The organism is Pseudoflavonifractor sp. 524-17, from assembly GCF_009935845.1.
GTDB lineage: Bacteria > Bacillota > Clostridia > Oscillospirales > Oscillospiraceae > Pseudoflavonifractor_A.
In genome coordinates this window covers 1-91,666 of record NZ_QWEK01000018.1, presented here as the reverse complement: position 1 = coordinate 91,666, position 91,666 = coordinate 1, and the positions used below count along the sequence as shown (strand labels likewise).

Below are 91,666 nucleotides of genomic sequence, written 5' to 3'. Positions count from 1 at the left end.
TTTCATGTCTTTTCATGCGCTCCATTTTATCAGCTCGGCACTTTACACACAATCCCTTAGTTTTAAAACAGACTCTAAAGTTAAAGCGATAATCATCTCAATGTTTCCCTCCTCTCTGAATCAATTTGCGCGTGATGTGCCGTTCTCCCCCAAAGCGGTTCCTGCCCCCGGGTTTTCGGCGGCGTTGTCCTTTCCATTGGTGCGCTCCTGTCATGGCGTCACTTCCCCTGGAACGGCATCTCTTTGGGATGGTCATTCAGTTGTAGAGGTGGTCTTTTGCAGCGTCCTCACTAAGCACATGAAAAGCAGTTATTTTACCCCCTGCTCGTTGGATTGTTTACAAGTAAGCGCAAAAGAAGACGGAACCGCAGAAGCAGTTCCGTCCAATTCAGGTTTTGTTTTCAATGAGTGTACACCAAATCGTGAAGAATGATTTCCTCCGCCCGGTGGTGGATATTATTCATATACCCCACCCAGGTCATGGGGTCTGATCGCTTCAGGTCCTCGGTCACGCCCTCCCGTTTGGCGATTTCTTTTACGAGATATTCCATCTGTTCATTGCAGGCGGTGTCAACTTCGTGGAGATGCCGGAGAAGTCCTTCGGTGAGTACAAGCCTCGCCCATACGCCGGGGCGGTGTTCCTTCAAGTACCGCTCATGCTTCCGGCCATAATAGCCGATCTCGTACTTGGTGGTGTCCGACAGGGTGATGTCAGGGTAATAATAATCGCCGATTTTTGTGTAGGTCAGTCCTAAGTCCATGGCCTCAACTCCTTTGTGTTGTGATGTAGATGCTGCTGTGAAAGCGTAAATCCTGCGGTATCACCGCCCTGCTCACAACTGCGACATCATTCGCCACAAATGAGCTGACAGTCGTGATGTACTAGGTGGGTTAAACCACCCTTTACATCATAGCTCTTGGTTCTGTATGCTGTTGCTCTCGCCGCCGTCCCTGTCCTCGTCCCCCACGGATAAGCGGGAGTAAAGGGCTGTGATTTTGCTGTAATCATTCATGTGCATATCCTCCTGCGTCAATATAAGTTGTTGCTTACAGTTAAGATTATGCACCTCACCGGGCGTTGCTGTACTCCATGCCGTGACGGTATTTCTTGGCGTTCTTGCCTTTCAGGTACACCGCCAGCCGCACCAGCACCGCGCCCGCTATGCCGATACACAGGTCAAAGGGGTGGAAGCTGGGCAGGCCGTTGGCGAACGCCACCGCCAGGCTGTCCAGCAGATGCACCAGCTTTTGAGAAGCGTCCGCCCCCGCCGCCAGCCGCCACGCCTCCGACAGCTTGCCGAACAGATAGACAAACAGCAGATAGGGCAAATTCGTGATAATGATTTTCTTTATATCCGGCTTCATCGCTCCATCCCCCTTTCCCTGATCTTCTCCTTGGCCCGCTGGACGTTCCGGCCAGCCGCTTCCCGCAGGACGGACAGCGCCGCCCCGTGCTGCTTCAACTGCTTCAAACTCTGCTGGCCGTGGTGGAGCTTGGGGCCGTGCTTTCTGGCCTCCAAATACTTTTTCAGGGCCATTTGCAGCACCTGGGCCGTCAGCTTCCCGGTTTTTATGGATAACGCGATGGTCTTTTGAGTGACTTCCTCCTGCAAGTGTCATACCTCCTTTGCCAGAAGTCGGGATAAAAACTAAGGCGGCACTACCAGCCGCCGCAGGTAAATCCGCATCAGATACGCACCCGCAGGCCGCTCAGATCGTTGGCCTAGATGCCCACCAGATACCAGTCGGCGGCGTATTCAATGCGGGTGGGCTTCCAGCGCCCGCCCACCATCACATCGTGCAGACCGCCGTAATAGTCGGCCAGGCCAAGGCGGATGTCGTAGCGGTCTGTCCGCTCGTCGAAGATCAAAGCGCCCTGTTTCATAGTCGGGGCCTCCTTGTTAGATTAGATTTTCCCCTCCGCCATATCGTGGGCGACGAGGGCGGTATAGTAGCTTCCCATGGTGCTGGGGGCGTTGAACAGCACCGCCAGCAGATATTTCTTGATGTTGCGGATTTTCGTGGTGTCCTGCCGCATACAGTCCATGACAAACTCGATGTGGCCGCTGTTGAGTTTCAGCAGCTTGGCCTTTACCAGCTCGGCGAGGTAGTCGTCACCGGCCACCTAGATTGTCTTGCGGGCCGTGCAGACGGTTTCCACCAGCAATTCCACGATGCCGTCCAATTCCTCCGGGTCGATCTGCGAATAGGGCGGGAGATGATCGTACTCGATATTCTCCTTGATGATGTCCCGATAAATCTCAGCGGCGCTCTGCGTGGCCGCTTCCGTTCCCTTCCTTTCCGGCGGCGAAGCCGCAGCAGCCGCCCCAGCGGGAAGGGGTGACAGGGAGGGGATGGAATAGGTACTTGATGAGCCTGTAATTATTGGGTCTTTACTTTGTATATCTTTATTTAATTGTGTTGGATTTTCCAACGTAGGTAAATCCAATGCAGGCGGCGTCTGCGGCTGTTCATAGATTACATAGTCCGCGCCCCGCAGCCGTCCCCGTTCGTCACGCTCCCGCGAACGGACGATGTACCCCGCCTGTTCCAACTCCCGGATAGCCTGCCGGATAGCGTCGATCTTCTCCCGGTTGATGAGGGCAAGGCCCTTTAACGTGTAATCCCAATCTTCCGGGAGTGACAGCATTTGTGACAGCAGGCCCTTGGCTTTCAGGGACAGGTCTTTGTTACGCAGGTGGTGGTTCGACATCACCGTGTAACCCTTGTTCTTTTCCACGAGGAATACTGGCGTGGTTTTCCGCTCCTTTCGGTGTCTGGACATGAAAAAACGCCGCAGACTTTTTTCATAATCTGCGGCGTTTGCCGGAGCGCAGAAACGGGCGGTGTCTTGCCGACATCGCCCGCTTTCTGTGCTGTTGTTCACTTGTTTGCGCCGTCCCGCTTTCCGCTGCCCTTAAAAAACATTGATTTTACTGGGTTTTCTCATGTTTTCTTATGGCAATACCCTTAAAGTGCGGGATTTTTGCTTGCGCTCGTTTCTCAACGAAGCCTGGCGGAGAGAGAGGGATTCGAACCCTCGAGACGCTATCAACGCCTACACGATTTCCAATCGTGCGCCTTCGACCAGCTCAGCCATCTCTCCACGGGATGCCATGATACACGGCAGACAACGAAGATTATTTTAGCATAGATTTTGGATTCGTCAAGAGAAAAGTGAAAAAAGATAAAAAATTATCTGGACGGGGCCATGAAAACGGCCCCGTCCAGCTTTGGAAAGGAAAAGACTGGGAGAAATTATAGCTCTGGCAGGGAGGCGGCGGCCACGGACTGACCCACCCGGCGGGCCTTTTCGTCCGGCAGGGCCAGGTTGATCTGGCCGGCCACATCAGGGTACTCCTCGTTCAGGACACGCTGGGCCTCGGCCAGGATGAGGTCGCCGCCCTTTCCGGACATCACCCGGCCCAGCAGCAGCACATGCTTGAAGCCATAGAAGTGATGGTACAGGCGCAGGGCGTGGCCCAGATAGACGCCGATGGAGCGGTAGATGGCGGCGGCCCGGCTGTCGTCCTCAGCCATGAGGCCCTGGACCACCTTGAGCTTCTCAGCGGGGGAGAGCGTTTCATCCAGCTGGATGCCGGCGGCGGGGGCCAGCTTGATCACCGAGTCCTGGGAGAAGTATTTCACGCCGCAGCCGGTGTCGCCGGACCATTCGTCCCGCATGGCGGCGGGGGCGGCGTCTACTGGGACGAACGCCAGCTCATTGAGCCAGCCGGTGATGTTGCCCTCGGGGTCCACAAAGCCAACCGCTTCGCTGGTGCCCATGGCGATGCCAAGCACATTGTTCTCACCCAAGTTCATGGCGCCTGCCAGGGCGGACACGTCGCCGTCGTTGCACACAGCGTAGGGCACATTGCCGAAAGTGTCGGTAATCGCCCGGATATAGATGTCCTTCACTTTGGCGTCAAAGAGATCCTTGGGCACCTGGAGGAAGAGGGAGGCGTTCATGGTGCGGTTGTTGATATACACGCCGGCGGAGGAGACGCCTACCGCGTCTACCCGGGGCATATGGGCGGCGGCGGACTTCAGCGCAGAGACGATCCCATCGTAGTGATAGTCGGGGTCTGAATTGGTCTTAGGGAACCAGACCACCTCTTCGCTGAATACGGGCTCCCCGTCGATGACGGCGGAGACCTTCCGGTCGCTTCCGCCGGCGTCAAAGCCGATGCGGCAGCCCTCCAGATGGCGGCCGATGGCCTTGGGGTCCCCCTTCTCCTCGGGGACCTGGGCACAGGAGACCACTTCAAAGGGGTGCTCGAACACGTTGGCCATGTAGTCGAAGTCAAAGGCCTGGGAACCGGAGGCGGAGTAGACCTCCTGCATGGCGGCGCAGACGGCGTCATCTCCGCTGAGATAGACCTTGAACCCGCCGTACAGCCAGAGCATGGTCTTGATGATGCGGTTGACATAGTACTGGTCGGCCTGGGCCATGTCCGGGGTGCCATGAATAAAGGTGTTGTATACCGCTACCTGTCCATTGGAGCGCTCCAGCGCGATGGCCAGGGGCTTTTTGGCGTCCCGGAGAAAGGACTCATAGAAGGAAAAGAGAGGAATATAATTAGGGTCGAGCTCAGGGAGATTTTTCACGCAGATGTCGATTCCGAGATGTTTCATGGGATACCCCTCCTTATTTTGGTCAGCCGCCGTGGAACATTTGTGATTGTTGCCTGAATATCCTCAAGTATAGGCTACCATTTTTTTTCAATCTGTCAAGGCTATTTTCGAAAAAATGAAAGAAACTTTCAAAAATTCTCTTGACGGAAAGAGAGTTTCAAAGGTATGATGGGTATGAGCCATAAAACAGGATGTTAGGGAACAGAAAAAATTGTACGACCTGTATAAAAAGGAAGGCGGAAGAAACAATGGATACTGCAATGAGGGAGCGGCTTCAGGCCCACAAAGACTGGATTGCGGAGGAGCTGGACATCTGCGTCAGCTTTTGGCTGAAGAACGGGATGGACCGGGTGAACGGCGGTGTCTACACCTGCCTGGACCGGACAGGGGAGCGGTACTCCACTGACAAGAGCGTGTGGATGCAGGGCCGCTGCGCCTGGATGTTTGCCAACCTGTGCAGCCGGTACGGCGTGCGGGAGGAGTGGCTCCAGGCCAGCAAGAGCTGCCTGGATTTCATGGAGGCCCACTGCATCAACCGGGAGGCAGGCAGCCGGATGTACTTCACCGTCACCGCGGAGGGCAGGCCCCTGCGCCAGCGCCGCTACTGCTTCTCCGAAGGATTTTATGCCATTGCCAACGCGGAGTATTACGGCGTCACCGGCGAGACAGAATATCTGGAGCGGGCCCGGGCCACCTATGAGCTGATCTACCAGCTCAACAACGGCCTCATCAAGGACCCCGCCGGCCTGGGGCCCAAGACCATTCCGGAAACCCGCAGCGGCCGGGCTCTGGCGGACCCTATGATCTACCTCAACATTACCTCGGTGCTCCGCCGGGTGGATAAGGACCCGGGCCATCAGGAGCTGTATGCGGGCCGGGCCAGGGAATGTGTGGACACCATCTTCCGCTACCACTACAAGCCCCATCTGAAATGTACGCTGGAGTCGGTGGCCATGGACGGCACGCCGGAGCTGGAATACACTGCGGGCCGGGTGGTCAACCCGGGCCACGACATTGAGTGCTCCTGGTTCCTTATGGAGGCGGCTAACTACGCCCAGGACGAGGAGATCCGAAAGACGGCCATTGAGATCTTCGACTGGGCCTTTGAGGCCGGCTGGGACAAAGAGTATGGCGGCCTGCTGTACTTCATCGACTGCTTGGGCAAGCCCACCGAGGCCTATGAGCACGACATGAAGCTGTGGTGGCCCCACGACGAGACTTTGATTGCCTCCATGATGATCTTCCGGGACACCGGGGATGTGGCCTATCTGGAAAAGTTTGAGCAGACGCTGGACTACTGCAAAAAACACTTCTCCGACCGGGAGTATGGCGAGTGGTACGGCTATCTCCGCCGGGACGGCCTGCCCACTATGCCCAGCACCAAGGGCAGCACATTCAAGGGACCCTTCCACCTGCCGCGGATGCTGTCCATGGTGGACGGAATGTTGGCCGAGCTGCTGGAGAAGGGCTAAATTATCCAGAATACTTGCGCTCAGGCCCGTAAAACAGGTGTTGCGCCGGCGGCAGGAGAGGAGGGAGGCGCGATGTCCCAGGGAAATATCTTTGCCAAGCTGGACAATGAGTATTACCAGCTGACAGGCTCGGAAAAAAAGGTGGCCGACTATGTGGCCACCCACCCAAACCAGACACAGTTTATGTCCATCTCGGAGCTGGCGGAGGAGTGCGGCGTGGCGGAGGCAACCATCTCCCGCTTCTGCCGGCGGATGAAGTACAAGGGCTACAGCGCGTTCAAGCTGGCGGTGGCCAACTCCCTGGCCAGCCGGGACGCCTATAGCCCCCTGTCAGGAGAGGTCCTGCCGGGAGACACGGTTTTGGACATGTGCAAAAAGATCTACAGCGCGGATGTAGGGGCCATGGCACAGACCCTGGCCCTGATCCGCCCTGAGGCCATCACCCAGGCCGCCGACCTGCTGCTGGGGGCGGAAAAAGTGCTGTGTATGGGTCAGGGGGGGTCTATGATTCTGGCCCAGGAGGCGGCGCACCTCTTCTCCACGGCCATGCCGGGCTTTTTCGCGGTGTGGGACTCCCATATGCAGGCCATCGCCGCCTCTCAGATGACCCCGCGGGATGTGGTGCTCTATTTTTCCTACTCGGGATCCACCCGGGACGTGGTGGACGTGCTGAAAGTGGTGAGAAAGCGGGGAGGAAAGAGCATTCTTATCACCCGTTTTCCCAAATCTCCTGGGGCGGCGTATGTGAACGTGGTGCTCCCGTGCGGCTCAAAGGAGGACCCCTATCAGCTGGGCTCTGTGGCGGCGCGGGTGGCCCAGCTCTTTCTGGTGGACGTTCTGTTCAGTGAGATCTGCCGGCGGGATATTGAGGGCTGCCGTACGCGGCGGGAGCAGGTGGCGGATGTGCTGTCCAACCTGCACATCTGATTGGGAGAATCTGGATGTGAAAAAAATTTGCAGAAAAAAACAAAGTTCAAAATTTGTTTGAAACCCCTATTGACAAACAGGCCCAGTAATTGTACAATTCATACAGAATTGCTTCACAGGGAAGCAAGATTTTTATCCAGAAATGGAAGCAATAAAGGAGGAGTTCGAAATGAATCTGAAAAAGACGCTTGCATTCGCCCTGTCTCTGTCCATGGCGGTCTCCATGGCCGGCTGCGGCGGCACCGGCAGCGCCCCCAGCACGGCGCCCAGTACCGCGCCTGACTCCCAGCCCTCCGCCCCCGCGGTCTCTGACAGCGGCGGCGGCGCCACCGGAGAGCAGGTCACCATCAAGTGGTGGGCGTTCCCCACCTTCGGTGTGGACAGCGGCTACGAAGAGGAAGTGATCGCTGCCTTTGAGAAGGCTAACCCCGACGTAAAGGTGGAGCTCACCACCATCGACTTCACCAGCGGTCCGGAGCAGCTCACCTCCGCCATCACCGCCGGCACCGCCCCCGACATCCTGTTTGACGCCCCCGGCCGTATCATTGAGTACGGCAACGCCGGCAACCTGGTGGCGCTGGATGACATGTTTGACTCCGCCTACCTGGCCGACGTGACCAACCAGGGCGTGCTGGAGGCCTGCAAGGGCGCCGGCGGCACCTACTACATGTACCCCATCTCCTCTTCCCCCTTCTACATGGGCCTGAACAAGGAGGCGCTGGTGTCCTCCGGCGCGATTGAGTTCGTCAATCTGGAGGGGGACCGCACCTGGACCACGGAGGATTTCCAGAACATGTGTGCCAAGCTGGCTGAGAACGGCGCCACTGCGGTGCCCGGTATCGTCTACTGCGGCGGCCAGGGCGGCGACCAGGGTACCCGCGCGCTGGTGAACAACCTGTATTCCTCCACCATCGTGGGTTCTGACGGCAAGTGGAACATCGACGCCAACGGCGTGAAGGCTCTCCAGCTCCTGGCCGACATGTACAGCAAAGGCCATCTGGACGCCGGCTTCTCCATGGCGGCCGCAGACGAGCTGCAGCAGTTCCAGCAGGAGACCGCCGCCATGACCTTCTGCTGGGGCACCTCTAACGAGGTCTCCTACGCCACCGAGGACTTTACCCAGGAAGCCGTCCCCTTCCCCTCTGACGACGGCGTGCCTGAGCTGGAGTACCTGGTCAACGGCTTCTGCGTGTTCGATAATAAGGACGCCGCCCGGGCGGACGCCGCCAAGCGGTTCCTGAAGTTCATCTGCGACGACAGCGAGTGGGGCCCCCAGAGCGTCATTAAGACCAACGCTTTCCCCGTGCGTGACTCCTTCGGCGATCTGTACCCCGGCGATGAGCACAAGGCTCTGCTGGCCTCCTGGACCCAGTACTACGGCCCCTACTACAACACCAAGGACGGCTTTGCCACCATGCGTCCCCTGTGGTTCAACATGCTGCAGAACGTGTTCAATGGAAACGACGTCCAGGCTGAGGCCGACAACTTCAACACTCAGGCGAACGCTTAATCTCTAAACCACAGCGGAGCTCCCTCCCTCTGAGGGTATTGGGGGGAGGGAGCTCTTCTACCAATCAGACATATAGTCAAATTGTCAAGAGGGAGGGAAATGCGTATGGCAAAGGGTTCCAAACGGAGCCTTGTGCTCCAGCGCAGAGAGACTGGAGTTTCCTATCTGTTCCTGCTTCCAGCGCTGATCTTTTTCCTGGGATTCGTCATTTACCCTATGCTGATGGGCATTATCACCAGCTTTACAGATGCCAGCTTCGCCAACCAGAGCAACGGGAAATTTATCGCGTTTGATAATTATATCCGGCTGTTCAACGACCCGGTCTTCAAAAAGTCCGCCGTCAATACTGTGATTATCGTTGTGGCGGCGGTGCCTACTGTTACCGCTTTCTCGCTGTGGGTGGGCTCCGCTATCTATAAGATGAAAGCTTGGACCCGCTCCTTCTTCCGCTGCGTATTCTACCTGCCTGTGGTCACCGGCTCCGTGGCGGTAGTGGTGGTGTGGAAGTGGATGTTCGATAAGTACAACGGCCTGTTTAACTATGTCATCAAGGCGTTTGGCGGCAAGCCTCTGCCCTGGACGGAGAGCGCCACCATGGCCATCTGGTGTATTATCATCATCCTGTTTACCACCTCCATCGGTCAGCCCATCGTGCTCTACGTGGCGGCCTTGGGCAATGTGGACAACTCTTTGGTAGAGGCGGCTCAAGTAGACGGCGCCACCAACCTCCAGACGTTCTGGAAAATCAAGTGGCCCTCTATCATGCCCACCACCCTGTATGTGGTCATCATCACCACCATCAACAGCTTCCAGTGCTTCGCGCTGATCCAGCTGCTGACCAGAGGCGGGCCGCTGTACAGTACCAGTACAGTCATGTACCTGCTGTATGAAACGGCCTTTATCACCAGCAAGGATTTCGGCTATGCCGACGCCATGGGCGTGGTCCTGGCCATCGTAATCGCCATCTTCAGCGCCATTCAGTTCAAGGTCATGAATGGCGGAACGACAGAATAAGGGGAGGCAGGGACGATGAGACAAGAAAAGAAGATTTCCCCCTATTTTATCGTGTCCGTGATTTTGTTGGTGCTGCTGGCCATTTTCTTCATCTTCCCCTTATACTGGATCATCACCGGTTCTGTCAAGGAGAAAAGCGACATCATCGTCAAGGCTGGCCAGTCGGTAAAATGGATCCCCACCTCCATTTCATGGGACAACTATGCCCGCCTGTTTAAGAGCAGCACCCAGTTCTTTGGCGCGAAAATTCCTATGGCCATCCGCTGGCTCTTCAACAGTGTATTTATCTCTGTGGTGGCCATGCTGCTGACCTGCGTTACCGCCTCCCTGGCAGGCTACGTGCTGGCGAAGAAGCGTTTCTGGGGCCGCGGCGTTGTGTTCTCCCTGTTTGTGTGCGCCATGGCGCTGCCCAAGCAGGTCATCCTTATCCCGCTGCTCCAGCAGGTGTCCAATATGGGATTTTTGAGCTCGAAAACGCCCGTTTTGTCCGAAGTACTGCCCCTGTTCGCGGTGATTTGCCCGGTGGTAGGCTGGCCCTTCGGCGTATTCTTGATGAAGCAGTTCTCGGAAAACATCCCCACCTCTTTGCTGGAGGCGGCCCGTATTGACGGCGCCGGAGAGCTGACCACCTTCATCAATGTGGCGTTCCCCATCATTAAGCCCGGTTTCGGCGCTTTGGCTATTTTTACCTTTATTAATGCCTGGAATGAGTATCCCCTCCAGCTGGTTATGCTTCAGCAGGATTCGGTAAAGACCATTTCCCTGGGCATTGCATCCCTCCAATCAGAGATGTCCAACGATTATGGACTGATTATGGCGGGCGCGGCTCTGGCCGCGGTTCCCATTATCATCGTGTTCCTGTGCTTCCAAAAATACTTCACCCAGGGTATTACCATGGGTGCTGTAAAGGGATAACATCACACCGGCGCCGGCGGGCCGCGGGGCGGCAGCGCCCTGGGGTCCGCTGGCGTTGTGTATGCGCATATTTTAAGATGTGGAGTGATATAGTATGAACAGCAAAAAATACAGCGGCGTACTCCCGGCATTCTACGCCTGCTACGACGGCGAGGGCAGAGTGAGCCCCGAGGGCGTCCGGGCCCTGACCCGCTACCTGATCGGGAAGGGCGTCAACGGCCTGTATGTGGGGGGATCCTCCGGCGAGTGCATCTACCAGAGCGTGGAAGAGCGCAAGCTGACTCTGGAGAATGTCATGGCCGAGGCTAAGGGAAAGGTGACCATCATTGCCCATGTGGCCTGCAACAACACCGCTGACAGCTGCGAGCTGGCCGCCCACGCGGAGCGCCTGGGAGTGGACGCCATTGCCTCTATTCCCCCCATCTACTTCCACCTCCCTCCCTACAGCATCGCGGAGTACTGGAACGATATTTCCGCTGCCGCGCCCAATACGGACTTTATCATCTACAACATCCCCCAGCTGGCCGGGGTAGCCCTGAACGTACCCCTGCTCCAGGAGATGAAGAAGAATCCCCGGGTGATCGGCGTGAAAAACTCTTCCATGCCAACCCAGGATATCCAGATGTGGAAGGACGAGGGCGTCATTGTCTTCAACGGGCCGGATGAGCAGTTCATTTCCGGCTTGGCCATGGGAGCGGACGGGGGCATCGGCGGCACCTACGCCGCCATGCCGGAACTCTTCCTAAAAGTCTACGCCCTCTTCCAGGAGGGGAAGATGGACCAGGCGCGGCAGATTCAAAACGAGATTTGCCGCATTATCTACAAGCTGTGCTCCACCCATGGCAATATGTACGCCGCGATTAAAGCCATTCTGGCGAAGCGGGGCGTAGACTGCGGCAGTGTGCGCAAGCCGCTGACCGCGCTGGCTGACAGCGACAGAGCCATTGTGGACGCCTGTGCGGCCCAGATTGACGCGGCGATTGCGCAATTCTGCAAATAAATCCTATGGGGATTTGAGAATTCAGGAGGAAAGTCGGAATGAGAGTCTATCTGTCAGAGGACTATAAGTCTATGAGCCGCCGGGCCGCCAATATCCTCTCCGCCCAGGTAATTACCAAACCGGACAGCGTACTGGGTCTGGCCACCGGTGGCACCCCGGTGGGGGCCTACCAGCAGCTGGTGGAGTGGTATCAAAAGGGAGATCTCAGCTTTGCCGAGACCCGCAGCGTCAATCTGGACGAGTATTACGGCCTGTCCCCCCGCCACGAGCAGAGCTACCGGTATTTCATGCAGGTCAACCTCTTTGACCACATTGATATCAAATATGAGAATACCCATGTGCTGGACGGGTTGGCCAAAAGCCCTGTGGCGGAGTGCGCCCGGTATAACCAGCTGATCCGCAGCCTGGGAGGGATCGATCTCCAACTGCTGGGCATGGGGCACAACGGCCATATCGCCTTCAACGAGCCCGGGGACGGCTTTGAGCTGGAAACCCACCTGGTCACCTTGACAGAGAGTACCATTGAGGCCAATACCCGCTTTTTTGGGCGCCGGGAGGATGTACCCCGCCAGGCGCTGAGCATGGGCATCAAGAACATCATGCAGGCCCGGCGCATTCTTATCATGGTCAGCGGAGAGGCCAAGGCGGATATCGTCTGCCGGGCTTTCCGCGGTCCCATCTCCACCCAGGTGCCTGCCTCTATTTTGCAGCTGCACCCAGACGTGACGCTGGTGGGCGACCGGGAGGCGCTCCACAAACTGGTAGAGGCTGGTGAACCGGTATGCGGCTGACAGGCGCACAAGTTTATAGCGGAAAAGACGGCTTCGTCCAGCGGGACGTATGCACGGACGAGAGCTGGATCAGCGAGGCCAGCGGCGACGGCAAGACCGCCAGCCTGAAGGGATGCTATATCATCCCCGGCCTGACGGATCTCCACTTCCACGGCGCAAAGGGCCACGACTTCAGCGATGGAGACCCTGAAGGGCTCCAGGTTATCGCGGACTATGAGCTGTCCCGGGGCGTAACGCAGATCTGTCCCGCGGGAATGACCCTGGCGGAGGATCAGCTGCTCAAAGTGTGTAAAAACGCGGCCCGCCACCGCAAGACCAGTACCAGCGGCGCCCTGCTGTGCGGCGTCAATCTGGAGGGCCCCTTCCTCTCCCAAGCCAAAAAGGGCGCCCAGAATGCCGACTGGCTCCACGCGCCTGATGTGGAAATGTTCCGTCGCCTGAACGAGGCTGCAGACGGGCTGGTCAAGCTGGTATCCGTGGCCCCGGAGGAGCCCGGCGCCCTGGACTTCATCAAGGCGGTAGCCGACGAGGTGACGGTGTCCATCGCCCATACCACGGCGGACTACGACACCGCCCTGGCGGCCTATCAGGCCGGCGCCCGGCAGGCCACCCATCTCTTTAACGCCATGCCGGCCTTTACCCATCGGGCGCCCGGTGTGGTGGGGGCGGCCTTTGACACCTCAGACTGCCGGGTGGAGCTGATCTGCGACGGCGTGCATATCCACCCCAGCGTGGTGCGGGCGGTGTTCGCCATGTTCGGGTTCAAGCGTGTGATCCTGATCAGTGACACCATGCGGGCGGTGGGAATGCCTGACGGGGATTACACCCTGGGCGGACAGGCGGTGAAGGTGAACGGCAAGTACGCCACTCTGGCCGACGGCACCATTGCCGGCTCCGCCACCGATCTGATGAGCTGTATGAAGACAGCGGTGTCCTTCGGCATCCCCCTGGACGTGGCGGTGCGGGCGGCGGCGGTTAACCCCGCCAAGGCCATCGGCATCTACGGCCGGGTGGGCAGCGTAGAGAGCGGAAAGCTGGCTAATCTGGCGGTACTGGACGAAAATCTGGAGCTGAAAGCGGTTCTCTTTAAGGGTCAGGTAGCTCACGGAACTTTATAAAATTTGCCCATGTTTTCCTTGAAAAAGGATGCAAATTCTGTCATAATAGAGATGTCCCCCTGGGCGCGGCGGCGTCCAAACAGTTCAGCGCCCCGCCTTACTCCATTTCTATAGGGCGGGGAGAGCGGTAAAAAAGGAGGAAAACCCGCCGGCCGGCGGTGTGGCAGTGTGGAGACCTGTCACAAAGTCCGGGGAGTTCAGCTCTCCCGCGGACGAAAGAGTGTGCGCGGAGGCGCCGCTCTTACGGCCACAGAAGCATGGCAACTGTATCTCTGAAAGGCGTCAAGAAGATCTATGACAACAAGGTGACCGCTGTCCACGACTTCAATCTGGAGATTGCGGACAAGGAGTTCATCGTCTTGGTCGGACCCTCCGGCTGCGGCAAGTCCACCACCCTGCGGATGATCGCCGGGCTGGAGGATATCTCAGAGGGAGATCTGCACATCGGCGACAAGCGAATGAACGATGTGGAGCCCAAGGATCGGGACATCGCCATGGTGTTCCAGAACTATGCCCTGTACCCCCATATGACCGTGTACGAGAACATGGCGTTCGCGCTGAAACTGCGTAAAATGCCAAAGGATGAAATTGACAAGCGGGTGAAAGAGGCCGCAGAAATCCTGGACATCACCCAGTATCTGGAGCGCAAGCCCAAGGCCCTGTCCGGCGGCCAACGGCAGCGGGTGGCCATCGGCCGCGCCATCGTCCGCGAGCCCCAGGTCTTCCTGATGGATGAGCCGCTGTCCAATCTGGACGCCAAGCTGCGCAACCAGATGCGCGCCGAGATCATCAAGCTGCGCCAGCGCATTGACACCACCTTCATCTACGTGACCCACGACCAGACGGAGGCCATGACGCTGGGCGACCGTATGGTTATCATGAAGGATGGCTTTATCCAGCAGATCGGCACCCCCCAGGAGGTATTCGACCACCCCAATAACATCTTTGTGGCGGGCTTTATTGGAATGCCCCAGATGAACTTCTTTGACGCCAAGCTGGAGAAGACCGGCGACAGCTATACCATCAAGTGCCACGGCGCCACTGTGGTGCCTAGCGCTGAGATTATCGCCGGCCTGAAGGCGAGAAACGTGGACAGCATGGACATCACCCTGGGCGTCCGTCCGGAGCATATGTCCTTCGCCGCAGGAGCCGCAGAGAATACCATCAAGGGCCAGGTGGACGTGTCCGAGATGATGGGCAGCGAGGTCCACCTCCACGTCAATGCCGGCGGCAAGGACGTGGTGCTCCGCGTCCCCACCACCGACCTGCCGGAGGAGCAGCGGGGCGGCATCCCCTATGGGACCGAGGTATACTTTACCTTCCGCAGCGATTTGCTCCATCTGTTCAACGTATCCACCGAAGAGAACCTGCTGCCTTTGAAGTAAGCAGAAATGCCAGCCGCGCCATGGAAAGCCTCCATGGCGCGGCTTAGGCTGTCGAAAAAGGCTTCGCCTTTTCCGACAGCAGGGCTGCGGCCCGACTGCGCGCAGGTTGTGTCCGCTTTGGGCGGACACAACCCACACTTGCAGGCTGAGAAGTGTTTTCCCCGGCATACACGCCGCCGGGGAAAACGGATCTTATTCTCTTCGCGCCTGCGGGCGCGAACTCTGCGAGGCTTTTTCGACACGCTGAGCCGCGCCATGGAAAACTTCCATGGCGCGGCTGTTTTGTTATGAAACCGGCTTTCCCAACTCGTAAACGTATCCCCTGTGCCTGCGGGCTTGACTTTTCCCGTATTTGACAGTACCATTGTATCAAGAATGGGACAAAACATAAGTACGCACCAATAAGTATCGTACTTGCCTGAAGGAAGAGGGAAAATGAACGGACGCTGTATTTCACAGGAGCACCTTGGGGACACTGGTTTCAGCTACACCCTGTCCCTCATCAATGGAAAATACAAAATGACCATTCTCTATACCCTGATGGAATTCGGGGTGGTGCGGTTTAATGAGATGAAGAAATATATTGGGCGTATTTCCTATAAAACGCTCAGCGCCACGCTGAAAGAGCTGGAGGCGGACCAACTGGTACACAGGGAAGAATATCCGCAGATTCCGCCCAAGGTTGAGTATTGGTTGACAGAGCGGGGGAAATCTCTGATGCCCCTGCTGGACGGAATGTGTGAGTGGGGCGAAAAGAACAGACTTCCGACTGTGTAATGGGCGGCAGAGGGGGAGAATTAGATGGAGCGTTCCAAAGAAGAGCTGTCAGAGGCGAAGCGGCAGATTGATTCCATTATACATAAATTAAAAGAGGCAAAAAAGACGCTTCTATCCAAAGAAAATCCGAAAAAATATCAGTCGCAGATCACGCTGGCAGAGAGAAGAATCCAGGCCCTTGAGCTTGCAAACACGCTGATTGCGGACGAGATGGCCCGGAAGTAAGGAGAAGCGGCGGTCCAGGCGTGGGGGTCATGCGCTTCCATCCCACAGAACCGGGCCGGCGGTAAATTCTAGGCCGGCAGGCCGGGGAGTGGGGAAGCACAGGCCGTAGAGGCTGGTATACCGCTCCTCCAGGGCAAAAAGAGCCTGGGCCTGAGCGGGGAGGCGGCGGATATGGGCCGGTTTGACCAGGACAGGCAGAGATGCACTGCGGCGCATCTGCTTCAAAAGCTCCCGGCCCCGGGAACTCAGCCCCAGCACCCGAAGATAGAGGGGGGCTGGAGGGCGGTCTTCCTGGCGGATCCCCAGAAAAGCGCAGAGGGCCAGCCGGCGTATCCGGGCGTGGGCATACCGTTTGGTTTTGGCCAGGGAATAGAGCTGCTCCAGCGCGGCGGCCTGCCGGGCGGCGGCCAACAGACGGGCGGCCAGCCCCTCGCCGCTGTCAGGGAGGGCCTGAAGCTCTTCCAGAGAGGCGGAGCGCAGGCGGGCCAGAATCGCACGCTCGCACCAGAGCATAGAGGCGGGCTCCCCGGTCCAGGGTGCGGAAAGATAGGGCCGGGCCCGGCCGCCCGCCCCGGCGCGGATCCACTGCCGCAGAAGAGAGGCGGAGGCATAGCCGCCGGCCGCTTCCCCGTCGTGGGCGGCGCCCTGCCGGGGGATGGCGAGAGGGCGCATCTCTGTGGGCAGGGCCCGAAGATACTCCACAGCCAGGTTATTGTTGGGGGTGTCCAATACTGCCGCCACTGCCGGACCGGCCAGCGATTCTACCGCCTGCCGGCGGCGCAGGGCGAAGGGCTGGCCTGCTGCGGATGGGCGCTGGAGGGCCTGGGAAAAGGCGGGGCTGTTGAGGCAGTCCGCCGCCTGCCGGAGCGGGGCGGACACCCCCAATTCGCTGCCGAAGGAGAGGGTATCCACCACCCCTGTGGCGGCCAGGAGCGCGACAGCGCCCTGGGCGAAGCGCTCCGCCGAGGACACCGCCCACACCGTGGGCAGCTCCAGCACCACGTCCGCCCCGCCCTGAAGCGCCCAGGCGGCCCGCCGCCACTTGTCCGCCAGCGCACACTCTCCCCGCTGGACCCAGTTGCCGCTCATGGCACAGATAACAGGGGTATCCGCCCCCAGCAAACGGCGGGTCTGGGCAATATGATAGGCGTGTCCGGTGTGAAAAGGGTTATACTCCGCGACAATGCCGGCGACAGGCATAGTAAGGCCTCCTGCAAAAAAATTTCCCGTAAGGAGAGGAAAGCGGGTTGTTCTTTTGTCCAAAGTAAGTTACAATAATTGCAGGGATATTTCTGTACATTTTACTATATTGGTATCCACAGCGCAAGTGAAAGAAATAAAAGGAATAAAGGAGCGTTACGTGTCATGAAGGTTTTAGTCATCAACGCGGGCAGTTCTTCCCTGAAGTACCAGCTGCTGGACCCCAGTACGGAGGAGGTCCTGGCCCAGGGCCTGTGTGAGCGCATCGGCATCGACGGCCGCCTGACCCACAAGATCCCGGCCACCGGCGCCAAGCACGTCTTCGAGATCCCTATGCCCACCCATGCCGAGGCCATCCAGGCGGTGCTGGACGCCCTGACCAGCGCGGAGCACGGCGTGATCAAGAGCATGAGTGAGATTGAGGCGGTGGGCCACCGGGTGGTCCACGGCGGCGAGAAATTTGCCAAGTCCGTGAAGATTGACAGCGCGGTCATGGCCGCCATGGAGGAGTGCATCCCCCTGGCCCCCCTGCACAACCCTGCCAACCTCACCGGCATCAAGGCCTGCGAGAAGGTAATGCCCGGCGTGCCCATGGTGGCCGTGTTCGACACCGCCTTCCACCAGACCATGCCGGCCAAGAGCTATATCTACGCCCTGCCCTATGAGTACTACGAGAACGACAAGGTCCGCCGGTACGGCTTCCACGGCACTTCCCACAAGTATGTGGCTGGCCGTGCCGCCGCTATGCTGGGCAAGAAGATTGAGGACCTGAAGCTGATCTCCTGCCACCTGGGCAACGGCTCCTCCATCACCGCTGTGGACGGCGGCAAGAGCGTAGACACAACCATGGGCTTCACTCCCCTGGCCGGCGTACCCATGGGCACCCGCTCCGGCGATCTGGACGCGGGGATCCTGGAGTACCTGATGACCAAGTATAACATGGACATCAAGGAGATGCTGAATGTTCTGAACAAAAAGTCCGGCGTGCAGGGCATCTCCGGCGTGTCCTCCGACTTCCGCGACCTGGAGGAGGCCGCCAATAACGGCAACCAGCGGGCCGCGCTGGCGCTGGAGGCGTTCCAGTACAGCGTGCGCAAATTCGTGGGCGCCTATGCCGCCGCTATGGGCGGGGTGGACGCCATCATCTTCACCGCCGGCGTGGGCGAGAACGACGCCAACACCCGTATGGCCATCGCCTCCGGGCTGGAGTTTATGGGTGTGGAGATGGACGCGGAGGCCAACCAGGTCCGGGGCAAGGAGGCGGTGATCTCCGCCGCCGGCTCTAAGGTCAAGGTGCTGCTCATCCCCACCAACGAGGAGCTGATGATCGCCAAGGATACCGCCGAAATCGTGGGCAAATAATTTACAGCAAAACGCAACGGTTCAAGGGGTTCCTGCCGCCTGTGTGGCGGCAGGGATCCCTTGAATTTTCGCAAATTGGGAAGAAACGGTGGACAAACCGGACGGATGACGGTAAAATAAAAAGACAGGCGGTTTGCCTAGGAAACGATTGGTAAAGGAGAACTCCTTCTATGATAAAGGTCCTCTATCTGCTGAATTTTGCAGGCAAGGCCGGTACAGAGCGCTATGTGGAGACGTTGGTCCGCTATCTGGACCACAACAAAATCGAGGCCCACTTTGCCTACAACGTGGAGGGGCTGCTGGTGGAGCGGCTCCAGGAGCTGGGGGTGCCCTGCCGGCGGATTGAGATGCGCCGCCGGTTCGACTTCCGGGCGGCTAAGGAGCTGGCGGAGCTGTGTAAGGCCTGGGACATCGATCTGGTCCACTGCCACTACCTGCGGGAGCACTACACCGCCCTGTTGGCCAAGAAATACTGCCCCAGCCTGAAGGTAGTGTATACCAGCCACTTTGTTATGGCAAATGACCCAATCACCCGGCTGTCCAACCGCTGGCTGGACAAGCGGCAGGACCGGATTATCGCCGTATGCAACCGGGGCAAGGAGCAGCTCATCGCCAACGGCTGGAGCGGCGATCGAATTGAGGTGGTCTTCAACGCGGTGGACCCGGCGGTGTGGGCGGGGGACCGGAGCGAGTCCACCCTGCGGCAGGAGCTGGGCCTGCCGGAGGACCAATTTGTGATGCTGTGCGCCTCCCGCTTCGCGGCGGACAAGGGCCACAAATATCTGATTGACTCCGTCAAGCGGCTGACTGCCATTACCCAGACGCCCTTCACCCTGGTGCTGGCGGGAGACGGCCCTCTGCTGGAGCAGACCCAGAACCAGGTAAAAGAACTGGGCCTGGAGGACTGCGTCCGCTTTATCGGCTTCCGGAAGGACATCAAGAACCTCTACAAGGGGGCGGATCTGTACGTCAACTCCTCCGAGCATGAGGCGCTGTCCTATCTCATCATTGAGGCCATGGCCGCGGGCCTGCCTGTCATCGCCACGGATATGGCGGGCAATGGGGACATTGTCAACGACGACACCCGCTGCGGCCTGCTGGTGGCCTATGACGACCCGGTGTCCATGTCGGATGCCATGAGGCGCCTGATGGAGGACAAAAATCTTCTGGAGCGGTGCCGGCGCCGTGCGCTGGAGACCGTTGAGGAGCGCTTTGAGATTAACAAGTGGATGGCGCAGACCTTTGGAGTTTACGGGCAGGCCATGAACCGGCGGGAGGGCGTATGAGAGCGCCCTGGAAACGCCGTCAGGCGTAGGGAGGATATACCGATGGCAGTGATAGAAAACAGCGTCCTGATCCGTCTGATTGCCGGACTGTGGGCGGCGTTGTCCAGGGCCTGGGGGAAAAGTGTTGTGGGCCGCGCGCTGGAGTGGATGGGCGGCGCCGCCGCAAACTGGACAAAGGGGAGTGGGGTTTGTGCTTTCCTGAGCCGGGAGGGAACCCTGCCCAGATACTGGCCCGGCAGCCTAAGCCACACTCTATTTACAGTAATTGTAAACTTCCCCTGCGCCCTGGCCCGTTGGCTCTACCGAAAAGGGGAGAAAATCTGGAACGGCAGCGTAGCCTTCCAGACGGTGTCCGCCATGGGGGGGGTCAGCTTCTTCTTCCTAGGGCTGCTGATGCTGGTGATGCTGGTGGTCCCACACGACAGGTGGAACAATTTCTACGGCCTGCTGGGGGCCTTTGGGGTTGCGGCTCTCTTTGCGGTGGGCAGCGCCGTCCGGCCCAAGCGCCGGCTGGAACCCGCTTTCTTCGGTCCGTATCTGCCCCTTTATCTCATCTGTATCGGCAGCGCTCTGGCCATCAGCCTGTCCACCAAGCTGTCCATGCGCTTTTTCTCCTTCCACGTGATCTCCTTTCTGCTGATGCTTCTGGTGGTGAGCTCCATCCATAAGCCTCAGCAGCTGAAGCTGGTCATTGCACTGGTCGTCGTCGGCGTGGCGGTGGCGGCCCTGTATGGGTGCTACCAGGGCTATGTGGGGGTTGAGATTGTGGCCTCCCAGCAGGATTTGCGCCTGAACGCCGGGATGCCGGGGCGGGTGTACTCCTTCTTTGACAACCCCAACAATTTTGCTGAGGTGCTGGTGATGCTCATCCCCCTGGATCTGGCCCTGGTGCTGTGTGCCAAGACCTGGCGGGGGAAGCTGTGGGCGTTCCTGGCCCTGGTGCCCTGCGTGGCGGCGATCGGGTTTACCTACTCCCGGTCTGGATGGATTGGACTGTGTCTGGCGGTGGTGATCTTCCTGGCGCTGGAAAACTGGCGGCTGGTGCCTCTGATGATTGTCCTGGGCCTGTGCGCCATTCCCTTTTTGCCGGAGACCATCTACAACCGTATTCTCACCATCGGCAATCTGAAGGACTCCTCCACCAGCTACCGCTTCGCCATCTACGACGCCACGGCGGAACTGATGGGCGATTACTGGTATCGGGGCGTGGGCCTGGGCAGCGACGTGATGCAGCGGGTGTTCCGGGGTTACCCTGCCATGTTTGACGGCAGCTTCCCCATCCACACCCACAACAACTACCTGCAAATGTGGGGGGAGACCGGCATTTTGGGGCTGATCTCTTATTTGGCGGTGCTGGCCTACGGGGTGAAGTGCGGCCTGAAGGCCTATTACCAGACCATGGACCGGCAGGTGCGGCATATTCTGGCCGCGGCTCTGGGCGCCTTTGGAGGGATCCTGGTCATCGGTATTGCGGAGTACACCTGGTTCTACCCTCGGAATATGTTCGTCTATTGGTTCCTCTTCGGCGTAATCATGTGCTGCGTCAAGCTGGGCCATCCCCGCAGGGCGGAGAAGGGCCGGCAGGCCCAAAACTAAGGAAACACAAAGGAGGACATCGGAAGCCGTCGGTTTCCGGTGTCCTCCTTTTGCGCGGCCAGCTTTTGGGCCACTCAGGGCAGCATTCCCCGCAGAAGCTCCACCGCGCTCTGGACCAGCTTTGCCATGGACAGATCCGGTACGCCGGCCACGGTGGTGTCGCACTGGCTGACGGGGATCAAAATACGCTTGGCCGGACTCTGGCCCACGGCGGCGGCCATTGCGGGCGTAATCTCCCCCAGCATGGCGTCGGCAATGACAATGCCCATGGGGCCCAGAATCACGTCCGCCCTGGCGCAGCAGACTTTGACCGCGTTTTCCCCTGTAGCGGCGCTGTCCGCGCCGGCCCGGAGCATGGCGGCGGTGGCGGCGCTGTTGGTCCCCACAGCCAAAATCTCTGTGGCGGGGCATCGCTCCTTCAAGGCGGCCACCAGCTGCCGTCCCAGTCCGCCGCCCTGTCCGTCCACAACAAGAATCCGCAAGGGGGATCACCTCCGTTCCAATCTCGTGAGAGGATTATCCCACAGGAGGGAGGACTGTGTCAAGGCTGAGGGCGGCCCGCCGTCCGCGGGAATTTCTGTGTTTGAAAAGTATTGTACTTGCAATCCCGGGAGCGGGGGGGTATAATAAAGCGTCAGAGGCCGGCAGGCCGTCTTCTGATATGTTTTGAGATACAAGGAGTGATATGCGCCGTGAACAGCGACCCATGGAGTCGAAAACGAAACAGGAAAAGAGCGGCGCGGATCACCGGCTTCACCCGATAAGGGCTGTCACACCGTGTGGACTGTAGCCGCTGTGCCGGTGCGCCCGCGTCGCGCGCCGGACGGAGACAACAGAACGCGCGGGTTTTTTATGCCTTTTTGGCCCGACCCGCCGGGAAAGGCGTGAGGAAAATGCTTACTATTCATAAGACCATTGACGGAAAGATGCAGCGGCTGGACACCCTTCAGGACGGCTGCTGGGTTAATCTCACCTACCCCAGCGAGGATGAGCTCAACACCGTGGCGGCGACGCTGGCGGTGGAGCCCTCCTTCCTCCGGGCCGCCCTGGACGAGGAGGAGACCTCCCGCATTGACACCGAGGACGGACAGACGCTGCTGATCATCGACGTGCCGGCGGTGGAGAAGGACGACGCTGTGGTGTACTCCACCCTGCCCCTTGGCATCATCGTAACGGAGAAGCACATTATCACTGTCTGCCTCAAGGAGTCCTCCATTATCAAGGACTTTCAGGACGGACTGGTCCGCAATGCGGAGACCCAGAAGCGCACCAGCTTTATCCTGTACATGCTGCTGCGGGTGGCCAAGCGCTTCCTCCAGTACCTGAAGCAGATTGACAAGATCTACAGCTATATGGAGCGCCAGCTCTATAAATCCCAGCGGAACAAGGAGCTGATTCAGCTTCTGGATCTGGAAAAGTCCCTGGTCTACTTCAATACCTCTCTCAAGGCCAACGAGGTCACTTTGGAAAAGATCCTCCGGGGGCGGATTATTACCCTCTATGAGGAGGATCATGACCTGCTGGAGGATGTGCTGATCGAGGTGCGGCAGGCCATTGAGATGGCCAATATTTACTCCTCCATTATCTCCGGCATGATGGACGCTTTCGCGTCGGTGATCTCCAACAACCTGAATGTGATTATGAAGGTGCTCACCTCCATCACCATTTTGCTCACCATTCCCAACATTGTCTTCGGCTTCTACGGCATGAACGTAGCGGGGCTGCCCCTAGACCAGTTTTGGTGGTTCCCTCTGGTCATTGCCGGCGGTATCATCGGAATCGTGGCTGTTGTGCTGAAGAAGACGGATCTATTTTAAGTTTAAGCACGCTGCGGATTCAATACGCAGACAAGGGCATACAAAAACCCCAACCCCCCAGCACGGCACAGGCGCTGGGACGGTTGGGGTGATTTTTACTCATTAGGCAAAGAAGGCGTGGGAGCCAATGGTGGCCACCCGGACCCGATTGCGGCTGGCCCAGCTGTTGGGCGAGGTGTTGGGGTTGATGAAGTACAGGCTGTTGCCTGCGGTGTTGACCCCCTCCAGACACAGCTTGGCGGCAATGACGCTCTCTGCGTTGGGCTCCTGGTTGATGGCGCCGCTGCCGGCGGGAGTAAACTGGTTTTTCTGGAAAATAACATCCTTCACCGTATTGGGGAATTTGGAATTGGCCACACGGTTGAGCACTACGTTGCCCACGGCGATTTTCCCTTCCAGACTCTGGTTGCCGCTCTCGGCGGAGATAATGCGGGAGAGCCAGTAGAGATCCTCGCTGTTGTAAGTGGCCTCGTCAGAGGGAATCGGGCCGGTGTCGGATACAAAGGAGACTGTCTGAGTCTCTCCATCCCAGTAGACCTGGGCGCCAAGGGCCTGAGCCAGTACACGCGCGGGGACCAGGATACTCTGTTCCTCAATCTGTATCTCTTCGGGAACGTAGAGATAGCGGCCGTTGGCGACCAGATACTGGGCGCCGGGGCGGATATGAAGGGTCAGGCCCTCCGCCCGGACGACAGCTTCGCCATTCTCCCACACCGCGGTGGCGTCGGGGTACATGGCGGATACAACGGGCCAATAGGCCACATAGGTGCTGCACTCTACGGCTCTGGTTATTGTGGTAGGAGCCAGCTCGGTCTCATCCACAATAACACCGATACTGCTCTCGGCGGCGGCCGCATGGGCACTCAGGCTCAAACCAAGAGCCAGGCTGAGCACCAGGCAGGACACTCGCTTCTGCATAATTGGGGTACCTCCTGTTACTGAACTGTTTACAATCTGTTACTTGTGCGTACCGGATTGTAACCATATTGTAACTTATTTTCGCCCAATTTGCAAGAAAAACTTTTGTCGAATCGCGAAAGTCATTGTGCCGCAACGGGTTTGGAGAAAACCAGGCCGGTGAATCTGCCGCTGTAGATTCCAAATTGTTACAAAAATAGTTACAATTCGTTACAGCCCGCGCCAAGGGATAAGGACCGGAAATCCGGTGAAAAAAGAGGGGTGTCTCCGGCCAGATATACCCCATGAGAGGTTAGGGACTGAATACGGGCGCTTAGACCAGAACGCCGTCCCGGGCGACCACCCGGCCGTCTTTAAGCACCCACAGCCGGCGGCTGAGAGATTTCAGGGCGTCGGAGGGGGTTGGGGCGTCGATGACAGTCAGATCGGCCCGGCAGCCCGTATCCAGGCCGTAACCGGTGAGCAGGCAGTTTTGAGCGGCGGCATAGGTGCCCATATGGAAGACCTTGTCCAAGGCGTCCCGGGTGCCGTACTGCATGACCTGGGCGGTGAAGAGCCCCTCCTCCAGCATATCTCCATTGCCGAAGGGGCGGAAGGGGTCCCGAATGTTGTCTGAGGCATAGGCGATGTTTACCCCGGCCTGGAGGAAATCGTGGATACGGGTGACACCCCGTCGGATGGGCTGGGCATCTTCCCGTCCCCGCAGGTACATATTGCAGGAGGGGAGGGTGATGACGTTTATCTTTGCCTGGGCAGCCAGCTCGATGAGCGGCTTTGCCTCCTCGTCCGGCAGGGCGCTGAGGGTGGTGAGGTGGCCGCAGGTCACCCGGCCCTCCATCCTGGTATCAATGGTCTTTTGGCAGATGTAGGCGAAGGCGTTGGCGTCAGGGATGTCCTTCTCGTCCACATGGAGGTCGATGGGCAGGGAGAACTGCTCCGCCTTGCGGAAGATGGCGTCAATCCGCGCCCGATAATCCGGCATTCCATAGGGAAAGCCGCCGATGAAGTCCACACAGCCCTGCCGGGCCAGCTGGTCCAGCTGGTCAATCAGCGCGCTGTCCCCGTCGTCAGGCCAGGGGACGATGTTGAGAATATCCGCCCGGCCGGCATATTCCTCCTTCAGCTCCCGGTGGGCATAGACCGACTCCAGGCCCCAGATGCCGTTGCAGTATACGTGGGATTTCAGCGTGGAGGAGCCATGGGCGATCTCCCAGTCGATAACCTGCCGGGCCCGGCGCTTTACATCCTCCCGCACCTGGTCTCTGGGCAGGCTCTTGGCGTGGCGCAGCATGATCTGCACGGCGGCCCAGGTGTCGGTAGCATCCTCCTCCAGACCGGTGAGCACCTTGTCCAGGTGCATGTGGGAGTCCACGAAGGAGGGGGAGATGAGTGTTCCGGCGGCGTCAATTTCCAGCTCTGCCCGGCCGGGAAGGCTTGGACCAACCGCGGCGATTTTGCCGCCAGAGACGGCGATATCTGTTCCCGCGGCCATACCGAGGGGGGTTCCGCCCCGAAGGATGACTTGATACGATTCCATACAAAAGGACCTCCGTTTTGCCATTTATTTCTGAACACGGCTGGCAGTTTAATTATAATGCAGTAATACAGATTTTTACATGGACAATTCTTTATATATTTTGTATAATTCCATAGGATACCCATATTGTGACAAATCGTTTTGCACCAAAGGAAACGCGGGGGTTGCGTATGGCGAAAGAATTGAGATATCCCTTTATGGACTCCACCCACTCAGACGAGCTGGCGGAGCTGCTGCAGGAATTTGACTTTACGATCAACGGGTTCGGCCTGTGGCAGACCGAGCGGGAGACCCCGGTAGTAGAGGGCTACATCTGTGATTTTCAGCTGGCCTATGTAGCGGGAGGCGGGGTGAAGTTCTCCACCCGGGGGCGGGAGTATGACTGCCGCCGGGGCTCACTGATTCTGGTGGAGCCCTTTGTGGACTATATCACCCAGCTGGACGAGTCGGAGGAGCCGTTGATTTGCTATTCCATCCACTTTGATGTCAACCCGGAGTACCGCAAGCGGGAATTTGTCCAGTGCCTGCTGCGGGATGGGGGCAATGTCTTTCAGCCTGCGGAGCTGCCCCCCATGGACGGCATGTTTCAGGATCTGTACCGCTGCCACACCGACCGGGACCTGGGGATGATTTTACAGGTGGCCGCCCACCTGCGCCTAGCCTGTCTGTATATGCTGCGTTCCCGCTGGCCCAAGGGACAGGTGTCTGTCACCTACGCCAAGCCCACCTCCGCCCGGGAGATGGAGGTGGTCCGGCAGAGCATCCAGTATATCCAGGCCCATGTGGACAGCCCTCTCCGGGTGGGCGACCTGAGTGCTTCCCTGAGCATCAGCGAGAACTATCTCTATAAATGCTTCGTGGATGTGCTGGAGACTCCGCCCAGCCGGTATATCCAGCAGTACAAAATCCGGCTGTCGGTGGAGATGCTCACCACCTCCGGGCTGAGCGTGGAGGCGGTGGCGGAGCGGCTGGGGTACTCGTCTCTCTACCACTTCAGCAAGGCGTTCAAGCAGATCATGGGCTGCTCCCCAAGAAATTATATCAACCGCATCGCCTGCGGAACATTGTAAGGACCTGTATTCCCCAATTATGAATACAGGCTGTGCGGGAGATGCACGGGTCAAGCGTCCTAATATGAAATCCGCAAAAGAGGTTCCGCCGCAAAGTATTTTCTTTGTGGCGGAACCTCTTGATTTTACAGAATTTTTCCGTTGCTTTGACCAGAAAGTGGGAGGAGAGCAGTAAAGAATTGTATAAAACACATAAGGAATTGGCCATGTTCAAAAAAGCGGGGTCCCCGTATAATGAAACCAGCAACCCGGCAAGCTTGCAAACAGCCCACAGCGTATAACCTCGCATCCATCCGAACTTACCATGGAGCGCCTTAGGTACAGCGGTTGAACACGGGCGCTGAGAAAAGAGAACGAGGTGTGATTGATGGAAAAGAAGCAACAAGGCAAGCAGAAGATGAACATGCTTCTGGTAATCTGCATGGGTATCGGCTCAATCATCGGCGCCGGTATCTTCACCACCACCCCCATTGCGGTGAGCATGGTGGGCAAGTCGCTGGTATGGGTCTTCATTGTGGCTGCAATCTATGTCTGCCTGCGGATGCTGCCCTCTCTGGTGATGAGCTCCGCCCTGCCCGCCAACGGCGGCGACTACATGCACACCAGCCGGATGCTCCCCTATCCCTGCGCCATCTTCCTGACGCTGAAGAACATCGTCCACGGCACCATGAACATCGCGGTGCTCTCCCTGACCTGCGGACAGTACGTAAATATGCTCTTCCCCGCCATTCCCCAGACCTGGGCGGCTGTGGCCTGCGCCCTGATTTTCGCCACCCTGGGCACCTTCGGCGCCCGCATCAGCGGCATCGCGCAGACGGTATGCGTGGGCATTCTGCTGGTTGCCCTGGCGGTATTCATCTTCGGCGGCATCCCCCATATCAAGCCCGCCAACATTACGTTGGGCCAGGTGCTGGGCAACACCTTCCAGCTGGGCACGGTCTATGCCTGCCTGGGCCTGCTCAACTCCACCCTGATGGGCGGCAACTCGGTGATCGCCTTCGCGGAAGAGGTGGAGAACCCCGGCCGCGACATCCCCCTGGCTTTCATCATCGCCACTTTGGGCACCAGCGTGGTCTACGCCATCTTCGCCTATGTGGCCATCGGCGTGGCCGGCACGGAGAACATCCACCCTGGCCCCACGGGCTCCATCGGCGACGTGGCCGCCAGCTTCCTCAGCCCCGCCTGGCTGACCTTCTTCATCACCGGCGGCGCGCTGCTGGCCGTGGCCACCACCCTGAACGGCACCATGCTGATGATCGGATTCCAGGACATGGCCTCCGCCCGGGACTACATCCTCCCCGCCGGCCTGGGCAAGATGAACAAGTATAACGCCCCCTACGGCGGTATCTGGTTTACCACCACCATTTCTGTGATCGCCATTATCATTCCCCAGCTGGACCTGCCCACCATCCTGGCCGCCGGCACCTGTTCCACCATGTTCCTGGGCCAGCTGGGCATCTTCCCCCTGTTCGTGGTAAAGAAGTACTACCCCCTGAGCTATGAGCACTGCTTTATGAGCAAGATTCCCCACTGGCTGAATCTGGTTCTGGCCGTAGGCACTACTTACCTGTCCTTTGAGTACGGTATTGAGCTCTTCCGCGGCCTGAACGGCCTCCAGATCGGCATTCTGGCCGTGGCCCTGATCGGCGGCTACGCTGTCATTGAGGCCCGGGCCTATTGGCTGAAGAAGACCAAGGGCATCGACATGCACGCGAAGATCCGGGAGCCTTACGCCCCCTGGGTGGAGCGGGAGAAGGAGCTGGAAGCCCAGTACGGCAAGAGCAGCGCAAAGTAATCAATCGGACCCCCCTGGCCGGACGGCGTTCTGCCGGACCGCCGCCCGGCCAAATTGAACACAAAAGGGTGAGTGAAGCGTATGAAAATTGAGCGCAACCGGCATATCGCCCTTTCAGATGGCGTGCGCCTGAAAGCGGACGTATACCGCCCTGACGGAGAGGAGCCGGTTCCGGCCCTGGTGGGGTGGAGCGCCTTTGGCAAAGAAGTACAGGCGGTGGGCCGCGGCCGGAAACCCCTCAAGCTGGGCCAGTGTATGGACGATCTGTCCATTGAGATCAGCGGCATCGACTTCTGGGTGGAGCACGGCTATGCGGTGGTACTGGTCAACCCCAGGGGCATCAGCACCTCGGAGGGCGTCTGGCGGGGCCTGTACAGCGAACAGGACCAAAAGGACTGCGCCGCCGCCGTGGAGTGGGCGGCCTGGCAGGACTGGTGCTCCCGGAAGGTGGGAATGCTGGGCTGCGGCACCGCCGGACGGATTCAGCCCATGGTGGCCGCGCTCCAGCCCCCGCACCTGAAGGCCATTATGCCCATCGACCTGGTGGACGATCTGTACGCCGAGTGCTATCCCGGCGGAGCCCTGTCCAACTACTACCTGCCCTTTACCAGCACCATCCCCATGATCAACGCCATGTCGGACGCGGAGGCGGAGATGGACTGGGAGACGCTGCTGGCGGCCATGAAAGAGAGCCTGAAGGACCCGGCGGTCCAGTCCGATCCCTATCTTTACCGCACCATGGACACCGTGCCCCCCCGGCACTTTCCCTGGCTGGTGGACATCATTCTCCACAACAAGCCCGGGGAGTTCTGGGAGAAGCGGAGTACCCAAAACAAGCTCAAGGACATTAAAATCCCCATGTACTGCGCCACATTGTGCTATGAGTTCGGCCGCAGCACCTTCGGCGCCATCCGGGCCTTTTTGGACCCGGACTGCACCGCGCCCCGGAAGCTGATGCTGCTGGGCCACCCGGTGGACCGGCACACCCCCTTTGAGGAGCCCAACGGGGAGATGCTGCGCTGGTACGACCACTGGCTGAAAGGCGTGGAAAACGGCATTATGGACGAGCCGCCGGTGAAGCTCTATGTCACCGGGGAAAACAAAGTCCGCACCGAGGAGACCTTTCCCCCCAAGGGAATGCACTTTAAGTCCCTGTATTTTCAGGGAGAGGGCAAATTGTCTTTCCAGGGGCCCAAGGGAGAGACGCCGGAGGAGCTGTACCATGAGCCCCCCATCTATAAATCCCAGTTCTCCCGTAACCTGCCGGCGGTGAAATACGCCACGCAGCCTATGGAGGAGGATATGGAGCTGTCCGGGCCCGTCTCCGTGACCCTGTACAGCGCGGTGGACCAGGACGACGCCATTTTTGTGGTAAAGCTGTGGGACCACCGGCCGGACGGTACCCGCCTGCTCCTGTCCGACGGCTATTTGAAGGCCAGCCTGCGGGGGCTGACGGCGCAGAGCAAGCCGGGGGAGCCGGTTCACGATGTGTTCCACCCCCTGGAGGTGGCGCAGGGCGAGATTTATGAGTATGTCATCGGCATGAACCCTGTCTGTCACGTGTTCAAGGCCGGACACCGGCTGGAGGTGGAGCTGAAAGCCTGCGACGCGGAGAGCTACTCCTTTACGGATTTTGTCACCATCCCCCGGCTGTTCTCCTCGGGGCTGACCTCCGGCGTGCTGCCCGGCACAAAATTCACCCGGTTCCAATTTTACCACGACGCCGCCCATCCCGCCCATCTGCTGCTGCCGATCGTGCCGGCGGCGCCGGCGGATCGCTGGACGGACTGGTCAGGAGGGGAAGCGCATGGCTGACAACTACAGCGGCAGAGATTATGACAAGATGCCGGAGTACTGGGACAAGCGGTACGCCAGAGGGCTGGAAAACCTGTCCAAGCCCGTCTATCAGGTGATCAAAGAAGAGGATGTGCCCATGTATACCCGGGACGGGGTGCGGCTGATGGTGGATATCTATCGGCCGGACGCCCCGGCGGGGGAGCGGTTCCCCGGCCTGGTGGCCTACTCCTCCTACGGAAAGTCGGTGCAGACGCTGGACCGGGCCCCCCTTCAGTTCAAGACCGTGCTGATGGATCACACCATTGAGGCCGGGGATGTGGAATACTACGTCCAGTGCGGCTATGTGGTGTGCATTCCCGACGCCCGGGGGGTGGGCAAGTCGGAGGGGCAGTGGGACGGCCTGTACGGCCGGCAGGAGGCGGAGGACTGCTGCGACGTCATCGAGTGGCTGGCGGAGCAGCCCTGGTGCACCGGAAACATCGGCATGATCGGCATCTCCTACTTCTCTATTCTCCAGCCCTTTGTGGCGGCCCTCCAGCCCCCCCATCTGAAAGCCATTATGATGTGCGAGGTGCTGGACAGCCTGTACCACCACAACTATGTGGGGGGCGCTTTCTTTGACCGCTCCTTCCTCTACAACCACTTCTGTCCCGCCAATAACCAGATGTCCTGGTCGGAGCGGCACTATACCGAGGAGGAGCTGAAGGAAAAGGTGGAGCGGCGCCTTCAGGACCCGGATGTCAAGGCCAGCGCCCTGCTGACCCGGGTGCTCAGCTGTTGGCCCCCCCGGCACCAGAGCTATTTCTTTGACATCATTCTCCACAACTGCGACGACGACTTCTGGTTCGAGCGTACCCTGACCAACTTCGTGGACAAGATCAAGATCCCTATGTATCTGGGCAGCGAGTACTACGACCGGGGCCGGTTCACCCAGGGGCCTTTCTACGTGTTCAACCACTGCGACCCCTCTATTCCCCGCAAGGTGCTCTGCCCCGAGTCCCACGACGACCTGTTTTTGCCCCACCGCGCACTGACGCTGGAGTACCTGCGGTGGTATGACTACTGGCTCAAGGGCGTGGACACCGGCATCATGGACGAGCCGCCCATCAAGCTGAAGGTGGAGGCCACGGGGAAGTACCGCTACGAGCACGAGTGGCCCCTGGCCCGGACACAGTGGAAAAAGCTGTACCTGCGCGCCGGCGGGCGGATGGACTTCACCCCCGGGGAGGGGGAGGGGCCGGACACCCTGGTTTTCCGGTCCCCTCTGACGGAGCAGCCCGTCTACCCCCGGGAGGTGCCCGGCCTGAGCTGGAGCACCAACCCCCTGCCGGAGGACACGGAGGTCACCGGGCCCCTGACCCTGTATCTCTCCGCAGCGCTGAACACCGCCGACGCCCAGTTCAATATCCTGCTCAACGACGTGGATGAGCAGGGCAGCCGGCAGTACATCACCTCCGGCAGCCTGCGGGCCTCCCACCGGCTCACCGGGTTTGAAAAGGAGCAGCCCTGGGCCCCCCGGCACGACCACTCCAGGAGCGTGCCCCTGGTCCCCGGGGAGATTAACCAGTTCGTGCTGGAGATTATGACCATCTCCCGCTGCTTCAAAAAGGGACACCGGATTGAGATTGTGCTGAAAAATATCTGTAATACGGAGTTTAACTTTATCACCTTTATCCCGCCCCTGGAGACCACCCAGTATGACATTTACCACACGGGAGCGCATCCATCCTATCTCCTGCTGCCTGTCATCCCGGAGTCTCCGGAGGAAAACTGGCTCCAACCCGAAGCAAGGTAGAAAGCCAGCGCAACAAGACGCGAGTGACGGCCGGACCGCCCAACAGACCGGGGGCCAAACTCCCATATAATTCATTATGTTTAATGGAGGAAATCAATATGTCTGTCAAGTACATCGCCGAGCCGTTCCGCATCAAAATGGTCGAGCCCCTGCGCATCCTCACCCGGGAGGAGCGGGAGGCCAAGTTGGCCGAGGCCAGGTACAATATGTTCAACCTGAAGGGGGAGGACTGCTACATCGACCTGCTCACCGACTCGGGGACCAACGCCATGAGCCAGAACCAGTGGTCCGCCATGATGCGGGGGGACGAGGCCTACGCCGGCGCGTCCAGCTACTTCCGCCTTCAGGCGTCCGCCAAGGAGATCTTCGGCTTTGAGTACATTCAGCCCACCCACCAGGGCCGGGCGGCGGAGAAGGTGCTCATGCCCCTGTTCATGGGGGAGGGCAAGTACGCCATCTCCAACCTGTTCTTTGATACCACCCGGGCCCACATCATCCTCTCCGGCGGCCGTCCCCTGGACTGCGTGGACCCCCGGGCCAAGGACCCCGCCCTGCGGGCTAAGTTCAAGGGCAACATGGACCTGGAGGCCATGGAACGGTGCATTCTGGAGCACGGCGCGGATAAGATCGGCGTGGTGGTGCTCACCGTCACCAACAACGGCGCCGGCGGACAGCCCGTGTCCATGGAGAACATCCGCCAGGTGTCCCAGATGTGCAAAAAGTACAGCATCCCTCTGAACATCGACGCCGCCCGCTATGCGGAGAACGCTTTCTTCATCAAGCGGGACGAGGAGGGCTACGCCCACAAGTCCATCCGGGAGATTGTGAAGGAGATGTTCTCCTACGCGGACACCTTTACCATGTCCTCCAAGAAGGACGCCATTGTGAATATGGGCGGCCTCATCGGCGTGAAGGACGGCAGCAGCCCCCTGATCCCGGCCATCAAGTCCAATTGCATTAATTTTGAGGGCTTTGTCACCTACGGCGGCCTCAACGGCCGGGATCTGGACGCCCTGGCCGTGGGCCTGCAGGAGGGCGTGGAGGACGACTACCTGAAGTACCGCATCGGCCAGATGGAGTACATGGCCGCCCGGCTGGACGACGCCGGGATCGCCTATCAGAGCCCGGTGGGAGGCCACGGCGTCTTTGTGGACGGCCAGGCCATGTTCCCCCACATCCCCTATACCGAGTTCCCCGCCCATGTGCTGGCGGTGGAGCTGTACAAGGAGGCTGGGATCCGTTCCTGTGAGATTGGCTCCTTCATGCTGGGCAACGACCCGGACACCAACGAGCAGCTGAAAGCCACTGCGGAGTTCACCCGTCTGGCCATTCCCCGCCGTGTGTACACCCAGGCCCACCTGGACGTGATCTGCGACGCCCTGATCAATATCAAGGCCCGCGCCCACGAGATCAAGCACGGCTACCGCATCACCTGGGAGCCCCCCATCATGCGCCATTTCCAGGCCTTCCTGGAGCCCATCAAGTAAGGAAGGGAGCGTTTCAATATGTGTGCGTTGGATAAGAAACAGCGGGAACAAGACCTGCGGGAGCTGTTCGCGGTGGTCAAGGGAGAGCAGCCCGCGGATCTGGCCATCACCAATGTAAAGATTGTGGACGTGTACGTGGGAGATACCTACGATGGAGGCCTGCTGATCCACAAGGGCTCTATTGTGGCCCTCAACCCGGATGGGGACACCGTGGCCCTGGCCAGGGATCGCTTTGACGGCCAGGGGATGTATGTGGCGCCCGGCCTCATCGACGGCCATATGCACGTGGACACCGAGCTGGTCACCCCCAAGGAGCTGGCGGAGGTGATCTGTCCCTTCGGGACCACGGCGGTGGTGGCGGAATTCCTGGATCTGTGCAGCGCCTCCCGGGAAAAGGCCCTGGAAAACGCAAAGATCCTCTTCCAAAAGCGGGAGGAGCTGCCCTTCCGGCTCTATCTGGAGGCCCCGGCCAAAAAGGTGGACCCCAAGGTAGTGAAAGAACTGCTGGAATGGGACGGGGTTTTCGCCCTGGGAGAGTTCAACCATTATAAATACTGCGCCGGGACGCCCGACACCTTTGAGCAGCTGGCGGACGCCCAGGCCAATGGCAAAATGCAGCTCTCCCACGCCCGGTGGAGCAAACGGGAGCAGGAGTTCAACCTCTTCCCCGCGGCGGGGAGCGTGGCGGGGCATGACGCCTTTGAGTTTGAGGATCTGATGATGGACCTGCGGGCAGGGCATCTGACCATGATCCGCCAGGGGTACGGCGTGCTTCAGAACGTGACCAAGCTTATGCCCCAGGTCATTGAGAAGGGCCTGCCCACCGACCACATCGGCGTGTGTACCGACGGCCTGGCACTGGAGTACCTGATGGAGGCGGGCCATATGGACGCCATTGTCCAGACGGTCATCGACATGGGGATGGACCCCATCCAGGCCATCCGGCTGGCCACCCTGAACATCGCCCAGGGGCTGCACTTGGAGCACGAGATCGGCTCCGTCACCCCGGGCCGCCGGGCGGATCTCATCTTCCTGAAGGACCTGAGCCAGATCCGCCGGCCCCAGTACGTCTTCCAGAACGGCCGTATGGTGGCCAAGGACGGTAAGCTGACCATCCAGCTGGAGGGCTTTGACTACAGCCCCCTGAAGGACAGCCGGGGCCCCGGCCTGGACGGCCTGACCCTGGCGGACGTGGAGACCCAGTATCTGGAGTCAAGAGATGGGGACAGCCAGCGCCTGGTGCGGGTGTTCAACGAGGGCGTACCTGGCGAGTACAACTGGTACGAGGATCTGTGGATGCCGGTGAAAAACGGTTCCATTGTGTGCCCGGACGACGCCTCCTACCTGTGGGTCATCCAGCGCTATCCCAACGGGGAACGCCATGTGATCAGCACCTTTACCAAGGATTACCTGGTAAGGGAGGGGGGCTTTGCCATCACCAACCAGTCCCCCGCCCCCTATATCGCCGCAGTGGGGCGGAACCTGGACGACATGCTCCTGGCGGCCAAAGAGGTGGACCGCTGCCCCGGCGGATACGCCGTTTACACCAGCGGCCAGCGCAGAGGGGCCCTCCAGCTCCCCCTGGCCGGGGTGATCAGCGACCTGGACGGGGCGTCCTTCGCCGCCGAGGCCAAGAATCTGAAGCGCCTGGGCGAGGAGAACGGCTTTACCGACCCCATGGGCTGGTTCCGCCAGTTGATGATGCTGTTCTGGAAGCTGGACCGGAATTCCTGGCTGAACGTATAACGGGCCGCAGGGGCCCCGGAACAAATTCCGGGGCCCCTGCGTGATTGGGAGGGCGGTTATTGTGCGTCAGATTCTCTACCCCATGGATACCCACCAGGGGGACCGGCTGGAGGAGCTGCTCCGGCACTTCACCTTTCCCGTGCGGGGCTTCGGCGCCTGGCAGCAGGACAGCCGCCCCACCAACCTGGAGGGCTATATCTGTGACCACCAGATCACCTACATTGCCGGCGGAACCCTGCGCTTTTCCCTCCAGGGGCGGACCTTTACCTGCCCCACCGGCTCACTGCTCCTCTTCGAGCCCTTTGAGATTTATACCACGGAAATTGTGGCTGAGGGGGAGCCCCTGGAGTGCTGCAGCATTCACTTTGACATCGCGCCGGAATACCGGCAGAAGGAGTTTGTCCGGCTGCTGCTGGGGCGGGGGGAGAATCTCTTTCTGCCTGGGGAGCTGCCCCCGGTGCCGGGGCTGTTCCACAATCTCTTCGAAAGCCGCCGCAAAAAGGAACCGGGCCTGCTGCTCCAGGCGGAGCTGGACCTGCGCCTGATCTTTCTCTACATGCTCCAGGCCCGCTGGGAAGAGGGGGCAGTTCACTTCTCCGTCCGGCCCGCCGCCGCCCGGCAGGGGGAGCTGGTCCAAAAGAGCATCTGTTATATTCAGGAGCAGATCGCCGCCCCCATCCGGGTGAGCAAGCTGGCCCAGACCCTCAATATCTCCGTCAACTACCTCTATCAGTGCTTTATGGACGTGCTGGGCCTGTCCCCCAGCCGGTATATTCTCCGCTACAAAGTGCGCCGGTCCATCGACCTGATGGCGGCAGGAAAGACAGTGGAGGAGATTGGGGCGCTTCTGGGCTTCTCCTCCCCCTATCACTTCAGCACCACGTTCAAGCAGATCATGGGCTGCGCCCCGCGGGACTATATAAAAGCGGTGTCCCGGGGGCGGCTGTAGGGTATGCCGCATTTGTGTGGATTTCTATATGTTTTATGGGGATTTACGCATGGCCGTTTCAGCTGAAAATTTGTATAATCAGAACATAAAAGATTGACACAAAACGCTTGTTTTATACAATTTATCTATTTGGATCTGCAAATTTCAGAAAGGGGACACAGGACAATGGAAGTAAAGGACATGAAGCAGAGCGCGGATTTTAAGGAGATGCGGGCCAACTATGACGCTATTTTCGGCAAGGGGCCGGCGGATCTGCTGATCAAGAACGCCCGGATCGTGGACGTATACTCCAACCGGGTGCGGCCGGGGAGCATCCTCATCAACGGGGGAAAGATTGTGGCCATTGACCCGGACGAGAGCAAGGTCCACCCCAAGGAGGTGATGGACGCGGAGAACCGGTATGTGGCCCCCGGCTTTATCGACGCCCACTGCCACATCGACTCCCACCTGGTCACTCCGGCGGCCTTCTCTCAGGCCATTGTGCCCAACGGCACCACCACGCTGATCTGTGAGATTGAAGACTACGTGGGCGCCTGCAAGAAGGACGGCGTATGGGCCACTGAGGTCCTCTTCTCCCACCTGGACAAGCTGCCCTATAACCTGTATCTCCAGGCCCCCGGCAAAAAGGTGAAATGGGACATCGCCCGGGAGATCCTGAAGATGGACGCCTGCATCAACCAGGGGGAGTTCCCTGAGCTGGACGCCTTGGAGGGCAAGGACGAGGTCTTTGAACAGGTGGCCTTCGCCAAGTCCATCGGCAAGGAGATCCACAGCCACAGCAAGTATCTGGACGAGGATCCCTATCCGGTGAATATGTTCGCCATGATGGGCAGCTATAACACCCATAACGTCTGGGACTACACCTCCCTGGAGCAGGCCCTGCGGCTGGGCCTCAACCCCATGCTGCGGGAGGGCGTGGACAGCGTGCTGTCCTGCATGGAGGCGGCGGTGCCGGAGATGGTGAACAACCACCTGCCCACGGACACCGTCATGCTGTGTACTGACAATCTGACCGTGGACACCATTTTCCGCCGGGGCCACCTGAACTATAACATGAACCGGGCCATCGGCTTTGGCATCAGCCCCATTGAGGCCATCCGCATGGGCACCCTGAACGCGGCCCGCAGCTTTAAGCTGGATCAGATCGTCGGCTCCGTGGCCCCGGGGCGGTACGCCGACCTGGTCTTCCTGGACACCCTCCAGGTGATCCAGCCTGTAATGGTCATGAAGAACGGCAGGATTGTGGCTAGGGACGGGGAGCTGCTGGAGTACCCCCAGATCGACTACTCCAAGATCATCCGTACCCCCAAGCCCGGCCTGGACGGCCTGAAGCGGGAGGATTTTAAGCTGGAACCCATTGAGATCTCCGCCGACGGCAAGCAGGCCAAGCTGGTGGCGCTGTACATGGGCATGCCAGCCTATCTGGGAGAGTACTGGTTCCCCTATGAGAACGGCAAGGTTGTGGTGCCGGAGGATATGCGCTACCTCACCGTCATTGAGCGGTATCCCCGCAACGGAAAGCCCCGCAAGATCATCAACGGCCTGGTGAGCCAGTACAACATGAAGACCGGCGCCGTGGCCAGCGTCTACGCCTCCCTGGCCCCCCAGATCTGCGTGGTCGGCGAGAATTACGACGATATGTTCGCCGCGGCCAAGGCCCTGGACCAGTACGACGGCGGCTACCTGTCGGTGAAGGACGGCAAAGTGACCAGCGTGCTGCCCTGTGAGATCTTCTCCACCATCAGCACCCTGACTGCCAAGGAGTTCAACGAGCGCACCAAGGAGCTCCGGGCCGCCGGCGAGGCCATCGGCTACCATGAGGAGGACTCCCGCTGCCCGTGGCAGTTCCGGCTTCAGATTATGTCCTGGATGCTGGACCGCCGCCGCTATGTGGACCTGGAAGAGGACTAAGAACCTGGTAAGCCGGCGTTTTGCGGTTGTGAACACAGGTGCTAAGAATCTGGGAAACAGAATCCCGCCCAAGCGGGTTCTGATTCCATAGAGCGCAAAAACAGCGCGCCCGGCTCACCCCCTGGAGCCGGGCGCGCGCCCTTACCCGGGCAACTTGGGAAAAGGAGCGGAGATTATGTCAAAGACAAGGAGAGAGAAGAGCACGTCCCTGTACCAGTACGACAGCGCACCCCCGCTGTATCAGGCGGTCCCCGCGTCGCTTCAGCACATTATGGTCATGTTTTTGAGCTCTGTGACGGTGTCCCACCTGCTGTGCAGCGCCGCCGGTGCCTCTTTGGAGACCAAGGCCATGATGATCCAGTACTGCACCATTATGGCGGGCATTGCCACCCTGCTGCAAACCGTTCCCCGGCGGGGGCTCGGCTCCTGTGTGCCGGTTGTGGTGGGAGCGGGGTCCACCTTCATGCCCACCATGACCGTCATTGCGGCGGAGTACGGCCTGCCGGCGGTCTTTGGTGCCCAGATCCTCTGCGCCGCAGTCACCATTCTCATCGGTTTCAGCTTAAACAGCATCCGGAGGTTCTTCCCGCCCCTGGTGACGGGAACCATTATCCTGGTCATCGGTCTGTCCCTGTTCCCTATTGCGGTAAAGATGATGGCCGGGGGCAGCGGCTCTCCCACCTACGGCGGCTGGAAGAACTGGACGGTGTCCCTCATTACGGCCCTGACCGTGGTGATCCTCAACCTGTTTGCCAAGGGCTTTGCCAAAATTATCTCCGTGCTGCTGGGGGCGGTTGTGGGCTACCTGTGTGCGGGGGCCATGGGGATGATCGACTTTTCTCCGGTGGGGCAGGCCGGACTGCTCTCCCTGCCCCGACTGTTTCCTTTCGGCATCGACTTTGAGGTTGCGGCCATCCTCCCGGTGGTGCTTATTACCATCGTGAACGTGATGCAGACTGTGGGCGATCTCACCGGCGCCACCGCTGGCGGCATGGACCGGGAGCCCACGGGAAAGGAGCTGTCCGAGGGGGTGACGGCCACCGGTGTGAGCACTTTGCTCGGCGCCCTGATCGGCGCGCCGCCGGTGTCCACCTACAGCCAGAATGTGGGCCTGGTGTCCATGACCAAGGTGGTCAGCCGCCGGGTGATGGTGATTATCGGGATACTGATGCTGGGCTTTGGAGTGTTTCCCAAGCTGAGCGCGGTGATGGCCACCATGCCCTCCCCGGTGGTGGGGGGAAATACCTTGATTGTCTTTGGCCTGATTACCATGACGGGGCTGAAGCTGATTGCCAGCGAACCCTTGACCGCCCGCAGCTCTACCATCGTGGGGACGGCGGTGGCCATGGGAATGGGCTTTTCCATGGTGCCCAAGGAGTCCTTCTCCTGCTTCCCCGGCACGGTGGCCACACTGCTCACCACCCCGGTGGTGGCGGCGGGGGTGATGGTCTTCGCACTCAATCTGCTGGCCCCGAAGAGCGCTGACGGGCAGGGGGCGTAAATACAGCATATCAGGCGGCAGAGGCTGAAATGGCCTCCGCCGCCTGATTCTGTTTTATTATTTCTGGGGCATATTGGTCATATCCAGCATGACGGGAGTGGTGTAGGGGTTGACCATCTCATTGATGAGAGCCAAGGATTCCTCCCGGTCCAGCTGGTGGCACCAGGTCCAGCCCTTGTAGGTGACGGCGCTGTCGCCGGGGAGGGTGGCGTTGGACAAGTTTTCCATATCAAAACCCAGCGCGGGTTCCACAAACCAGAGCATCTCGCTCAGATCCAGATCCGTGGTGACATACTGGGAGAAGATCTCCACATACTGTCCGATCTTCTGAGGGTTGGACAGGACCTTTTTGGCAATGGCCTTTAAAATGGTCTGCTGCATCTGGGTACGCTGAATGTCAGTATAGCTTACCTGGGGCTTGCCGTCGTTGTTGTGGCGGAAGCGGGCCACCTCCATGGCCTGCTGGCCGTTGAGGTGGGTCATGCCGGCGGAGTAGTGGATGTGCAGGTCCTGGGTGGGGTCGTCGTAGTCCATGTAGACGGGAATGTTGACATCCACGCCGTCCACCGCGTTGACCAGAGCCTTGAAGCCCTTGATATTCACCGTCACATAGTGGTCAATGGGGATGCCCAGCATCTCGGAGACCGCCTGGGCCAGTCCCTCCGCGCCGTAGTAAGCGTAGACCGAGTTGATCTTGTAAAAATGGCCGCCATTGGGGGTAATGCCCTCGTAGATGGTGTCCCGGGGGATGGAAATAAGGCCGGCTTTCTGATTTACCGTATCGTACATGCCAACCATAATGGTGTCGGCGTTGCCGCTGGTGGCGTCGCTGGCGGCCAGGAGGAAGGTCCAGGTCTTCTCCTTCCGGGTAAGAGAGGGGGCCGGCGTGGCGGAGGGATTGGGCGGGGCGCTGCTGGACACCGGCATCACCGGCGTGGGCAGGGCGTTATACTGGGGCCCGTCGGCAAAAGAGGGCTGCCTGCGGATGAGTTTGTAGGCCACAAACAGCGCCACAATCATAGCGGAGAGAACCACCAGCAGGCGGTAAAATCCCCGGCCGACAGAGCGGACAGAGGAGTGGCTGGATTTCCGGACGCGCTTACCCATGGAGCACAACGCCCCTTTCCTTTGTATCGCTGCACAGCGCAGCGCGATTATGTTAACAGATAACCGAAAGCTAGTATACCGGATTAGACGGCGGCAGGCAAGGAATAGTTGCAAAATTCATAAAAATTTAAGGGATTTTGCAAATTGGCTCCAGATGGGAAATGGCCGGCTCCGGACAGCGGGAGCACAGGCGCTATATCCGGCGGCACTGGGCGGCCAGCAGCGCAGAGCTGAGGGCGCGCACCGCTTGTGTCAGATCGGAGAGAAGCTGATTCTGTTCCTGAAGGGTTTCCAGAATGCGGGAGAAGACCGCCTCTCCGCCGCAGGACTGGCAGGGGCAAAGGGGCGGGGGACACATGGGGTATGTAACGTGGTTCATAGGGGCGGGGTGGCGCTCGGTCTCCCACACGGGACCGGGAGGAGAGGGGATGGGCCTTGCCATAGGATACCTCCTTTTCCAAAGACTATACCCTATGATATGCGGAGAAAAGAGGGTGTGTCAGAGAAAATAATAGTCCACTATGGCCCAGCAGCCGGACAGCCAGAACAGGGCGAGGGCAAAAAAGAGGCCCGCACAGAGCAGAAGCAAAAGGCACAGCGCCCGCTTCCATCCAGGATGGCGGGAAAGGCGGCAGGGATTATGCCAGAGCCGCCAGGCAGCGAGGAGTGTGAGAACACAGAGCGTTATCATCCAGATAAAAGCTACAAATAGGAAAAACAATCCCAGACCCATTTCGATCCCTCCTGAGAATTGTGCCGCCACACCTGTAGGGGAGCAAAAAGAGGGCTTGACAAAGTAAACCAGCTGGTGTAGATTATATTTGTCTCATATGAGACAAAGGAGGGCGGCGTGGAACAGACTTTGCCGGACAGCCAAGCCAAAGAAATCATAGAACAGAGCGTCCTCTTCCGGGAAGTATCCGAGACGGCGGTGCGGTGGTGTCTGGACGACCGGCGCTGCGTGTGTCTGGCCGTTCCCGGGGGAGGGGAGATCTACACCCCCCAGGCGTATCAGCGCAGTCTGGGCATAATACTGTCAGGCGCGGTGCAGGTGAGTAAAGGACCGCTGCTCCTCAGCCGTCTGAAGGCGGGGGATCTCTTTGGAGCGGCGGCCCTTTTCCAGGAGGGGGAGGACTACGCCACCACCCTGACGGCAACGGTGGACTGCCAGGTGATGCTGCTTCAGCAGACCCTGGTGGAAGAGCTGCTGGAGCGCAGTCCCCAGGCGGCGCGGAACTATGTCGGTTATCTTACGGAGCGGATTCGTTTCCTCAGCGGCCGGATGGACGGCCTTCTGGCCGGCAGCGCGGAGCAGAAGCTGGCCCGCTATCTGCTGGAGCGGGAGGAGACGGGCCGGGTGGAGCTGACGGAGGCCGGCGCGCTGCTGGCCCGGCGGATCCATGTGAGCCGGGCGTCCCTGTACCGGGCTTTCGACGCCCTCCAGGAAGCGGGTGCCGCGGAGAAGCGGGGAAAGATTGTATCAATTCTGGACAGGAACAAATTGCAGGATTGCCTGTCCAGGGTGTTGTAATGGAAGGAAAGGAATGGATGCAGTATGAAGAGAACACGTTGGATTGCGCTGGCCCTGGGCCTGTCTTTGGCGGCGGGCCTGCTGTCCGGATGCGGGAAGAAGGCCGCGGAACCCACCCCCGTCCCCACGCCGGAGGGGACCCCCGCCGCGGCGGCGACGCCCACTCCCGCGCCCACGCCCACCCCCGCGCCGGAGAGGGAGACGGTGAATCTGGCCATGCTCAACGGCCCCACCGGCATGGGCGCGGCCAAGCTGATTGGGGACAGCGCCGCCGGCGCCGCTCAGAATGACTACCAGGTGGAGGTGGCCGCCCAGCCCACGGATCTGGTGGGCAAGCTCACCAGCGGAGAGGTGGACATCGCCGCCCTGCCCACCAATGTGGCGGCCTCCCTGTACAACAAGACCAACGGGGACATCCAGATGCTGGCCCTGAACACCCTGGGGGTGCTCTACATTCTGGAAAACGGGACGGACATCCAGTCCATGGCAGACCTCCGGGGGCAGACCATCTACGCCACCGGCCAGGGGGCCAACCCGGAGTACGTGCTCAACTACCTGCTGCGGCAGAGCGGGCTGGATCCGGCGGCGGACGTGACAGTGGAGTGGAAGACCGCCGACGAGGTCACCGCCCTGATGGTGTCCGGCGAGGCCAAGGCGGCGCTTCTGCCGGTGCCCGCCGCCACGGCGGTGACCATGCAGAATAAAGACGTGCGCCTGGCCCTGGACTTCAACCAGGTGTGGGAGGAGCTGGAGCTCCCAGGCACCTTTACCATGGGCTGCGTGGTGGCCCGCACCGCCTTTATTGAGGAACACCCCCAGGCGGTGGCGGCCTTTCTGGAGGAGTACGCCGCCTCCATCGACTATATCAACAGCAACGTTGACGAGGGGGCCAGGCTGGTGGTGGAGGCCGGCATCGTGCCCAAGGAGCCCATCGCCAAGGCGGCCATTCCCCAGGCCAATCTGGTGTGCATTACCGGGACGGATATGACCTCCATCCGCTCCTATTACGAGGTGCTCTTCCAGGCGGACCCCGCCTCCATCGGCGGCGGCATCCCCGACGACGCCTTCTTCTACCTGCCCTGATCCACGGCATAAAATTCCGGACACCCGGCGGTCGCCTGACTGCCGGGTGTCTTTGGTGAACCGCGGAGCTTTTTCCGCAGCCGCCCGCCTTACCACACCAAGGTGGCGAAGTAGTCCTCCGGGGTCTCGGCCCGGCGGATGAGGGCGGCGGAGCCGTCCTCCTTGAGGAGCACCTCGGCGGAGCGGAGGCGGCCGTTGTAGTTATAGCCCATGGAGAAGCCGTGGGCGCCGGTGTCGTGGATGACCAGCAGATCTCCCAAATCTATCTTGGGGAGCATCCGCTCCACGGCGAATTTGTCGTTGTTCTCGCACAGGGCGCCCACCACGTCGTACTTGTGGTCGCAGGGGGCGTCCTCCTTGCCCATGACGGTGATGTGGTGGTAGGCGCCGTACATCGCCGGGCGCATCAGGTTAGCGGCGCAGGCGTCCACGCCGATATACTCCCGATAAATGTGCTTTTCGTGGGTGGCCCGGGTGACCAGGCAGCCGTAGGGGGCAAGCATGAACCGGCCCAGCTCGGTGTAGATGGACACATGGCCCAGTCCGGCGGGGACCAGAATTTCCTCAAACTTCCGGCGCACCCCGTCGCCGATGGCCTGGATGTCGTTGGCGGGCTGGTCCGGGCGGTAGGGGACGCCCACGCCGCCGGAGAGGTTGATGAACTGGATGTCGCAGCCGGTGTCCGCGTGGAGGTCGGCGGCCAGCTGGAAGAGAATTCCGGCCAGCGTGGGGTAGTACTCATTGGACAGGGTGTTGGAGGCCAAAAAGGCGTGGATGCCAAAGTGCTTGGCCCCCATGGCCTTCAGCTTGGGAAAGCCCTCGAAGAGCTGCGCCCGGGTAAAGCCGTACTTGGACTCGCCGGGGGTGTCCATCACCTGGAACCCCTCCTCAGACGCGCCGATGGAGAATACCCCGCCGGGGTTGAAGCGGCAGCAGATGGTCTCAGAAATGTGTCCGATGGTCTTGTTCAAAAAGTCGATGTGGGTGAAGTCGTCCAGATTGATCACAGCGCCCAGCTGGTCCGCCAGCCGGAATTCCTCCGGAGGGGTGTCGTTGGAGGAGAACATGATCTCGCGGCCCCCAAAGCCGCACCGCTGGGCCATCATCAGCTCGGTGAGGGAGGAGCAGTCGGCGCCGCAGCCCTCCTCGCGGAGGATCTTCAAAATGGCGGGGGTGGGGGTGGCCTTTACGGCAAAATACTCCCGGAAGCCGGGGTTCCAGGCGAAAGCGGCCTTCAGGCGGCGGGCGTTCTCCCGGATGCCCCGCTCGTCGTAGAGATGAAAGGGGGTGGGGTACTGTTGGACAATTTCCTCCAGCTGGGGCAGGGTAACAAAGGGCTTTTTCAAATGACAGTCACCTGATTTCTTTAGAGATAAGAAGCCTCGTTTCTGGCAGAAAAGACAGGCTTCGGCCAGATACTTTATCATACTAAACCGGCATAGCGGTTGTCAATATCAGAGATCCCAGTCCTCTACCGGGCCGAAGTTCATAGCTGTAAAGTACCGGGTCTGGAACTCCGGGTGTGCGGCCAGATCCAGGCAGACGGTGTCCCCAGCCAGCCGGGTACACAGGCGGAGCTGTCCGGCGCTGAGAGCGGCCAGCTTGGCCCCGGTCCCGGCGGCGTTGCCGATGGAGCGCGTCCGGCCCTCCAGCTCCGGGGGGAGCAGGCCGATGGCGTAGGCGCAGTCCAGGTCCATAAAGCTGCCGAAAGCGCCGGCCAGCAGGACTTCCGGGATGTCGCCCAGGGCGATCCCCCAGGACTGGGCCAGCAGGGCGATGCCGGCGGCGATGGCGGCCTTGGCCAGCTGGAGCTCCCGGACGTCCCGCTGGGTGAGGATTATGGGCTGTCCGTCCCGGCTGTCCGAAGGGGGGGTGAGGACAAAGGCGGGCTGTCCGTCCCGCTGGACGATCCGGCCGGCCATGGCGGGGGGGAGCTCCTCCGCCCCCGCCATGCGCCCGGTGGCGTCGATGACCCCCAGGGCCAGCAGGCGGGCGGCGGCGTCCACCAGGCCGGAGCCGCACAGCCCCGCCGCTTTGCCCCCGCCGATGACGTGGCAGCGCAGGGTGTCTCCCTCCAGGGTGACATGGTCGATGGCGCCGGGGCCGCCCCGCATTCCCTGAGAGATGTTGGCCCCCTCGAAGGCGGGGCCGGCGGCGGTGGAGCAGGCCAGACGGCGGCGGCGATCCCCCAGCACCAGTTCTCCGTTGGTGCCGATGTCCACCAGCAGGGCGGGCCGCTCCCGGCGGTGGAACCCGGCGGCCAGGAGGCAGGCGGCGGTGTCCGCCCCCACGAAGCCCGCCAGATTGGGCAGGGCCAGCACCCGCCCGGCGGGGTGGATGGGGAGCCTGCATTCCGCCGCCGGGAGGTCCAGGGGAGCCCGCAGAACGGGCCGGTAGGGAGCCTGGATGAGAGAGGCGGGAGAGAGGCCCAGCCAGAGGTGGTGCATACAGGTGTTGCCGGCCACAGCGGCCAGAAGAATCTGCTCTGGGGACCGGCCGGCCTTCTCTGCGGCCTGACGGACCAGGGTGGCCAGAGCGTCCTCCACACAGCGGCGCAGCTCCGCTCCGCCCCCCTGGACGGCGTGCGCCGCCCGGCTGATGACGTCTGCGCCGTAGGCGGCCTGGGGGTTGGCGGCGCTGGCCACCGCCAGGGTCTCTCCGGTGAGGCCGTCCAGCAGGTAGCCCACCAGAGTGGTGGTGCCCAGGTCAAAGGCCATGAGACAGGGCTGGGGAGGTTGGGCGGTGAGCTCCAGGGGCTGATTCTTCCACAGCAGCGCCCAGGCCGTCCGGACACCGTCCCGGCGCAGCGCCTCCAGCTGGGGGAGGAGCTGGGGGGCGGGGAGAAGGTCCCCCGGCGCCAGATGGGCCGCCCCGGCAATGGCCCCGGCCAGCCCGTCCCACATGGAGGGGGCGTCCCAGTCCTCCAGGGAGACGGGGATCCAGCGGACCAGAGGGTCAACGAGGACGGGGCGGTCCTCCCCTTGGGAGAGGATCACCGTGTCCCCGGCGGGGCGGGGCAGGCGGAGGGTGAGAGGCTGTGTCACCGTGACGGTGCAGGCGGGGAGGGCGCGTACCCCCTCCGGCTCCACCAGCTCCACCGTACACTTGCCGCAGCGGCCCTGTCCCCCGCAGGGGCTGTCCACCGGCACGCCGCCCTGCCGGAGGACGGAAAGGAGATTGCCGCCCTTGGGCGCGGAGAGCGTCCGCCCCTCCGGCAGAAGGGTGATAGTGATGGATTCCATGGCTTGTCCCTCTCTTTGCAGGTATGTGGGTCTATATATAGAGGATCATACCACGCCCCCCTGGCTTTTGCAAGGCGGCGGGGGGACTTCCGGCCCCATGTTTCGCAGGGAGGCTTGAAGGGGGGCAGGGAGATATGATAGGATAGGCGGCAGAAGGATCGTAAAGAGGAGGAGCAGGCTTGAAGGGGAAAAAGACGTGGTATTCCCGGGCAATCGCGCCGGTGTTCTGGCTGGCGGTGTGGGCGCTGGCCGCCGCCGGGGTGGGGAAAGAGCTGATTCTGCCGGGGCCGGCGCTGGTGGCCCGGACGCTGGCAGGGCTGGTGGGCACGCCGGCCTTCTGGCAGACCACCTGGGCCACCCTGGGGCGCATTTTTGGCGGACTGCTGGCGGGAGTGCTGGCTGGGATAGTGCTGGCGGTGTGTACCAGCGCCAGCACTGTGCTGGACTGGGTGCTCTCTCCGGCAGTGCGGGTGATCCGGGCCACGCCGGTGGCCTCCTTTATTCTGCTGGTGATTCTGTGGGCGCCTACAGGACAGGTGCCGGCCATTGTGGCTGCTTTGATGGTGCTTCCGGTGGTGTGGGGCAACGTGAGCCGGGGCATCGCCCAGACAGACCCCCTTCTGCTGGAGGCGGCGGCGGCCTACCGCTTCGGCCGGTGGAAGACGGTGAAGCTGGTCTATGCGCCCTCGGTGCTGCCCTATTTTGCCAGCGGCTGTCACACAGCCCTGGGGCTGGCGTGGAAGGCGGGGGTGGCGGCGGAGGTGCTGTGCGTCCCCCGGCGGGCCATCGGCACCCAGGTGTACTTTTCCAAAATCTATCTGGAGACGCCGGAGCTCTTCGCCTGGACGCTGGTGGTGCTGATCCTGAGCTTCTTGCTGGAGCGGGTTATGGGGACGCTGCTCAAGCGGCTGGAACAGGGGGACAAAACGTGATATTTGCGGAAGATATTTCAATTTGTTATGGAGAAAAGGCAGTTTTGGACCGCTTCACCCTGGACTGTCCGGGGGAGGGGATCACCGCCCTGTCCGGGCCGTCGGGGTGCGGAAAGACCACCCTGCTGCGGGTGCTGGCGGGGCTCCAGGCGCCGGAAGGGGGCCGGGTGACGGTGCCGGGGACGCCGGTGCTGCTGTTTCAGGAGGATCGGCTGTTTCCCTGGCGGACGGCGGGGGAGCACATCGCCGACGTGCTCCCCCGTGGACAGCGGAAGGCGGTCAAAGACTGGCTGGCCCTGACAGAGCTGGAGGGAGAGGAGAACTCCTACCCCGCCGCCCTGTCCGGAGGGATGCGGCGGCGGCTGGCCCTGGCCCGGGCCCTGGCCTGTCCGGGGGGGCTGTGGCTGCTGGATGAGCCGTTCACTGGGGTGGATCAGGCCCGTATGGAGCGGATCTTTGCCCGGATCCGGGGGCTGAGCCGGCCGGTGATCCTGTCCAGCCACGAGCGGGCGGTGGTGGAGCTGGCGGACCAGAGGCTCCCCCTGGCCGGACCGCCCCTTCATTTGGCCGAGGAGAAATTCTGAAGATTTTATAAAGAAAGACAGCGGAAACAGAAAATACTATTGCCTTTTTCGGACAAAGTGGTATGATAGCACATGCAAAAAACAAGTGAGGAGGGGGCAGATGGAATTGCTGGGACAAATTAGGAAAAAGCGGCGGCAGGGCCATGCGCTCCAGCTGCCGGTGGATCAGAAGACGGCCTTGACGTTGGCCCGCCTGCTGTTTTTTCTGGGGCCGCTGCTGGCCTATACCTGTGTGGAGCTGCTGAACAACAACCAGCCCTGGGGGGAGTTCAGCCCCCTTCAGGTGGCGCTGAATCTGGTGTGGTATTACCTGATTGAGCTCATCTTCTACTTTGTACTGGGGCAGCGGGACCGGGCGGGAAAAGCGGCTGTGGTGGTGACGTGGCTCATCGGCATCATCAACCGGTATGCTATTCTGTTTCGGGGGCGGACCCTCTTCCCCGGAGACCTGTTCACCTTCCGCACGGCGCTGAACGTGGCGGGAAACTACAACTATATGCCGGATCTGCCTATGGTGCTCAGCGCCTTGGCGGTCATCGGCTTTGTTTTGCTGGTCAACGCCCTGCCGGTGGAGCGGGGGAGACGGACCTTTTCGTGGAAGCAGTTCCTCCCGGCCCTGGCGGGGGCGGGGGCGTTCCTCTATGTCTTCTTCGGCACCGGCGCGGTGGAGCGGGCGGGGATACTCCCCTCCCTGTGGAGCACCCAGGGCAACGGCCTGGCGCTGAATTTCTCCCTGTGCGCCAAGTACAGCCGCATCAATCCGCCGGAGGGCTACTCTGCCGCCGGCCTGCAGCAGAGCACCGGCGGTCTGGTGTCCGACCTCCCGGCGGTGGCCGCCGGGGCGGACGGTACCGTCCGCCCGGTGAATGTGATTGTGGTGATGAATGAGTCTCTGGCGGACCTGGGGGCCTTTCCAAATGTGGAGCTCAACCGGGACTGCCTGCCCTTCTACCACAGCCTGAAGGAGAACACGGTCAAGGGCACGGCTTACTCCTCCGTCTTCGGGGGGACCACCGCCAACTCGGAGTATGAATTTCTCACCGGCAATACGGTGGCCTTCCTCCCCGCCGCCACGGTGCCCTATCAGATGTATGTAGGCGGGCAGGAGGCGTCCCTCAGCCAGCAGATGAAGGCTTTGGGCTACCGCACGGTGGCCATGCACCCCTACTACGCCTCCGGCTGGAACCGGGTGGAGGTGTACAACAGCTTCGGCTTTGACGAACAGCACTTTCTGGAGGACTTTACTTATACGCAGGAGGACATGATCCGGGAGTTTTTGTCCGACAGCGCCGACTACCGCAACGTAATCCAGCGCTATGAGGAGAAGGAGCCGGGGGAGTCCCTGTTTATCTTTAACGTGACCATGCAGAACCACAGCGGCTTCACCGGCGAGTGGACCAACCTGCCCCGGGAGGTGTGGCTCGCCGGGGAATGCGAGGGGCGCTATCCCTCGGTGGACCAGTACCTGAATCTGGCTTACCAGAGCGACCGGGCGCTGGAGGAGCTGGTGGATTACTTCTCCCAGGTGGAGGAGCCCACCTTGATCTGCGTGTTCGGCGACCACCAGCCCCAGGTGGACAACGATTTTTACGATGAGGTGCTGGGCGAGGAGGCGGTATATGACACACAGACCGCCCAAATCAAGCAGGCGGTCCCCTTTTTCCTGTGGGCGAACTATGACATTGAGGAGCGGGAGGGGGTAAAGCTCTCTCTGAACTACCTGTCCACGCTGCTGATGGAGACGGCCAACCTGCCCCTGACCGGATATCAGAAGTTTTTGGGCAGACTCTGTGAGCTGCTTCCCGTGGTGAATACCGTGGGCTTTCTGGACGGGGCGGGCAACTGGACGGCGGAGGAGCACCCGGAGCTGCTCAGCGAGGCGGCTCAGCAGGCGCTGAAGGACTACCGGGGGCTGGAGTACAGCAATCTCTTCGACAAGAGCCGCCGGCCCCAGGACTTTTTCTTCCTGAAAGAGGCTCCGGCGCCCAAATCCGACAAGTAAAAATGGACGTTGGGCGCATACCGTGCTATAATAGCCGTTAAGCGGCCGTGCTGCCAGCGTCCCCGAACAGCCAATCGCCGCGGCGATTGGCTGTTTTTTGCGGCTCGGCGGAGGAAGGCGTGCGGGATTTACAGAATATTCACCCAATTCAGCGGGAAAAGGGAGTAAAATAAAAAAAGCGCCCCCTTTGCGGCGGGGGCGGGAAAGGACGGGGAGGAACCATGGCGCGAAAGGTCCTGATTGTAGAGGACGAGAACAATATTGCCGAGCTGCTCCATCTCTATCTGGAGAAGGAGGGCTTTGAGACCGACGTGGCGGGAGACGGAGGCAAGGGCGTGGAGCGCTTCCGGGCGTTCCGGCCCGATCTGGTGCTGCTGGATATCATGCTGCCGGTGATGGACGGCTGGTCTGTGCTGAAAAAAATCCGGGAGGAGGACAACACCCCTGTCATCATGCTCACCGCCAAGGGGGAGACCGACGACAAGGTCAGCGGCCTGGAGATGGGAGCGGACGACTACATCGTCAAGCCCTTTGAGATGAAAGAGGTGCTGGCCCGGATTCACGCGGTGCTGCGCCGCTTCGGCGTGGAAGAGGGGGGCGAGGAGAAAAAGCTCTCCTACGACAAGCTGACGGTGAACCTGGACTCCTACGAGCTGATGGTGGACGGCAGGCGGGTGGATACCCCCCCAAAGGAGCTGGAGCTGCTCTACCACCTGGCCAGTGCCCCCAACCGGGTGTTCACCCGCAACCAGCTGCTGGACGAGGTGTGGGGCTTTGACTACTTCGGCGACTCCCGCACGGTGGACGTACACATCAAGCGTCTGAGAGAAAAGCTGGAGGGGGTATCCAGCCAGTGGAGCCTGAAGACCGTGTGGGGCGTGGGCTACAAATTTGAAGTGACCAACAGCTGAGACAGGAACAGGGAACGTGTTTCACGCCTGCGGGCATGGACGCTGAGAGGCTTTTGGGCATGTCCTTTTTCCTTTTTAAGAATAAAGAGAGGGAGGGAGCGCTATTTACAGAAAACAGTTTTCCATGATGGTGGTCATCATTCTGATCTCGTTTGCCCTGCTGGGCTCTTCCTTTATTACCCTTACCTACCGCTATACCCTCCAGGAGAAGCAGGAGGTTATGGCGCGCAACGCGGAGGTCATCTCAGAGTATACCAGCAGCATTCAGCAGCGGGGGGGCAGCCTGCTGAGCACGGTGTACCAGGACTATGTGAGCTCTTTCGCCCGGATCTCCGACGCCGACGTGCTGATCTGCGACGCCCAGGGGCACATCCAGCTCTACTCCAGCGGCGCCATCCGGGAGAGCCTGCTGGATATGAACGGCTATACGGACGCGATGATACCGGAGCTGGTGCGCCGCACCATTGCGGAGACCGGGGAGTTCAGCGCTCTGAGCAACCTGGGAGGGATCTTCGCTGAGCGGCGCTATGTGGCTGGCCGGCCGGTTTATGTGACGGATATTCTGAACCAGCGCCACGAGACCAATCTGGTCTTCGTGGCGGCGGACAGCAGCAGCCTGATGGAGCTGTGGCAGGCGGTGACCTCCATCTTCTTCTTTACCGCGGTGGTGGTACTGTGCATCGCCTTTATCAGCAGCTCTGTGACCACCCTGCACCAGACCCGGCCCCTGAAAGAGATCGCCGACGCCGCCCGAAAATTCGGCCACGGGGAGTTTGACGCCCGGGTGGTGGGCTATGAGAAGCGGCAGGACGAGGTGGGAGAGCTGGCGGAGGCGTTCAACACCATGGCCGACTCCCTGGCCCAGTCGGAGGCCAAGCGCAGTGAGTTTATCGCCAATATCTCCCACGAGCTCAAGACCCCCATGACTACCATCGCCGGCTTCGCCGACGGTATTTTGGACAATACTATCCCCCCGGAGCAGGAGCGGGAGTATCTGAAGACCATCTCGGCGGAGACCCGGCGGCTGTCCCGGCTGGTGCGCAAGATGCTGGACCTGTCCCGGCTTCAGTCCAGCGAGAACGTCACCGCCCAGGAGCGGTTTGACGTGGTGGAGGTGATGCTGCGGGTGCTGGTGAGCCTGGAGACCAAGATCAACGCCCGGCATCTGGATGTGGACACCAGCCTGCCGGAGGAGTCCGTCACCGTATGGGGGGACACCGACGCCATTACTCAGGTGTGCTATAATCTGCTGGACAACGCCATCAAGTTCGCCGCCGGCGGCACGGCCATCGGCATCAAAGTGGCGGCTAAGGGGAGCAAGGCGTTTGTGTCGGTGCGCAACACCGGGGAGACCATTGCGCCAGAGGAGCTGCCCCTGGTCTTTGACCGCTTCCACAAGACCGACCGGTCCCGCAGCGTGGATCGGGACGGGGTGGGCTTGGGCCTGTATATTGTCAAAACCATTTTGGGCAGCCATAAGGAGAACATTACCGTGACCAGCGAGGACGGCGTGACGGAGTTTACCTTCACCCTGACCCTGGCATGAAGACTGCCGGAACGGAGGTGTGTGTTTGTACAGTTATTTTTATGACCGGCCGGATCTGGACAGAGGATCGGAGGAGACCGGCCTGGCGGCGTACCCCGCCGCGGGGGAGGGTGTGGTCCGCCGCCGTCCTGTCCCGCCGCCGGACCGGGTGTATACCGTCCGCCGCCGCCTGCCGCCGCCCAGACCGGTGAGAAGGACCGGCGCAGGCCGGCGGATCCGGGCGGGGATCTCCCTGGGCCTGTTTGTGCTGCTGATTTTGGGCGGTATCGGGGGCGCGGTGGTGCTGCGGTACTGGGACGTTCCGGGGAGCGTCTCCCAGTGGGAGCGCCCGGAGGACCGGCCCGAGGGGGACTGGGAGAAGGAGGAAAGACCTGCGGCCAGCCGTCCGCCCAAGACCACGGTGGAGCGGGCCCCCCTGGGGGACGGCACAGTGCTGCTGCTGACCGGCCGGCCTGAGGGGGAGGGACTGCCCCCCCAGAAGATCTATGCCGACGTACTCCCCTCCATTGTCAGCGTGGAGGCCATGGGGGACGATGGGATTTCCCAGGGGACGGGGGTGGTCTTCACCCGCAGCGGGTACATCCTCACCAACCACCATGTGATCGAAGGGGCCCGCTGGGTGAGCGTGGAGGAGCTGGACGGCTCCGGCTGGTACAACGCCAAGCTGGTGGGCAGCGACCAGCCCACCGATCTGGCGGTGCTCAAGGTGGAGGCCAAGGGCCGGGAGCTGACGCCGGCGGTGTTCGGGGATTCGGAGGAGCTGCAGATCGGGGACGCGGTGTTCGCCATCGGCAACGCCCTGGGAGAAGAGCTCCCCGGTACCATGACCGACGGCATTATATCCTACTTGAACCGCCCGGTGGAGATTGACGGCTATCAGATGGAGCTGATCCAGACCAGCGCCGCCATCAATCCCGGCAATTCCGGCGGTGCGCTGGTAAATCAGTATGGTCAGGTGGTGGGAGTCACCTCGCTGAAAATGTGGTCCATATGGGAGCCGATAGAGGGGCTGGGCTTCGCCATTCCCACGTCCACCGTCAAGGACGTGGTGGATGAGCTCATCGCCGCCGGCCGGGTGGCAGGGCGGGCAATGCTGGGCATTACCGCCGGACCGTCGGAGTACTACAGCGACGATCCGGGCGCGCCTGCGGGCCTGTGCGTGGTCACTGTGGATGAGAGATCCGACGCCTACAAAAAGGGCCTGAGGGCGGGGGACATAATTGTGTCAGTCAACGGCCGGCCCACCCCGGAGATCTCCGCCCTGGAGGCGGAGAAGGAGGGGCTGGAGCCGGGAGACACCCTCTCGCTGCGGGTGTGGCAGTCCGGGACCTATGTCACACTGGAAGTAGAGCTGATAGAACAGTACGAGCCGACGGAATAAAAAAGGGCGCCCCTGTCAACAGGGGCGCCAAAGAAAAATAAGAGAGAATGGAATGGGCGCTTATACCTCGCAATAAGCGCCCAGCGCCGGGGCGGACCAAATTGGCCGAGCTGCAAGTATAATATACCTTAATTTTCCATATATGTCAATAAAAACTTTTGTCGAGAGGTGTCGCCGTCATGCTGATTTTTAACGGAGTGATCCACCCCATGGATGGGCCGGTGCTGCCCCGGGGGTTCGTGCTGCTGGAGGGGGGTAAGATTAAACAGGTGGGTCCCATGGAGGAACTGCCCCCCTGGGAGGGGCCGCGGCTGGACGCTGGGGGAGGGCATATCACCCCCGGCTTTGTGGACGCCCACTGCCACCTGGGGCTTTTCGGCGACGGCCTGGGCTTTGAGGGCGACGACGGCAATGAGTCCACTGACCCCTGCATGCCCCAGCTGCGGGGGCTGGACGGGATTAACCCCCTGGACCGCTGCTTTGCGGAGGCCCGGCAGGGGGGCGTCACTACCGTGCTTACCGGGCCGGGGAGCGCCAATCCCATCGCCGGCCAGTTCGCCGCCCTGAAGACCAGCGGCCGGTGGGTGGACGAGATGGTGCGGAAGGCCCCTGCGGCCATGAAATTCGCCCTGGGAGAGAATCCTAAATCAGTGTATAACGAGCGCAAGGAGACCCCCATCACCCGCATGGCCACCGCCGCCATCATCCGGGAATATCTGGCCAAGGCGGTGGAGTACCGGGACAAGCAGGACCGGGCGGAGGCGGACCCGGATCTGGAAATGCCCGACTTCGATCCCAAGCTGGAAGCCCTGGCCCCGGTGGCGGCGGGAAAGCTGCCCGCCCACTTCCACGCGCACCGGGCGGACGACATCGCCACCGCGGTGCGCATTGCCAAGGAATTTGGTCTGGACTACGTGGTGGTCCACGGGACAGAGGGGCATTTGGTGGCGGACCGCCTGGCTGCCGAGGGGGCGCGGGTGATCACCGGCCCCTGTCTGGGGGACCGGAGCAAGCCGGAGCTGCTGAATCAGAGCCTGGAAAACCCGGTGATTCTGGCCAGAGCGGGGGTAAAGGTGGCCATCTGCACCGACCACCCGGAGACCCCCATTCAGTATCTCCCCCTGTGCGCGGCCATGGCCGTGCGGGCGGGAATGGCAGAGGAGGACGCCCTTGCGGCCATTACCCGGGACGCCGCGGAGATTGCCGGCCTCGGAGCGCGGGCGGGCACCCTCACCCCTGGGAAGGACGCCGACGTGGTGGTGCTCAGCGGCCCGCCCCTGGACTGGCGCAGCAAGGTGACGGCGGTGTTTATTGACGGCGTGCAGGTGCGCTGAGGGAGAGGAAAGAGAGGAGAGGGCGTAATGAGGGAGATCCGCTATGAGGAAATTGCAGAGGCCGTCCGGGGGCTGTGTATTGAGGCCAACTGCAGGCTGCCCCGGGATTTGCAGGAGGCGATTGTCCAGGCGGCAGAGACAGAGCCTTCCCCGGTGGGCCGGGCCATTCTGGGGGACCTGGAGGAGAACTTCCGCTTTGCCGGAGCCAAGGGGCTGCCCATCTGCCAGGACACGGGAATGGCGGTGGTCTTTGCCGAGCTGGGGCAGGACTGCCATATCGCCGGCGGGCTGCTGCACGACGCGGTAAACGAGGGGGTGGCCCGGGGCTATGTGGAGGGCCATCTGCGTCTGTCCGTGGTGAGGGATCCCCTGCGCCGGGTGAACACCAACGACAATACCCCCGCCATCCTCCACCTGATGTTGGTGGAGGGGGACCGCCTGACCCTCACCGTGGCCCCCAAGGGGTTTGGAAGCGAGAACATGACCGCCCTGGAGATGCTCAAGCCGTCGGTGGGGCCCCAGGAAGTGGTGGACTTTATTGTGAAGGCGGTGTCCAAGGCCGGCTCCAACCCCTGTCCCCCGGTGGTGGTGGGGGTAGGCCTGGGGGGAACGTCGGAGACGGCTGTCCTGCTGGCCAAAAAGGCGCTGCTGCGCCCGGTGGATCAGCACAGTGAGGACCCCTTCTACGCCCGGCTGGAGGCGGAGGCCCTGGAGCGCATCAACGCCCTTGGGGTTGGCCCCCAGGGCCTGGGGGGCCGCACCACCGCCCTGTCGGTGTGCATTCTGCCCCACGCCACCCACATCGCCGGCCTGCCCTGCGCGGTGAACCTGGGCTGTCACGTCACCCGCCACGCTCAGGCGGTCCTGTAACGTGGGAAAAAAAGATTGACATCAGCTGTGGTTTTAGGTATAATACCTGCTGTGACATTGTGAGAGGTGCAGTATGCGTTTGAATCTCCAAGAAGTGATCCGTACGCCGGGAATGCGGGCGCCCTTTTCCTTCCAGATGGACCTGTCCGGGCTGGAGTTCGGGGGAGAGACCCCTGTGGCCGCTCCGGTGGAGGTGAGCGGTGCGGTGCGCAATATGGCCGGAGCCCTGATTCTGGAGGGGACCGTGTCCGCCGGGCTGAATTTGACCTGCGACCGCTGTCTGGCTCCCTTCTCCCAAAAGATGCGGGTGCCGGTGGAGCACCTTCTGGCGGAGGAGCTGGAGGACGAGGAAAACGACGGCATTCTGCTGCTGGAGGACGGGGAGATCGACCTGGCGGAGGTCTTCACCACCGCTTTTGTACTTGCAATGGACACCAAGCACGTCTGTTCAGAGGACTGCAAGGGTTTGTGCGCCGGGTGCGGCGCCAATCTGAACGACGGGCCCTGCCAGTGCAGGCCCGAGGTGGATCCACGTTTGGCTGCCCTGGCGCAGCTGTTGGATAGAGAGTCTGACGACTGAGAAAATACTTGCCCGGCCAAGGGCATTGACCTAAGGAGGTGTCATAAATGGCAGTCCCTAAGAGTAAAGTGTCCAAGCAGCGCCGCAACAAGCGCCGCAGCTCCGTCTGGAAGCTGGAGACCCCCGGTGTTGCTACCTGCCCCAAGTGCGGCGCGTTCCGGCTCCCGCATCGGATGTGCAAGTCCTGCATGAGCTACAACGGCCGCGAGCTGGTAAAGGCCGAGGCTGAGGCGAAGTAAATAAGCCCCAAAAGGGGAGAGGGGAGAGATCCCCTCTTTCTTTTTGCCTGAAAACAGACTGTAGGGTTGCGGCAGAAGGGGTTTTGTATTAAAATAAACCAGATAGAAAATACTCCAGAGAAGGAGCGGTATTGTGAGCCTGACGAAAATCCAATCGGTGGACCGGGGGAGTCCCGCGGCCCGGGCGGGGGTGCGCCCGGGGGAGACGCTGCGCCAGGTGAACGGCCACCCCATCGCCGACGTGCTGGACTACAAATACCACACTTATGACGCCCGGCTGGAGCTGACTCTGGAGGCGGAAGGCCGCGTCCGGACGGTAAAACTCAAAAAGGCGGAGGGCCAGGATCTGGGCCTGAATTTTCAGACCTATCTGATGGACCGGGCCCGCTCCTGCGCCAACCACTGCATCTTCTGCTTTGTGGACCAGATGCCGCCGGGAATGCGGAACACTTTGTACTTCAAGGACGACGACGCCCGGCTGTCCTTCCTGATGGGGAACTATATCACCCTGACCAATCTGTCCCAGCGGGAGCTGGATCGGATTGTGGATCTGCGCATCAGTCCCATCAACGTGTCGGTTCACGCCACGGACCCGGAGCTTCGCGCCGCCCTGCTGAAAAACCGGCGGGCGGGGGAGTGCTTTGACCATATGCGCCGGTTTGCCGCCGCTGGAATCACGATGAATTGCCAGATTGTGGCCTGCCCGGGCTGGAACGATGGGGCGGCCCTTCAGCGGACCATGGAGGATCTGGCCAGTCTGCACCCTGGGGTGAACAGCGTGTCGGTGGTGCCGGTGGGTCTGACCAAATTCCGCTCGGGCCTGACCTCCTTGGAGCCCTATACCCCCCAGAGCGCCGCCGCAGCTCTGGACCAGGTGGAGGAATTCGGCGCCCAGTGTCTGGAGCGGCTGGGCACCCGGCTGATCTGGTGCTCCGACGAGTTTTATCTCAAGGCGGGCCGTCCCCTGCCGGAGGAGGAATTTTATGAGGACTTCACCCAGCTGGAAAATGGAGTGGGAATGCTCCGCCTGCTGGAGAGCGAATTCCGCTCCGCCCTGGCCGCCGCCGTGGGGGATGAGCACCCCAGCCCCTTTACCATCGCCACCGGGGTCTCTGCGGCCCCGCTGCTGGAAAAGCTGGTGGGGCTGGTGGCCCAGCGGTGTCCGCAGGTGCGGGGGCAGGTGGTCCCCATTGTGAACCGCTTCTTTGGGGAGGAGATTAACGTGGCCGGGCTGGTGACGGGGAGCGATCTCATCAGCCAGCTGAAGGGCCGGCCGCTGGGGGAGCGGCTGCTCATCCCCCAAAATATGCTGCGCCACAAGGAGCGGGTCTTTCTGGACGACGTGACCGTGGAGCAGGTGGAGCAGGCCCTGGGGGTGCCGGTTACCGCCGTGGACCAGGACGGCGGCGCCCTGCTGGACGCCATTCTGGAGGAGGACTGGAGCGGCGGGGAGGCTATCTGGGTGGCGGAAGAGGCGCCGGCAGGCCCTGAAGAGGAATTTTACCGCTACAACCCGCCGCAGGGCGGCGCCGGAACAGAAGGAGAGAGACCATGAAACCATTAGTTGCCATTGTGGGCCGGCCCAATGTGGGCAAGTCCATGCTGTTCAATAAGCTGTGCGGCCAGCGCCTGTCCATTGTGGAGGATACCCCCGGCGTCACCCGGGACCGGCTGTACGCCCAGTGCGAGTGGCGGGGCCGTACCTTCGACATTGTGGACACCGGCGGAATTGAGCCGGGGACGGACAGCGAGATTCTGTCCTTCATGCGCCAGCAGGCGGAGATTGCCATCCAGAACGCAGACGTGATTGTCTTCCTGTGCGACATCAAGACCGGGCTCACCGCTTCCGATTATGAGGTGGCAAAGCTGCTGCTCAAGTCGGGGAAGCCGGTGGTGCTGGCGGTGAACAAGATGGATCAGGTGGGCCGCACCAACCCGGATATTTATGAGTTCTACAACCTGGGCCTGGGGGATCCCACTCCGGTTTCCGCCGTCCACGGCCACGGCACCGGCGACCTGCTGGACGCCTGTATGGAGTACTTCCCCCCCGAGGGGGAGGAGGAGCCGGAGGAGGACGTCATCAAGGTGGCGGTCATCGGCAAGCCCAACGTGGGCAAGTCCAGCCTGGTCAACCGCATTCTGGGGGAGGAGCGGGTGATCGTCTCCAACGTGGCGGGGACCACCCGGGACGCCGTGGACAGCTATTTTGAGAACGAAAAGGGGAAATTCCTCTTCATCGACACCGCCGGTATGCGGAAAAAGTCCAAGGTGGACGACCCCATTGAGAAATTCTCCGTCCTGCGGGCCGCCATGGCCATTGAGCGCAGCGACGTATGTCTGATTCTGATTGACGCCAACGAGGGCGTCACTGAGCAGGACACCAAGGTGGCCGGTCTGGCCCATGAGGCGGGGAAGGCCTGCGTCATTGTGGTCAACAAGTGGGACGCGGTGGAGAAGGACGATAAGACCATGGACCGGATGCGGGAGGAAGTGCGCCGGGACCTGAGCTACATGTCCTACGCGCCCATTGTGTTCATCTCCGCCCTCACCGGACAGCGGGTGGACCGGCTGTTTGAGCTGATCTGCTACGTGGACGGCCAGGCCGCCATGCGCATTACCACCGGGATGCTCAACAGCCTGCTGGCCGACGCCACCCAGCGGGTCCAGCCCCCCAGCGACAAGGGGCGGCGGCTGAAGGTATTTTATATGACTCAGGTGGGAGTGCGCCCCCCTCACTTCGTCTGCTTCTGCAACGACGCCAAGCTCTTCCACTTCTCCTACCAGCGGTATCTTGAAAATCAGATCCGAAATACCTTCGGCCTGGAGGGGACGCCCGTGCGGCTGACCATCCGGCAGAAGGGCGACAGTTAAAGGGGGGAGCGGCCATGCTGGCAACCATGCCGGTACCGATGCCCGGCGGCGTGTCAAACAATGTGATTGCACTGTGTCTGGCGGCTGTGGCGGTGGCGTCCTATTTTCTGGGGTGCTTCAACGGCGCGGTCATCGTGTCCAAGTATATCCTGCGGGACGACGTGCGTACCCACGGCAGCGGCAACGCGGGACTGACCAACTTCCACCGCACCTTCGGCGGCGGTCTGACCTTTGTGGTGATTCTCACCGACGTGCTCAAGGCGGTGGCGGCGGTGCTGCTGGGCCAGTGGATCTTCGCCGGGACGGCGGTCTATCCGGACTGGGCGGCGGTGTGGCCCGTGCTGGGCAAGTACTGGGCCGGGGCCTTCTGCCTGCTGGGGCACATGTTCCCCTGTATGTTCAAGTTCAAGGGGGGCAAGGGGATCCTCTCCGGCGGAGCCATCGCCATTCTGATCGACTGGCGGATTGCCCTGGTGGTATGGGGGGGCTTTCTCCTTCTGGCGGCGCTCACCCGGTATATCTCTCTGGGCTCCTGCTGGGCGGGGGCCAGCTTTCCCTTCGCTACCTGGTTTGTCTACCGCAGCCCGGTGCTGACGGTAATGGCGGCGCTTCTGGGGGGGCTTATTCTTTGGAAGCACCGGGGAAACATCAGGCGGCTGATCCGGGGAGAGGAGTCCAGGTTCTCCCTGCACAAGAAAAAAGACCCATCATAAAGTGACAGCTTGACGGGACAAAAGGAGGAAAACACCATGAAGGCTGTGGTTTTGGGCAGCGGCGGCTGGGGGACGGCTCTGGCCCTGGTGCTGCTGGAAAACGGAAACGACGTGACCTTGTGGTCTTACTGCAAAGAGGAATCCGCTGTGCTGCGGCAGACCGGGGAGAACCCCATGCTGAAGGGGGTGGCCCTGCCGCCGGAGCTGACGCTGACCAGCGATATGGACTGCGTCAAGGGCTGTCAGATGGTGGTGCTGGCAACGCCCTCCTTTGCGGTGCGTACCACCGCCAGGAGCTTGGCCCCCCTGCTGGACAAGGGGACGGTGGTGGTCTCCGTGTCCAAGGGCATTGAGAAGGATACCTCTCTGACCCTCACCGACGCCATCGCCCAGGAGCTGGGGCCGGACTTCCCGGTGGTGGCCCTGTGCGGGCCCTCCCACGCGGAGGAGGTGGGCCGCCATGTGCCCACCGCCGTGGTGTCCGCCTCGGCGGACCAGGGGGCGGCGGAGCTGGTGCAGGACGTGTTTATGAACCAGCGCTTCCGGGTGTACACCTCCCCCGATATCATCGGGGTGGAGCTGGGGGCGGCGCTGAAGAACATCATCGCCCTGTGCGCCGGCTGCTGCGACGGCATGGGCTTTGGCGACAACACCAAGGCCGCCCTGATGACCCGGGGATTAACGGAGATCGCCCGGCTGGGGGTAGCCATGGGGGGGAAGAAGGAGACCTTTGCCGGTCTCACCGGCGTGGGCGACCTGATTGTCACCTGTACCTCCATGCACTCCCGCAACCGCCGGTGCGGCATCCTTATCGGACAGGGGGTGCCGGTGGAGGAGGCGCGCCGGCAGATCGGCGCCGTGGTGGAGGGCTACTACGCCGCCGCCACCGGCAGGGAGCTGGCGGAGAAGGCCGGAGTGGAGATGCCCATCACCCAGGCGGCCTACAGTGTGCTGTATGAGGGCAAGGATCCCCGGACGGTCCTCACGGAGCTGATGACCCGGGCCAAGAAGCACGAGATTGAGGACAGCTGGGTGTAAAACAGAATGACATGAAACCGTCCGGTCAGAAATTCTGACCGGACGGTTTTTTGTGTGGGGAACAGGCGGAACGGCAAAAAATAAATACGAGCCGTTATTTTCTCCCCGCGGTTTTCAGTTCGTTGACAATCATAGCCACAGCCTCTACCTGGCTGTCGGTGAGGCCGTCCACATTGATGGTCCGGCTGTTTGGGGCGCCCAGCAGATAGTCGGTGCTGACCCCGAAGATTTGGGCCAGCTGAATCAAAATGTCATAGGGGGGAAGGTGTACGCTGTTTTCGTAGGAGCTGACAACGGATTTGGAAACGCCAAGCTGAGCGGCAAGGGCAACCTGTGAGAGATTCCGCTGCCGGCGCAGCTGTCTGATTTTACTCCCGATGGCTGGCAAGTACATGAAGCGCCCCCTGTCTGGAAATCCGCCCGGAGGCGGACTCTTAATTATGGGACTATTTTACAAAAAAGAAGGACAGGATTGCAGAACAAAATCCTGAAATAGTTGACAATTCGGCGTTGTACCGCTATAATTATGAAAAGAATCTGCCCTTAGGCAAAAACCAGAGAAAGGAAGAGAGAAATGAGCGGAATAAGACAGGGAAAAAACCTCCTTTTGGCGCTGGCACTGTGTGTGTGTCTGAGCGCCTGCGGAGGGAGCGGCGCCCCGGCGCCGGCGGCGTCCGGCGCGCCGGAGGGGAGCGCGTCCCCCGCGCCGGAGGGGAGCGCGTCCCCCGCGCCGGAGGTAAGCATGGATCTGCCAGGGAAGGAACAGCCCTTGACCCTGGACACGGAGAACACCCAAGCGGACTACGCCGATTTTACCCTGGTGAAGGTATCCTCTGGAAATCGGGTGGAGAGCCCCCTGGGAGGTTATTACTACGAAAGCGACAGCGGAAAGGTCTATGTAGATGTGGTGCTGGACGCGGTAAATACCGGGACGGCGGCGGTGAGCTGCAGTGAGTGGATGACCATACGGGCGGTGGCGCCGGACGGCACCGAGTACACCGACGCCCTCTATGTGGTGGAGAGCGGCGACGGAAGCGATTTGGACACCTGGGCCGATATCACGCCCCTGTCCGCGGTGCGCTTCCACTGCGCGGTCTCCGTCCCGGAGAACGCGGGGGCGCTGAAGCTGTACCTGGAGGTCAACGGAACCGAGTATACCTGCGACTACACCGTGGGAGAGACGGTGCGCAGCGCCCCCACCCTCACCGTGGGGCAGACGGTGGAGAAGGAGGACTTCGCCACCATGGTATTCAACGGAATAGCGTATACCGACGATCTCCTTCCCTCCAATACCAGCGGCTCCTACCGGCACTACCAGGTGGACAGCGCCAGCAATACTTACCTGGTGGTGAAGTACGACATCACCAACCTTCAGAGCAGCGCCAAGGACGCGGACACCTTTGCAGGCATCAAGGCCACCTACCAAGGGAAATACACCTACACCGGATTTGTGGTGGTGGAGGAGGAAGACGGGGCCGGTTTCTCCGGATATGAGGACATCGCGCCCCTGACCACCCGGCATTTCTACTATCTGATTGAAGTGCCCAAGACGGTGACGGGAAACGAAGCGGAACTGACCTTTTTCTTCGGCGGTCAGGAGTACCTGTACAGGGGAAAATAAGGATAAATCTAAGCTAAACGGGGCCCGGTTTTCACCGGGCCCTGCTTTTTGGTGCAAAGCGATAGTTATTTTTTAGACAAGTAAAATTTTTTGTCCAATATTGACATTCTGTAGTTTTTGCGTTATGGTTGTAACAGCGCTGTTTTGGATTATTATAGAGATATGAAGATTCCTGTGATGCAGCGTAATTCCGTCCCATGCAGAAGGGGGAAGAGAGCATGTCAAGAACCAATTACAGCGCCTATGTAGCCATTAAGAACAAAATACTGGAAATTTTCCGCACAGAGACCTTTGAGAAGAACAAGCTGCCCTCGGAGGCGGCCCTGGCCAACCGCCTGGGCATCAGCCTGGTAACCCTGCGGGAGTCGCTGATGATGCTGGCTTTGGAGGGATATATCACCAAGCGGCACGGTTCCGGCAACTACGTCCATCCCAGCACGTTGGACTACGAGAACCGCAGCTACTACTTCACCGAGTACATCAAGCGCAAGGGCTGCCAGCCCAGCATTAAGCTGCTCAGCCAGGCGTGGCAGCCCGCGGAGGAGGAGGACGCCAAGATCCTGAACCTGGAGCCCGGGGAAGAGGTGCTGGTCAACCGCCTGATGTATCTGGCCGACGGGAACCCGGCGGTCTATACCGTGATGCGCGTTCCCGCGGCCTATCTGATCCGCAGGGATGTAGAGCATATGAGCTTTCGATATATCCATGTGCTTATCCGGGACTATATGAACCGGGATGTGGCCCACGCCCTGAACGAGTATGAGCCTATGGTGGTGCAGGGTGAGCTGGCGGAGATTTTGCAGATGGAGGAGGGCGCCGCCATTGACTGCTCTCACCAGGTATTCTACGATGTGGCCGACGACCCGGTGGTGTGCAATACGCACTATTTCAACCCGGAGTACTACCGCCTGCGCACACTGCAAAACTGGGATCTGGGCCGGTAGCGGCGGATGTTTTCCGGGGTTGCAGTTTTGCCCTGGGGGCATTATAATAGGATCTGTCAATAAAAAGACGGGGGGAATCATTGATGAAAGCCTATGATACCGTACACAAGCAGGAGTTGGAGGTGGACCGCCAGGGGCTGATTGACCTGATGCTCAATAACCGCCAGGTGGATCTCTTCCTCAAGGAGAAGAAGACCGACGAGGACGGCTATCTGACCTGGGATGTGGAGCACTGGAGCACGGTGGACGGCCGCCGGTTTATCTGCTTCTACTCCCTGGAGGGCCGGGTTCTGCGGGACTCTACCTCCCACAACAAGTATGATTTGGACAACGCCTTCTTTCCCGACCAGATGAAGGAGATCCAGATTAGCTGAGCAAAAATAAGGAGAGGAACCGGTTTCGGTTCCTCCCCTTCGTTGTTACAGCTGTGCGGCCTTCTCCCGGATGAAGCGCCGGAGCCAGGGGCCGGTGGCAGGGTGATCCAGGGCAAAGTCAATGGTGGCCTCCAGAAAGCCGTTGAGATTGCCGGTGTCATAGCGCCGGCCCTCAAAGTCCACCGCCACCATCTTGTCCCGGAGGCACAGCTCCCGCAGGCCGTCGGTAAGCTGGATCTCCCCGCCGTAGCCGGGACGGACGTTTTCCAGAATGCCAAAGATGGCGGGGGTGAGGACATAGCGGCCCAATATGGCGTAGTTGGAAAAAATCTGCTCCGGCCGGGGCTTCTCATTCATGTCGGAGACGGAGAAGATGCGCTCCTCCAGGGGGGAAACCTTGACGGAGGAGTACTTGGAGATGGCCTCGGTGCTCACCTTCTGCACCCCCACCGCGCAGGCGTTGTACTTTTCTGCGGCCTCCACCAGCTGGGCCGTGACGGGCTTTTTGGCCCGCATGATGTCGTCCCCCAGCAGCACGGCGAAGGGCTCGTCCCCTACAAAGCGCTTGGCACGCCAGATGGCGTGGCCCAGACCCTTGGTCTCCTTCTGCCGGACGTAGAAGATATTGGCCAGGTCGGCGGCCCGGCGGACCTCGATAAGCTCCCGCTCCTTCCCAGCCTGGTTCAGACGGGTCTCCAGTTCAGGGTAATAGTCAAAATAGTCGTCCATGGCGGATTTGGCCCGGTTGGTGACGATAAGGATATCCTCAATCCCGGCGGCAACCGCCTCTTCGATGATATACTGAATGACCGGCTTGTCCACCATAGGCAGCATCTCTTTAGGCACGGTCTTGGTGGCGGGGAGCATCCGGGTGCCCAGCCCGGCGGCGGGAATGACGGCCTTGCGTACTTTCACGGCTGAAAACCTCCTAAAATAAAATCAGAACCGGTAAGTTTATGATACCGGAGTATTGTACCATAATTTTCCCCAAAAAACCAGCGGTTCCCCAGAAGAAAAGCCGCTGTCCCTCTTCCTCGAAAAGAGACAGCGGCGCTCGCCGGTTATAAACTGGACTGCTTTAAAAACCCGCCCAGCTTTTTATCCTCTGTACGGATATGGCCGATGAGAACGGCGATGTGTCCGTTCAGCCGCCCTACGTCCGCGACCGTGGGGCCGGCGGCGGGGATCTGAGATACAATCTCCCGCAGCGTCTTTGTGTACCCCGCATGAAAGGCCTTGTGGGCGGCCATGCCGGGATAGCCGCTTTTTTGCTGGAGCTGCTCCTCGTGAGAAAAGTGCCGGTCCACATAGTCCAGAAGGAATTTGACGGAGGGCTCCAGCGCAGTGCGTCCCTGGCCCTTGCCGCACGCATCCATTAAACGGTTGACTGCCTGGAACAGCTCTCCGTGCTCCCGGTCGATAACCGCATTTCCGGTCTCCAGCGCTTTTGTCAGTTCGTACTTCATAGAAACAACTCCCAACAAAAAGTAAAATGATATGCCAGCATTCTCCCGTTGAGAATAAAAACGCTCGGGAAGCTCTGATTCAATCAACGTGCGCGGATTTCTAGTTTCCCTTTGGGGCCAGGCGGATCTTCGGCATCATTGCCTGAAAGTAAGGCACCTTGGGCAGCGCTGTCAGCAGCAGGGAGCCCAGTATGTAGCAGGCCAGCAGCTCGCCCAGGGCCACCGTGGCGCCGTGGAAAGCGAACAAGCCCCAGAAGCCGGGGCCGAAGCCAGTCTCATACCAGGCCAGCATGGCGCCCACAATAACGCCGTTGCAGATCACCGGCGGCAGCGGGGCCAGCCAGCGGCTGGGCATTTTGGCGGTGAGATACCCGGCCAGCAGGGTGGCCAGGGAGCCCAGCACAATGTCCAGCGGGCCCACGGTGCTCATCAGGTTGGTGACCAGACAGCCGATGAACAGGCCGGGGACGGCGGCGGGAAAGAGAAAGGGCAGTACGCACAGGGCCTCGGAGAACCGGCACTGAATGGGGCCGTAGGTCAGCCCGAATAGATTGCCAAAATAGCTGAGGACGGCGTACAGGGCCGCCACCATGGCGGCCAGGGTGATCTGCCTGACGGAACTGTGTTTCATATTCTGTTTCCTCCCATTTTTTGTTTAGAGAACGGATCGGGGGGACTGCCCCGCCGAACGAACGCGGCAGCGCCGCGCTTGGACTGGATGTGGAAACCAGTCGGGAGGGATTATAGCATTGTTTTCAGACGTTGTAAAGTGGAAAAAGGGGCTGCGGGCCTTGACAACGGGGCGGGATGCGGTTATACTGAGCATACAGAAAGGGCGTTGCCGGCAGACGGTCAGCCCCTGGACAAATTACTAAAAAAGAAGTAACCGCACTCTGTGGGAGGAGGGGCGGTTACTTCTTTTTACCCTGGATGAACAGGCCGCAGATACCAATGATAACGAGACATAACTGCAAGACCTCTGATGTACTCACTGGGCAGCCCCCCTTTCATTAAGATCAGGGAGCAGAAGCCGCCCCCTGGTCCAGGGGAGAAGCCGCCTGCCTTATGGCAACGCTGAAAGGTAATCCTTTCCTATGGTCAGCATACCATATCATCCTGCAAAGATCAACTGGAACTGCCATGAGTGTTACAGGCAAACATACATACAAAATACAAAAAGATGCGTAAAAATAGGTTGACTTTTGACGGTCACTAGTGTATTATTATGACTGTCGAAAGTGAGGTGATGAAATGTCCCCGCGGACTGGACGGCCCACTGATAACCCAAAGCCGTATAAGCTGACGGTTCGAGTAGATGAGGAAGGGAAAAAGATACTTGACCAATACGCCAGACAGGAAGGCATCAGCCAAATGGAGGCAATACGGCGAGGGATCAAGCGGTTGGAGCCGGACATCAAAAAATAAGACAGCCCGCCACCCCAGAAAGTTACGGACTGTCTTATGACACAAACCAAGGTGGTTTGATAAATCTATTCTATCAGACCCGCCTCGGAATTTCAAGGAGGAATCCCCTATGTCAGAGGAACGGAAGAGAGTTTAGGGATTTGCAAGACTGGCATACGAGCGGGAAACCGTACAGCCAGTATTAGTTCAAATTTTCTTCCAAAAATAGATTGACTTTCTGTAGAGGCGGTAATATAATAATTGCAGAGGCGAGAAATCGAGGAGGTGAACAGATGTCGCCCAGAACCGGGAGGCCCCCAATTGAAAATCCGAAAAGCGTGAAAATGAACATCCGCATAACAGAACAGACAGCAAAAGATTTACAGGAATGTGCAGATGCATTGGAAATCTCACGCGTCGGTGTGATCGAAAAAGGAATTCAGTTGGTAAAGGCCAGTCTGGACAAAAAATAGAGTGCTGGCGACCCCGAGAAAGTCCCACCAGCACCCTGTTCACCAAACCAAGGTGGTTTGATAAATTTATTCTATCAGACCCGCCTTGGAATTTCAAGGAGAAATCCCCTTATGTCAGAGGAACGGAAGAGAGTTTAGGGATTTGCAAGACTGGCATACGAGCGGGAAACCGTACAGCCGGTATTGGTTCAAATTTTAACTTAAAAATAGATTGACTTTTTGCCTTTCGTAAAGTATATTAAAAGCAAGGCGAAAAGTGAGGTGATGGAATGTCGCCAAGGACTGGAAGGCCGAAAGTAGAAAACCCGAAAGGGATTAACTTGACCATCCGGATTGACCCTGAAACAGAAAAAAAGCTGTGTCAATACTGCGAAACGCAAGGAATCACACGGGGCGAGGCAGTCCGTAGAGGGATACACCTGCTTTTGGCACAAAAAGAATAAGAGTAGCCGCCCACCGTCTAAAGAAAGCGACTACCCTTATCTCACCAAACCAAGGTGCCAAGGCAGAAACCAAGGCGGTTTGATAAATCTATTCTATCAGACCCGCCTTGGAATTTCAAGGAGGAATTTCATATTGACTACCTCGCAAAGTTGCAGTGAAATAGCTCTAAAAGGAGGGTAGTATGAACGACAAAAACTTAAATATCAAAATACCGTCTGACCTGTACCAGAAGCTACAGGATGAGGCGAAACGGCTTGGAATCTCAATGGCCGGGCTGGTACGCATGGTATGCAACGAGTATTTTGAAAAAAAGTAAAGGGGGACACCCGCCGCCTGACAAGCAAATCGGGTGCCCCAGACACAACCCCAGGGCCCATGGGGGATTGCCCCAGAGGCCAAGCACAAGGAGAAGTGATAAATCTATTCTATCATTCCTCCTGGGGAAATTCAAGGAGGAATTTTATATGACAAAGAAAAATATCGCAACGGAACTCGAGGGGTTGAAGCTGACCGATGGGTTTGACCTGCTCGACGACGTGATGGGCTGTATGGATCGGACGGAGGAGTGGGGCCGGATTCAGCAGCGGGACCCCATGATTCTGTCGGCCAGGCGGGGCGTGGAGAACTGTGTGGCGGCCCTTAGCGGCTCGGCGGACGAGGCGGCTGTGGAACGGCTGTGGGAGGAGATTGGCGCCTATGCCTGCTCCAACTGCGACGCGGCGGTCTTGTACGGCTTCCGGACGGCGCTCCGGCTGCTCTACGCCCTGGGCCGGCCGGTGGAGATGTCCCAATATCTGCTGGAGCGGTAGCCTGGCGGGGGGACATCCCGCCCAATGGACGCGCTTTTTGGAATTTATGGGGCGCGCGGCTTGCATTGGGCGGCTGTTTTCGATATAATGAGGTCTGCTGAACACCGGAGCGGCCCCAAAGCGGGGCGGAAGCGGCCGGAACTGATCATTTTTAAGAGAGCGTGATAGCGTTGAAGTACGATTTCGCATCCATCGAACCCAAGTGGCAGAAAAAATGGCTGGACAGCGGCGCTTATAAGACGGAGGAGGGGAGCGGCAAGCCCAAGTTTTACGCCCTGGTGGAGTTCCCCTACCCCTCCGGCCAGGGCCTGCACGTGGGACATGCCCGGCCCTATACAGCCATGGACGTGGTGGCCCGCAAGCGCCGCATGGACGGTTATAATGTGCTCTTCCCCATGGGGTACGACGCCTTTGGCCTGCCCACGGAGAACTACGCCATTAAAAATCACATCCACCCCGCCAAGGTGACCCACGACAATATTGAGAATTTCCGGGGCCAGCTGCAAATGCTGGGCTACTCCTTCGACTGGGATCGGGAGGTCAACACCACCGACCCCAATTACTACAAGTGGACCCAGTGGATCTTCCTCCAGCTGTGGAAAAAGGGCCTGGCCTACAAGGCCACCATGCCGGTGAACTGGTGTACCTCCTGCAAGTGCGTGCTGGCCAACGAGGAAGTGGTGGAGGGCGTGTGCGAGCGGTGCGGCGCCCCGGTCATCCGCAAGGAGAAGAGCCAGTGGATGCTGAAGATCACCGAGTACGCCCAGCGGCTCATCGACGACCTGGACGATCTGGACTTCATCGAGCGGGTGAAGATCCAGCAGAAGAACTGGATCGGCCGCTCCACCGGGGCGGAGGTGGTCTTCAAGGCCACCACCGGGGACGATATTGTGGTCTTCACCACCCGGCCGGATACCCTCTTCGGCGCCACTTACATGGTGCTGTCTCCGGAGCACGAGCTGGTGAGGCGCTGGATGGAACAGGGCCTGGTGAAAAACATCCAGGCGGTGAAGGACTACCAGGCCGCCGCCGCGTCCAAATCCGACCTGGAGCGCACCGAGCTCAACAAGGAGAAGACCGGCGTGGAGCTGGGCGGCGTGAGGGGCGTCAACCCGGTGAACGGCCGGGAAATCCCCATCTTTATCTCAGACTACGTGCTGTCTACCTACGGCACCGGCGCCATTATGGCGGTGCCCGCCCACGACGAGCGGGATTGGGAGTTCGCCAAAAAATTCGGCTGTGAGATTATTGAGGTGGTCTCCGGCGGGGAGGATGTGCAGAAAGCGGCCTTTACCGCCAAGGACGAGACTGGGATTCTGGTCAACTCCGACTTTTTGGACGGCCTGACCGTGAAGGACGCCATTCCCGTCATCACCCAATGGCTGGAGGAGAAGGGCATCGGCAAGGCCAAGGTCAACTATAAGCTGCGTGACTGGGTGTTCTCCCGCCAGCGGTACTGGGGGGAGCCCATCCCCATGGTGTACTGCGAAACGTGCGGCTGGCAGCCCATGGCGGAGGCGGACCTGCCCCTGCTGCTGCCGGATGTGGACTCCTATGAGCCCACCGACGACGGCGAGTCCCCCCTGTCCAAGATGACGGACTGGGTGAACACCACCTGTCCCTGCTGCGGCGGCCCCGCCAAGCGGGAGACCGACACCATGCCCCAGTGGGCGGGGTCCTCCTGGTACTTCCTGCGCTATATGGACCCCCACAACCACAAGGCGCTGGCCTCCAAGGAGGCGCTGGACTACTGGTCCCCGGTGGACTGGTACAACGGCGGCATGGAGCACACCACCCTCCACCTGCTCTACTCCCGCTTCTGGCATAAATTCCTCTACGACATCGGCGTGGTGCCCACCAAGGAGCCCTATCAGAAGCGGACCAGCCACGGCATGATCCTGGGCGAGGGCGGGGAGAAGATGTCCAAGAGCCGGGGCAACGTCATCAATCCAAACGACGTGGTGGCCCAGTACGGCGCGGACACCATGCGGCTGTATATTATGTTCATCGGCGACTTTGAGAAGGCCGCCGCCTGGAGCGACAACGCCGTTAAGGGCTGCAAGCGCTTCCTGGACCGGGTGTGGAACTTGGCAGAGAGCTGCGCCGGCGGTTTGGACTACACCGCCGCCAACGAGAGCGCCGTCCACAAGGCCATTAAAAAGGTGTCCGCCGACATCGAGGCCATGAAGTTCAACACCGCCATTGCCGCGCTGATGGCCCTGGTCAACGACTTCTACGCCAACGGCTGCTCCAAGGGGGACATGGGCGCCCTGCTGCTGATGCTCTCCCCCTTCGCCCCCCATATGGCGGAGGAGCTGTGGGAGCGCCTGGGCTTCGCCAAGGAGCGGGGCATGGCCTGCCGGCAGGCGTGGCCCGCCTACGACGAGAGCAAGACCGTGGCCAGCGAGGTGACCATCGCCGTCCAGGTGGCGGGCAAGCTGAAGGGCACCGTGGTGGTCCCCATGGACAGCAGCGAGGAGACCATCGTGGCCGAGGCCATGAAGCTGGACAAGGTGGCCAAGGCCGCCGAGGGGCTCAAGCTCTTCAAGACCATTCTGGTGAAAAACAAGCTGGTCAACCTGATCTTTAAGAAGTAAGCCACATGATTTGAGGCAGCGGAGGGGGAGCGCGTTTATGACGGAAAGGCAGCGGAAGAACGGGATAAAGGGCGTACACCACATCTGCCTGAAAACCGGGGGCGAGGCGGCCTTTGAGGAGGCCGTCCGCTTCTACACCCAGGTGCTGGGCTTTGCCCAAGTCCGGGCCTGGGGCGCGGGAGAGAACCGGAGCTGTATGCTGGATCTGGGCGGCTGCCTTCTGGAGATTATGGCCAACGGCGCACCGGCGGCGGAGAAGGGCCGTTTCCCTCATCTGGCCCTTCAGGTGGAGGATGTGGACCGGATGGCCGCGCTGGCAAAAGCGGCGGGGCAGACCGTCTTTGTGGAGCCGGCGGACAAATCGCTGGGGCCGGATTACCCCATCCGCATCGCGTTCTGCAAAGGCCCCGCCGGAGAGGATATTGAGTTTTTCCGGGAATATTGAATGCGTTTCCCAAATGTGGGAAAAATCCATCTTGACAAGTATGAGCGGATTGCATATAATATATTACTGTTAAAGCCATAACTATCAGTATGTGGCCCTTTGGCGGCGTGACCGCCGCTTCGGAGGGAGGGGAAATCAATGTCGGAAGTCCGCGTTAAGGATGGCGAGTCTCTGGAGAACGCGCTGAAGCGTTTCAAGCGCAGCTGTGCGAAGTCGGGCGTCCTGGCCGAAGTGCGCAAGCGTGAGCACTACGAGAGCCCGAGCGTCAAGCGCCGCAAGAAGTCTGAGGCTGCCCGTAAGAACCGCAAGAAGTTTTATTAAGCAGGCCGAGCCCCGCACCAGAAATGGTGCGGGGCTTTTCTCAACCGCGGCCCTATCCAATAATTGAAATTCATACCGGGACGGATCAGGTCCGGGCCAGCCGCTGGATGGCCTCTTCTTTTGTGGCGACAAAGAAGAAGTCTTTGCCGTGGTTTGACTCATAGATAAAATCCCTCAGCGGCTTGCTGGTGTAGTGGGAGTAGTCCCCCCAGATGGCGGCTTTGATGCGGTAATTGATGAATTTCTGCAAAATCTCCCCGGCCAGCCCTGTGCTGAGCACGAAAAAATCTTCCGCGAGGATCGCTTTGTCAAGGGCGATTTTGTCTGCGCCGGTCTCATATCGAACGGTCATTGCCAGATCCAGCGCGGAGGCGGCGTCTGTGATGATTTTTTCCCCGCCGGTGACAAGGGCAATACCGGTATTGTTCTCGTTCAGCGATTCAATCTTCATGTTGTCCTCCAGATTTGGGATGCGCAGTACAAATTCCAATTATTTTTCATATTATAGGGGAGAACGGGGCGGTTTACAAGGAAAATTTTCAAAGAAGGGCGGTTTTTGACGGAAAAGCCGCCCCGCGAAGGACGGGGGCGGCCGCCTTGCAATGGCGGGGGAAGCGTGATACAATAATAAATTACGAAGCGAAATGATAGAGTGCTGATAAGAGAGGGGCAGAACCTGTTATGATCTATCGCTGTACCAATTCAGACTGTTTCTGCGTTATGGAGCAGGAGGACCGGCCCGAGTGCTGCCCTGAGTGCGGGCTTACCATGGAAGCGGTGGAGGACTCGGAGCTGACCAGCCGGGACTGGACCATTTTAGGCGGCTGGTGGACCGAGGGGGAGAACCAAAACGAAAAGCGGGCGCTTCAGTGCTTCCGCATTGCCGCCGGCATGGGGGACGCCTGCGCCATCAGCAACCTGGGGTGGTGCATGGAAAACGGGGTGGGCATTGAGGCCGACCCCCGTCAGGCGGTGTGGCTGTACGAGCAGGCCGCTCTGCTGGACTACGTGCCTGCCATGTGCAATCTGGGCTTCTGTCTTGAGCACGGCATCGGCACCGCCCCCGACCCGGCCCGGGCGGTGGAGTGGTACCGCAAGGCGGCGGAGGAGACCTTCCCCCGGGCCCAGATTCTGCTGGCGCATTGCTATGAGCGGGGGATCGGTGTGGAGCAGGATACCGCCGCCGGTCTGGAGTGGCTGAAGGCCGCCGCCTTCCAGGGGGACCCCGGGGGGCAGTCGGAGCTGGGCCGCCGCTATGAGTTCGGCGAGGGGGTGGAGCAGGATCCCGCCGCCGCGGTGCGCTGGTACCGCCGGTCCGCGGAGCAGGGCTATCCCGACGGCCTGTGCTGCCTGGGGGTGTGCTATGAGGCGGGGATCGGCGTGGAGCCGGATATGGAGCAGGCCGCAGCCTATTATCTTCAGGCCGCGCAGGCCGGAGACGTCCGGGCTATGGGGAATTACGCCTGGTGCTGCGAGAACGGCAGCGGAGTAGCCGAGGACATGGCGGAAGCCGCCCGGTGGTACCGGTCCGCCGCCGAGCGGGGAGATCCCCGGGGGCAGTGCAGCTTGGCCTGGTGCTATGAGATGGGCGAGGGCGTGGAGCAGGACGCGGCGCAGGCGGTGGAGTGGTACCGCAAGGCCGCCGGACGGGGCTATCCCCGGGCCATGACCAATCTGGGCGTCTGCCTGGAGCGGGGCGACGGTGTGGAAAAAGACATGGAGCAGGCGGTGGAGCTCTACCGGGAAGCCGCCCAGCGGGGTTACGCTCCCGCTATGTGCAATCTGGGCTTCTGCTACAGCGTGGGCAGCGGTGTGGAGCAGGATCCGGCGCAGGCGGTGGAGTGGTACGCCAAGGCGGCGGAGCAGAACTACCCACGGGCCATGCGGGAGCTTGGCCTGTGTTATGAGACCGGCGAGGGCGTGGAAGAGGACAAGGAGCGGGCGGCGGCGCTCTACCGCGCCGCCGCCGAGGCCGGGGACGCCCCCGCCCAGTGCAACCTGGCCTGGTGCTACGAGTTCGGCGCAGGGGTGGAGCAGGACATGGAACAGGCGGTGGCCTGGTACCGCAGGGCCGCCGATCAGGACTTCCCCCGGGCGATGACCAATCTGGGCGTCTGTCTGGAGAACGGTCGGGGGACGGAGAAGGATCCCGCCCAGGCTATGGCGCTGTACCTCCGGGCCGCCCAGCGGGGCTACGGCCGGGCCATGTGCTATGTGGGCATCAACTACTACTACGGCGACTGCGGCGTGGAAGAGGACAGCGAGACCGCGGTCAGCTGGTTCCGCCGGGCCGAGGAGTCGGACTACCCGGAGGGGGCATACTGGCTGGGCCTGTGCCTGTGGAACGGAAAAGGGGTCCCAGAGGACCGGGCGGCGGCGGTGGAGCACTTCCAGACAGCCGCAAAGTTCAACGTGACTCGGGCGGGGTTCTATCTGGGCCTGTCCGCCGAGCGGGGCTGGGGCCGGGAACAGGACGATCAAGAGGCAGTGCGCTGGTACCTTTGGGCCGCCGAGCGGGGCGAACGGCTGAGCCAGTACAACCTGGGCTGGATGTACAGCAAGGGCCGGGGCGTAGAGCGGGACGAGGCCCAGGCGGTCCACTGGTTCCGTCAGGCCGCCGAGCAGGGAGACGCGGACGCCATGTGCAGCCTCGGCCTGCGCTATGAGCGGGGCGAGGGCGTCAAGAAGGATCTGAAGCGGGCGGCGGTGTGGTACCAGAGGGCCGCCGAGCTGGGGAACCAGGACGCCATGTGCAACCTGGGCTGGTGCTACGACGTGGGCGGCGGGGTGCGCAGGAGCCAGAAGAAGGCGGCGGAGTGGTATCAGAAGGCCGCCGATCTGGGCCTGCCCCGGGCCCAGTACAATCTGGCCCGGTCCTATGAGCTGGGCGAAGGCGTCAAGCGGGACTACGCCGCCGCCATGGCGTGGTACCGCAAGGCCGCGGACCAGGGCCACCCGGACGCCAAGAGCTGCATCGGCTGGCTGTATGAGAAGGGCCTGGGGGTGGAGCAGGACTGGGAGCAGGCCGCCCACTGGTACCGGCAGGGGGCCGAGGCCGGAGACTGCTGGGCCATGGGCAACCTGGCCTGGTGCTATGAAAACGGCAAGGGCGTGCCCCAGGACTACGCCAAAGCGCTGGAGCTGTATCAGAAGGGCGTGGATCAGGGCGGGGACGCCCGGTGCCTGCGGGGCCTGGGCTGGATGTACGACAACGGCGAGGGCGTGGAGCAGGACCAGGCCAAGGCGGCGGAGCTCTACCGCCAGTCCGCCCAGCGGGGGGACCGGATGGCCATGAACAACCTGGGCCACTGCTACTCCGACGGTGAGGGGGTGGAGCAGGACTACGCCGCCGCCCTGACCTGGTTCCAGCGGGCGGCGGAAAAGGGCCACGCCGCCGCCATGTGCTCCGTGGGCTGGCTCTACGAAAAGGGCTTGGGCGTCCAGCAGGACTGGGAAGAGGCGGTGCGCTGGTACGAGCGCAGCGCCAAAGCCGGAAACCCAACGGCCATGGGCAATTTGGGCTGGTGCCACGCCAATGGCAAGGGAACCCCTCAGGACTACGCCAAGGCGCTGCTCTGGTACCGCCGGGGGGCGGAGGCCGGCAGCAGCCGCTGCATGGACGCCATCGGCACCCTGTACCGCCGGGGGGACGGCGTGCGGCAGGACTACGCCGCCGCCATGCGGTGGTACCGCAAGGCGGCGGACCAGGGGGACGCCAGCGGTATGTGCAACATCGGCTACCTCTACGACAAGGGGTACGGGGTGAAGCAGGATTACGCCGCGTCGGCCCAGTGGTACCGGAAGGCGGCGGAGGCCGGCAGCCGGGTGGCCATGAACAACCTGGGCCACGCCTACTCCGACGGGGAGGGCGTGGATCGCAACTACGCCACTGCCATGACCTGGTTCCGCAAGGCGGCGGACGCGGGGTATAACCCGGCCCTGGGTTCCATCGGCTGGCTGTACGAGAAGGGCCGGGGGGTCCCCCAGAGCTGGGAAAAGGCGGCCCGGTGGTATCGGAAGGCCGCAGCTGCTGGGGTGGCGTTCGCCATGTGCAACCTGGCCTGGTGCTATGAGAAGGGCAAGGGCGTGGAGCAGGATTACGCCCTGGCCGCCGAGTGGTACCGGAAAGGGGCGGATGCAGGCAGCCTTCGGGGGATGAACGACCTGGCCGAGCTCTACCGGGCGGGCCGGGGGGTTCCGCAGGACTACGCTAAGGCCTTGGAGCTGTATCAAAAGGCGGCGGATCAGGAGGACGATACCGCCACCTACAACCTGGGCGAATGCTATGAGCGGGGCCAAGGCGTGGCGGTGGATCTGGCCAAAGCCCTGTCCTACTACCAAAAGGCCGATACCCTGGGGGACATAAGCGCTTCCTGCGCCCTGGGACGGTTCTATGAGGGGGGCATCCAGGTGCCGGCCAATCCGGCCAAGGCGGTGGAGTACTTCCAGCGCGCCGCCCAGGAGGGGGACGCCGAGGGAATGTACCGCCTGGCCCTGTGCTATGCGGAGGGCAGGGTAGTGGAAGCGGATCCGGCCCGGGCCCTGCGTCTGTGCCAGGAGGCGTTGGACAGCGACGATTTGGAAGACGAGGAAGACGCCGCGCTGCGCCAGCAGCTGGAGGGACTGCTTCAGCGCCTGCGGGCGCAGGGATAGCCGTCACACGCCGTTGGCGCCCGGGCGGGGGTTGGAATCCGGCGTACTTTTCTGCGCCAGCAGCTTGGCCAGATCCGGCAGAAGATCGTCTGCCTCCGAATAGGAGAGCAGGGCGTGGCCGACGCCAAGACTGCCGGCCAGCTGAAGCTTTTTCGCAATGGAGCCCGCATCGTCAAAGAGGACGAAGTGGGCTCCGTTTTCTTTTGCCATGTAGGTAAAATAGCGGGCGCACAGGTCCTTGGAAAAATAGACGGAGGGAGAGAGCTGCTCCAGCCGCTCAGCCAACTCCGTCCGGCTGAGGGGGGCGCCCCGGCCGGTGGGGGAGGGGAGGTAGAAGTCCTCCGCCACCCGCTCCACATACAGGGCGAGACGGCCGGCACCGAATTTCTGGGCGGCGTCGGTCAGGCGCTGGCGCAGGGAGCCGCCGGAGAGAGCGGAGGAGATGAGAACCAACGCATGGGGAGCGCTGGCGCCGTAAGCCTCCGGGACATAGAGGGGCCAGCCCCGGCGCTGGAGCAGCTCCCCCAGCTGTGCCGCCACCTGCTGGAGCAGAGGGAGGGGACGGCCCTCAAAGAGACAGCAGACCCCGGAAAATCCCCTGGCGGAACACTCCCGCAGCACCTCCTGGCAGAAGGCGGAGGGCTCCCCACGGCCGTCAAAGCCCTGGTGGTCCATGGCCATGAGGCCGCCCCGGGCGGCCACCGGCAGTTTGGAACGGAACAGATGGGGACCGCCTCCCACCCGGTAGGCCAGATGAGCCACGGGAAAGCCGGCGGCCTGGGCGGCCCGGCAGTCCGCCGGCGGCGCGGTAAGAATTAGTTTGCAGCTGGTAACCATTTGTCAGGTACCCCCCTTGCATCCACAATAGGCGAATGCTATAATAGGCATTGCTTGAAATCTGTCAATATCTCCAGTCAGCGGGCCTTTTATTAGGTAAAAGGCGCTCGCAGTCAAATTGTTTCCTGAGCTGCCGTCAGACCTGTTGTCCTTGCGCGGCGGCTGTATCTGTACTCTATGCGGGACGGGAAAAAAACAGTCCTGCGGAAAGGGGGCGGCCTGTGATCCCATCTCTGTTGGCGGATCAGGTATATTCCAGCGTGTTTGACATTGAGCCCCAGGCGCTGGCGGCGGCGGGGATCCGGCTGCTGCTGGCGGATCTGGACAATACCCTGGCGCCCTACGGGCAGGCGGAGCCGGAGGAGGCCCTGCGGACGTGGACGGCGGATCTGGCCCGGGCGGGGGTGCGCCTGTTCATCCTCTCCAACAACCGCCGGCCGGAGCGGGCCATGAGATTTGCCGGGGCTTTGGGGGTGCCCTATATCGGCCACGCCGGCAAGCCCAGGCCGGCCTCCTTCCGACAGGCCATGGAGCGGATGGGGGCGGCCCCAAAAGAGACCTCCATTGTGGGGGATCAGATTTTTACCGACATCCTGGGCGGGAAAAACGCCGGGGTGGGCACCATACTGGTGGAGCCCATCCGGCTGGCCGGCAATCCGGGGCGGTACCTGCGGTACGGGGCGGAGTGGCCCTTCCGCATTTTGGCAAAGAGAAGAGGGAAAAAGAGATGAGCGCGAAATTCGGCCCGGCGGGGAACAGTGAGTCGTTTCCTTATAAATCCTCGGCCAAGGCCCCGGGTTGGCTGGCGGAGCTGGGGTTGGACGTGTACGAATACCAGTGCGGCAAGGGGGTCAACATCAAGGAGGACACCGCCCGGAGCATTGGACAGGCGGCACGGGCGGCGGGGATCGGACTGTCCCTCCACGCCCCTTATTTTATCAATCTGGCCAACCCGGAGCCGGAGAGCCTGGAGAAGACCATCGGCTATATCACCGCCGCCTGTGAGGCGGCGGACTGGATGGGGGCGGAACGGGTGGTCATCCACTCCGGCGCCCTGATGAAGCGCACCCGGGGAGAGGCCTTGGAAATTGCGAAACGCTCCCTGAGAGAGGTGCTGGCGGCCTGCGACGGGGCGGGGTACGGCCATATCGCCCTGTGTCCCGAGACCATGGGGAAGATCAACCAGCTGGGGGATCTGGACGAGGTGCTCTCGCTGTGTACCCTGGATGAGCGGCTGGTGCCCACCGTGGACTTCGGCCACTTGTACGCCCGCACCCTGGGGGCGCTGGACGGCCGGGAGGCCTGCGTGGCGATGCTGGACAAGATTGAAGGTGTGCTGGGGGCGGAACGGGCCAGCCGGTTCCACAGCCACTTCTCCAAAATCGCCTTTACTCAGAAGGGCGGGGAGAAAATGCACCTGACCTTTGCTCAGAGCGAGTTCGGCCCCGATCCGCTGCCCCTGATGGAGGAGGTGGCCCGCCGGGGATGGAGCCCCACCTTCATCTGCGAGTCCGCCGGTACCCAGGCGGAGGACGCGCTGGCCATGAAGCGGGCCTATGCTGCGTATCGAGAAAACAGTGAGGAAAGGAAGAAACTGACATGAATCATCTGAAGCAGATTGCCGCCAAGCTGGAGGAGTTTGAGCTGGACGCTATGCTTATTACCAGTGAGCCCGGCGAGTTTTACGCCGTGGGCTTCCACGGCGAGGGCACCGTGATAGTGACCCGGGGGGAGTGCCGCTATTTCACCGACTCCCGCTACATTGAATCGGCGGATAAGCTGGTCACCGGTGCGAAGATCACCCAGAACACCGCGGAACAGACCCAGCGTATGCTCACCCGGCAGGCCATTGAGGAGCTGAAGATCCAGAAGCTGGGCTTTGAGGAGGGGTATATGACCCTGGCGGCCTACCGGGCCTGTGAAAAGGAGTATCCCTGTGAGCTGGCGCCCGCCCAGAAGCTGTTGGATACCCTCCGGGCCAGCAAGGACGGGGAGGAGCGGGAGGCCCTCATCCAGGCCCAGCGGATCGCCGAGCGGGCCTTTGTGGAAATTTTGAAGTTCATTCAGCCCGGCATGACGGAGAAGGAGATCGCCGCCAAGCTGGTGTACGATATGCTCCGCGCCGGCGCGGAGAAGGTGTCCTTTGACCCCATTGTGGTCTCCGGGCCCAACGGCAGTCTGCCCCACGGCATCCCCAGCGATAAAAAGGTGGAGCGGGGGGAGTTTATCACCATGGACTTTGGCTGCAAGTTTGGCAATTACTGCTCCGATATGACCCGCACCGTGGCCCTGGGAGAGCCGGATGAGGAGATGCGCAGGGTCTATCAGACCGTCCTGGACGCCCAGCTGGCAGGCATTGCCGCGGCCCGGGCCGGCGTGCCGGGCTGTGACATCCACAACGCGGCGGCCAAGGTGATTGAAGACGCGGGATATGGGGCGTACTTCGGCCACGGCTTCGGCCACAGCGTGGGCATTGAGATCCATGAGTCCCCCAACGCCAACAGCCGCAACCAGGAGCCCATGCCTGTGGGAGCGGCCATCTCCGCCGAGCCGGGGATTTACCTCCCCGGCCGTTTTGGCGTGCGCATTGAGGATGTGCTCATCCTCCGCGAGGACGGCTGCGAGAACATCACCCTTGCCCCCAAGGAACTGATTATACTGTAACGGCGATGCCGGAGGCACTGGAAAGGCCTCCGGCATTTGTTATGGAACAGTTGCATTTTTTAGGGAAATGGGGTAAAATGAGGGTAGTTTCCAAAGTCCCAAAGGGGGTGTAGAGATATACAGCCTGTATGGAACCCGGGCGGAGAAAAGCCGGCCGGCAGCCCATAAGCTGCTGCGGGCGGTACTGCGGGCCCGGTGCGGCTATGTGCCGCCGGCGCTCCGGCAGCCAGGGGGGAAGCCGGTGCTGGCGGGGGAGAGGCTTCACTTCAACCTCAGCCACAGCGGGCCCTTTGCCCTGTGCGGCGTGGGGGACGCCCCTCTGGGGGTGGATATTGAGGCAATCAGGCCCCGCCGTCCCGCACTGCCCCGGTATATTATGTCGGACCGGGAGTTTCGGTGGTATGAGGCCCAGGGTGGCCGGTGGGAGGATTTTTACACCCTTTGGACGTTGAAGGAGAGCATCTGTAAATATACCGGGCAGGGGCTGGACCGGGCGGCGCGGCGGATTGAGGCGCCGCTGCTGGCGCCGGGGGAGTGTGCCCGGTGGCAGGGCCTGTGGCTGCGGGCCTACGGCGGCCCGGACTGGCGGGCGGCCTGTTGCGGCGAGGCGGAGCCCGGAACGTTGATGTGGTTATCGGAGGAGCCGGTATGAGCAGGAAGAATAAGACGGAAAAAACCACCGGCGTCTATCAGGCGGCGGGGCGGAGCTTTGGCTTTGTGACGCCGGAGACGGCCGGAGACCTGCTGGGGGACTACTTTATTCCCCCGCGGCAGGAGAACGGGGCCTGGGACGGGGACACGGTGGCCATTGAGCCGGTTGGTGACCCGACCAACGGCGGGGAGCGGCGCACCGCCCGGGTGACGGCGATCCTGGTGCGGAAGAACCGAACGGTGATCGGCGTGCTGCGCCGGCAGGGCAGAGAGGTCTGGCTGGTGCCGGAGGGAGAGAAGCTCCGCCAGCCCATTTTGGTGACGGGGAAGACTGCCGGCGCCCGGGCCGGGGATAAGGCGGCGGTGAGCGTGGCCAGCTACGGCACCGCCAAGCAGCCGCCCATGGGCGCCCTGGCTGAGGTGTTCGGCCGGGACGGCTCTCTGGATGCGGCGGTGGAGGCCATCCTGTACGGCCAGAAGATTGAGCGGGACTTTCCCAAGGCGGCGGAGGAGCAGGCCCGGCGCGCCCCTCAGGCGGTATGCGCCGCCGATCTGACCGGCCGGCTGGACCTGCGGGAGAAGTGCATTATTACCATTGACGGCGCCAGCGCCAAGGATCTGGACGACGCGGTTTCTGTGGAGACCGATGCCCAGGGGCGTACGGTGCTGGGGGTACACATTGCGGATGTGAGCCACTATGTCCCCATGGGCTCCGCCCTGGATGAGGAGGCGTGGAGCCGGGGCACGTCGGTCTACTTCCCAGGGGAGGTGGTCCCTATGCTGCCGGTAGAGCTGTCCAACGGGATCTGTTCTCTTAATCCCCAGGTGGACCGGCTCACCCTGTCGTGTATCATGACCATGAACCCGGATGGCTCCGTGGCGGAGTACACCATTCAAAAGTCGGTGATACGCACGGCAGAGCGGATGACCTATAGAGACTGCAACGCCCTGCTGAAGGGAGAGGACGGAGATCTGGCCCGGCGGTACGCCCCTATTGTGCCCATGCTCCGGGAGATGAGCAGGCTGGCCAAGGTGCTGGAGCGCAGGCGCCGCCTTCGGGGCAGCCTGGCGCTGGAGAGCCGGGAGCGGGAGATCTTGTGCGGCCAGACGGGTCAGCCGGTGGAGGTGCGGATGCGCGCGCCGGGAGAGAGCGAGGGGATCATTGAGTCCTTTATGCTGGCGGCAAACGAGTGCGTAGCGGAGCATCTGGCCAATTTGCGGGCCCCGGCGGTGTACCGCATCCACGAAAAGCCCGGGGAGGAGAAGGCGCAGGCCCTGCGGACGCTGCTGTCCCCCCTGGGATACGGCTTCCGGGAGCCGGACAACTTCTCTCTGCAAAAAATTCTCGACCAGGCTGCCGGACGGCCAGAAGAATTTTTGGTCCACACCGCGGTGCTGCGCGCAATGATGAAGGCGCGGTATGAGCCGCAGAATGTGGGGCATTTCGGCCTGGCGGCCAGGTATTACTGTCACTTTACCTCCCCCATCCGGCGCTACCCGGATCTGATGATCCACCGCTGTCTGACGGCGCTGCTGGAGGAGGGGGCAGAGGGAAAGGCGGCGCGGAGGCTGTCCGGCGCCGCGGCAAAGGCGGCGCGGCAGTCCTCCGAGCGGGAGCTGGCCGCCCAGACCGCAGAGCGGGAAATTGAAAAATGCTATCTGGCGGCGTATATGGCCGGGCGGATTGGAGAGACCTTCTCCGCAGTGGTGTCCGGCGTGGCGCGGCTGGGGCTGTTTGTGCTGACCGATGAGGGGGTGGAGGGCTTCCTGCCGGTGGGGGCCCTGCCCGGCGGCGGCTATCAATTTGACGAGGAGCGGATGACCCTTACCGGAAGTCAGTCCGGCGTGTGCTATACCCTGGGCACCCCTGTGGAGGTGGTGTGCTGCTCCGCTGAGCCAGGGAGCGGCCGGGTGGACTTCCAGCTGCCTGGGGGCGTCCCGATTGCCGCGCCGCCGGCAGAAAAGCGGCCCAAGCTGGCAGAGCGGCGAGTGGGGAAAAAGCCGGGCCGCCGTTCCAGCCATCCGCCCAGGCAGAACCGGGGGAGGAGAAAGAAGTGAGAAGACACAGGCTCCTCCCGGCGCTGATTCTGACCGCCCTCACGCTGGCGGCCTGCGGCGGAGGCAGGGAGAGGGAACCCCTCTTTCCCTCTGCGGACCAGAACGCCGGTACGCCTGCCGCTACGGCGGCGGTGACGCCGGCTCCGGCCAGCCCCACGCCCGCTCCCCAGCCCGCGCCGGTTCCCACGGAATCTCCCGCGGAGCGGCGGCTGGCGACCATGACAGTGGAGCAGAAGGTGGGCCAGCTTTTGGTGGCGGGGATAGAGGGCGTTGAGGCCGGAGAGGACGCCCGGCAGGCCATAGAGGAATATCAGGTGGGCGGCATCATCCTCTTCGGATACAATGTGGACAGCGCCCAGCAGCTTACCGGGCTGACCAACCGGCTCAAGGCGCTGAACGGGGACTACATCCCCCTCTTTCTGTGTGTGGACGAGGAGGGGGGGCTGGTATCCCGGATGCCGCCGGAGGTGGCGGATGTGCCCCAGGCGCTGGACTTTGGTCAGACGGGGGACAGTACCCTGTGTGCCCGGCTGGGCCGGCTGCTGGGGGCGGAGTGTGCCGCTTTCGGCCTGAATGTGAACTGTGCCCCCTGCCTGGACATCTGGTCCAACCCGGACAACACGGTCATTGGAGGCCGGGCCCTGGGGACAGATCCAGCCGCGGTGTCCCGGCTGGGCAGCGCCCTGTGGGAGGGGATTACGGACCGGGGCGTCATCCCGGTGGCGAAGCACTTCCCGGGCCACGGAGACACTGCGGCCGATTCCCACGTGGGACTGCCGGTGGTGGAAAAGTCCCTGGAGGAGCTGCGGCGGCAGGAGCTGCTCCCCTTCCAGACCGCCATCGACCGGGGCATACCCGCCATTATGGTGGCCCATATTGTGGAAACCTCCCTGGACGGATCCTGTCCCGCCTCCCTGTCCCCAAAAGTGGTGGACGGGCTGCTGCGCCGGGAGATGGGCTTTCAGGGAGTGGTGTTCACAGACGACCTGACTATGGCGGCGGTGGCGGATACCTACGACATGGGGACGGCCGCGGTACTGGCGGTGGAGGCCGGGTGCGACGTGCTGCTGATTTGCAGCGGGGAGGCAAACCTGACGGCGGCCTATGAGAGCATTCTGGCCGCAGTGGAAGAGGGACGCATTCCGGAAAGCCGCCTGGACGAGAGCGTTCAGCGGATTCTGACACTGAAATACCAGACTGGCCTGAGCAATGAACCGGTCGGGCCGGCGGATGTGGAGACCGTGAACGCCCAGATCAGAGCCCTTCTGGCGCTGCTGTCAGAAACACAGGGGCAGACCCCTTAAACTTTTGAAAAAACTGCCGATTTATTTAAATGGATATTCCAGCATTCACAGCCGGGAATGCTGGAATGCCGTGGGATGTTGCCGTTGACCCAGGCGGAAACCGCCTTCATATTTACAAAAAGGGGAGAAACAAATTATGGGCCTGTTTGGAGGACAGACAAGAGTGGAACCGAGAGTAGAACCGAGTACCATTGTGGACAAGGAAGAAGAGCAGAGGGAGGAACTGCCCAGTCTGCCCAAGCCGCGGCCCAATACTGTGATTACCAAGGGCGTGACGGTGTCCGGCGCGATTCGGGGTGAGGGCGTTGTTCAGGTAGAAGGAAACGTAGAGGGTGAGATCGCGGTGAGCGGTTCGGTCATCGTGACCAGCACCGGCACCATTCAGGGACCGGTGTCTGCGGACGTGGTGCGCATTTCCGGCCATGTTGTGGGTGATATTATGGCCCGCAGCCATCTGCGTCTAGAAAAAACAGGAAATGTAGAGGGGGATGTGACCACCCCTTCCATGGTTCTGGAGGACGGCAGCCGCCTGAACGGCCGCAGTACCATGATTCGGGAGGAAGCGGTCCCCGCTCCGGCCCAGCCGGAGGGACCTGCCCTGGACAACCTCCAGTTCGGCCCTAACTACAAGGTGGGCGAGGAAGCGGAGGAAGAAGAAAGCTGAGTATCCGGCCTTGCTTGAAAAATGTCAGGGTGCCCAAACAGCAAGTCTTTTTCGCCATACCGCGTTAAAAAATCTTGTTGTTGGGGAGATTGCCATTTATCAAATAGACTCTCGCTTACCCCAGCGCCTGTTGAAAGGGCGCTGGGGTAAATCTTAGAAAGGAGATCTGCTCGATGGCCGTTTTGGCTGATCTTCATACTCACAGCACTGCCTCAGACGGGCAGTATACCCCCACGGAGCTGGTGGGGCTGGCAAAGGCCCGGGGGCTGGAGGTGCTGGCCCTGACGGACCACGACACAGCGGAGGGCGCGGCGGAGGCGATCCAGGCAGGGATTGCCCAAGACCTGCGGGTGGTGCCGGGAATTGAACTGGGCGCCAAGGAGCACCGCAGCCTGCATATTTTAGGCTATGGCTTTACCATGGTGCCCTCACCCCTGACAGAGCTGTGTAAAAAGCTGAAGGCTGGGCGGGATGAGCGGAAATATCGGATCATTGACTTCCTGCGGGAAAAAGGGGTTTATATCTCTCTGGACGAGGTGGAAGAGGTGGCCGGCGGGGAGATCATCGCCCGGCCCCACTTCGCCCAGGTGCTGGTGCGGCAGGGCTATGCAGCCACAAACCGGGAGGCCTTTGACCGCTATCTGGATACTGAGGAATACCAGCGGATTGAGCGCTTTAAGGCGGATATGGAAACCTGCGTGGCGGCCATCAAATCCGCCGGAGGGGCCGTCTCTTTGGCCCATCCATACCAGCTGCGGGCGTCTGAGGAACAGGTGGAGGCCCTGGTGCGCAGGCTGAAAGAGTACGGACTGGACGCCATCGAGTGCTTCTATCCGCGGCACACCCTGGCGCAGACGGAATTCTATCTGAAGCTGGCAAAAAGATACGGGCTGCATGTGTCCGGGGGAAGCGACTTCCACGGGGAGCGGGTCAAGCCGGATATCTTCCTGGCCGCGCTGGAGCTGGACCTTCAGTGGCTGGGAATTCCGTTTGAAAGATGACAGGAGGAAGCTTTTTCAACCCATCATGTACAAGGCGGCGGCTTTGTTATTTGGAAGTTATAATAGGCGGATAGTTGCGCTGTAATAAAAGAAAATTTGCTCGCTTTTATAAGAGATCTATGAAAAATCCACCTTTTGAACGAAACAGCCGGAGAGATCTGTTTCTGTCCTTATGCTTGCTTCTTATCATCCCATTTCTGCACCAATGCGTTCGGACCAGTCTCATCAGCAGTGTTCCAGATACGGACGGACTTGGGATTGCTGGCCATATCGAATGGTTCGATTTGCTCAACGAAACGCTCCAGGCATTCCTGATCGTGCCGCTGTATCATTTGCTCAATACAGTAAAAGGTGAGCCAGGCGTATTGAAACAGCGAATCCATTGCAGCTTTGTGGTTTCCACCACACTGTATGCCGTCTTTTCCATTGTTTGTTTTGTCTTGTGCTCAAATATCACACAATTCATGACAGGTGACGCGAGCGCTGATATCATCTGCTATCTGCGCTTGGAGACGATCGCATTCATTGCGGGATATATTTCCAGCTTTGCTGTGGTGGTATTTGTTGTTGCAGGGAAGCCGTCCTATATCGTGGCTCTCACGGTAGGGAGGGCCGCCCTGACCATTTTGGCGGATCTATTCTTCATTCCGGTGTTTTGGGTAAATGGGGCTGCATGTTCAAACATCGCGATCAACCTCTTTGCGGGACTAATTTGCTTTGCGCTGGTGGAACATTCAAGATTTTGGCAGGCGCCGGCACAGTCATCCGCAAATGGATATGGGTGGCTCCGGCAATGGGCGAAGATTGGGGCGTTTTCCGGCGCTCAGATCCTGTTGGATAACCTCATTTACGCTCTGATCGTCTGCAAAATGGTCAATGATGTGGCGGAGCAGGGGAACTATTGGGTGGCAAACAATTTTATCTGGGGGTTTTTGCTCATTCCCATTTCAGCCCTTGCGGAGATTATAAAGCGGGAAAACACGCCGGAGCGGGTCGGAAACTATTTCAAAGCTGCCGCTGTTATTGTTCTTCTGTGGGCGATCTCCAGACCTGCGTGGAAGCCATTTTTCCAGTACATAATGGGAATCGAAGACCCAGAGCCCATCTGCCGCATTGTTTTCACACTGCTGCCGTTTTACGCTGCCTATGCCGTGAGCTCCATTTTTAGTAATATATTTACGGCCGCAGGAAAAACAGCGTATAATTGTGCGATTTCTGCTGTTGTTAACATTGGATACTATGGGATTATGTATTACCTTTACTGGCATGGCGTGTTTTCCGCCAGCATTGAGTTCATTTGTTGTCTGTTTGGCTTCGGGATGTGCGTCAACGCCATTTGCGGTACGCTTCTTTTTGCTTGGTCGGAGCGGAATGCTCGGCCCGTATCGTCCTGATCGGCCTCAGGAGATACCATTATTTTCCAACATCTTGTGCTGTAACACCTTATAGGCGGGAGGTGCAGAACACCATCCACGAGAGCCATAAGTATATTCCCCTGCGTTCTATCTATATTCTTTGGAGCCATCGGGAGCTATACCGGTACGCTGAAAAGGGGAACCGCTGTAAGAACAAAGAAACAGCAAACAGCCGGAACGGGGAGTTCAGGCCATAGCTGCGGAAGAAGAACCAGACCAGCATCAGTCAGAATATCTTTGGTTCCACCCAGTTCGTCTTGTAACGGTTCGTTTTCCCGTTCTTGACTGATAGGATGCTTTTTATCTCCTTTTACACAGAATTTTCGGGGCTCTCGTGTACCGCCTTTTCCGAGCCGGGCATCCGCGCAGGACTGTTTGGCCTGCCGGATGAAAAAAGGTCTCTCCATATGCAGCAGGGCATATGGAGAGACCTTTTTAATACCAATCATGCTTTTCGTTCCGGTCAAGAGCATTGATCTGCTCCATTTCCGCATCGTTCAATGTAAAATCATACAGTTCAGTATTTTCCTTGATATGCTCCGGATTGCTGGAGCCGGGGATAACCACCACGCCCTTTTGCAGGTTCCATCGCAGAATCACTTGAGCGGAAGATACGCCATGGGCGTGTGCGATGCCGGAGATCACTTCATCCCCTAACAGCTCCGCCGTGTGGCCGCGGCCGCCAAGCGGATACCAGCCCTGCACCACAATACCGAGTCCTTGGATATAGGGAATCACATCATTTTCCTGGTAGTATGGATGAATCTCATTCTGCACCAGCGCAGGAGGAATCGTCACCTGGGGCAGAAATTCTTCCAGTTCCTCGACATACCAGTTGGACAGGCCAAGAGAACGGATTTTTCCGTCCTCAACAAAGGCTTCCATGGCCTCTCTGATGGCTTGGCCCACTTCTTCTTCGTTGCCGTAGGCGGATGCGGTGTCAATAAGCCGGACCCCGCTGGCCAGGGCGGACTTGACAGAATTGACGCAGCTTTCCCCATGGAGATTGTATGTCCCCAGCCCGTTGATGGGCATCTCATAGCCGCTGCTGAGAGTGACGGTTTTGGTCTCAAAATCAAACGCCCTTGCCCCGCTGCCCCCTATTGGTTCGTCTATCGAAAAGGTAACGGAGATATTACCGCCGCCGGCTTGCAGCACAGCCCTAAGCTCGGATTCTGTAACGCTGTCCACCTGTCCCAAACGGGTAAAATTCCAGGTGTTTTCACCGTAATAGATGCTAACACTGCTGCCCTGATAGAGAATGATGTCTCTTGGCCTGGCGGTAATTTGCCGGTTGGTCTGGGTAAGCGTTGCACCAATACTGCCCGCCTTCTCAAATCCGCCGTAATCGCTCATATCCACAGTCAGCGGCCCTTTGGACAGCAGCTCTTTCCATGCCGTGACCGAAGGATTGTTCTCCAAGGCCACCGTCCAGACGGTATTTCCGCTCTGAATATACATCTTATTTGCCTCCCCGTCCGCAGTTTTGGGCAAGTCAAGACTGCTTACCCAGTCATTCACCTGAGAGGTACCGGAGAATCGCCGGCCTTCCAGCCAGGCGGCGTTTGGCTCGTAGCTCCGAAGTGTGGCGTCCTCATGGCCGCTGCCCCCGGAGGTGCAGAAGGTGGCGATGGTTTTGCCGCTCAGATCGTAGGTCTCCAGAAAGGTGTGGATGATCTTGGGCGCGCGGCCCCACCAGATTGGGAAGCTGATGAGCACCACGTCATACTGCTCCATATCCTCCACAGCGTTTGCAATGGAAGGCCGTGCGTCCGGGTCGTTCTGCTCGGCATTGGCCCGGCAGCCGGTGTTGTAGTTCAGATCGGCGGCAGTGTAGGGCTGAGCAGGTACGATTTCAAAGAGGTCGCCGCCCGTCGCCTCGGCCACCGCCTCCGCCACCGGACGGGTATTGCCAGTGGCGGAGAAATAGGCCACCAGCACCTTTCCCCCAACTGTGCCCTGCTGTAAAAGCTGGGCACAGTTCATCACTGCCGCCGCGGCCTGAGCTCTTGTGGCGTTCTTGGAGCTGCCGTCAAAGCCGGGGATATCTTTGGTGACTGGCTGGCCGGTATACCGCTGAAAAATCAGACTCATCTGTTCCTGAGTAATAGGGTCATTGGCGCCAAACCGGCCGTCGCCATAGCCAGCTATCAGCTTTTCTCCGGCTGCCCAGCAGACGGCTTCACTGTACCACTGGCCAGTTGGCACATCGGAGAACTGCGTGAGGTAATTCACCGCCGGTTTTCCCTCCTGCCGCCACAGGATCGCAATAAGCATGGCACGGGTCAGGGGCGCTTCCGGCACAAAGGTGGTATCCGAAGTGCCGGCCATTAAACCATTTTCCCTGCAATATTGAACAGCCTCGGCATACCACGCGTCCGCGGGAACATCGGCAAAGCCGGCTTCCTGACTGGACGGCTTTGCTTGACTGCCCTGTTCAGAGCCGCCTGCCTGCGCCGCACAGGCGGTTATGGTAAGGAGAAAACAAATCAAAACAAGGCGGAAAGATATCCTTTTGCCCATAGTACCTCCATCATTTTATCGGTTGAAGTTTGTCCAACAGGCTGTTTCTGAGAAGGGAGGCACAATGCCGTTCTGCCGCCCTGCACGGATACATTTCAGCAGCCACGCCAGATTCCGCCCCAGATTCCGCACAGTCTGCAGGCCCTCCTTGTCCTGCTCCACCAGCTCAGGGGCAGGACCATAGACCATGTTCCAATAGGTGGAGGACACAACGGGCATTTCGGCGTCTGTCATATATTTGTTCAGCACATCCAGCGAAGCCGTTGCCCCGGCGCGGCGCGCCGTCACTACCGCAGCTCCCGGCTTGTGAGTGAACGCGCTGCCTCCGGCGTAAAAGACACTATCCCAACAGGGACAAAATTTGTCCGCTGGGGTGGGCATAGCAGACGGGAGAGCCAAATACAAAGCCGTCAGCCTCCTGAGCCTTGGCAATGATCTCATTCACCATATCGCCGGCAAAGACACACCGGCCTTTTTCGGCACAGCCATTGCAGCCGGTGCAGTCCCGGACAGAACCGCCGCCCATTTGAATGAGCTCTGTCTCCACCCCTTCGGCGTGCAATATCTTTGCGATTTCTGTGAGGGCGAGGTAGGTGCAGCCATTCCTGCGGGTACTGCCGTTTAATAGCAAGACCTTCATCATTACATCTCCTTTCATGACGTGCTTTTCGCACCGGAAGGGGGAGCTCATTTCAATTCCGCGCCAAAGCGGCGCAGTTCTGTGCGCTTGCCGGGGGAGCCGTTTTCCCTACCACAGGCAGTAAATACACCCATGCCCTCTAATCCCAGATAGTCCAGGAAAACACCCTTACCTGATGACCAGCCGACACAGCGCCCTCCCGAAATGCTTCGACCATACCTTTTGTATTTCCGTTAGGACGGGGACTGCCGTTTAATACAAGAGTTTTCATAGTGTTCTCCTAATAAAACTGAAAGCTGGTTTGCTTGAACGCGAAAGGGAACCCTGACGGTTCCCTTTCACACTATCCTTCCCTCCGGAGCCTTCAAATTTTGCGTTTTTTGACACTCTGAGGCGCGGCGCTTTTGACGCCGTACCCATCCCCAAATGTGCTATTTCAGATTTTTCTGGAAGAAATCAACCAGCTTGTCAAAAGGAATGATGTCCGTCCGGTCATAGAGATCGGTGTGGACGGCATTGGGGATAAGGAGCAGTTCCTTATTGTCTCCGTTCAGCTTGGCAAAGGCATCTCTGCTGAAATAGCAGGAGTGGGCCTTCTCACCGTGTATCACCAGAACCGCGCTGCGGATCTCGCCCGCGTAAGCCAGGATAGGCTGGTTGAGGAAAGACATGCAGCCGATCACGTTCCAGCCGCCGTTGGAGTTGAGGGAGCGAGGATGATAGCCCCGCCGGGTTTTGTAGTAGTTATGATAATCCTTGAAGTAAAAGGGCGCATCCTCCGGTGAAGTGCGCCCAAAAAGTTAGACAAAAATAAGGCGGTAAAATTGTTCAAGCAGCCGAAAGGGCTTGTTGTCTGTG

81 protein-coding genes, 1 tRNA gene and 5 pseudogenes are annotated in these 91,666 nt (G+C 60.5%); 61 read left to right on the top strand and 26 right to left on the bottom strand.

The annotated features are described in order from the left end of the window. Positions 1–433: hypothetical protein (locus D1159_RS08270; protein WP_161845193.1), on the top strand; the 433-nt coding region annotated here is incomplete at its 5' end. On the opposite strand, the gene D1159_RS08265 is transcribed toward D1159_RS08270, so the two are convergent. The 7 genes and pseudogenes from D1159_RS08265 to D1159_RS08235 all read right to left on the bottom strand — a co-directional run bounded on the left by D1159_RS08265 (position 402) and on the right by D1159_RS08235 (position 4,635). Further along, entirely contained in the window at positions 402–761 is a 360-nt protein-coding gene (locus D1159_RS08265; protein WP_161845192.1) for a TnpV protein, read from the bottom strand. The two genes, D1159_RS08270 and D1159_RS08265, sit on opposite strands and share 32 nt — an antisense overlap. 310 nt (positions 762–1,071) lie before the next feature. After that, positions 1,072–1,365: pseudogene (locus D1159_RS08260) on the bottom strand (hypothetical protein); the annotation flags it as partial. Then, positions 1,362–1,613 (bottom strand): hypothetical protein, encoded by a 252-nt coding sequence (locus D1159_RS08255; protein WP_161845190.1) that lies wholly within the window; start codon positions 1,611–1,613, stop codon positions 1,362–1,364. The pseudogene D1159_RS08260 and the gene D1159_RS08255, both read right to left, overlap by 4 nt. 110 nt (positions 1,614–1,723) lie before the next feature. Continuing rightward, positions 1,724–1,885 (bottom strand): DUF5348 domain-containing protein, encoded by a 162-nt coding sequence (locus D1159_RS08250; protein WP_161845189.1) that lies wholly within the window; start codon positions 1,883–1,885, stop codon positions 1,724–1,726. Between the two features lie 21 nt (positions 1,886–1,906). Beyond that, a pseudogene (locus D1159_RS08245) lies at positions 1,907–2,785 on the bottom strand (DUF6017 domain-containing protein). Positions 2,786–3,014: 229 nt separating this feature from the next. Beyond that, positions 3,015–3,106 (bottom strand) — tRNA-Ser (locus tag D1159_RS08240). A gap of 152 nt (positions 3,107–3,258) precedes the next feature. Continuing rightward, positions 3,259–4,635, bottom strand: a complete 1,377-nt coding sequence (locus tag D1159_RS08235; protein ID WP_161845188.1) for an ROK family protein — start codon at positions 4,633–4,635, stop codon at positions 3,259–3,261. Between the two features lie 248 nt (positions 4,636–4,883). Between D1159_RS08235 and D1159_RS08230 the strand changes: the two genes are divergently transcribed. From D1159_RS08230 to D1159_RS08180, 11 genes are all read left to right on the top strand, one after another. Then, positions 4,884–6,107 (top strand): AGE family epimerase/isomerase, encoded by a 1,224-nt coding sequence (locus D1159_RS08230; RefSeq protein WP_161845187.1) that lies wholly within the window; start codon positions 4,884–4,886, stop codon positions 6,105–6,107. A gap of 72 nt (positions 6,108–6,179) precedes the next feature. Then, positions 6,180–7,034, top strand: coding sequence for a MurR/RpiR family transcriptional regulator (locus tag D1159_RS08225; protein ID WP_161845186.1), 855 nt, complete (start codon positions 6,180–6,182; stop codon positions 7,032–7,034). Between the two features lie 169 nt (positions 7,035–7,203). Further along, the gene (locus D1159_RS08220; protein WP_347563658.1) at positions 7,204–8,544 is read left to right on the top strand and encodes an extracellular solute-binding protein; all 1,341 of its coding nucleotides are present in this window, start codon (positions 7,204–7,206) and stop codon (positions 8,542–8,544) included. A gap of 105 nt (positions 8,545–8,649) precedes the next feature. Then, positions 8,650–9,558, top strand: a complete 909-nt coding sequence (locus D1159_RS08215; RefSeq protein ID WP_243152181.1) for a sugar ABC transporter permease — start codon at positions 8,650–8,652, stop codon at positions 9,556–9,558. 15 nt (positions 9,559–9,573) lie between these two features. Then, positions 9,574–10,473, top strand: coding sequence for a carbohydrate ABC transporter permease (locus D1159_RS08210; protein ID WP_161845184.1), 900 nt, complete (start codon positions 9,574–9,576; stop codon positions 10,471–10,473). A gap of 94 nt (positions 10,474–10,567) precedes the next feature. Next, positions 10,568–11,473 (top strand): dihydrodipicolinate synthase family protein, encoded by a 906-nt coding sequence (locus tag D1159_RS08205; protein WP_161845183.1) that lies wholly within the window; start codon positions 10,568–10,570, stop codon positions 11,471–11,473. Between the two features lie 38 nt (positions 11,474–11,511). Beyond that, a complete protein-coding gene (gene nagB, locus D1159_RS08200; protein ID WP_161845182.1) occupies positions 11,512–12,264 on the top strand; it encodes a glucosamine-6-phosphate deaminase in 753 nt (250 codons plus the stop codon). After that, a complete protein-coding gene (gene nagA / locus D1159_RS08195) occupies positions 12,255–13,382 on the top strand; it encodes an N-acetylglucosamine-6-phosphate deacetylase (RefSeq protein WP_161845181.1) in 1,128 nt (375 codons plus the stop codon). The genes nagB and nagA overlap by 10 nt, the downstream gene beginning before the upstream one ends. 257 nt (positions 13,383–13,639) lie before the next feature. Beyond that, the gene (gene ugpC, locus D1159_RS08190) at positions 13,640–14,767 is read left to right on the top strand and encodes a sn-glycerol-3-phosphate ABC transporter ATP-binding protein UgpC (RefSeq protein ID WP_161845180.1); all 1,128 of its coding nucleotides are present in this window, start codon (positions 13,640–13,642) and stop codon (positions 14,765–14,767) included. 435 nt (positions 14,768–15,202) lie between these two features. Further along, entirely contained in the window at positions 15,203–15,544 is a 342-nt protein-coding gene (locus tag D1159_RS08185; RefSeq protein WP_161845179.1) for a helix-turn-helix domain-containing protein, read from the top strand. Positions 15,545–15,568: 24 nt separating this feature from the next. Next, positions 15,569–15,769, top strand: a complete 201-nt coding sequence (locus D1159_RS08180) for a hypothetical protein (RefSeq protein ID WP_161845178.1) — start codon at positions 15,569–15,571, stop codon at positions 15,767–15,769. A 27-nt stretch (positions 15,770–15,796) separates the two neighbouring features. On the opposite strand, the gene D1159_RS08175 is transcribed toward D1159_RS08180, so the two are convergent. Next, positions 15,797–16,969, bottom strand: coding sequence for a nucleotidyltransferase family protein (locus D1159_RS08175; RefSeq protein WP_161845177.1), 1,173 nt, complete (start codon positions 16,967–16,969; stop codon positions 15,797–15,799). A gap of 165 nt (positions 16,970–17,134) precedes the next feature. Here D1159_RS08175 and D1159_RS08170 point away from each other — a divergent pair, with 165 nt between their 5' ends. From D1159_RS08170 to D1159_RS08160, 3 genes are all read left to right on the top strand, one after another. Next, complete coding sequence (locus D1159_RS08170; RefSeq protein ID WP_161845176.1) at positions 17,135–18,331, top strand: acetate kinase; 1,197 nt, start codon at positions 17,135–17,137, stop codon at positions 18,329–18,331. 170 nt (positions 18,332–18,501) lie between these two features. Next, positions 18,502–19,617 (top strand): glycosyltransferase family 4 protein, encoded by a 1,116-nt coding sequence (locus D1159_RS08165; RefSeq protein WP_161845175.1) that lies wholly within the window; start codon positions 18,502–18,504, stop codon positions 19,615–19,617. A gap of 42 nt (positions 19,618–19,659) precedes the next feature. Then, positions 19,660–21,213, top strand: coding sequence for an O-antigen ligase family protein (locus tag D1159_RS08160; protein WP_161845174.1), 1,554 nt, complete (start codon positions 19,660–19,662; stop codon positions 21,211–21,213). Positions 21,214–21,287: 74 nt separating this feature from the next. On the opposite strand, the gene D1159_RS08155 is transcribed toward D1159_RS08160, so the two are convergent. Further along, the gene (locus D1159_RS08155) at positions 21,288–21,695 is read right to left on the bottom strand and encodes a DUF3842 family protein (RefSeq protein WP_161845173.1); all 408 of its coding nucleotides are present in this window, start codon (positions 21,693–21,695) and stop codon (positions 21,288–21,290) included. 411 nt (positions 21,696–22,106) lie between these two features. Here D1159_RS08155 and D1159_RS08150 point away from each other — a divergent pair, with 411 nt between their 5' ends. Further along, a complete protein-coding gene (locus tag D1159_RS08150; RefSeq protein ID WP_202620994.1) occupies positions 22,107–23,030 on the top strand; it encodes a magnesium transporter CorA family protein in 924 nt (307 codons plus the stop codon). 102 nt (positions 23,031–23,132) lie between these two features. Here D1159_RS08150 and D1159_RS08145 read toward each other — a convergent pair whose 3' ends face one another. Both D1159_RS08145 and D1159_RS08140 read right to left on the bottom strand, forming a co-directional pair. Then, entirely contained in the window at positions 23,133–23,948 is an 816-nt protein-coding gene (locus D1159_RS08145) for a cell wall hydrolase (protein ID WP_161845172.1), read from the bottom strand. A 313-nt stretch (positions 23,949–24,261) separates the two neighbouring features. Continuing rightward, a complete protein-coding gene (locus D1159_RS08140; protein WP_161845171.1) occupies positions 24,262–25,485 on the bottom strand; it encodes an amidohydrolase family protein in 1,224 nt (407 codons plus the stop codon). A 170-nt stretch (positions 25,486–25,655) separates the two neighbouring features. On the opposite strand from D1159_RS08140, the gene D1159_RS08135 reads away from it, so the two are divergent. From D1159_RS08135 to D1159_RS08095, 9 genes are all read left to right on the top strand, one after another. Beyond that, entirely contained in the window at positions 25,656–26,555 is a 900-nt protein-coding gene (locus D1159_RS08135; RefSeq protein ID WP_161845170.1) for an AraC family transcriptional regulator, read from the top strand. 367 nt (positions 26,556–26,922) lie between these two features. Next, positions 26,923–28,350, top strand: a complete 1,428-nt coding sequence (locus tag D1159_RS08130) for an APC family permease (RefSeq protein ID WP_161845169.1) — start codon at positions 26,923–26,925, stop codon at positions 28,348–28,350. Positions 28,351–28,431: 81 nt separating this feature from the next. Beyond that, complete coding sequence (locus D1159_RS08125; protein ID WP_161845168.1) at positions 28,432–30,165, top strand: CocE/NonD family hydrolase; 1,734 nt, start codon at positions 28,432–28,434, stop codon at positions 30,163–30,165. Beyond that, positions 30,158–31,942: a CocE/NonD family hydrolase gene (locus D1159_RS08120; protein ID WP_161845167.1), complete on the top strand. Its 1,785-nt coding sequence runs from the start codon at positions 30,158–30,160 to the stop codon at positions 31,940–31,942. Before D1159_RS08125 ends, D1159_RS08120 begins: the two co-directional genes overlap by 8 nt. Before the next feature lie 98 nt (positions 31,943–32,040). Beyond that, entirely contained in the window at positions 32,041–33,429 is a 1,389-nt protein-coding gene (locus D1159_RS08115; RefSeq protein WP_161845166.1) for a tryptophanase, read from the top strand. Positions 33,430–33,447: 18 nt separating this feature from the next. After that, entirely contained in the window at positions 33,448–35,175 is a 1,728-nt protein-coding gene (locus D1159_RS08110; protein WP_161845165.1) for an adenine deaminase C-terminal domain-containing protein, read from the top strand. A 61-nt stretch (positions 35,176–35,236) separates the two neighbouring features. After that, the gene (locus tag D1159_RS08105; protein WP_161845164.1) at positions 35,237–36,124 is read left to right on the top strand and encodes an AraC family transcriptional regulator; all 888 of its coding nucleotides are present in this window, start codon (positions 35,237–35,239) and stop codon (positions 36,122–36,124) included. 165 nt (positions 36,125–36,289) lie between these two features. Then, a complete protein-coding gene (locus D1159_RS08100) occupies positions 36,290–38,035 on the top strand; it encodes an adenine deaminase C-terminal domain-containing protein (RefSeq protein ID WP_161845163.1) in 1,746 nt (581 codons plus the stop codon). Positions 38,036–38,210: 175 nt separating this feature from the next. Beyond that, on the top strand, positions 38,211–39,536 hold the full coding sequence (locus D1159_RS08095) for a nucleobase:cation symporter-2 family protein (protein WP_161845162.1): 1,326 nt from the start codon (positions 38,211–38,213) through the stop codon (positions 39,534–39,536). 57 nt (positions 39,537–39,593) lie between these two features. Here the strand turns inward: D1159_RS08095 and D1159_RS08090 are convergent, their stop codons facing one another. Beyond that, positions 39,594–40,643, bottom strand: coding sequence for an LCP family protein (locus D1159_RS08090; protein ID WP_202620993.1), 1,050 nt, complete (start codon positions 40,641–40,643; stop codon positions 39,594–39,596). A 193-nt stretch (positions 40,644–40,836) separates the two neighbouring features. Next, complete coding sequence (locus D1159_RS08085; protein ID WP_161845161.1) at positions 40,837–41,085, bottom strand: hypothetical protein; 249 nt, start codon at positions 41,083–41,085, stop codon at positions 40,837–40,839. Positions 41,086–41,493: 408 nt separating this feature from the next. On the opposite strand from D1159_RS08085, the gene D1159_RS08080 reads away from it, so the two are divergent. Both D1159_RS08080 and D1159_RS08075 read left to right on the top strand, forming a co-directional pair. Further along, a complete protein-coding gene (locus D1159_RS08080; protein ID WP_347563657.1) occupies positions 41,494–42,174 on the top strand; it encodes a Crp/Fnr family transcriptional regulator in 681 nt (226 codons plus the stop codon). 24 nt (positions 42,175–42,198) lie between these two features. Next, complete coding sequence (locus D1159_RS08075) at positions 42,199–43,257, top strand: MqnA/MqnD/SBP family protein (RefSeq protein WP_161845160.1); 1,059 nt, start codon at positions 42,199–42,201, stop codon at positions 43,255–43,257. 89 nt (positions 43,258–43,346) lie between these two features. Here D1159_RS08075 and D1159_RS08070 read toward each other — a convergent pair whose 3' ends face one another. Beyond that, positions 43,347–44,603 carry a diaminopimelate decarboxylase gene (locus tag D1159_RS08070; RefSeq protein WP_243152180.1) on the bottom strand — a complete coding sequence of 419 codons (1,257 nt, stop codon included), beginning with the start codon at positions 44,601–44,603 and terminating at the stop codon, positions 43,347–43,349. Between the two features lie 108 nt (positions 44,604–44,711). Further along, positions 44,712–46,499 carry an ASKHA domain-containing protein gene (locus tag D1159_RS08065; RefSeq protein WP_161845158.1) on the bottom strand — a complete coding sequence of 596 codons (1,788 nt, stop codon included), beginning with the start codon at positions 46,497–46,499 and terminating at the stop codon, positions 44,712–44,714. Between the two features lie 179 nt (positions 46,500–46,678). Here D1159_RS08065 and D1159_RS08060 point away from each other — a divergent pair, with 179 nt between their 5' ends. The 14 genes from D1159_RS08060 (at position 46,679) to D1159_RS07995 (ending at position 61,500) form a co-directional block, all read left to right on the top strand. Further along, positions 46,679–47,431 (top strand): ABC transporter permease subunit, encoded by a 753-nt coding sequence (locus tag D1159_RS08060; protein ID WP_202620992.1) that lies wholly within the window; start codon positions 46,679–46,681, stop codon positions 47,429–47,431. Beyond that, on the top strand, positions 47,428–48,015 hold the full coding sequence (locus D1159_RS08055; protein WP_161845157.1) for an ATP-binding cassette domain-containing protein: 588 nt from the start codon (positions 47,428–47,430) through the stop codon (positions 48,013–48,015). Before D1159_RS08060 ends, D1159_RS08055 begins: the two co-directional genes overlap by 4 nt. 100 nt (positions 48,016–48,115) lie before the next feature. Then, positions 48,116–50,017, top strand: coding sequence for an LTA synthase family protein (locus D1159_RS08050; RefSeq protein ID WP_161845156.1), 1,902 nt, complete (start codon positions 48,116–48,118; stop codon positions 50,015–50,017). A gap of 221 nt (positions 50,018–50,238) precedes the next feature. Then, positions 50,239–50,928 carry a response regulator transcription factor gene (locus D1159_RS08045; protein WP_161845155.1) on the top strand — a complete coding sequence of 230 codons (690 nt, stop codon included), beginning with the start codon at positions 50,239–50,241 and terminating at the stop codon, positions 50,926–50,928. A 124-nt stretch (positions 50,929–51,052) separates the two neighbouring features. Continuing rightward, a complete protein-coding gene (locus tag D1159_RS08040; RefSeq protein ID WP_161845154.1) occupies positions 51,053–52,474 on the top strand; it encodes a HAMP domain-containing sensor histidine kinase in 1,422 nt (473 codons plus the stop codon). A 25-nt stretch (positions 52,475–52,499) separates the two neighbouring features. Next, positions 52,500–53,855 carry a trypsin-like peptidase domain-containing protein gene (locus D1159_RS08035; RefSeq protein WP_161845153.1) on the top strand — a complete coding sequence of 452 codons (1,356 nt, stop codon included), beginning with the start codon at positions 52,500–52,502 and terminating at the stop codon, positions 53,853–53,855. A gap of 179 nt (positions 53,856–54,034) precedes the next feature. After that, positions 54,035–55,189: an amidohydrolase gene (locus tag D1159_RS08030; protein WP_161845152.1), complete on the top strand. Its 1,155-nt coding sequence runs from the start codon at positions 54,035–54,037 to the stop codon at positions 55,187–55,189. Positions 55,190–55,216: 27 nt separating this feature from the next. Next, positions 55,217–56,059, top strand: a complete 843-nt coding sequence (locus D1159_RS08025) for a fumarate hydratase (protein WP_161845151.1) — start codon at positions 55,217–55,219, stop codon at positions 56,057–56,059. A 73-nt stretch (positions 56,060–56,132) separates the two neighbouring features. Beyond that, the gene (locus tag D1159_RS08020; protein WP_161845150.1) at positions 56,133–56,639 is read left to right on the top strand and encodes a DUF177 domain-containing protein; all 507 of its coding nucleotides are present in this window, start codon (positions 56,133–56,135) and stop codon (positions 56,637–56,639) included. Between the two features lie 47 nt (positions 56,640–56,686). Continuing rightward, positions 56,687–56,878 carry a 50S ribosomal protein L32 gene (gene rpmF, locus D1159_RS08015; RefSeq protein WP_161845149.1) on the top strand — a complete coding sequence of 64 codons (192 nt, stop codon included), beginning with the start codon at positions 56,687–56,689 and terminating at the stop codon, positions 56,876–56,878. 133 nt (positions 56,879–57,011) lie between these two features. Further along, positions 57,012–58,433, top strand: coding sequence for a DUF512 domain-containing protein (locus tag D1159_RS08010; RefSeq protein ID WP_161845148.1), 1,422 nt, complete (start codon positions 57,012–57,014; stop codon positions 58,431–58,433). Further along, a complete protein-coding gene (gene der / locus D1159_RS08005) occupies positions 58,430–59,749 on the top strand; it encodes a ribosome biogenesis GTPase Der (protein WP_161845147.1) in 1,320 nt (439 codons plus the stop codon). Before D1159_RS08010 ends, der begins: the two co-directional genes overlap by 4 nt. A gap of 14 nt (positions 59,750–59,763) precedes the next feature. Then, the gene (locus tag D1159_RS08000; protein WP_161845146.1) at positions 59,764–60,462 is read left to right on the top strand and encodes a glycerol-3-phosphate acyltransferase; all 699 of its coding nucleotides are present in this window, start codon (positions 59,764–59,766) and stop codon (positions 60,460–60,462) included. 36 nt (positions 60,463–60,498) lie between these two features. Continuing rightward, the gene (locus D1159_RS07995; protein ID WP_161845145.1) at positions 60,499–61,500 is read left to right on the top strand and encodes an NAD(P)H-dependent glycerol-3-phosphate dehydrogenase; all 1,002 of its coding nucleotides are present in this window, start codon (positions 60,499–60,501) and stop codon (positions 61,498–61,500) included. Positions 61,501–61,594: 94 nt separating this feature from the next. Here D1159_RS07995 and D1159_RS07990 read toward each other — a convergent pair whose 3' ends face one another. Then, the gene (locus D1159_RS07990; RefSeq protein WP_161845144.1) at positions 61,595–61,894 is read right to left on the bottom strand and encodes a helix-turn-helix transcriptional regulator; all 300 of its coding nucleotides are present in this window, start codon (positions 61,892–61,894) and stop codon (positions 61,595–61,597) included. Positions 61,895–62,074: 180 nt separating this feature from the next. Here D1159_RS07990 and D1159_RS19160 point away from each other — a divergent pair, with 180 nt between their 5' ends. The 3 genes from D1159_RS19160 (at position 62,075) to D1159_RS07980 (ending at position 64,439) form a co-directional block, all read left to right on the top strand. Beyond that, entirely contained in the window at positions 62,075–63,121 is a 1,047-nt protein-coding gene (locus tag D1159_RS19160) for a hypothetical protein (RefSeq protein WP_202620991.1), read from the top strand. Between the two features lie 218 nt (positions 63,122–63,339). Continuing rightward, the gene (locus D1159_RS07985) at positions 63,340–64,065 is read left to right on the top strand and encodes a GntR family transcriptional regulator (RefSeq protein WP_161845143.1); all 726 of its coding nucleotides are present in this window, start codon (positions 63,340–63,342) and stop codon (positions 64,063–64,065) included. Positions 64,066–64,148: 83 nt separating this feature from the next. Then, positions 64,149–64,439 (top strand): hypothetical protein, encoded by a 291-nt coding sequence (locus D1159_RS07980; RefSeq protein WP_161845142.1) that lies wholly within the window; start codon positions 64,149–64,151, stop codon positions 64,437–64,439. Positions 64,440–64,484: 45 nt separating this feature from the next. On the opposite strand, the gene galU is transcribed toward D1159_RS07980, so the two are convergent. The 3 genes from galU to D1159_RS07965 form a co-directional block, all read right to left on the bottom strand. Next, positions 64,485–65,354, bottom strand: a complete 870-nt coding sequence (gene galU / locus D1159_RS07975; RefSeq protein WP_161845141.1) for a UTP--glucose-1-phosphate uridylyltransferase GalU — start codon at positions 65,352–65,354, stop codon at positions 64,485–64,487. Positions 65,355–65,500: 146 nt separating this feature from the next. Further along, entirely contained in the window at positions 65,501–65,905 is a 405-nt protein-coding gene (locus D1159_RS07970; protein ID WP_161845140.1) for a hemerythrin family protein, read from the bottom strand. 100 nt (positions 65,906–66,005) lie between these two features. Next, the gene (locus D1159_RS07965; protein WP_161845139.1) at positions 66,006–66,536 is read right to left on the bottom strand and encodes a QueT transporter family protein; all 531 of its coding nucleotides are present in this window, start codon (positions 66,534–66,536) and stop codon (positions 66,006–66,008) included. Positions 66,537–67,156: 620 nt separating this feature from the next. Between D1159_RS07965 and D1159_RS07960 the strand changes: the two genes are divergently transcribed. From D1159_RS07960 to rpsU, 7 genes are all read left to right on the top strand, one after another. Continuing rightward, positions 67,157–67,330, top strand: coding sequence for a ribbon-helix-helix protein, CopG family (locus D1159_RS07960; RefSeq protein WP_161845138.1), 174 nt, complete (start codon positions 67,157–67,159; stop codon positions 67,328–67,330). Positions 67,331–67,602: 272 nt separating this feature from the next. Continuing rightward, positions 67,603–67,782 carry a hypothetical protein gene (locus D1159_RS07955; protein WP_161845137.1) on the top strand — a complete coding sequence of 60 codons (180 nt, stop codon included), beginning with the start codon at positions 67,603–67,605 and terminating at the stop codon, positions 67,780–67,782. Positions 67,783–68,407: 625 nt separating this feature from the next. Beyond that, the gene (locus D1159_RS20000) at positions 68,408–68,542 is read left to right on the top strand and encodes a hypothetical protein (RefSeq protein WP_279280014.1); all 135 of its coding nucleotides are present in this window, start codon (positions 68,408–68,410) and stop codon (positions 68,540–68,542) included. A 148-nt stretch (positions 68,543–68,690) separates the two neighbouring features. Further along, positions 68,691–69,035, top strand: a complete 345-nt coding sequence (locus D1159_RS07945) for a hypothetical protein (protein WP_161845135.1) — start codon at positions 68,691–68,693, stop codon at positions 69,033–69,035. 170 nt (positions 69,036–69,205) lie between these two features. Beyond that, on the top strand, positions 69,206–71,632 hold the full coding sequence (gene leuS, locus D1159_RS07940; RefSeq protein WP_161845197.1) for a leucine--tRNA ligase: 2,427 nt from the start codon (positions 69,206–69,208) through the stop codon (positions 71,630–71,632). A gap of 37 nt (positions 71,633–71,669) precedes the next feature. Beyond that, positions 71,670–72,077, top strand: coding sequence for a VOC family protein (locus D1159_RS07935; protein WP_161845134.1), 408 nt, complete (start codon positions 71,670–71,672; stop codon positions 72,075–72,077). A gap of 138 nt (positions 72,078–72,215) precedes the next feature. Further along, positions 72,216–72,398 carry a 30S ribosomal protein S21 gene (gene rpsU / locus D1159_RS07930; protein ID WP_101693723.1) on the top strand — a complete coding sequence of 61 codons (183 nt, stop codon included), beginning with the start codon at positions 72,216–72,218 and terminating at the stop codon, positions 72,396–72,398. An 85-nt stretch (positions 72,399–72,483) separates the two neighbouring features. On the opposite strand, the gene D1159_RS07925 is transcribed toward rpsU, so the two are convergent. After that, a complete protein-coding gene (locus D1159_RS07925) occupies positions 72,484–72,849 on the bottom strand; it encodes a DUF4180 domain-containing protein (protein ID WP_161845133.1) in 366 nt (121 codons plus the stop codon). Between the two features lie 230 nt (positions 72,850–73,079). Here D1159_RS07925 and D1159_RS07920 point away from each other — a divergent pair, with 230 nt between their 5' ends. Next, positions 73,080–77,051 carry an SEL1-like repeat protein gene (locus D1159_RS07920; protein WP_161845132.1) on the top strand — a complete coding sequence of 1,324 codons (3,972 nt, stop codon included), beginning with the start codon at positions 73,080–73,082 and terminating at the stop codon, positions 77,049–77,051. A gap of 3 nt (positions 77,052–77,054) precedes the next feature. Here the strand turns inward: D1159_RS07920 and D1159_RS07915 are convergent, their stop codons facing one another. Further along, positions 77,055–77,888: a hypothetical protein gene (locus D1159_RS07915; RefSeq protein ID WP_161845131.1), complete on the bottom strand. Its 834-nt coding sequence runs from the start codon at positions 77,886–77,888 to the stop codon at positions 77,055–77,057. A 221-nt stretch (positions 77,889–78,109) separates the two neighbouring features. Here D1159_RS07915 and D1159_RS07910 point away from each other — a divergent pair, with 221 nt between their 5' ends. From D1159_RS07910 to D1159_RS07870, 9 genes are all read left to right on the top strand, one after another. Then, complete coding sequence (locus tag D1159_RS07910) at positions 78,110–78,619, top strand: YqeG family HAD IIIA-type phosphatase (protein ID WP_161845130.1); 510 nt, start codon at positions 78,110–78,112, stop codon at positions 78,617–78,619. Next, positions 78,616–79,491 (top strand): TIM barrel protein, encoded by an 876-nt coding sequence (locus D1159_RS07905; protein ID WP_161845129.1) that lies wholly within the window; start codon positions 78,616–78,618, stop codon positions 79,489–79,491. Before D1159_RS07910 ends, D1159_RS07905 begins: the two co-directional genes overlap by 4 nt. Further along, positions 79,488–80,552 (top strand): aminopeptidase P family protein, encoded by a 1,065-nt coding sequence (locus D1159_RS07900; RefSeq protein ID WP_161845128.1) that lies wholly within the window; start codon positions 79,488–79,490, stop codon positions 80,550–80,552. The genes D1159_RS07905 and D1159_RS07900 overlap by 4 nt, the downstream gene beginning before the upstream one ends. 241 nt (positions 80,553–80,793) lie before the next feature. After that, positions 80,794–81,204 (top strand): 4'-phosphopantetheinyl transferase superfamily protein, encoded by a 411-nt coding sequence (locus D1159_RS07895; RefSeq protein ID WP_347563656.1) that lies wholly within the window; start codon positions 80,794–80,796, stop codon positions 81,202–81,204. Next, positions 81,201–83,261, top strand: coding sequence for a ribonuclease R (rnr, locus tag D1159_RS07890; protein ID WP_161845127.1), 2,061 nt, complete (start codon positions 81,201–81,203; stop codon positions 83,259–83,261). Before D1159_RS07895 ends, rnr begins: the two co-directional genes overlap by 4 nt. Then, on the top strand, positions 83,258–84,565 hold the full coding sequence (gene nagZ / locus D1159_RS07885; RefSeq protein WP_347563655.1) for a beta-N-acetylhexosaminidase: 1,308 nt from the start codon (positions 83,258–83,260) through the stop codon (positions 84,563–84,565). The genes rnr and nagZ overlap by 4 nt, the downstream gene beginning before the upstream one ends. Before the next feature lie 163 nt (positions 84,566–84,728). Further along, the gene (locus tag D1159_RS07880) at positions 84,729–85,229 is read left to right on the top strand and encodes a polymer-forming cytoskeletal protein (protein WP_161845126.1); all 501 of its coding nucleotides are present in this window, start codon (positions 84,729–84,731) and stop codon (positions 85,227–85,229) included. A 173-nt stretch (positions 85,230–85,402) separates the two neighbouring features. Next, complete coding sequence (locus D1159_RS07875; protein WP_161845125.1) at positions 85,403–86,230, top strand: PHP domain-containing protein; 828 nt, start codon at positions 85,403–85,405, stop codon at positions 86,228–86,230. Between the two features lie 119 nt (positions 86,231–86,349). Beyond that, the gene (locus D1159_RS07870) at positions 86,350–87,624 is read left to right on the top strand and encodes a hypothetical protein (protein ID WP_161845124.1); all 1,275 of its coding nucleotides are present in this window, start codon (positions 86,350–86,352) and stop codon (positions 87,622–87,624) included. A 137-nt stretch (positions 87,625–87,761) separates the two neighbouring features. Here the strand turns inward: D1159_RS07870 and D1159_RS07865 are convergent, their stop codons facing one another. From D1159_RS07865 to D1159_RS07825, 5 genes and pseudogenes are all read right to left on the bottom strand, one after another. Beyond that, positions 87,762–88,094 (bottom strand): hypothetical protein, encoded by a 333-nt coding sequence (locus D1159_RS07865; protein WP_161845123.1) that lies wholly within the window; start codon positions 88,092–88,094, stop codon positions 87,762–87,764. Then, a complete protein-coding gene (locus D1159_RS19575; RefSeq protein WP_243152178.1) occupies positions 88,081–90,168 on the bottom strand; it encodes a flavodoxin in 2,088 nt (695 codons plus the stop codon). The genes D1159_RS07865 and D1159_RS19575 overlap by 14 nt, the downstream gene beginning before the upstream one ends. Positions 90,169–90,183: 15 nt before the next feature. Beyond that, positions 90,184–90,808 (bottom strand): annotated as a pseudogene (locus tag D1159_RS07840) (flavodoxin family protein). 169 nt (positions 90,809–90,977) lie between these two features. Beyond that, positions 90,978–91,079 (bottom strand): annotated as a pseudogene (locus D1159_RS20195) (flavodoxin family protein); the annotation flags it as partial. A gap of 160 nt (positions 91,080–91,239) precedes the next feature. Next, a pseudogene (locus tag D1159_RS07825) lies at positions 91,240–91,590 on the bottom strand (alpha/beta hydrolase); the annotation flags it as partial. Between the last annotated feature and the right edge of the window lie 76 nt (positions 91,591–91,666).

What these genes read in the sequence shown, in the direction of transcription:
- D1159_RS08265 (WP_161845192.1), bottom strand. Translation starts at nt 761, where the DNA reads ATGGACTTAGGACTGACCTACACAAAAATCGGCGATTATTATTACCCT.
- D1159_RS08250 (WP_161845189.1), bottom strand. Translation starts at nt 1,885, where the DNA reads ATGAAACAGGGCGCTTTGATCTTCGACGAGCGGACAGACCGCTACGAC.
- D1159_RS08235 (WP_161845188.1), bottom strand. Translation starts at nt 4,635, where the DNA reads ATGAAACATCTCGGAATCGACATCTGCGTGAAAAATCTCCCTGAGCTC.
- D1159_RS08230 (WP_161845187.1), top strand. Translation starts at nt 4,884, where the DNA reads ATGGATACTGCAATGAGGGAGCGGCTTCAGGCCCACAAAGACTGGATT.
- D1159_RS08225 (WP_161845186.1), top strand. Translation starts at nt 6,180, where the DNA reads ATGTCCCAGGGAAATATCTTTGCCAAGCTGGACAATGAGTATTACCAG.
- D1159_RS08220 (WP_347563658.1), top strand. Translation starts at nt 7,204, where the DNA reads ATGAATCTGAAAAAGACGCTTGCATTCGCCCTGTCTCTGTCCATGGCG.
- D1159_RS08215 (WP_243152181.1), top strand. Translation starts at nt 8,650, where the DNA reads ATGGCAAAGGGTTCCAAACGGAGCCTTGTGCTCCAGCGCAGAGAGACT.
- D1159_RS08210 (WP_161845184.1), top strand. Translation starts at nt 9,574, where the DNA reads ATGAGACAAGAAAAGAAGATTTCCCCCTATTTTATCGTGTCCGTGATT.
- D1159_RS08205 (WP_161845183.1), top strand. Translation starts at nt 10,568, where the DNA reads ATGAACAGCAAAAAATACAGCGGCGTACTCCCGGCATTCTACGCCTGC.
- nagB (WP_161845182.1), top strand. Translation starts at nt 11,512, where the DNA reads ATGAGAGTCTATCTGTCAGAGGACTATAAGTCTATGAGCCGCCGGGCC.
- nagA (WP_161845181.1), top strand. Translation starts at nt 12,255, where the DNA reads ATGCGGCTGACAGGCGCACAAGTTTATAGCGGAAAAGACGGCTTCGTC.
- ugpC (WP_161845180.1), top strand. Translation starts at nt 13,640, where the DNA reads ATGGCAACTGTATCTCTGAAAGGCGTCAAGAAGATCTATGACAACAAG.
- D1159_RS08185 (WP_161845179.1), top strand. Translation starts at nt 15,203, where the DNA reads ATGAACGGACGCTGTATTTCACAGGAGCACCTTGGGGACACTGGTTTC.
- D1159_RS08180 (WP_161845178.1), top strand. Translation starts at nt 15,569, where the DNA reads ATGGAGCGTTCCAAAGAAGAGCTGTCAGAGGCGAAGCGGCAGATTGAT.
- D1159_RS08175 (WP_161845177.1), bottom strand. Translation starts at nt 16,969, where the DNA reads ATGCCTGTCGCCGGCATTGTCGCGGAGTATAACCCTTTTCACACCGGA.
- D1159_RS08170 (WP_161845176.1), top strand. Translation starts at nt 17,135, where the DNA reads ATGAAGGTTTTAGTCATCAACGCGGGCAGTTCTTCCCTGAAGTACCAG.
- D1159_RS08165 (WP_161845175.1), top strand. Translation starts at nt 18,502, where the DNA reads ATGATAAAGGTCCTCTATCTGCTGAATTTTGCAGGCAAGGCCGGTACA.
- D1159_RS08160 (WP_161845174.1), top strand. Translation starts at nt 19,660, where the DNA reads ATGGCAGTGATAGAAAACAGCGTCCTGATCCGTCTGATTGCCGGACTG.
- D1159_RS08150 (WP_202620994.1), top strand. Translation starts at nt 22,107, where the DNA reads ATGCTTACTATTCATAAGACCATTGACGGAAAGATGCAGCGGCTGGAC.
- D1159_RS08145 (WP_161845172.1), bottom strand. Translation starts at nt 23,948, where the DNA reads ATGCAGAAGCGAGTGTCCTGCCTGGTGCTCAGCCTGGCTCTTGGTTTG.
- D1159_RS08140 (WP_161845171.1), bottom strand. Translation starts at nt 25,485, where the DNA reads ATGGAATCGTATCAAGTCATCCTTCGGGGCGGAACCCCCCTCGGTATG.
- D1159_RS08135 (WP_161845170.1), top strand. Translation starts at nt 25,656, where the DNA reads ATGGCGAAAGAATTGAGATATCCCTTTATGGACTCCACCCACTCAGAC.
- D1159_RS08130 (WP_161845169.1), top strand. Translation starts at nt 26,923, where the DNA reads ATGGAAAAGAAGCAACAAGGCAAGCAGAAGATGAACATGCTTCTGGTA.
- D1159_RS08125 (WP_161845168.1), top strand. Translation starts at nt 28,432, where the DNA reads ATGAAAATTGAGCGCAACCGGCATATCGCCCTTTCAGATGGCGTGCGC.
- D1159_RS08120 (WP_161845167.1), top strand. Translation starts at nt 30,158, where the DNA reads ATGGCTGACAACTACAGCGGCAGAGATTATGACAAGATGCCGGAGTAC.
- D1159_RS08115 (WP_161845166.1), top strand. Translation starts at nt 32,041, where the DNA reads ATGTCTGTCAAGTACATCGCCGAGCCGTTCCGCATCAAAATGGTCGAG.
- D1159_RS08110 (WP_161845165.1), top strand. Translation starts at nt 33,448, where the DNA reads ATGTGTGCGTTGGATAAGAAACAGCGGGAACAAGACCTGCGGGAGCTG.
- D1159_RS08100 (WP_161845163.1), top strand. Translation starts at nt 36,290, where the DNA reads ATGGAAGTAAAGGACATGAAGCAGAGCGCGGATTTTAAGGAGATGCGG.
- D1159_RS08095 (WP_161845162.1), top strand. Translation starts at nt 38,211, where the DNA reads ATGTCAAAGACAAGGAGAGAGAAGAGCACGTCCCTGTACCAGTACGAC.
- D1159_RS08090 (WP_202620993.1), bottom strand. Translation starts at nt 40,643, where the DNA reads ATGGGTAAGCGCGTCCGGAAATCCAGCCACTCCTCTGTCCGCTCTGTC.
- D1159_RS08085 (WP_161845161.1), bottom strand. Translation starts at nt 41,085, where the DNA reads ATGGCAAGGCCCATCCCCTCTCCTCCCGGTCCCGTGTGGGAGACCGAG.
- D1159_RS08075 (WP_161845160.1), top strand. Translation starts at nt 42,199, where the DNA reads ATGAAGAGAACACGTTGGATTGCGCTGGCCCTGGGCCTGTCTTTGGCG.
- D1159_RS08065 (WP_161845158.1), bottom strand. Translation starts at nt 46,499, where the DNA reads ATGGAATCCATCACTATCACCCTTCTGCCGGAGGGGCGGACGCTCTCC.
- D1159_RS08050 (WP_161845156.1), top strand. Translation starts at nt 48,116, where the DNA reads ATGGAATTGCTGGGACAAATTAGGAAAAAGCGGCGGCAGGGCCATGCG.
- D1159_RS08045 (WP_161845155.1), top strand. Translation starts at nt 50,239, where the DNA reads ATGGCGCGAAAGGTCCTGATTGTAGAGGACGAGAACAATATTGCCGAG.
- D1159_RS08040 (WP_161845154.1), top strand. Translation starts at nt 51,053, where the DNA reads ATGATGGTGGTCATCATTCTGATCTCGTTTGCCCTGCTGGGCTCTTCC.
- D1159_RS08030 (WP_161845152.1), top strand. Translation starts at nt 54,035, where the DNA reads ATGCTGATTTTTAACGGAGTGATCCACCCCATGGATGGGCCGGTGCTG.
- D1159_RS08025 (WP_161845151.1), top strand. Translation starts at nt 55,217, where the DNA reads ATGAGGGAGATCCGCTATGAGGAAATTGCAGAGGCCGTCCGGGGGCTG.
- D1159_RS08020 (WP_161845150.1), top strand. Translation starts at nt 56,133, where the DNA reads ATGCGTTTGAATCTCCAAGAAGTGATCCGTACGCCGGGAATGCGGGCG.
- rpmF (WP_161845149.1), top strand. Translation starts at nt 56,687, where the DNA reads ATGGCAGTCCCTAAGAGTAAAGTGTCCAAGCAGCGCCGCAACAAGCGC.
- der (WP_161845147.1), top strand. Translation starts at nt 58,430, where the DNA reads ATGAAACCATTAGTTGCCATTGTGGGCCGGCCCAATGTGGGCAAGTCC.
- D1159_RS08000 (WP_161845146.1), top strand. Translation starts at nt 59,764, where the DNA reads ATGCTGGCAACCATGCCGGTACCGATGCCCGGCGGCGTGTCAAACAAT.
- D1159_RS07995 (WP_161845145.1), top strand. Translation starts at nt 60,499, where the DNA reads ATGAAGGCTGTGGTTTTGGGCAGCGGCGGCTGGGGGACGGCTCTGGCC.
- D1159_RS07990 (WP_161845144.1), bottom strand. Translation starts at nt 61,894, where the DNA reads ATGTACTTGCCAGCCATCGGGAGTAAAATCAGACAGCTGCGCCGGCAG.
- D1159_RS19160 (WP_202620991.1), top strand. Translation starts at nt 62,075, where the DNA reads ATGAGCGGAATAAGACAGGGAAAAAACCTCCTTTTGGCGCTGGCACTG.
- D1159_RS07985 (WP_161845143.1), top strand. Translation starts at nt 63,340, where the DNA reads ATGTCAAGAACCAATTACAGCGCCTATGTAGCCATTAAGAACAAAATA.
- D1159_RS07980 (WP_161845142.1), top strand. Translation starts at nt 64,149, where the DNA reads ATGAAAGCCTATGATACCGTACACAAGCAGGAGTTGGAGGTGGACCGC.
- D1159_RS07970 (WP_161845140.1), bottom strand. Translation starts at nt 65,905, where the DNA reads ATGAAGTACGAACTGACAAAAGCGCTGGAGACCGGAAATGCGGTTATC.
- D1159_RS07965 (WP_161845139.1), bottom strand. Translation starts at nt 66,536, where the DNA reads ATGAAACACAGTTCCGTCAGGCAGATCACCCTGGCCGCCATGGTGGCG.
- D1159_RS07960 (WP_161845138.1), top strand. Translation starts at nt 67,157, where the DNA reads ATGTCCCCGCGGACTGGACGGCCCACTGATAACCCAAAGCCGTATAAG.
- D1159_RS07955 (WP_161845137.1), top strand. Translation starts at nt 67,603, where the DNA reads ATGTCGCCCAGAACCGGGAGGCCCCCAATTGAAAATCCGAAAAGCGTG.
- D1159_RS20000 (WP_279280014.1), top strand. Translation starts at nt 68,408, where the DNA reads ATGAACGACAAAAACTTAAATATCAAAATACCGTCTGACCTGTACCAG.
- D1159_RS07945 (WP_161845135.1), top strand. Translation starts at nt 68,691, where the DNA reads ATGACAAAGAAAAATATCGCAACGGAACTCGAGGGGTTGAAGCTGACC.
- D1159_RS07935 (WP_161845134.1), top strand. Translation starts at nt 71,670, where the DNA reads ATGACGGAAAGGCAGCGGAAGAACGGGATAAAGGGCGTACACCACATC.
- rpsU (WP_101693723.1), top strand. Translation starts at nt 72,216, where the DNA reads ATGTCGGAAGTCCGCGTTAAGGATGGCGAGTCTCTGGAGAACGCGCTG.
- D1159_RS07925 (WP_161845133.1), bottom strand. Translation starts at nt 72,849, where the DNA reads ATGAAGATTGAATCGCTGAACGAGAACAATACCGGTATTGCCCTTGTC.
- D1159_RS07920 (WP_161845132.1), top strand. Translation starts at nt 73,080, where the DNA reads ATGATCTATCGCTGTACCAATTCAGACTGTTTCTGCGTTATGGAGCAG.
- D1159_RS07915 (WP_161845131.1), bottom strand. Translation starts at nt 77,888, where the DNA reads ATGGTTACCAGCTGCAAACTAATTCTTACCGCGCCGCCGGCGGACTGC.
- D1159_RS07905 (WP_161845129.1), top strand. Translation starts at nt 78,616, where the DNA reads ATGAGCGCGAAATTCGGCCCGGCGGGGAACAGTGAGTCGTTTCCTTAT.
- D1159_RS07900 (WP_161845128.1), top strand. Translation starts at nt 79,488, where the DNA reads ATGAATCATCTGAAGCAGATTGCCGCCAAGCTGGAGGAGTTTGAGCTG.
- rnr (WP_161845127.1), top strand. Translation starts at nt 81,201, where the DNA reads ATGAGCAGGAAGAATAAGACGGAAAAAACCACCGGCGTCTATCAGGCG.
- D1159_RS07875 (WP_161845125.1), top strand. Translation starts at nt 85,403, where the DNA reads ATGGCCGTTTTGGCTGATCTTCATACTCACAGCACTGCCTCAGACGGG.
- D1159_RS07870 (WP_161845124.1), top strand. Translation starts at nt 86,350, where the DNA reads ATGAAAAATCCACCTTTTGAACGAAACAGCCGGAGAGATCTGTTTCTG.
- D1159_RS07865 (WP_161845123.1), bottom strand. Translation starts at nt 88,094, where the DNA reads ATGATTGGTATTAAAAAGGTCTCTCCATATGCCCTGCTGCATATGGAG.
- D1159_RS19575 (WP_243152178.1), bottom strand. Translation starts at nt 90,168, where the DNA reads ATGGGCAAAAGGATATCTTTCCGCCTTGTTTTGATTTGTTTTCTCCTT.